Source organism: Actinacidiphila yeochonensis CN732, from assembly GCF_000745345.1.
GTDB lineage: Bacteria > Actinomycetota > Actinomycetes > Streptomycetales > Streptomycetaceae > Actinacidiphila > Actinacidiphila yeochonensis.
Window position 1 is genome coordinate 403,701 of record NZ_JQNR01000004.1, and the last position, 114,995, is coordinate 518,695.

Consider the following 114,995-nt stretch of genomic DNA (forward strand, 5'->3'; position numbering starts at 1 on the left):
CGAGGCGAGGGAGGGCAGCTCGGCGGCCCGGGCGCCCTTGCCCCGGGTCTCCCGGGGCCGCAGCACCTCCGCGACCAGCACCACCTGCTCGTCGTCCGCCTCGCCCTCGCCGGCGGAGACGGCGAAGACGGCGCCGCAGCCCGGCCGCACCCACGGGTGCGCGCTCTCGGCGGTCAGCTCGATGTCCTGCGGGTAGTGGTTGCGTCCGCCGACGATGACCAGGTCCTTCAGCCGCCCGGTGATGACGAGTTCGCCGTCGACCAGGGCGCCCAGGTCCCCGGTCCGCAGGTAGGGGCCGGCGCCGGTGTCGGAGGTGTGGGCGTGGAACGTGCGCTCGGTCTCCTCGGCGTTGCGCCAGTACCCGGCGGGGGTGTCCAGGCCGGCCGTCCAGACCTCGCCGACCTCGCCCGGCGCGCGGGTGCGCCGCGTCTCGGGGTCCGCGATGACGATCTCCCGGCTCAACCGCGCCCTGCCGACGCCGACCACCACGTGGTCGGTGCCCGGGACGACGGTGCCCTTGCGCAGCGCCTCGCGGTCGGCGGCGATGAACACCGGGCCGGCGCCCGCCTCGGTGCCGGAGGTGATCAGCGTCGCCTCCGCCAGCCCGTAGGCGTGCATCAGCGCCCCGCGGCTCAGCCCGTGCGGGGCGTAGGCGGCGGCGAACGCCTCCACGGTGGCCGGGCGGATCGGCTCCGCGCCGGAGAAGGCGACCCGCAGGCTGCTCAGGTCGAACTCGGCGCGGTCCTCCTCGGGGATGCGCCGTACGCACAGGTCGTACGCGAAGTTCGGCGCGCCCGTGACGGTGCCCCGGTAGCGGGTGATCGCCCGGAGCCAGCGGGAGGGCCGCTGCACGAAGGCCAGCGGCGGCAGCAGCACCAGGTGCGAGCCGGCGTAGCAGTTCTGCAGCACCTTGCCGATCAGGCCCATGTCGTGGAAGAGCGGCAGCCAGGAGACGAGCACGTCCTGCCGGCCGATCCGCATGATGTCGGCGAACATCTCCTCGTTGCGCAGCAGCGCCCGGTGGGTGACCATCACGCCCTTGGGCAGCGAGGTCGAGCCGGACGTGTACTGGAGGAAGGAGATGTCCTCCGGGCCGGTGGCCGGCGGGCGGAAGTCCGCGGCCTGCGACAGCGGCACCGTGTCCACCGCTATCCATTCCAACGCCCCGAGTTCCGGGGCGAATTCGGAGATCGGGTCGTGGAGGTCCGGGGTGCTGCCGGTGAGCACCACGGCGGCGCCGCTGTCGTGCGCCACGGACTGCAGGACGGCCGTCTTGCGCGGGTTGCGCAGCGGGGTGGGCGGTGCCACCGGCACCGCGATCACGCCGGCGTGCTGGCAGGCCATGAAGGCCCGGACGAAGTGGGCGTTGTCGGCGGCGAGGATCATCGCGCGGTCGCCCGGCCGGACCGAGCGCAGCAGCCGGGCCGCGACCGCCCGGGCCTCCAGGTCGAGCCTGCCCCAGGTGAGAGCCTCGGCCTCGTCCTGCCCGTCGGCGAGGAACGTGTAGGCGGTCCGGTCGCCGAGCTCCTGCGCGTTCTCGGACAGCAGGACGGAGACCGTCGGGTGCTTGAGTGGCGTTTCCAATTCCCGCTCCCCTGTGTGCGAAATAATCGGCACTGCGGCATGCAGAATTCGATCGCGCATATGATGTGCGGATTTTACGTGTTGTTGAGAGGCGGCGTCGGTGCCGCGGTGCGGGGATTGCTCAGAACCCGCGCGTCCGCCATGGAATTCGGTATCCGCGATTCCAGGAGGGCGCCCCCCGTAATTCCCGGCCGTAAGACCGGTTGCCCGGCTCACTCTAGCCGCCGGTGCATCCCGGGTCAACGCGCTCCAGAGGCCCCCGTGTGAATAGTGTGTTTCCCCCGGGAAGACGGTGGGTCCAGCTGCCCGGGGGTGACACAACAGGAATCCGGTGACTTAAGCGCGGGGATCATTCGAGAGCCGTTGTATTGCCGAGTACACGAGGAGGTGGCCCCAGATTTCCTGCCGCACCATCTCCGGGGAGCGCGAGCGCAGCTCCCGCTTGCCGCGGTCGGCCAGCCGCTGCGAGGCGGCCTCGAAGCTCCAGCGGTCGGCGTACACCGCGCGCAGCGCCGGCGCCGGGGCCTGCCGCGGGTCGAGCAGCGTGGTGAGCAGCTGCTTCCCGCCGCCCGGCCGGGCGTTCAGCACCCGCACCGTGGCCAGCTCGGCGCGGCCCGAGGCGGGGTCCGGCCGGGCGGGCAGCAGGGTCAGCGCGGAGCCGTCCGACAGCGGCCGGGCCGGCGGCAGCACCACCCCGTCGGGGACGCTCCACAGCAGGTCGGCACCGGTCCGGGCGGCGGTACGCCACAGCCGCGGCCGACCGTAGTCGGCGTCGGCCACCACCAGGTCGCCGGGGCCGACCCGGCCCAGCAGGGAGCCCGCCACGTCGCCCACGCCCGCGTACACCGGGTCCAGCCGGGCGCCCAGCAGCGCGCCGCTGGCGTTGTCGGCCAGCACGCTGATCCGCAGCCGCGGCCCGCTCGGCCGCCCGCCAGGTGAGGCCGCCCCGTACACGGCGGCGTTCTCCGGGCTCTCCGGGAGCGCCGAGACCCTGCCCCCGAGCACCCGCACCCGCAGGTCCTCCAGGCGCTCCGGCGGCGCCCCCGGTGTCACACTCCGCACCGTCGCGACCTGCGCGAAGAGCGTCTCCAGCGGTGTGGCGCCGAGCCGCATCCGGGCCCGGGAGACGGCGGCGGTGGACGGTACGGAGCGCAGCGTGCTCAGCCCGGCCGGCGCCGTCAGCCGAATGCCCTCCGCCAGCAGCTCCGCCACCTCCTCGTACCGCGCGGCCGGGAACATGCACATGGCCAGCACGAAGTAGACCACCAGGTGCGGCGGCAGCAGCCGGTTCCGCTGGCCGCACCGGCCGGCCGCGGTGATCGCGTTCTCCACCGCCTCTAACGGATAGGTCCAGGTCAGCATCCCCACGGCCAGCCGGTCGGCAAGCCGCTGTTCGGTGGTACTCATTCTGCGTTCCCCCGTAGAAAAATTCATTTTGGAACGGCGCAGGGCGGCGGTCACCCGCCCTATAGGTTGTTCGCCGGCCGGAGCATATTCGCCAGGGCCGGCTGCTTAAGTCACCCGGCGCCCGGTGTCATTCGAAGATCGTGCTTGCTGAGAAGGCTTGCGCTGGTGTCTGCTTGCTCCCGCGGTCCGGGGGGACTGCGGTACCCGCGCACTCCCTGAGAGAGCATAAACGCGAGGGCGTGCGCCGGTAGCAGAAGACAGATGAAGGAGTCATTCACGTGACGACGTTCAGCAGACGCGGCTTTCTCCGTGCGGCCACGGCCGGCGGGATATCCGCTGCCGGGGTGCTGGGCCTTCCGAAGGCGTTCGCCGACTCCCGGCGCTCGCTTGCCGCCGGGACCAGCGCCCTGGTCATCGGCTCCGGGTTCGGCGGCTCCGTGGCCGCCCTGCGGCTGGGGGCCGCGGGCGTGCAGACCCTCGTCCTGGAACGCGGCCAGCACTACGCCTACAGCCCGACGCAGGCGGTGTTCGGCAACGAACTGGCGCCCACCAGCCAGACGTTCTGGTTCCAGAACACCGCCGAGTGGCCCGGCGTGCAGCCGGTACCGATCAGCCCGGTGCCCGGCCTGATCGAGGTCATCACCGCGGGCGCCATCCAGATAGCGGCCGGCGCCTGCCTGGGCGGCGGTTCCGTCGTCTACGCCGGCGTCACCGTGCAGCCGCCGCGCAAGTACTTCAACGCCCTCTACCCCAAGGGCCTTTCCTACGACGAGCTGGACAAGGTCTACTACCCGCGGGTGCGCGGCAACATCGGCGCCTCCGCCATGCCCTCGGACATCTACGGCTCCGACCCGTTCACCCACTCGCGTGCCTTCGACGCCCAGGTGTCGGCGGCGGGCTACGCCAGCAGCCCCGTCGACACCGTCTTCAACTGGACCAAGGTCCGCGGCGAGCTGGCCGGCCGGCTGCGGCCCTCGGCCATCGCCGGCGAGTCGTCCTTCGGCAACAGCGACGGCGCGAAGAACGACCTCACCCAGACCTACCTGCCCAGGGCGCTGGCCACGGGCAACGTGCGCATCGCCACCCTCACCGAGGTCACCGCGATCCACCAGGGCGCGGGAGGCCGCGGCTGGAGCGTCGACGTCCGCCGGTACAACCCGGACGGCACCCTCGCCGGCACCGCCACCTACACCGCCGACCTGCTCTTCGTCGCCGCCGGCTCGGTCAACACCACCCGGCTGATGGTCGCCGCCCGGGACAGCGGCGCGCTGCCCGGCCTGGACACCTCGGTCGGCACCAACTGGGGCAGCAACGGCGACACGTTCGCCTTCCGCACCTTCGACGGACCGGTCGGCGCCACGCAGGGGGCGCCCTGCGCCTCGACGGTCTTCGTCGACAGCGACAAGGGCCTCGGCATCCCCACCCGGGTCGAGAACTGGTACTTCATGCCGTTCAACAGCACCCCGTACATGGCCCAGTTCAGCGTCTCCGCCGACCTGGACAACCGCGGCACGTGGACGTACGACAAGAAGACCGGCAAGGTCGACATGCTCGACTGGGACGAGAGCAAGAACACCCCGTCGCTGGACGCCGCGTCCAACTTCAACCAGGTGATCATCGACAAGGGCCTGGGCGGCGCCGTCGACACCATCGCGCCCTCCGCCGAGGGCACGGCCCACCCGCTCGGCGGCGTGCCGATCGGCCAGGCGACGGACCTCTACGGCCGGGTCAAGGGCTACCGTGGGCTGTACGTCCTCGACGGCGCGCTGCTGCCGGGCAACGTCGGCGGCGCCAACCCCTCCCTGACCATCGCCGCGCTGGCCGAACGCGCCATGGACGACATCGTCGCCGGCGGCTGCTGACCGCACCGACCCGAGACGGGGCCGGAGCGCGTACCGCTCCCGGCCCCGCACCCCGCCCGGGGCCCCACCGGCAGTACGGTCCGCGGCACCGTCGCGGGCGCTGCCCGGGGCCCCGCCACCGGTCCCGCACCCCCGAAGGAGTGACTCTTGGACGCGACCACGACGTCCACCACCGCCCCGCCGGTCCGTGAAGCCGCCACCATCGTGCTGGTCGGCGCCACCTCCGGCATCGGCCGGGCGGCCGCCACCCGGTTCGCCGAGCGCGGCGACCGGGTGATCGCCGTCGGCCGGGACGCCTCGCGCGGCCGCGACCTGCTGCGCGAACTGGCCGAACACACCCCGCGCGACGGATCGCACACCTTCGTCGGCGGAGACGTCTCCACCGCGGCGGGCGTGGCGCAGATCGCCGAAGCGGTCCGCGAACGCACCTCCGCCGTCGACGTGCTGGTGAACGCGGCCGGCCTGGTCTCGCGCCGCCGCGAGGTGACGACCGAGGGCATCGAGCTGAACTTCGCCGTCCACCACCTGGCCCCGTACTCCATGACCGGTGCGCTGCTGCCGCTGCTGGAGGCCGGCGGCGGACGCGTGGTCAACGTCAACTCCGAGGGCCACCGGGCCGCGATCAGCGGCGGAGCGGTCTTCCTGGACTACTCCGACCTGCAACTGGAGCGATCCTACGAGACCTGGACGGCCTACAGCCGCTCCAAACTGGCCAACATGCTCTTCACCTCGGAGCTGCACCGCCGGCTCCCGCACCTGGGCGTGGTGGCGCTGCACCCCGGCGTGGTGCGCACCCGCATCGGCCGCGACCTGCCGCGCGCCCAGGTGGCGATGCTGTCGGTCTTCGCGCTCTCCCCCGGCAAGGGGGCCGGGCCCGTCGTCCACCTCGCGACCTCCCCCGATGTCGTCAATGGCGCGTACTACAACCGCTTCGACCGGACGCCGGCCTCGCCCGCCGCCCGCGACGCGGACGCAGCCGCCCGCCTGTGGCGGGTCACCGAGGAGCTGCGCGGCCCGTTCGGCGGCTGAACCGCGCGCCCGAGCGGGGGCCGGTGGGCCGGCCCCCGCTCGGGCGCGCGCCGCACCCGCCCGGACAGGGCCTACGAGCGCCCGGCCCGTTCCAGGGCCGGGCGCTCGCGCGGGTCCGCCGCCGCCGCGGCGGCCGGCCGCCGCAGTCGCGGCAGCACCAGCCGCCGCACCACGACGAACGTCACCCGGTGCGGCACGTGCCGGCCGGCCAGCGCCTGCGCCTTGGCGACAACGCCCGGCACCGCGATCCGGCGACCCCGGCGGGCCGCGCGCAGCCCGGCCCGGGCCACCGTCCGCGGCGTCTTCCAGGCCATCCACTGCTTGGCCTCCAGCTCCGCCGCGCCGCCCACCGCCATGAACTCGGTGCGCACCGGGCCCGGGGCCAGCAGCGTGCAGCTGACCCCGGTCCCGCGCAGCTCGGCGTGGAGCGACTCGGCGAAGGTGTTGACGAACGCCTTGGACGCGGCGTACGTGGCCGCGCCCGGCACGGGCTGCATGCCCGCGGTCGACCCGGTGATCAGGATCGACCCGCAGCGGCGCGCCAGCATGCCGGGCAGCACCGCGAGCGTCAGCTCGTGCATCGCCACCACGTCGACCTCCACCTCGGCGGCCTCCGCGCGGGGGTCGCCGTCGGCGAGGTAGCCGCAGGTGGTGAAGCCCGCGTTGTTGGCGAGCACCCCGATCTCCAGCGCGGCCAACTCCTCCACCAACTCGGCGCGGTCGGCGCGGTCGGCCAGGTCGCAGGCCCTGACCTCCACCCGCGCCCGGTACGCGCCGCGCAGCTGACCCGCCAACTCGTCCAGCCGGTCCTTGCGGCGGGCCACCAGCAGCAGCCGGTGGCCTCGGGCCGCGAGCCGGCCCGCCATCTCCCGGCCGATCCCCGACGACGCGCCGGTGACCACCGCCCAGCCGCGGTGGCGGGCCGCACCGGCCCGCCACGCCCGGCTCATTTGCGCACCGGCGCCGAGGCCGCCGACTGCCCGGTCAGCTGCTCGGTCAGCCGCTGCCCGGCCGCGTTGCCCGCCCGGGTGCACGACTCGATGGACACGCCCCACAGGTAGTCGCCGGACAGCTCCAGGCCGGGCAGCTGCTGGACCGCGTGCCGCACGTCGAAGAGGAACTCCCCGTGGTAGGGCAGGTAGGCGCTGTAGGCGGCCGGCCAGATCCGGCCCACCCGGTTCAGCGGCCTGGCCCGGGTGGCGCCCAGGTAGCGGGTCAGCCGCCGCTCGGTCTGCTCCACCCAGGTGTTCAGCTGCTCGGTGGACAGCTCGGTGTCGCGCGCGCCGCGCCCGCTGAACGTGTAGCGCACGATGTGCCGGTCGTTCATGCCGTAGGAGCCGGCGTTGCTGCACGGGCCGCCGTCGTGCATGGCCAGCGCCCGTACCGTGCTGGTGAACACCGGACGGTCGTACTCCACCAGCATCACCGACGACGGGTTGTACCGCACCTCGCTCAACCGCTTGCCCAGGCCCGGCAGTTCGGAGCGGACGATCTCGGCGGCGGCGTAGGCGGGGGCGGCCACCACGACGCCGTCGTAGGGCAGTTCCTCGGCGGGCGCGCCGTCGGTGGACGCGCGCACCCCGGCGATCCGGCCGTCGCGGACCACCAGGCCCTCGACGGTGGTGTTCAGCCGCACGTTCACCCGCCGGGCGAACGCCTCCAGCGCCGGCTGCACGCCGTCGACCAACTGGTCGTAGTAGTCCAGCAGCAGCGCCAGGTTGGTGCCGAACGTGCCGAGGTAGACGTCGTCCGGCTCGGCGCCGTTCATCCGGACCGTCATCGGCCGCAGCAGCGTGTTGGTGATCTGCTCGCTGAAGTGCGCCGACAGCGGCTCGTGGTCGTACTTGCGGGCGAGCTCGGTGAAGTACTTCGAGCCGAGGAACTTGTTGGACTCGTCGCTCTGGATGCGCGCCGCCATCGCCGCGAGGCGCGCGAAGTCGCGCGGCTTGCCCATCTTGCGGATGTTGGCCAGCGACCGGGTGCGCCGGGTGCTGTCCAGGGTGAGCACCTCGTCGTCCTTCATCATGGACGTGTTGATCCCGAACGGCTCCCACCGGTAGCTGCCCAGGGTGTCCAGGAAGGTGCGGAAGGCGGTGTACTTGCGGCCGATGTTCTTGCCGCCCATCATCACCGGCCGGTCGCCCAGCTTCGCGACCCCGAACCGGCCGCCGAGCCGGTCCTCGCGCTCGATCATGTCGACGTCGAAGCCCGCGCGTTCCAGGTGGAGCGCCGCGGACAGTCCGGATATGCCGCTGCCGACGACGGCGACTCGGGCGCCGTCACCTACGGTGTTTCCCAGCATCGGTGCATCACTCTCTTGGGTAGGCCCTGGTCGAGGGCGAGGGCGAGCGAGTGGGTGTGTACGGACGTGCGGGTGTTCGGGGTGTTCGAGGTGTTCGGGGTGTTGCCGGGTGTGCGGGACGCACGAGGTGCGCGGGCGTGCGGAGTCGTGGGGGACGGCGGATCGGGCCGCCGCCGGGGCCGGGTGGACGCCCTTGCGGCGGGACGGCCGAGAGCGCTCGCGGTCGCGTCGGCGGGCGGGTGGAATGGACAGGGCGGCGTGGAGCGCCGGTTCGGCGCCTCGGGCGGGGAGTCCGCGTGGCGGCTCCCGGGAAGGCGAGCCGCCGTCCGGCCGTGCCGTTGAGATGGCTGTGGCGACCTGTCGAACATCGTTGACACAGCGTTGTGTTGACGGTTCGTCAGATTCAGGGGCGGGCGTCGTCAGCGGCTCACCGCGTGTCGCCGCCGGTCTCCGCCAGCCACGCGGGCAGGCAGTCCTCGGCGAACGAGGCGGCGTCGCCGCCGGTCTTCTCCCGGTGCGCCCGCACGCCTTCGGCGTACCGGCGCAGGTGCTCCTGGGTGGACCTGCGGCTGGCCAGCGCCAGGAACCGGGCCCGCTCCATCGCCAGGCCCCGGCCCAGGGAGCTCGAACCCCCCTTGTGCACGGCCTGCTTGACGGCCCGCACGGAGCCCGGCGCCCGCTGTGAGAGCCGCAGCGCGACGGCCGCCGCCTCCCGCCGCACGTCCTCGTGCGGCACCACCCGGTGCACGAGCCCGGCCTCGGCGGCCTCCTGTGCTCCCAGCAGCCTTCCCTCCAGGAGGAGTTCGAGGGTCCGCCCGGTGCCCAGGGTGCGGGCCAGCAGCTGGCTGCCGCCGCCGCCCGGGATCAGCCCGAGTGTCGACTCCACCAGACCGACCTTGTAGCCGCCGTCACCCATGACCCGGATGTCGCAGGCCAGGGCCAGCTCGAAGCCGCCGCCCAGGGCCAGGCCGTCGATCGCCGCGACGTACACCTTGTCGCTGGCCTGGATACGGCGGATCAGCCCGTGGAAGGCCAGCAGCGCCCGGATGCCCGCGACCGGGCTGCGGTCCAGCGCCCGCCCCGCGCCCGGCACCCGGCCGAGCGCGCCCACCAGGCGCAGCGGCCCGGGCGCGGCGGCCGCGGGCACCCGCATGCCGCCGGCCTCGGCGCCGGCCAGCAGCTCCTCGGCGTCGTAGTGGCCCAGGAACACCCCGGGCACCTCACCGGTCAGCACCACCGCGCGCACGCCGCGGCGGTGCTCGGCGCGGGCCAGCGTCCGCGCCAGCTCGGACGTCACCGCGCCGGTGAGGAAGTTGTACGGTCCGTTGAGCACGCGCACGGTCAGCACCGCGCCGTCGCGCTCTGCCTGTATGTGGTCCACTCGCTTCACGCAGCCTCTCCGCTCGGGCAGGACGATCCGTGCCGGGGCCCTGTCTGACGCATCCCGCCTGCCCGGCCCGTTCTGCGGGCGGACCGGCGATCTTCGCCGAACAGGACCAAGGAGCCCCCGTCATCGGCCGCATCGCCGGTTCAGACGTGCTGTTCGACCCCTGTTCCCAGGGCGGCGAGGACCTCGGCCGCCGCCCGCTCGCCGGAGGAGACGGCACCTTCCATCCCCCCGTAGTCCTTCAGGACGGTCTCCGAACCCGCCCAGTGCACCGGCCCGGCCGGTTCGCTCAGCAGACGCACGGAGCCGTTCATGGCACCGAGCGCCGGCAGCCCGAAGTAGCCGCCGCGCGACCAGGGGTCGCTGCTCCAGTCCTTCTCGAAGTACGCCTCCGGCTCAGCCGCCTCGGCGCCGAACAGCCGCGCGAGGGTCTCCAGCACCAGGCGCCGCCGCTCCGCCTCCGGCCGGCCGGCGAACTCCCGGGCGGCGGCGCCGGGGACGAACCCGACGAGCACCCCCGGCACCTCCTCGCCGACCGGCGAGTTGTCGAAGACGCCGGTCAGCGGGCCGCGCGTGGTCAGCGCCCGGCCGCTCAGGCCCCGCTCGCGCCAGAACGGGGCGGCGTAGACGGCCGACACCTTCGTGACGGAGCCCATCGGCACGGCACGCAGCGCGGCCCGCCGGGCGTGCGGCAGGTCGGGCGTGAAGACGATGTCCGCCGCCAGCTGCGGCGGCACCGCCACCACCACCCGCCGGGCCCGTACGGTGCCCCGCGCGTGCACCACCTCCACGCCGCCGCCGGCCGGCGCGGTGTCGACGTGCGTCACCGGTGCCTGGAGCAGCACCCGGTCGCCGAGCCCCGCGGCCAGCCACTGGGCGACCCGGGCCGCGCCGCCGGTGATCCGGTGGTGGAGCTTGGTGGTGGTCAGGTTGTCGAACTTCCCGGTGGAGCCGATGTAGGCCAGCGCCTGGAGGAGGTTCAGCCGGTGCGGGTCGGCGCCCCACACCGTGGTGAACGCGGTGTCCAGCAGTGCCCGGCCCTCGCGGCTGCGCACGGTGCGGTCCAGCCAGTCGCCGACGGTCCTGCCGTCCAGTTCCTCGGCCCGCGCCGCCCGCCACGGCTCGCGCACCGGCACCTGTCCCACCAGCCGGTCGAGCCGGAAGCGGGCGAGCGCCACGTCGAGCAGCGCGGCGGGCCGCAGCGGCGGAACCTGCCCGCGCTGGCGGCGGAGGTCGCCGGAGAGCTCCATCAGGTCCGTGCCCTGGGTCCAGGTGCGGAACAGCGGAGCCCCGGCCTCGGCCGCGAAGGCGCCCATCCGGTCGTTGCCGACCGCGAGCCACTGGCCGCCCAGCTCCACCACGGCGCCGTCGCCGATCGGCTCGCTGAACGTCCGTCCGCCCACCCGGTCGCGGGCCTCCAGCACGAGCGGTTCGAGGCCCGCCTCGCGCAGCCCGTGCGCGGTGGACAGCCCGGCCAGCCCGGCGCCCACGACCACCACGTCGGCCTCGCGGCCCCGCGGGGAGTGCCTGCGGCCCTTCACGGGCCCCTTCGCGGTCGTCACGGCGTCACACCTGCCGGGTGCTCGCGGCGGCGAAGTCGTAGCCGACCTCGGTGGCCGTCTCCGAGACCGACCAGAGCCGCTGCGCGACCTGCGCGTCCTGCGCCCGCTTGTGGGGCTTGGCCACGCCCGGCGTGCCGCGGTAGCCGCCGAGGCTGCGCGGGCCGACGAACACGCCGCCGGGCAGGTCCGGCAGGGTCGCCGCGCAGAGCGTCGGGGACGCGCCGGCCAGCGGGCTCACCGCGAACAGGCCGTTGGCGGCGGCCATCATGCCGCGCATCGCGCCCTTCTGACCGGCCAGTTGGAGGTTCGTGGACGCGTAGCCGGGGTGCGCCGCGTACGAGTGCAGCCGGGTGCCGGCCGCGCCCGCCCGCCGGTCGAGCTCCGCCGCGAACAGCAGGTTGGCCAGCTTGGAGCGGCCGTAGGCGCCGTAACGGCTGTACTTCTGCTCGCTGTGAAGGTCCTCGAAGTCCATCTTGCCCATGGTGTGCAGCGAGCTGCTGATGGTGACCACCCGCGCGGCGGGCGCCGTGACGAGGGCGGGCAGCAGCAGGCCGGTGAGCGCGAAGTGGCCGAGGTGGTTGGTGCCGAACTGCAGCTCGAAGCCGTCGGCGGTGGTACGGCGCGGCGGCGCCATCACGCCCGCGTTGTTGATCAGCAGGTCGAGCCGGTCGTGCTCGCCGAGGAACCGCTGGGCGAAGGCGCGGACGGAGGTCAGGTCGGCCAGGTCGAGCCGGCCGACGTCCACCTTCGCGGCGGGCGCGGCGGCGCTGATCTCCGCGGCGGCGGCGACGCCCTTGCCGGTGTCCCGCACGCCGATGACCACGTCGGCACCGGCCTTGGCCAGCTCCCGCGCCGTCACCAGGCCCAGCCCGCTGTTGGCGCCGGTGACGACCGCGAGCTTGCCGGTGAGGTTCGGGATCTGGGCGACGCTCCACTTCTTCGGGATCTCGTAGGCGGTGGTGAACAGGCTGGTGTCAGCGGACATGCGGTTCCTCCAGGCGGACGTGCGCGGTGCTGCGTGGTGGGTACGGGGGTGACGCGGCGGCCGCCGCGGGTGCGGGGCCGGCCGCCGGACGGTAGCCGCGGGGCGGCGGCCGGCGGGCGGCCGGAGGGCTCCGGCGGCCCGCCAACGGCGCCGCGCGGGCGGCGACTTCGGCGGTCCGGCGGTGGGCTGTCCGGGCTTTCCGGTACGCGGCGGTGCGGTCTTGGGCTGTCCGGGCTCTTCGGTACACGGCGCTCTGGTGTTCGGCCGTCCGGTGTCCAGGGGGTGGCGTGCCGGTCGCCGGGGCGCGGGCGGGTCCGCGACGGCCCGGATGGCCGGGGACGTGCGTGCCGGCCGGCGGGCCGAGGCGGTGCGGGAGGGGAGCGTCGTCATCTTGGCCCCTCCCGCCTCGGGCCGGCGGCGGGAAGCCGTGCGGCGGATCCGACGCGGTGGCCGGGCCGGAGCGGGTGGCCGGCGCGATGGTGGTGGTGCGGCCGGCCGGCCGCGGCTCCGCGGGAGCGGGACCGTGCCCGGACCGCGCGGCAGTGGGCGGGCAGCGGGCGCGGCAGGCGGGTGGCGGGCGAGGGGCGCGGCACGCGCCGCGCCGACAGCGGGCGGGGCGCCGCGGTCGGCCCGACGCGGTGCGGCGGCCGGACGGGCCCGGGGCGGTACGGCGGCCGGACGGGCCCGGGGCGCGGACCGGCGGCGGATCGGGCGGAGGGCCGTGCGCGGGAGCCGGCGGCGGCCCGGGTGCGGGACAGCCAGGCGGAGGCATTGGAGGAGACGGCGGGGGAGACGGCGGGGGAGGCACTGGAGGAAAAGCGGCGCCGGTGGGCGGCCGGGTGCGGACGCGGCGGACGCCGGCCGGATAACCCCGGCGCTTCTCCGAAGCGGTGTGCCAGGGCCCCTCGGCTGCCCGCCGGCAGGTCCTGATCCGCTGGCCGCTTCACAACTTCCCCTGTCTCAACCGTCTCGGTCGTGCTCTCGAACCTCGGCAGTGGTACGGGTCTGGCAGGTCAACCCTCACTCATCCAGTTGCCCCATGTCAAGCACTTGATGGTTCGTAACACGGTGATGGATACTCAGTGACTGACCTGTTGCCTGCCGCTGGTGATCGTTACGATGACGCTATGAACCAACACGCGCTCAACCAGGTCCTATGGACCGCGAGGCGTGCCGCAGGGGCCATGCAGAGGGCCAAGGAGCAGGAGCTGCGCCCCCTGGACCTCGCGGCGGCGCACTACCTCCTGCTCGCCGCGATTGCCTTCAATCCCGGCGCCACCGGAGCCGAGGTCGCCCGCGAGCTGGGGGTCACGCCGCAGAACATCGCGGGCCTGACGAGCCGTCTGGAGCGGCGCGGGCTCGTCCGCCGCCAACCGCACCCGCGGCACAAGCACATCCTGGAGATGCGGATCACCCCCGAGGGGGAGGAGCTGCTCGCCCAGGCCGACACCGCCATGATGGCCCTGGAGGGGCGCATCACCGCCTTCCTGGGCGCGGAGGACGCGGCGACCCTGGCGTCCCTGCTGGACCGGCTGGCCGACGGCCTGGAGGCCCCCCGCGAGGTCTGACCCGGGACGGCGCGCCGGGGTGTCCGGGGTGCCGTGACGCCTTCACTCCGGTGCCCCCGGCGCCCCGGCGGCCCCGCCGTCCCGCTCGCGCGCGGGACGGGGGTCAGGCGGCCGGCCCGGCGGCCAGCGGTTCCAGGTAGCCGCGCAGGGCGGCCTTGAACTCCTTGACCAGTTTCCCCCGTTCGCGCGCGCCGACCTGGATCAGCAGCGGCAGCATGGCCCGCAGGATGTGCATCGCCACCGTGGCCGCCCGCCGCCGCCGCTCGGCCGGAAGGCCCGGTGCGACGGCGGTCACCACCGCCTCCATCCAGCCCTGCACCGTACTGTGCAACTCCTCGGAGGAAGCGGCCAGGTGACGGGGCGTCGCGTTGCCGGCGAAGACCGCCTTGAAAGCCGGGTTGGCCACCGTGAACGCCACCACCGGGTCCACCACCCGGTCCACCAGCGCGCCCACCGGCTCCGCGGCCAGTGCCGGATCGCCGACGAAGGCGAACGCCACGCCCAGCTCGGCCAGATACCGCTCGGCCAGCGCCTGGGCCATGGCCTCCTTGTTGGGGAAGAACTGGTAGAGGGTGCCCGGGGAGGCGCCCGCCCGCGCCGCGATGCTGTTGGTGGTGGCGGACTCGTACCCCGACTCGGCGAACTCCTGCGCGGCCGCGTCCAGGAGCTGCGCTATGCGCTGCTCCCCCCGGGCCAGCCGGCGGCGCGGCGGCCGCACGGCCGGCGGTGTCCGCGGTGTCTGCGGCGTCTGCGACATCCGTCCTCCCTCGGGCCCGCGCCGCGGCGGACGGCGCACGGCAGGTCCACGATATCCCGCGCGGGTCGGAACGTCCCAGGCCGGAGCCGTTGACACTTACGAGCAATCACTCGTACTGTGGCGCCTAGTACGAGTAAAAGCTCGTAATGGGTGTCCCGCTCCGGCAGCTGCCCCTCCGGGCTCCCGCCGCCCGGCGCCGTACCGGGCGCGGAACCGGTCCCGCGGCGGTCGTACACGACGCCGTACCTCTTCGCGCCCGGCGTGCCCGTCACGCTCGTCACGTCCCGTCGTGCGCGGACCCGCACCGCCCGGTTCGGCGTGCGCCCGCGCCCCGCCCTTCGCCCCGCACTCTCCGCCCGCTCTCCGCGCGGGTTTCCGTACCGGTCCCGCGCCCGTTGTGAGGAGCCCTCAGTGACCACCGTGAAGACGACGGCGAGAGGGCGGGAAGCCAACCCCTGGCTGGTCCTGCTCGTCCTCTGCCTGGGCTTTTTCATGATCATGCTCGACACGACGATCGTGAACATCGCCCTGCCCGCCATGCTTGACGGGCTCGGCAGTTCGCTCGACCAGATCGTCTGGGTCGTGAACGCCTATCTGCTCTCCTACGCCACGCTGCTGATCACCGGCGGCCGGCTCGGCGACATCTTCGGGCCGCGCAACCTGTTCGTCGTCGGCCTGGTGGTCTTCACCGGGGCGTCCGTCGCCTGCGGCCTGTCGGACACCGCCACGCAGATGATCACCGCCCGGGTGATCCAGGGGATCGGCGGCGCCCTGCTCACCCCGCAGACCCTCGCCATCGTCAACTCCGTCTTCCCGCAGGAGAAGCGGGGCGCCGCGATGGGCGTGTGGAGCGCGGTGATCGGCTCGTCCACCATCGCCGGCCCGACCCTCGGCGGCGTCCTGGTGGACCAGGCGAGCTGGCGCTGGATCTTCTACGTCAACGTGCCGGTGGGCCTGCTCGCCCTGGTCGGCACCTTCCTCTACGTCCCCGACATCCGCCCCGGCCGCAGCCACCGCCTCGACGTCACCGGCGTACTGCTGGCCAGCGCCGGACTGTTCCTGATCGTCTTCGGCCTCGTCGAGGGCCAGCGCTACGACTGGGGCGCGTGCTGGGGGCCGGTCACCATCTGGGAGATCATCGGCGCCGGCGCCGCGGTCCTGATCGCGTTCGTCCTGTACGAGAGGCGGCCGGCCGAACCGCTGCTGCCGCTCGCGCTCTTCCGCAACCGCGTCTACTCGGTCATGAACGGGGTGCAGGCGCTGGTCGCGTTCGGCATCCTCGGGATCTACCTGCCGGTGATCCTCTTCCTCCAGTCCGTCGTCGGCATGAGCGCCATCCACGCCGGCCTCACCCTGGCGCCCTGGTCGCTGGCCACGATCTTCGCCGCGCCCATGGCGGGGAGGCTTGCCGACCGGTACGGGGGCAAGTGGGTGCTGGCGTCCGGGCTGCTGCTCTTCGGCGGCGGCATCGCGCTGATGATCCCGGCCATCCGGCTCGGCGCGGGCGTCCCGGAGTTCCTGCTGCCCGGGATCGTGGCCGGCGCCGGGCTCGGCCTCAGCATGGCGCCCATGACGGCCGAGGCGATGCGCGAGATCCAGCCGCAGCAGGTCGGCGCCGCGTCCGGCATGTTCAACGCCGTACGCCAGGTCGGCAGCGTCATCGGCTCGTCCGTGGTCGGCGCCGTCCTCCAGCACCAACTCGCCTCCCACCTGGCGTCCCAGGCCCGCGCCCGGACAGCGACCCTGCGCGGCGTGCCCGACGGTGTGAAGGCCCAGTTCCTGCACGGCTACGCCGCCGCGGGCTCGGGCGGCCTCGACGTCGCGCCCGGCCAGGACGGCGGCGTACCGCTGCCCAAGGGGCAGTCCGCCGGCGTCACCGCCGAGCTCCACCGGGCCGCGCACGACATCTTCGTGCACGGCTACGTGGACGCGGTCAAGCCGACCATCGCGGTCCCGGCGGCGGTGGTCCTGGTGGGCGCGCTCTGCGCGCTGCTGGCTCCCGGCCGGCGCGCGAAGGACCCAGCCGGGGACGGGACTGCGGCACCGGCCGCCCCGCCGGAACCGGCCGCGGTGGGGGACTGACCGCGGTGGGGGACTGACCGTTCGGCCGGGTCGGTCCGACGGACGGGCGTCGTCGTTCGGGCCGGCTTGGACGGACGGGCGTCGGTCGTTCGGTCGGTTCGCGCGTCCGTCGGCCGTACGGACCGGCCGGCTGGACAGGCCGTACGGCAGCGGATGGCCCGCGGCGCCCGGCCCGAAAGCCGCCGCCCCGCCGGTACGCGCGGAGGCGGCGTACCGGCGGGGCGGCGGGTGAGGGGTCGCACTGCCGGGTGTCCCGTCCCCACGATGACCCGGCGGCCCGGCCCCTCGGCCCTGTCTGACACATCCCGCCCGGCGGGCGGCGCCTGGACGGCCCCTCGCCGCGTCGCCGGTCGTCGGTGCAGCTCGCTGCGCCCGCCTTCCCCCGGCTCGCGGTCGGCCCACCAGACACCGCCGGCCCCGCCCTGCGGGCGGACGGCGGTCTCTGCCAGACAGGACCTCGCCCCGGGCGCTCACCGCTCGTCGAGCGCCGGGGAGTCCTGCGGCCGGGTTGCGGTGCTCGGCCTCTCCGGGCGGCCGCCGTGGGACGGCGCGCCCGGAGGCGGCTCACATGTGGACGGCCTGGGCCTCGCCCGGGGAGCCCTCGATCCGGCCGCTGCGGTACAGCAGCGCCGCCACGATCGCACCGACGGCGAAGAGCGCCGCCGACCACCAGTAGGCCGTCGCGTAGCTGTGCAGCTTGGCCAGGGCCTCGCCCGCCACCCCGCCGCCCGGGTGGGCCTTGAGGTAGCTGTGCTCCTTGGTGGCCGCGAGCGTGTTCAGCAGCGCGGTGCCGATCGAACCGCCCACCTGCTGCATCGTGTTGACGAGGGCGGAGGCGACGCCCGCGTCCTGCTCGCTGACGCCGGAGGTGGCCACCGACATCGCGCACGGCATGACCAGGCCCAGGCCCACGCCGGTCACCAGCAGCGGCGGCAGCACGTTGGCGGCGTAGGCGCTGTGCAGGTTGAGCGCGGTCAGCCAGACCATGCCGCCGACCGCCAGGGCCATGCCCACCGGGACGATCGGCCGCGGGCCCATCTTCGGCAGCAGGCTGTTGGTGGCGATCTGGGCGGCCACCATCAGGGCACCGATCATCGGCAGGAAGGCCAGGCCCGTCTTGACCGGGTTGTACTGCAGCAGCAGCTGCAGGTAGTAGGTCAGGAAGAGGAACACGCCGAACATGCCGGCGCCGGAGATCCCCAGGACCGCGAAGGACGCGCCGCGGTTGCGGTCCGTCAGTACGCGCATCGGCAGCAGCGGGTGCCGGGTCCGGGTCTGGAACCAGCTGAAGACCGCCAGCAGGACCACGCCGCCGGCCAGGAAGCCCCAGGTCATCGGGGAGCCCCAGTGGTGCGTCTCGGCGTTGGAGAAGCCGTAGACCACGCAGAACAGGCCGACGGTGACCAGCAGCGTGCCGGGCAGGTCCAGCCGGGGCCGGTCCGCGGGGGCGCCCTTGCGCAGGAGCATCAGGCCGCCGATGAAGGCGATGACGGCGAAGACCAGGTTGACGTAGAGGGTCCACCGCCAGCTCAGGTGCTCGGTCAGGGCACCGCCCAGCAGCAGGCCGACGCCGCCGCCCGCGCCCGCGATGGCACCGTAGATGCCGAACGCCTTGGCCCGTTCCTTGGCGTCGGTGAACGTCGTGTTGAGCAGCGACAGGGCGGCCGGCGCCAGCATCGCGCCGAACAGTCCCTGCAGGGCGCGGCCGGAGACCAGCACCTCGAAGTTCTGCGCGGCGCCGGCGAGCGCGGAGGCACCCGCGAAGCCGACCACGCCGATGAGGAAGACGATGCGCCGGCCGATCAGGTCCGCGAGCCGGCCGCCGACCAGCAGCAGGCTGCCGAAGGCCAGCGAGTAGGCGGTGACGATCCACTGGCGGTTGCCGTCGCTGAAGCCGAGCGCCTTCTGGGCCGAGGGCAGCGCGATGTTCACGACGGTCGCGTCGAGCACCACCATCAGCTGGGCGGTGGCGATGACCGCGAGCACCCACCAGCGGTGGTTGGCGCGCTCGTGGCGGGGCTGCTTGCCGAGCTCGACCGGCACCCCCGGCGGGGAGGCGTCGACGGGCGCGTCGGCTGCGGAGTGTGTGGACATGTTCCTGGTCTCCTGGAGGGACGGGGAGGTGCGGTCCGCACGGGCCGCCGGAGGGAACGAAACGGTTTCGTACTGCCGTTCCAGGATGACCGTACGTCCGGCACTATCGAAACGCAAACGTTTCGCTATGGGGTGGTGTGTGCGCCTGCTCACAGCCCTTCGACGCCTCCCCGCCCCCTGACGCCTCCCCTGGTCCCCTCTGCTGCCCTCTGCCGTCATCGGTGCTGGTGCTGCTGGTGCTGCTGGTGCTCGTGGATCGCTTGCCCGGCCCCGGCGCGGTGCTCAGGAGTCGGCACGGCCGGTGACGGCGACGGCCAGGCCGAGGCCGATCATGGCCAGGCCGCCCGTGCCGCCCACCGCGGCCAGCCGGCGCGGTGAACGGGCGAACCAGCTGCGGGCCGCGGCGGCGGTCACCGCCCAGAGGCTGTCGCAGACCAGGGCGATGAGGGTGAAGACCAGGCCCAGCAGCAGCATCTGCTCGTGCACCCGCCCGGCTTCAGGGTCCACGAACTGCGGCAGCACGGCTGCGAAGAACACGCAGGTCTTGGGGTTGGTGACGCCGACCACGAAGCCCTGCCGCAGAGTGCGGACGTCCCCGCGCAACGCCCCGCGCCGCCGCCCGGCACCCGCTGCGGCGAGGGCGGCGCCGGCGGGCACCGTGACGGCGGTGGGCGCGGCGCCCGCGGGCCCGTCGTCGGACCGCTCACCCGTCTGGGTGGCGGCCAGCTTCCACCGCCCGCGCCACGCGCGCACCCCGAGGAGGACGAGGTAGGCCGCGCCCGCCAGCTTCACGGCGGTGAAGACGGCGGCGGAGCGGTTCACCACCTCGCCCAGCCCCACCGACACACCCGCGGCCAGGACGTACGCCCCGACCGCGTTCCCCAGGACGCTGCCCAGCGCGGTCCGCCGTCCGTGGGCCAGGGCCCGCCCGAGCACGAACAGCACGCTCGGGCCGGGGATGAGTACGAGCACCAGCGACATGGCCGCGAACCCGAGCACCCGATCCCACCCCATCGCCGCCCCCTCCGCCCGACCGCCGACTTCCAGGTCGCGCCACCCTACGCGCCCACCCGGACGGCGGCTACGGCTTTTCGCCATCCGGTCCGCACGCTGCAAGGGCCAGTCGGTCCGCACGCTGCACGGGTCCGCCGGTCCGCCGGTCCGCCGTTCTGCCCGTTCTGCCCGTCCGCCCGGGGGCTGCCCGGCCTCGACGGCCGGAATCCCGTCCGGCCTCCCGGCGGGCACCTCCGTCGTCCGGCGTCACCCCGTTCACCTGGGCGTTTCCCCGTGGATAGGCTGATGCCAGGTCGCGGGGTACCAACGGTGGTGGTCGTGGTGTGAGGTGTGGAGCGAGGGAATGGCAGGAGACAGCGGCGATCGTCGCGCGGGCGGGAGCAGGCCGGAGCGCGGCCGGCCGGACGGTGCGGTGAACCAGGCGGGAGCAGCCGCGGGCGGGTCGGGGTTCGGCCGCCTCCTGCGGGAGCTGCGGCACAGCCGCGGCCTCACGATGGAGGAGCTGGCGGAGGCGTCGGGCGTCTCCGGGCGGGCGATCGGCGACATGGAGCGCGGACGGAGCCTGCGCCCCCAACGCGGCACGGTCACCGCGCTGGCGCAGGCACTGCGCCTGGACCCGGCGGCGCACGACGAGCTGGTGGCCGCCGCCCGGGCGGCCCGTCCGGCCGTCCGGCACCCGCTGCCCGTCCCGGTCTCCCCGTGCGCGGTGCCCAGAGGAGTCCGGGACTTCGTCGGCCGGTACGCGGAACTGGCCGCCCTGCGCGCGCTGGCGCAGCGGGCCGCCGACAGCGCGCGGCACCCCTCGCGGGAAGCGGGTCCGGCCGTGCCGCCGCCGGCGGCGGTGGTCTTCGGCGCGCCCGGCAGCGGCAAGACGACCCTGGCGGTCCAACTCGCCACGGAGTTCCGGTCCTGCTTCCCGGGCGGCGCGCACTTCCTGGACATGCGGGGGCTGGAGGAGCGGCCGCTTCCCGTCGAGGAGGCGGTACGGCGCCTGCTGGCCGCCTGGGGCGTGCCCGACTCCCGGCTGGCGCGGCTGGACGGCGAGGAGCGCCTGGCGCACTACCACGGGGTCGCGGCGGGACTGCGTGCCGTCGTGGTCCTCGACAACGCCGCCAGCGAGGCGCAGATCAGGCCGCTGCTGCCGCGCGAGGGGGACCTGCTGGTGGTGGTCACCAGCCGCCGCACCCTGGCCGGGCTGGAGGCCGTGCAGCGGGTGGAACTGGGCGCGCTGACCGAGCAGGAGTCCACGTCCCTGCTGCGCGCCGTCGTCAGCGACGGGCGGGTGGACGCCGAACCCGAGGCGGCGCGCGAGGTGACGGAGCTGTGCGGACGCCTGCCGCTCGCGCTCCGGGTGGCCGCCAACTGGGCCGCCACCCGCACCAACTGGAGCCTGCGGCACCTCGCCTCCCGGCTCGCCGACGAGGACCGCAGGCTGGACGCGCTGAGCGCCGGCGACCTGCGCGTCAACTCCGCCTTCTCGCTGTCCTACTCGCGCCTCGCCCCCGCCGCCGCCCGGATGTTCCGGCTGCTGTCGCTGGTGCCCGGAGGCGACTTCGGCATGCCGCTGGCGGCCGTCCTCGCCGACGTGTCCCCGCTCGACGCCGAGGACCTGCTGGAGGAACTCCTCGAAGCGGGCCTGCTGATGACCTCGCGCGAGGACCGCTACCGCTTCCACGACCTGCTGCGCCTGTACGCGCGCTCCCGCCACCAGGACGAGGACGGCGAGGAGTCGCCGGCCGCCTCGTCCCGGCTGCGGTCCTGGCTGCTCGCGACGGCCGTCACCGCCGGCCGCTGGTACGAGCCGGGGTACGGCGCGCCGGCTCCGGACCCGGGCCGGCTGGTGCCGCTGGACGAACGCGAGCAGGCGGCGGGCTGGCTCAGGGCCGAGAGCGACAACTGGCTGGCGGCGTTCCGGCAGGCCGCAGAACTCGGGGAGCACACCGCCGTCACGGACGTCGCGGAGGCCATGCACTGGTTCTCCGAGAACTGGATCTCCTGGGGCAGTTGGAGCGAGGTCTACGAACGTGCCGCCCGGGCCGCCGCCGCGCTCGGGGATCCCCTGTTGGAAGCAACCCACCGCAACTACCTCGCGTGGGCGTACTGGGCCTGCGACCGCCGCCACGACGCGGCGCTCGACGCGGCCGCCGCCGCGCTCCGCCTCGCCTCGGCCGCCGGGGACGTCAACCAGCAGGCGTGGGCCCACACCTACCTCGGCTGGCTGGAGGAGGCCGTCGACGACGTGTCGGCCGCCGCCGACAGCAACCGCCGCGCCATGGAGCTGTTCGCCCGGGCCGACGACGTCGTCGGGTACCTCCAGGCCGCCAACGGCGCCGTCCTGGCGCTGGGGAAGAGCGGGCGCGTGGCCGAAGTGGCCGCCATCCACCGGGAGGTCACGGACGCCCTGGCCGATCCGGTCAACCGCGACCGTATCCCGCCCGACGTGCGGGACCTCACCGCGCTGACCGGCGCGTACCACGCGTCCTTCGCCTGCCTCAACCAGGGGCAGTGGGCGGACGCGGTCGAACTCCTGCGTCCTGTCCAGGGGCGGTGGGAGGCCCGCGGCAACTACCGCGTGGAGGGCAAGGCCCGCCTCTACCTCGCCCACGCGCTCGCCGGCCTCGGCGAGGCCGAGGAGGCCGCGGCGGCGTACCGGGCGGTGCTCGCCGTCGACGGGCCCGTCCCGCCGGCCCTGCGGGACGAGGCGGTCGAGGGCCTTGAGGCGCTCGCCGCCAGCCGGCCGGCACCGCGCACCCGGTTCGAGTGACCGGCGGCCCCGCGGGTCGGCGGCGAGCGGACACCGGCGGGCCGGAAGGGGTTCGCGGTGCCGCGGCCGCCGGCCGCGGCACCGCGAACGCGGGTCAGACCTGGTGCAGCGCGTCGCGCAGGGTGGCGGCGGCCAGCGTGATCGCGGCCTGGGCGCCCTGGGTCGGGCGCATCGCGTTCACCATGACGAAGTCGTGGATGACACCGTCGACGCGCAGCGCCGCCACCGGGACACCGGCCTGGCGGAGCTTGGCGGCGTACGCCTCGCCCTCGTCGCGGAGCACGTCCGCCTCGGCGGTGATCACCAGCGCCGGGGGGAGGTCCGCGAGCTGCTCCGTGGTGGCGCGCAGCGGCGAGGCCGTGATCTGCGCCCGCTCCTCCTCGCTGGTCGTGTACTGGTCCCAGAACCAGTACATCGCGTCGCGGCGCAGGAAGTAGCCGGTGGCGAACTGGTGGTAGGAGGCGGTGTCGAAGGCCGCGTCCGTGACCGGGTAGAACAGCACCTGCTGGAGCAGGCGGACGTCGCCGCGCTCCTTGGCCATCAGGGTGAGCGCCGCGGACATGTTGCCGCCCACGGAGTCGCCCGCCACGGCCAGCCGGCTCCCGTCGAGCTCCTTCTCCGCGCCGTGGGCGACGACCCACTGGGCCACCGCGTAGTTCTGCTCGATGGCGACGGGGTAGCGGGCCTCGGGCGAGAGCGAGTACTCCGGGAAGACCACCGCGGCCGTCGCGCCGACGGCCAGCTCGCGCACCAGCCGGTCGTGGGTGTGCGCGTTGCCGAACACCCAGCCGGCGCCGTGGATGTAGAGGATGACGGGCAGCACACCGGTGTGGCCGGCCGGCCGGACGACGCGTGCCCGGACGCTGCCGGTCGGGCCGCCCTCGACGGTGATCCACTCCTCGTCGACCTCCGGCTTCCGGATCGCGCCGGACTGCACGTCGTCGACGGCCTTGCGGCCCTCGCTGACGCTGAGTTCGAAGAGGTAGGGCGGGTTCGCGGTGGCGTCCGCGAAGGCCCGCGCCTCGGGCTCCAGGAAGGGCTGCGCCGCCGACGGGGTCTCGCTCATGGTCTTCTCCAGGGGGTGGGTTCTCGGTTCGACTCCGCCAGACTAGGAAACCGCGGGCAGGCGAGTCGCCGTGCGGCGCACAGCCTGTTGACCGCTGGAGAACTGTGCCCGCGCCGGGTGCGTGACCGGCGCCGCGGGGCTTCGGCGTAGTACGGGCCCGTCCGTGTCGGTCATGTGAGGCCGGGGAGGACGAGGGACCGGGTTCGGTCCCGGGCCGCGCGTCGCCAGGCCGGAGGCGGTGGTGCGGACGCCGGCCGGGCGGAGAGCTCCGATCGCGAGGTTCCTGACGGTGGCCGTCGCTCGGGATACGTTTCCGGTCCGCAGCCGGCGGGTGTGTCTCCCGAGCCCGATCCACCGGATTCGGGCACTGCCCGGCGGCGGTCCCGCAGGACCGGAGGTCGAGGTCGGCTGAGGACGGCGGCGGGCGAGCCGACGTGCCGGACAGGGCAGGTGACGCGCGGGCCCGTGTGTGCTGTACGGTCTGCTGCGGCATGGCGCTGGGATGCGGCACAGAGGACCGGGGGGTGGGCATGCCGTCGTGGTGGCGTCGGCGGAGCATCCCGCAGCGCGTCGGGATCGCGGTGGCTGGTGTGCTGGTGTGCGTGATCGCCGGAGCGGTCTCCGGCCCCAGGGACAGCAGCGGCGGAAGGAAGGCCGCAGCGTCCCCCTCGCCGACTGCCAGCATGCGGACAGCCACCCCCGCGGGGGAGGCCGCAGCGGATACCCCCGCGTCGCTGTCCGCACCGGACGCCACATCCCTGGCGCCGGCCGCGGCACGACACCAGGCCGCCCAGATCTGCCGCTCGGCCGACGCCTACTACCAGGCTGAGTTCGACGACGGCGTCGCCTTGATCCTCAACCCGCCTGCCCCCGGCAGCCATCCGGCGTTCTCCGCCTGGTACGAAAAGGCGGAGAACGGCGACCAGCAGCCGTGGAAGAACGCGTCCGCCAAGGTGGACGGCTATTTCGCTGCCGCCGACGAGCCGTCCTCGGTCAGGGACTGGTACGACGACAACGGCCTGCTTTCCGCCGATCTGTCAATGCTGGCCTATTTCGGGCGTGACGCGGGCAACAGCCCCCTTGACGCTGCCGCACGGCAGGAAGTCCGGGATACCGTGGCCGAGTTCCGCGAGCACTTCACGGACGCCCAGAAGGACGCTGACCGCGTCGAGGCCGGCAAGTAGCCGGACACGTGGGCGCGGCCGACGCGGCACCTCCGGCTCGCCGTTGTCACCGACCTGTTCCACGAACCCGCCGCGGTTTCGACCGCGGAGCTTCTTCGACGTGGCCGCCGAGCGGGTGACGCCCGGCGGTCTCCGACCAGTCGGCGGCCGCAAGCGCGACGAGCGAGGCGCCGCGCTGTCGACCGAGCTGTCCGACGTCTCAACCACGTGGCTCGGAGGCCTCGTCGGCCGTCCGCTCTGCCGCACGCGACCCGCCTCACGCACTGGTCGCGTGGGTCACCATGGTCGCGGAGCGTCGAGGACTCCGTGATCACGGACGTCCGTGCCCGCTCCGTGTCAGACCCTGCCCGACACGACGAGGTGCCGCCATCCGGGCCTCAGCCGACTCCGCCGAAGCCCTGACCGGCGCCGGGCGCTCCCAGGAGCGGTGGGCCGGCGGACGTACTTCTTCCTGCACTTCTTCCTGGACGGGGCTCCCGCCAGGAGGTGGGATCGGACATGAGCGGCTCGCCGAGCCGCCGACCGACCCTGGAGGTGACGGTGGGCACTGCCCGTCCCGACGAACATCCGGAACCCGACGAGCGTCCGGCGCTCCACGGGCGTACGGAACCCGACCGACTTCCCGCACCCGACGACTTCGGGGACCGCTGGCGCGAGACGGTCTCGCGCGCCTTCGTCCCCATGAACGTCCGGCTGCTCCAGCCGCGCTCCGGGGCGGGGAGGATCACCAGCACCGGGCTCGGCCCCATGCGGGTCTGCGCCGTAGAGGCCGGCCCGCAGGTGGTCTCCCGCGACGGCCGGCAGGTGGCGCGGGCCTCGGGGCCGTCCTACCTCATCCTGACCCTCCAGGAGCAGGGGACCGCGACCAAGCAGCAGGACGGCCGGGAGACGGTCGTCCGGCCCGGCGAGTTCTCCCTCACCGACGCGTCCAGAAGCTTTCGGAAGAGGCTGGACGGCGACTTCCGCTTCACGTCGTTCTGCATCCCCCGCGAGCTGCTGCCGGTCCGGGACGACCACCTGCGGACCCTCACCGCGACCGCCTTCCGCGGCACCGGCGGCAGCGCCGCCCTGGTCAGCAGCTTCTTCACCCGGCTCGCCCAGGAGGCACCGTCGCTCGACGCGGCCGCCGGGCGGCGCCTCTCCACCATCGCGCTGGACCTGCTGACCGTTCTCGTCGACGAGGTGCACGACCGCACCCGCGCGGACTCGACGCCACCGGAGCCGGTCGCCCTGGAGCTGGTGAAACGGTACGCCCTGAGCAACCTCCACCGCCCCGACCTGTCCGCGGCCCAGATCGCCGACGCGCACCACATGTCCGCCCGCTACGTGCACAAGCTCTTCGAGTACGAAGGGGTGAGCGTCGGAACGTGGATCCGCGCCGAGCGGCTGGAACGCTGCCGCCGGGACCTGCTCCGCCCGGCGGCGCGGGCCGCGGGCGTGGCGGCCGTCGGCCGCCGGTGGGGGTTCACCAACCCCAGCCACTTCAGCCGCGCCTTCCGCAGCACTTTCGGCATGTCCCCGAGAGCCTGGCTGGGCGCCGCCGACCCGCACACCCCCACGCCTCCCTCCCGCACCGCCACGACGGCGAACGCGGCGTGACGACGCATCCGCCGACAGCGTACGGAGGTCAGGCCGGCTCCCCGACCGCAGGACCCGGGCACCCTGCCCCGGGGCGTCGGCGGGCCCGTGGCATCGGCAGGCCCGCGCCGACGGTGCGCGCACCGGCGCGGCGCGGCGCGGGATCTCGGCCCGCCGGGCGGCGACGGCCCTACGGCAGGAGGCCGGCGCGGCGGGCGGCGACCAGTGCTTCGAGCCGGGTGTGGGCCCCCAACTTCCGCATCGCCGAGCGCAGGTAGCTCTTGACCGTCTCCGGCCGCAGCCGCAGCCGTTCCGCCGCCACGGCGTTCGTCGCGCCCGAGGAGATCGCGCTGAGCACGTCCAACTCGCGCGGCGTGAGCGGCGGGGGGCCGCCGGGCGGATGGTGCCGCGCCCCCCGTCCGCGGGGAAACCGGCGAACCCGGGCCCGGCGGGCGACCCCGCCCCGGCGACACGACCCGCCGAACCGCCCGCCGCCGCGAGCCGCGCGCACGCCGTCAGCAGCTCCTGCCGCAGCCGCGGGTCCGAGACCTGGCCCGCCAGCGACCTCAGCTCGGCGTGCGCCTCCCGGACCACCTCCCACGCCCGCGGGTCCGCCGTCGCCGGGGGCTGCGTGTACGACAGCATCCGCTGCGCCTCGTCCCGCACCAGCAGCGCCTGCTCCAGCTCGCGCGCCGCGTCCATCGCCACTGTCAGCGGCCGGTCGCCGAGGACGTACGGCTGGCGCAGCGCCCCGTACAGCACCCCGCGCACCCGCCGCCGCCACCACCGGCACCGCCAGGACCGAGCGCAGCCCCTCAGCGGCCACCGCCGCGTCGTACTCGTGGCTGATCACCCGGGAGGAGCGGTAGTCCGTCACCGCGTACGGGCGGCCCATCGCCAGCGTCTTGCCGCCGAGGCCGTTGCCGGTGGCGATGGTCAGGCCGCGCAGCGACTCCGTCGCCGTGCCCGCCAGCTCGTTGATCCGGAACTGCCGGGCACCGTAGCCGACCGGCGGGCTGCTGCCCGCGGGCAGCAGCCCGCCGAAGGCCACCGGCAGCAGCCCCGACCTGCGCATCCGCAGCAGCGCGGCCCGCACCTCGACCGCCTCGCCCCGTCCGTCCATCACCCGCACCACGTCCCCTCGGGGTCCCACCGGGGCCCGGCCACCGCGCGGAACCCCCGCTCCGGGTGCGCGCGGCGCGCCCCCGAGGCAACGCCGGCGTCCCGTGAGCGGAAACCGCGCCGGGGCAGTGGACCCGGTCCCGGGCCCTCACCCCCTTCCGGGGGTGGTGAGACCCACGTCACTCACGCACGATGCTACTCAGGGCTCGGCCGATGAGGAGGAGACATGGCGGTTTCCGAGGGGACGGAGGCGTTCCGGGCCGCCCGGGACTTCCTGCTGCGGCACCGCGAGGACTACCGGGCCGCCTACGACGGCTTCGACTGGCCGCGCCCCGAGTACTTCAACTGGGCGCTCGACTGGTTCGACGTGCTCGCCGCCGATCCGGCGCGCTCCGGCCGGCGCGCCCTGTGGATCGTCGAGGAGGACGGCTCCGAGACGGCCGTCACCTTCGCGGAGCTGTCCGAACGCACCGACCGGATCGCCAACTGGCTGCGCGCGCAGGGCGTACGGGCCGGCGACCGGGTGCTGGTGATGCTCGGGAACCAGGTCGAGCAGTGGGAGAGCGCGCTGGCGCTGATGAAGCTGCGGGCCGTCCTCATCCCGGCGACGCCGCTGCTCGGGACGGCCGACCTGCGCGACCGGATCGACCGGGGCCAGGCCCGGCACGCGATCGTGCGGGCCGCGGACACCGCCAAGTTCGACGAGGTGCCCGGCGACTACACGCGCATCGCCGTCGGGCCCGGCGCCGCGGGTGGCGCCGGGCCCGGCTGGCTCGCGTACGAGGACGCCCGCACCGCCGACGCCGGCTTCACCCCCGACGGCCCCACCCGCGGCAGCGACCCGCTGATGCTGTACTTCACCTCGGGCACCACCGCCCGGCCGAAGCTGGTGGAGCACACCCATCTGTCGTACCCGGCCGGCCACCTGGCCACGATGTACTGGATCGGGCTGCGTCCCGGCGACACCCACCTCAACATCAGTTCACCCGGATGGGCCAAGCACGCCTGGTCGAGTCTGTTCGCGCCGTGGAACGCCGAAGCCACCGTCTTCGTGTACAACTACACCCGCTTCGACGCCCCCCGGCTGATGGCCGCGATGGACCGCGCCGGGGTGACCAGCTTCTGCGCGCCGCCCACCGTGTGGCGGATGCTCATCCAGGCCGACCTGCGCGCGCTGCGCACCCCGCCGCGCGACGCGGTGGCCGCCGGCGAGCCGCTGAACCCCGAGGTGATCGAGCACGTCAGGCGGGAGTGGGGGCTGGTGGTCCGGGACGGCTTCGGACAGACCGAGACGGCCGTCCAGGTCGCCAACCCGCCCGGGCAGCAGGTGCGGGTCGGCTCGATGGGCCGTCCGCTCCCCGGCTACCGGGTCGCCCTGGTGGACCCGGCCACCGGGGAACCGGGCGACGAGGGCGAGATCTGCCTGGAGCTGTCGCCGCGCCCGGTCGGCCTGATGACCGGCTACGCGGGCGACGCCGAACGCACCGCCGAGGCGATGGCCGGCGGCTACTACCACACCGGCGACATCGGCCGCCGGGACGCCGACGGCTACGTCACCTATGTGGGGCGGGGCGACGACGTTTTCAAGTCCTCCGACTACAAGATCTCGCCCTTCGAGCTGGAGAGCGCGCTGCTGGAGCACGCGGCCGTGGCCGAGGCGGCCGTGGTGCCCGCGCCGGACGAGGTGCGGCTGAGCGTGCCGAAGGCGTACGTGGTGCTCGCCGAGGGGTGGAAGCCCGACGCGGACACCGCCAGGGCGCTCTTCGAGCACTCGCGGGCGGTCCTCGCCCCCTACAAGCGGGTGCGGCGGCTGGAGTTCGCGGAGCTGCCCAAGACGGTGTCCGGCAAGATCCGCCGGGTCGAGCTGCGGGAGGCGACCATGCACGACGGCAGCAGGGAGTTCCACGAGGAGGACTTCCGGTGAGCGCGCCGGACGGCTCCGGCGCCACCGGCTCCGCCGGCTCCACGGGTGGGGGCCGGCCGGAGCGGTCGTCGGTCGAGGCCGTGCCGACCGTGCCCCAGCAGCGGACCGCGCCCGCGGCCGAGCGCGCCGGCGGACTCCCGACGGCCGAACCCTCGTACGCCCACGGCGCCGACACCACCGCGCTGCTCGGCGACACCATAGGCCGCAACCTCGGCCGGGCCGTCGCCGCCTTCCCGGAGCGCGAGGCCCTGGTCGACGTGCCCAGCGGGAGGCGCTGGACCTACGCCGAACTGGGCAGGGCGGTGGACGAGGTGGCCCTGGGGCTGGCGGCGCACGGCGTGGCGAAGGGCGACCGGGTCGGCATCTGGGCGGTCAACTGCCCCGAGTGGGTGCTGGTGCAGTACGCGACGGCCCGGCTCGGCGCGATCATGGTGAACATCAACCCCGCCTACCGCACCAGCGAACTCGCCTTCGTCCTCAACCAGTCGGGGATCAGGCTGCTGGTCGCCTCGGACTCCCACAAGGGCAGCGACTACCGCGCGATGGCCGAACACGTCCGCGCCGACTGCCCGGCGCTGCTGGAGGTCGTGCACTTCGGCGACCCGGCGTGGGACGTGCTGGTGGCCGACGGCGCGGCGCTGCCGGACGGCTACCTGGACGCGCGGGAGGCCGGGCTCAGCTGCGACGAACCGGTCAACATCCAGTACACCTCCGGCACCACCGGCTTCCCCAAGGGCGCCACCCTCTCGCACCACAACATCCTCAACAACGGCTACTTCGTGGGCAGTACGGTCGGCTACACCGAACAGGACCGGGTCTGCCTGCCCGTGCCGTTCTACCACTGCTTCGGCATGGTGATGGGGAACCTCGGCGCCACCTCGCACGGCGCCTGCATCGTCATCCCCGCGCCGTCCTTCGACCCGGCGGCGACCCTGCGGGCGGTCCAGCAGGAGCGCTGCACCTCGCTGTACGGGGTGCCGACGATGTTCATCGCCGAGCTGGGGCTGGCCGACTTCGCCTCGTACGACCTGAGTTCGCTGCGCACCGGCATCATGGCGGGCTCGCCGTGCCCGGTCGAGGTGATGAAGCGGGTGATCGAGCAGATGCACATGGCCGAGGTGTCCATCTGCTACGGCATGACGGAGACCTCCCCGGTCTCCGCCCAGACCCGCGCGGACGACGACCTCGAACACCGCACCGGCACCGTCGGCCGGGCGCTGCCGCACATCGAGCTGAAGGTGGTGGACCCTGTGACGGGCACCACCGTGCCGCGCGGCACCCCCGGTGAACTGTGCACCCGTGGCTACTCGGTGATGCTCGGCTACTGGGACGAACCCGAGCGCACCGCCGAGGTGGTCGACGCCGCCCGCTGGATGCACACCGGCGACCTCGCGGTGATGCGCGACGACGGGTACCTGGCGGTGGTCGGCCGGATCAAGGACATGATCCTGCGCGGCGGCGAGAACATCTACCCGCGCGAGGTCGAGGAGTTCCTCTACGCCCACCCCAAGATCGCCGACGTGCAGGTGGTGGGGGTGCCCGACGAGCGGTACGGCGAGGAGGTACTGGCCTGCGTGGTGCCGCGCGACCCCGCCGACCCGCCGTCCCTGGCGGAGGTCAGGGAGTTCTGCGCCGGCCGGATGGCGCACTACAAGGTGCCGCGCCACCTGCGCGTGATGGACGCCTTCCCAATGACGGTCAGCGGCAAGGTCCGCAAGGTGGAACTGCGGGAGGGCTTCGGTGCCTGACCGCCGGACCCCTGTGCCGGTGCGTCAGGTGCGCGAGCCCGGGTCGTCCGGGCCGTCCGGGTCGTCCGGGCCGGGGTGGCCGTCCAGCGGGTGGTCGTGGGCGGGGCCTCGCCTGTCGACCGTGTCGAGGTGGTCGGAGTGCTCGCGGTGGTGGGACGGGGCGCCGAGGTCGGGTGGCCCGTCGCGCAGCAGCGCCGCGGCCGGGGCGTTGACCGGCTGCGGGGTTCCCGTCAGGTCGAGCTCGAAGAGCGGCACGCCCAACTCGTCGGCCCGGGCCAGCGCGTCGTAGTCGTAGCCGGCCAGTGAGAAGAACGCGCCGGCCGCGTCCTCGTGGCCGCAGTTGAGCCACAGGCACTCCACCGACCGCACCGGAGTGGGGGTGGTGGTCGGATCGACCTGGGCCACGAGGCGGTCGCCGCGCAGGTCGATGCCGGTGGCCGTGCGGTCGCCGGCCAGCCGTACCCCGGTGAAGCCGACCCAGCGCAGGTACTGGGCGGCCGCGGCCAGCGCGTCCTTGCCGGTGCGGATCGTCACCGGCCGGAACGGCGACCGGCGTCCGGTCCGGCTCTCGTCCGGGGCGGCCGCCCCCGTCGGGTCCGGAGCCGGCGCGTCCTCCGAGGCCGGCCGAACTCCCGTCCCGGTGGGGGCGGATTCCGCCACCGTGGCCTCCGGCCGGCTGCCCGGACCGACCGGCAGCCGCAGCAGCGCGCCGCAAGAGCAGCCGAACTCCGGCCGGGGCCACTGGCCTTGGCGTCCGCAGGCGGGACAGTGCAGTTCGAGCCACGAGTCCTCCCAGGAGGGGTGCTCGATCCGCTCCGGCCGGACACCGGGCAGGACGGGCACGGCCACGGGGGTGCCGCAGGCACAAGGGAAGCTCGGACACGTCCAGTTGTGGTCGCGCCCGCAGGTGGGACAGCGCACCGGAACCCGCTCAGTCATCGCTCACCACTTCCGTTCCCACCGCCGGCGCCTGTCCGGTGCCGCGCCGGCTGGCGCGACCGCACATCCATAGTCGCAGGATGGCGGTGGCGCGGTGCCGGATGCGGGAGATCGGCCCCGGCCGCGCCGAGCCGGATGGCCGGGCGGCGGCCTGGACGCGACGTCCACGGAGCTTCCCGGATAAGGTTCGGGAACACCCGCCGAAACGCGGTCGAGGCGCTCCGACCGGCCCGGGGACGAGACCGGCGCGGTAAAGCGGACCCGTCCTCCGGAGTGAATGCCGGGGGGAGTGGATTTCACATCGCCGTAAATGCAGTGAAACATGACGGTTTGCCATCCGGTGACTTGCCGGCGATCCGTCCGGCCTGTCCTGGATTGTGCCTCCAGTGCGCTTCTCCTTTTCTCTGGACACCTCATGGGAGCTGCCGTATCGTCTTTCCCGCACGCCGGTTGGCGGCCGCATCCGGCCGCCTTTTTCGCCCGGTGCACACCTACCGAGCCGACGGCGCAGCGGGGAATTACGGGGACGGTGAAGCGTGCGCCATGCACCAGTGTGGGCGGAATCCGCGCGAAGGCGATCGGCACGCCGGCGATGACGTCGCCACGCGCGGCGGACGGGACGCCCGGCGGGAGAACGACCCGTTTCACGGTGCTGGGGATGCTCGGTGTCACGGACGGCCGGGAGACCGCCGTCCTCCAGCCGTCCCGGCCCGCGGCGCTCCTCGCGGCGCTGCTGCTGCACGCCAATTCAGCGGTCTCCACGGAATTGCTCCAGCGAGTGATCTGGGGCGACGAGACACCGGTCCAGGCGAAGCCGGCATTGCATAGTTGCGTTTTACGGCTGCGCCGACTGTTCATCAAATACGGGGTGGCTGGAAACCTTATCGAGGCAGTGCCGGGAGGTTATCGGCTGACTGCCGACGCGGCGAGCCTCGACCTCGTGGAGTTCCGCGGGCTGCTGGCCGCCGGATATTCCGAGACGGATGCCGAAAGAGAACTCGCCACACTGCGCCGGGCCCTCGCGCTATGGCACCCTCCGCTGCTGTCCAACGTTCCTTCGGACCTGCTGCACCGGGACGAGGTGCCGCGCCTCCAGGAGGAATGGCTGCGGGCCATCGAAAGGATCTTCGACCTTGAACTCGCCCTGGGCCGCCACCGCCAGGCACTCGCCGAGATCTGGCCCACGGCGCGCGCACACCCCCTCCACGAGCGATTCACCGAACAGTTGATGGAGGCCCTGCACCGGGCCGGGCGGCGGGCGGAGGCGCTGGCCGAGTACCGCAGGGCCCAGCGGCACCTCGCCGACCACCTCGGCGTCGACCCCGGAGCCTCCCTCCAACGCCTCGAACTCGCCATTCTGCGGGGGGAGTCGGAGCCCTCGGAGCCCGCCGGACGGGTCCGGGCCGCCGGACCGGGGACCGGCGCCCAGGCGCCCGCCGTTCCGGACCGGGCCGACACCCCGGGGCCAGCGCGGCCGCCCCGGACCGCCGCGACCGCCGCCGCCGTGGCGCCCACCGCGGCGGCGGCCGGTCCGCTGCCTGCCGGGTCCTCGCCGGCCCTTCCGTTCGCCGCCTCCGGCGGTTCCCCGGCCCCCTCGGACCCCTCGGACCCCTCGGCCTTCCACGGTGCCGCCGCCGGAGGCGGCCGCCTGAACTCCGCCGCGGCTCCTGGCGACCCGCTCGGTGCGATCCCCGACGCCGTCACGGACGCCGGTGCCGTCGCGGACGCCGGTGCCGTCGCGGATCTCGGCGCCGGTCACGCGGCGGAGCCGCTCGTCAGCGGCGCGCACGTGCTGGACCGGCTGGTCGGCGCGGGGCTGCTCACCGAAGGCCCGCGCGGCCACTACCGGATGCACGAACTCCTGCGCGCGTTCACCCGCGCCGCCGCGGCCGAGGGCGTCGGCGCCAGGACCGCCCGCGCCGCGCGCGCGGCCGGCCGCACCACCCACCAGCCCCGGCCCGGCGCCGCGGACCTGCACCCGACGGAGGCGTGACCGACCGTGACAGACGTGACCGACACCGCGGCGGGCACCGCCGCCCCGGCACCGTACCCCGGCGCCGTACCGTCCTCCGGCGCGGCGAGCACGGGGGGCGGGGCCGCCACGGCGACCGTGCCCCGGCCCGCGACGCCGTACGACGAGATCGCCGGGACCCGGCCGCGCATCCGCCGCGACGTGCTCTTCACCCGCACGCCCGACGGAGTGCACTTCCACAACGCGCGCGGCGGGTTCAGCGTGGTCATGCCGTCGGCCTACCGGTTCGCCTCCCTGATCGTGCCGCACCTGACCGGGGAGGTGACGGTGGCGGCTCTCTGCCAGGGCCTCGGAGAGAAGCAGCGCGACATGGTCGCCCGGCTCGTGCGCGCGCTCTACGCGCGTGGCTTCGCCCGGGACGCCGTGCCACCCGCCGAGGACGCCCCCGTCCCCGAGCCCGCGGTGGCCCGCCGCTTCGCACCCCAGATCGCCTACGCCGACCACTACGCCGACGACGCGGCCGCCCGTTTCCTGCGCTTCCGCGCCACCCGCGTCGCGGTGCTCGGCGACGACCGGACCGCCCGCTGGGCGGCGCTGTCGCTGCTCCGCAACGGCTGCGCCTCCGTCGCCGTGGCCGCCGCGATGGACGCCCCCGGCAACGGATTCGCCGAACTCGGCGTCGAGGCAGAGCAGTTGCGGGCGGATGGCTGCCCGGTCACAGTCGAGACGCTGCCTGCCCGGCAAACCCCCTACACCTGGGCGGAGCTGGCCGACCGCGACCTGGTCGTCGTCACCGGTGCGGACGGCCCGTCGCAGACCGCCGCCCTCGCCGCGGCCGTGCCCCCCGGCAGGAAGGTGCTGCCCGTGTGGATGTTCGGCCGCTCCGCCGTGGCCGGACCGCTGCTGGCCCACGGCACCGCCGGCTGCTGGACCTGCGCGGCCCTGCGGCTGGGCGCCAACGGGGACCCCGCCCACGCCGCCGACCTGTGGAGTACGCTCGCCCCGGCCGGGCCCCGCGCCACCCCGGCCGCCCTCTCCGGACCGGTCGCCGCGATGCTCGGCAACCTCCTGGCGTACGAGGTCTTCCGGATCGCCACCGGCGCGCTCCCCGCCGAGACCGCCGGGCAGCTCATCGTCCAGGACACCGACTCCCTCGACACCGTGGCCGAGCCGCTCCTCCCGCATCCCCGCTGCCCCTCCTGCTCCGGGCTCGCCGCTCCGACGCCGCCCGAGGACACGGCTGTTGAGGCCGAGGGCGGGCCGGACGACATCGGCTCCACCGGTACCACCGGTACCACCGGCTCCACCGGTGCCACGGATCTCCAGGACACCTCGGGTGCTTCGGGTGCCTTGGGTGCCTTGGACGCCGCCGACGCCGAACCGCCCGCCACCGTCCTGGCCTCGCTGCCCGAGGACCGGCCCGGACCGGCCGGCGGTCCCGCCGCCGCGGCCGGCGACGCGGACGCCGCCGAGCAGGCCCTGGCCGAACTCACCACCCGTGCCGTCCTGGTGCGGCCCATGGCCGGCGTCTTCAGCGGCTACGCCGACGAACGCTGGGCGCAGACCCCGCTGAAGGCCGGGTCCGTCACTCTCGGCCTGGGCCACGGGGTGCGTCGCACGGTCAGCGCCTTCGACGTCCACCACGTGGCCGGGGCCCGGCTGCGCGCGCTGCGCCGGGCCGCCGAGGTCTACACCGACCACGTGGTACCCGTGGCCGGGGCGCTGACCGGCCCGGATCTGGCCGCCGCCCGCGCGGACCGGCCGGCCGTCGACCCCGCCGACCTGGGCACCGCCAGCGGCCTCGGCGCCGACGCCGACACCGTCGCCGTCTGGGCCCCGGCGGTCTCGCTGCTGGGCGGCGGCACCGTCCTCGTCCCCGCCGCCGCGCTGCGGCCGTTCGGGCCGGACAACGCCGAGCGAGTGGTGGAGCCGACCGCCGCCGGCATCGGAGCCGGCCGCAGTCCCCGGGAGGCCGCCGCGCGCGGTCTGCTCACCGCGCTCGGGTACGAGGCGCTGCGCGCCGCGCTGCACGGAGCCGCAGCCGTGCGGCCGATCGCCTCGGAGGCCGTGGGTTCCGCCGGCGACCCCGAACTCACCTTCCTGGTACGGTCCGCGACCACGCTCGGCGCCGAGGTCGAGCTGCTCGACCTCGGCACGCCGGAGGAGCGGGCGGTGCCGGCCGTGCTGGCCCGGGCCGGTGGGCGGTGGGCGCTCGGCACGGCCCTGTCCTGGCGGGACGCGGCGCTCGAAGCCCTGCGCGACCTGCTCGGGGCCGTGCAACTCGCCGCCGAGCCGGACGCCCCCGCCCCGCTCGACATCGGTGACCCGCTGCTGCGCGACCTCGACCCGGCGGCGCTGGCCACCTCCGGGACGGCGGCCGCCCCCGACCTGGCCGAGGCGACGGCCTGGCCCACCGTCGCCGAACGGCTGCGCGCCGCCGGGCGGGACGTGCTTGCCGCGCCGGCCCTCGCGCCCGACCTCGCCGCAGGACGGCTCTACACCACCCGGATCGTGCTCACCTCCGGGCCCGCCGATGGCCGCTGACGTCCGCGCCCGGCCGGTGCCGCCCTCCACCCCGGCCCCGGGGAACCCGGTGAGCCCGGGGGCATCGGAGACCTCTGCACCGTCCGCCCCCGCCCGCGGGACCGGGCGGGAGGACGCGCACCCGCTGGGGGAGCCGGGGCCGGCGGCCGAGCTGGCCGGGGCGCTGGCCGCCGCGCTGGCGGGGCTCGGCCTGGCTCCGGTCCGGGTGGCCGCGCTCGGCGTGCGCGACGAACTCGCGTCCGGGGAAGCCGAGGTGGCGGCACGTCCCGCACCGGCCGTCGTGCACGTCCACGGCCACCACGCGCTGGTCGGACCGTTCACCCCCGAGGGCGGTCCCGGATGCGCCTGCTGCCTTGCCCGCAGGTGGCAGGCCGTACGGGGGCGCAGCCTGCGCGACGCCCTCGAACTCGGCGGCGGCACCCGCCCGGCCGGGCCCAGCCCCTGGGGCCAGCCCTTCGCCGCGACCGCCGTGGCCGCACTGCTCGCGACGCGCCGGGTCGCCCCGACCCCTCCGGCCGGCCCGGACCAACCGGACCACCCGGACCACCCGGTCCGCCCTGCGCCGCGACCGACCGCGTCCGGCGACCGGAGGTCCACCGCGCCCGCGCCGTCCTTCCCGTACGCCTTCCTCGTCGACCTGGAGTCGCTGCGCACCACCCGCTTCGCGCTGGTCCCCGACGCCGAGTGCCCGGTCTGCGGGCAGCCGGCGCCCGACACCGCCGAGGGCGCCGCCGTACGGCTCGACAGCACACCGAAGCGGTCGCGCACCGAATTCCGGGCCCGTCCGGCCGACGCGTACGACGTGCCCATGGAGGCGTACGTCAACCCGGCCGCGGGGATGCTCGGGCCGTCGGCGGTGCCGGACCTGGTCTCGGCGTCGACGTCGTCCACCGTCGGGTCGTTCCTGCTGCGCTCGGGGGACTACCTCCGGGAGTGCTTCTGGGGCGGGCACACCCCGAGCTACCGCTCCAGCGTGCGGGTGGGGCTGCTGGAAGGGCTGGAGCGGGCGGCCGGGATGCGGCCACGCGGGCGCCGTACCCGGGTCACCGCCTCGTACGAGGACCTGGTCGCGCGCGGCGAGGCGGCGCTCGACCCGCGCGACTGCGGCCTGTACGACGACGCGTTCCACCGCGCGGTGCCCGAGGTGCGGCCGTTCGACCCGGCGCGGCCGATCCCGTGGGTGTGGGGATGGTCGCTGCGCGACCGGCGCCCGCTGCTGGTGCCCGAGGTCACCGCGTACTACCACGCTCCCGGCGGGGTGGCCGGCCGCTTCGTCCAGGAGAGTTCCAACGGCCGTGCCTCCGGCGGCAGTCTGACGGAGGCGGTGTACTTCGGGCTGATGGAGGTGGTGGAGCGCGACGCGTTCCTGCTCGCCTGGTACGGCCGCGCGCCGCTGGTGGAGGTGGACGGCTCGGCCAGCGCCGACCCGCGGACCCGGGCGATGATCGACCGGCTGGCGATGTACGGCTACCGGGCCCGCTTCTTCGACACCCGCCTCACCCTGCCGGTGCCGGTGGTCACCGCCGTCGCCGAACGGGTCGACGGCGGTATGGGACGGCTCTGCTTCGGCGCCGGCGCCGGTCTCGACCCGGAGGCAGCGCTCGCCGCCGGGTTGTGCGAGATCGCCACCGACGCCGTCAACCTGCGGAGCCGGACGCTGCGGGAGGAGGCTCGACTGCGGTCCATGGAGGCCGACTTCCGCCGGGTCGAGGTGCTGCACGACCATCCGCTGCTCTACGGGCTGCCGGAGATGGCACGGCACGCCGACTTCCTGCTCGCGCCGGGCGGTCCACGGCGGCCCGCGGTCACTCCGGCGGCGCTGGCCCGGGACACGATCGCCCCCTGCGGCGATCTGCGCGAGGACGTCGAGCAGGTGGTGGCCGCCGTGGCCCGGGAGGGCTTCGACGTCATCGCCGTCGACCAGACCATGCCCGAGCAGCGGCGGCTCGGGTTCCACACCGCCGCGGTGATCGTGCCGGGCCTGGTGCCGATCGACTTCGGATGGAGCCGCCAACGCGCGCCCCGCATGCCCCGGATGAGGACGGCGCTCCGCGACGCCGGTCTGGTCGCCGTCCCGTTGGCACCCGTCGACCTCAACCCGGCCCCGCATCCGTTCCCTTGACGCCCGAACCCGACCCGTCCGTGTCCACCCGGCCCGTCCGCCCCGCCCGTCCAGGCCGCCCGTCCACCCGGCCCGTCCGGCTGACCCCGTCCGTCCGACCCCGTCCCGTCCGAAGCCCGCCGAACCGAACCGGCCCGCTCGCCCGAAGGGCCCGCACCCGAGAGGAAGGACCACCCGTGGGATTCGCCCATGAGTACACGACCGCCATCGTCCGGCGGGGCCGGTACCCCATGGAGCCCGCCGACTGGGTGCCGGACTGGGCCGACCGGCCGCGCAAGGGGAAGCACTTCCCGGCCGCCGACTCCTACCCGCTGCCCGCCGGACCGGTGCCACCGGCCGGGGCCACGGTGGAGCGCGGGCTGTACGGGCCGCGCGGCACCGGCGCCTTCACGCTGCCGCTGCTGGCCGGGATGCTCCAGGACTCCTACGGCCTGGTCGGCCGCCGGCTCGGCGTGCAGGCCAACTCCGACCTGGGCACGCTGCCGATGTACACGCAGGCCAACTGGTCGCGCGGCTCGGCCTCCGGAGGCGGCCTCTACCCGGTCGGCGTGCACTGGGTGAGCGGACCGGGCGGCCCCCTCACCCCCGGCGTCCACTACTATGACACCCGCCACCACGCCCTGCGCCGGCTGCTGACCGGCGACGTCACCCCGCAGGTGCGCGCCGCCGTGGGTGAACCGGCGGACGGCTACCGCCAGTTCCTCGTGCTCACCGTGCGGTTCTGGCAGAACGCCTTCAAGTACAACAGCTTCTGCTACCACGTCGTCACCATGGACACCGGCGCGCTGCTCGCCACCTGGCGGCTCTGGGCACGCGCCCACGGCCTGGACATCGCCCCCGCCCTGTGGTTCGACGAGCCGCGACTGGGCACGCTGCTCGGCCTCGACCCCGAGGAGGAAGGCGTCTTCGCGGTCGTCCCGCTGCGATGGTCAGGTGACACATCGTCACATTGCCCTGACATGGAAGGCGTTCGACCGGTTGGTGAGCCCGCGGTGCGTCACCGGGACGACGAGCGCTCGCGCCGGCTGACCGTCTTCGAGACGGTCACCCGAATGCACGCGGCCACCCTCGACGGAGCCGCGGCCCGGCCCGGCCCGGCGGCACTCACCCCCGCGCTCGCGGAGGCCGTGCCCGAGGACGGCGAACGGTACGCCCTTCCGGCGCCGCGCCCTCTCGTCGGCGGGGTCCGGCAGGCACTCCGCGGCCGCCGCAGCAGCTTCGGCCGCTTCCAGGCCGCCCAGCCGCTGTCGCAGGCCGACCTGTCCACGCTGCTCGCCGCCGCCTCCAGGGCCGGACGTCTCGGCAGCGACGCCGAACCATCCGACAACGACGAGCCGTTGACGCGGCTGTACGTCTTCGTCAACCACGTCGCGGGCCTTCCGCCCGGGGCCTACCTCCACGACCGCGCCGACGGCGCGCTGCGGTTGCTGAAGGCCGGCCCACCCGGCGACTTCCTCCAGCGCAACTACTTCCTGGCCAACTACAACCTGGAGCAGGCCGGTGCGGTGGTGGTGCCCGCCGCCCGCACCCGCGCCGTCCTGGACGCCGTCGGCGACCGCGGCTACCGGCTGGTGAACGCGCTGGTGGGCGGCGTCTCCCAGGCCTTCTACACCGCTGCCTCCGCCGCCGGGATCGCCTGCGGAGTGGCCCTCGGCTTCGACGCGATCTCCTTCACCGAGGAGCTCGGGCTGGACCGGACCGGTGAAGTGCCGCTGCTCATCATGCCGGCCGGCCACGAACGCCCCGGCCAGGCCGACTTCCGCCACGAGATCGCCTGAGCGGGGACACCGTGACCGAGACGACCACCGACCACACCGCCGCCGCGACGCCCGACCCGGCGCGGCTCTCCCCCGGCCCCGGCACGTCCGAGCGGGCATCAGGGCCTGAGAGCCACCCGCCGGGGAACGCGCTGCATCGGCGCTTCGTGCTGCGCGTGGCGTCGCTCCCCGTCGAGGCCGTGCACGGGCTGCGCGACCCCGAGGCGTCCGGCTGGGCCGAGTCGACGCTGGACGCGGCGGAGCGCGTGGCCGCGGTCGCCGAGCGACTCGCCGAGCCGCTGACCGCGCTCGTCACCGCCACCGGCGAGGACCGGGCGCGCCGGGCCGTGCTGGCGGTGCGCCGCGAGGTCTTCAACGGCCGGATGCCGGGCGACGCCGAGGCCGTGCGCGCCCTCGCCCGCACCACCGGCGGAGCCGCCGGGGAGCTGCTGGAACGCTGGCTGGACGCTCGGCTGGAGCTGGCCGCGGCCGAGGCGGCCGGGGAGGGGTCGTCGCCCGGGGCTGGCCGCCGCGCGGGGCCGGCTGAGGGAACTGGCGCGCGAGGACCGGCTGCGGCTGGGCCTGTTGCTCGCCTCGCCCACGCTCGACGGTCAACTGGACGCCTACATCTCGGACGCGGCGCCCGTACCGGACAAGAGGGGGCGCAAGAAGGAGCGCTCGCTGCTGTCGTACCTGTACCGGACGGCGTGCAAGACCAGCCCGTTCAGCACGTTCACCGCTGTGGCGACGGGGGAGTTCCGCCCCGCCCCCGCCCCCGCCCCGCCCCGCCCCGGCCCCGCCCCGGCCCCGACCCGGACCCGGCACCGGCCCTCGACCCGGCACCGGCCTCCGGCCAGGACCCTGACCCGGACCGGGACGTGCCCGTCGGCGGGAGCGGTTCCGCGCTGGGGGAGGAGCGGAGCAGCCACCCCCGGCTGAACGTCGTGGTGCTGGCCCGTCTCGCCGAGCTGATCGCGGCCGACCCCGCGCGCCGGGCCGATCTGCCCGTCACCCTCTCGGCCGGGTGGGACCTGGACGACGACCGGCTGCGGTTCGTCCGCCGCTCGGTGACCGCGGGCGACGACACCGCCGCCGTCAGCTTCGACGCCGCCCACGACCGGCTGTTCTTCCTGCGCCGCAAGGGCGTCCTGGATCGGATGATCGGCCTCTTCGCGGACGGCGCCGCGCCGCGCGGCCGCGAGCTGGAGGCGTGGCTGGCGGCCGAGACGGGCGCGCCGCCCGAGGAGGCCGCCCGCTACCTGGCGACCCTGCTCGACCTGGGCGTCCTCCAGACCGCCGGCCTGCACACCGATGTGCACGCGCCCGACCCGCTGCGCTCCTTCCAGGCCGCCCTGCGCTCCCTGGACCGCCCGTGGGCCGGACAGGCCGCCGCCGCGCTGGACGCGGTGGGCGGCTGCGTCGGCCGGTACGCCGCCGCCGGGCTGCACGAACGCCGCGGCCTGCTGCGGGAGTTGCGCGCCGCGCTGGACGCGGTGCGGGCGGGCCTCGGTGCCGGGCGGGTGACGCTGCCGCAGACCCTGCTCTACGAGGACGTCAGCGCAGGCCCGGTCACCGCCGACCCGCGGCGGTGGACCGGCCTGGCGGCGGAGCCGCTGGACTCCCTCACGCGGATACTGCCCGCGTTCGACGTGTCGCTGCCGCAGCGGCTCACCCTCAAGGGCTTCTTCCTCGCCCGCTACGGGCGCGGCGGGCGGTGCGAGGACGTGCTGCGGCTGGTGCACGACTTCCACGAGGACATCTTCAGCCAGTACCTCCAGTTCACCTCGGCCAAGTCCCCCTACGCGGAGGACGGTTCGTACGTCCCGGAGGAGAACTGGCTCGGCATGCCGGAGGTGGCCGCGCTGGACCGGGGCCGGGCCGAACTCGGCCGCAGGATGCGCCGGTTGTGGGCTGAGCACCCGGCCGGCGCTGCGGAGCTGCGGCTCGACGAGGACACGGTCGACGCCGTGGCAGCCGAACTCGCACCGCTGCGACCGTCGTTCGCCCCGCACAGCCACTTCCTGCAACTGGCCGAACGCCCCGGCGACCCGCTGGTGGTGCTCAACAACTCCTACGGCGGGCTGGCCTTCCCCTTCACCCGCTTCACCCACTGCTTCGACCCGGCCCCGGACCCGTCGGCGCCGGCCGCTCCCGACGGGTCCGCCGCCCCCGGTCTGACGGCGGAGCTGCGCGGGCGGCTGCGCGGCTGGCAGCCGCCGGGGGCGGTCTTCGCCGAGGTCACCGCCGGGGCGGCCACCACCAACCTCAACCTGCACGGGCGGCTGACCGACCACGAGATCGTCTGCCCCGGTGAGACCAGCACCGCCCCGCCCGAGGCCCGTATCGACCTCGGCGACCTCTACGCCGAGCACGACGAGGCCCAGGACCGGCTGCTCCTGCGCTCCCGGCGGCTGCGCCGCGAGGTGGTGCCCCTCTACCTCGGCTACCTGGTGCCGATGGTGCTGCCGGAGGTGCCGCGCACCCTGCTGCTCTTCTCGCCGACCTCCCGGGCCCGGCCCGACCTGTGGCGGGGGGTGCCCGAGAGCCCGGCCGTGGACGGTGTCACCACACGCCCCCGGGTCCGCTACCGCAGCCTGGTGCTGCACCGCCAGGGCTGGAGCGCGCGGCCGGGTGCCCTGCCGGTGCGGGCGAAGGGGCAGGGCGACGCCGCGTACTTCCTGGACTGGCGGCGGTGGCGGCGGCGGCACGGGCTGCCCGGCCAGGTGTTCGCCACCGTGCGGGCGGAGGGCGCGGCGCAGGGGCCGTTCGGCGGCGGGGCCAAGCCCGCGTACGTCGACTTCGACAGCCCCCTGTCGCTGCTCGCCCTGGAGGCGCTCACCGGCGGCGGGAGCGCCCGCACGGACTTCGAGGAGATGCTCCCGGCCGCCGGGGAACTGCACCTGGGCTCCGCCCGGGGCCGGCACGTCGCCGAACTGGCCGTGGAGATCGTCCCCCGTGCGGCCGCACCCCGCACCCCGCGACCCGGAAGGCAGGACCCGCGCCCATGACCGCCGACGACACCACCCCCGGGCCCACCGTGGGCCGCGCCCCCGCCGCAGGCCCCGAGGGTCGCGCCGAGTGGCAGGCGTACCACGTCTTCTACGCCGCGAGCACCCGGCCGTTCCTGCTCCAGTGCGTCCGTCCGCTGGTGGCCGAACTCGACCGCGACGGGCTGCTGTCGGGCTGGTTCTTCATCAACTACTGGCTGGAGGGCCCGCACATCCGGCTGCGGCTGCGGCCGACCCGCCCGGAGGCCGCCGACGAGGTCGCCGCGCGTGCCCAGGACGCCGTCCGGGACTTCCTCGCCCGGCGGCCGGCGCTGTACGAGGTGAAGGACGGCTTCCTCGCCGAGCTGTACAACACCCTCTTCGAGCTGGAGTACCCCGGCGGCGAGCGCGACCGCTGGACGGACGCCGCCGGGCGGATGCGGCTGCGCCCCAACAACTCCTTCAGCCCGGAGCCCTACGAGCCGGAGTACGGCAAGTACGGCGGCCCGGCCGGGGTCGAGCTGGCGGAGTGGCACTTCCAGCGCTCCAGCGAGCTCGTGGTGGACGCGGCGGCGAGCGTGAACCTGCACGTGCGCACCGTTCTGCTGGGGACGGCGGCACAGCTGATGATGACCATGTCCGGCTGCCTGCTGCCCGACCGGGAGGTGCTGCTGGAGTTCCTCGACCGCTACCACGCCTTCTGGAACTCCGCCTTCTCCGGGACCAACTACACGGCCAGCGAGGGCTACGACCGCGCCTACGGCACGATGGACGCCGCACTGGCCCGCCGCTTCCAGGAGATCCGCCGCACCCTGGCCGAACCCGCGCCGGAACGGCTTCCCGGGTTCCTGCGCGGCTGGGCCGAGCACTGCCTGGAACTCGGCGACAGGGCCGCCGCGTTGGCCCGCGACGGCGACCTCGTCTTCCGCTCCTGGGACGGCACCCGCGATCTGCGCGTCACCGAGCCCGGGCAGGCGCTGCCGATGCTGGCCTCGCCCTACATGCACATGACGAACAACCGGCTGTCGGTCAGCGTGCGCGACGAGGCGTACCTGTCGTACGTGCTCGGCCGGGCCCTACGGCAGGCCGAGTCCGGCCTCACCGTCGAGCCCGGCTCCACCGCCGAGCCCGAGCCCGAGCCCTCGGCGGCGCCGTGACGACCGCCGGCCGGGCCGAGCTGCTCGCGCTGCGCCCCGCGGTGCGGTCCGAGGTGCGGGTCGGGCCGCCGCTCAGCCGCGGCCCACGCACCGTGCACCTCGTCAAGGACCCTGTGAGCGGTCGCCGTTGGGAGGTTGGGCCGAAGGAGGAGTTCGTCATCGCGCGGCTGGACGGCAGTCGTCCGCTCGCCGACATCGGCGCGGAGTACGCCGCCGCCTTCGGTGCCCGCCTCGGTGAGGAGCAGTGGACGCGGCTGCTGCGGCTGCTGGGTGGGCGCGGCCTGCTCGCCGGCGGGCCGCCGCATCGCCCAGCGGCGGCGGAGGCGCCGTCCGGGGCTCACCCGAGGGGGAGTTGGGCCGGTGGCCGGACCCGGTTGGTGGCCGACGCGGAAGCGGCGGTCGAACGGCTCTACCGGGCAACCGGGTTCGCCCGCAACAGGATCGCCCTCGCCGTGCTGGGGGCCCTGTGCACGGCCCTGCTGGTGGCGGAGGGCCTGCGGTACGGCGCGCTGGCCGACGCCACCGGGCGCCTCTTCCACCAGCCGGTCGCCCTGGTCGGGGCGGGCTGCGTGCTGTGGCTGAGCCTGGCGGTCCACGAGCTCGCCCACGGCCTCGTGGCGCGCGCGTACGGCCTGCGCGTCGCCGAGATCGGACTGCGCAGGGTGGCCGGCTTCATGACGTACCTGTACTGCGAGGTGGAGGACGTGTGGTTCCTCGGCCGCCGGGGCCCGCAGGTGGCCGTCGCGTGCGCCGGGGCCGCGGCCAACCTCGTGTTCCTGCTGCCCTGGTGGGCGGTGTGGGCGCTGCTGCCCGACCACGCGCAGGCGGTGCCCTTCGTCGGCGGACTGCTGCTGCTCGGCACGGCGACGGGCCTGCTCAACCTCGTGCCGCTGCCGCCCCTCGACGGGTACAAGGCTCTCGGCTACGCGTTCGGCACGCTGCGACTGGCCGCGGAGAGCCGGACCTACGCCCGGCTGGCGCTCGCCGCCGCGGCGCGGCGGCCCGGCGCCCGGGAGCGGGTCGCCGCCTACCCCGGACGGCTGCGGCGCGTCCACGCCGGGTACGCCGCGCTGTGCGCGGTGCTGGCCGCGGGGGTGCTGGCTGCCGGGTGCCTGCTGTGCGGGGCGGTGCTGCCGCACCGCTGGCCCGGCTGGACGGCCTGCCTGCCGCTGGCCGTGGCCGCGATGGCCGTGCCGCTGCGTGCGCTGGGCGTGCGGGCCGCCGCCCGCCGGGCCGCTCCGGCGACACGGTCCGCGCGGCCGTCCCCGGGGGGAGCCGTCGGCGCCGCACCCGCGGTGTCCGGGGCCGTGTCCGCCGCCCCGGCCGGGCCCAGGTCGGAACAGACCTCGTCCGGGCAGCCACCGTCCGTGCCGGCACCGTCCGGGTCCGCGCCTCGGCAGGCCGTCCCCGGGCCACCGGCCGCCGGCCGCTCCGTACCAGCCGCCGTACCGTCGGTGCCGCGCGACCAGCCGGCGTCCGACACCGTCCAGCCGCCCCGGGAGAAGAACGTGATGGAGCAGACCGACCGCAGGGACGGACCCCGGGGGCCCGCCGCGCCGGCCGTGGCGGTAGAGGGCGTGAGCAAGAGCTACGGCGCCCAACGAGCCCTGGACGACGTTTCGTTCACTGTCCGTCCGGGCGAGTTCTTCGGCATCCTCGGGCCCAACGGCGCGGGCAAGACCACGCTGGTGGAGATCGTCGAGGGGCTGCGGGAGCCGGACGCCGGCACCGTCGAGGTGCTCGGACAGCGGCCGTGGCCGCGCAACACCGCGCTGCTGCGCCGGATCGGCGTCCAGACGCAGTCCTCGGCCTTCTTCACCCGTCTCACCGCCGCCGAACACCTCGCCACCGTCGCCGCGTTGCAGGGCCTGGACCGCGACGCCGCCCACCGTGCCCTGGAGTCGGTCGGGTTGGCGGGCAAGGCCCGTACCCGGGTGGACGACCTCTCCGGCGGGCAGCGGCAGCGGCTCGCGCTGGCCACCGCCCTGGTGCACGACCCGGAGCTGATCTTCCTGGACGAACCGACCGCCGCCCTCGACCCGGAGGCCCGGCGCTCGCTGTGGGAGCTGCTGCGCGCCCTGCGGGCACAGGGCCGCACCATCGTCTACACCACCCACCACCTCGACGAGGCCGAGGCGTTGTGCGACCGGGTGGCCATCGTGGCCGGCGGCCGGATCGTCGCGCTGGACACGCCGGGCGCGCTGGTGCGCTCCCTCGCCGCGCCCGCCCGGCTCCTGGTGCCCGCCGACCGGATCACCGCCGATCAGGCGCGCGGTATCGAGGGCGTGGACCGGGTGCTGGTCGAGGGCGGCGAGGTCGTCATCGAGACCCGCGCCGCGAGCCGGGTGCTGGTCGCGGTCGGCGCCCTCGTCGACCTGGACACCGTGCGGACCAGGACCGCGACCCTGGAGGACGCCTACCTGCGGCTCACCGCGGCCGGAACGGAGCAGCACCGATGACCACCGCCTCCACCCCGAAGCGGCCGACCCCGCCCGTCGCCAGCCCCGCGAACGGGACCACCGGCGGCGGGAGTCCACCGGCCGGCCGGTCGGACCGCGGCGCGCGCCGGCCGTCCGCCTACGCGGCGCTGACCCGCGCCGCCTACCTCGCCGCCGTCCGCGACCGCACCACCGTCTTCTTCACCTTCGCCTTCCCGCTGGTCTTCCTCCTGGTCTTCGGCCTGCTCTTCCGGGGCCAGCGGGTCGACGGCGACCTGCCGTACATCAACTACACGGCGCCCGGCGTACTGGCGTGGGGGGTGGGCAACGCGGCGCTGTTCGGGCCCGCGTTCGCGCTGATGCACTGGCGGCGCGACGACATCCTGCGGCTGGTGTGGCGCACGCCCACGCCGCTGCCGACCGTCCTGGCGTCGCGGTTCGCCGTCGCCGTCGGGGTGGGCCTGTGCCAGGCGGTGCTGTTCACGGCGGTGGCGGTGCTCCCCGGGTTCGGGCTGCGGCTGCCCGCCGACGCGGCGCTCGCGCTGCCGCTGCTGGTGCTCGGCGTCGCCGCGTTCCTCGCGCTCGGCCTGGTCGTCGGCAGCCTCGCCGACACGCCCGAGGCGGTCGCGGCCATCGCCAACTTCGTGATGGTGCCGATGGCGTTCCTGTCCGGCGCGTTCTACCCGGCGGCCCTGCTGCCGGGCTGGATCAGGACGCTGTCCTGGGCGCTGCCGCTGCGCTACCTCGACGACGGCCTGACCAGCGTGCTGGCCGGCCGCGCCGCCGCCGGGCCGCTGGCGCTGGACTGCGCCGGGCTGGTCGGCTTCACCCTCCTGTTCGGGCTGGTCGCGGCCCGCGTCTTCCGCTGGAGCAACCGGACATGACCCCGACCGCCGCCCCCGCGCCGCCCCGGTCCGCCGGGTACGGCGCCATCGCCCCCGGCCTGGACGCCGCCGCCCGCGCCCTGGCCGACCGCCTCGCCGTCCGGGCCGCGGCGGCCGGCCGCCCCGCGCCGGCCGTGGCCGCCCTGGGCGCCCGCGACCTGCTCGGCCCGGACGCCGAACCCGAGGCGGCGGCCGCCCGCCGCGCGGCCGCCCGCGTCCACCTCGCCGCCGACGCCGTCCTCGTCGGCCCCTGGGGCGGGGACGGCGCCGCCTGCGGCTGCTGCCTGGCCGTGCGCTGGCAGCGGCTGCGCACGCGGACCGAACGTGAGGCACTGGAGACGGGCACCGACACCGTACCGGCGGGGAGCTGGCCGACCCCGGCCGACTGGACCGCCGACGCGGTGTGGGCACTGCTCGACTGGACCACCGGCGGCCCGCAGCCGCCCCGGCCCGACGGCGCCGCCCGTGTCACCCGGCTCGACCTGGAGACGGGCCGCACCGCCACGGTGCCGCTGCTGCCCGAGCCGCTCTGCCCGCGCCACGAGCCACCACGCGTCGGAGCCGAACCGTACGACGCCTGCGCCGTGTTGGGCGCGGTGCCCCGGCCCACCCCGGCTCCCGGGCGGTACCGGCTGCGCGGCCCGGCCTCGTACCGGCTGCCGGCCGACGCGCTGGCCAACCCGGTGTGCGGGGTGCTGGGCGCCGGCACCTGGCTCGACGTGACGTCCCCGACCACCGCGCCGGTAGCCGGCAGCGTCTTCATGCGCGGCTACGCCGGCCTCACCGACGTCACCTGGAGCGGACAGGCCAACTCCTTCGCCGCCAGCCGCGACCTCGCGTTCCTCGAAGGGCTCGAACGGTACGCGGGCACCCACCGCCGCTCCCGTACCGGCCTGACGACCGCCTCGTACGAGGAGCTGGTCGCGCGCGGCGAACCCGCCCTGGACCCGCGTACGTGCGGCCTGTACGGCGAGCAGACCTACCGCGAGGACCCGATGGTCTCGCCCTTCGACCCGGCCCGGCCGCTGCCCTGGGTGCGCGGTCACTCCCTGCGCGAGGGCCGGCCGGTGCTGGTCCCGGCCCGGCTCGTCCACTACGGCGCCGGCACCCCGGCCGACGACTTCGTCTTCGAGTGCTCCAACGGCTGCGCGATCGGCAGCTGCCCGGAGGAGGCGGTGCTCTTCGGGCTGCTGGAACTCGTCGAACGCGACGCCTTCCTGCTCGGCTGGTACGGCGACGCGCCGCTGCCCGCCATCGACCTCGCCTCCTGCGGCAGCCCGGAGCTGCGCGCGATGACCGACCGCGCCGCGCTGTGCGGGTACGACGTGCACGTCTTCGACAACCGCGTCGACCTGCCGGTCCCCGTGGCCACCGGCCTGGCGGTCCGCCGCGACGGCGGTCCGGGCACCTTCGCGTTCGCCGCCGGCGCCGCGCTGGACCCGATGGCGGCCGTGGAGTCCGCCGTCGCCGAGATCCTCACCTACCTGCCGCACCTGCCCCGCCAGGTCGCCGAACGACCAGAGGAACTCGAAGCCATGGCGGAGGACTTCAGTCTGGTACGCCGACTGCCGGACCACGCCGCCCTGTTCGGGCTGCCGCGGATGCGCGAGCACCTCGGCGGCTACCTGGCGCCCCCGGCGGTACGGACGTTCGCGGAGACCTACGCGGGCTGGGCGGACCGCCGCCCGCCCGGCACCGACCTGCGCGAGGCCCTGGCCTGGCTCACCGGTGAGCTGGCCGCCGCCGGGCACGACGTCATAGCGGTCGACCAGACCACCCCGGAGCAGCGGAGGCTGGGGCTGAGCACGGTGTGCACCATCGTGCCCGGCCTGCTGCCGATCGACTTCGGCTGGGCCCGGCAGCGCGCCCTGACCATGCCCCGGCTGCGCACGGCCCAGCGCCGCGCCGGGATGCGCCCCGACGACCTGCCCGACGCCGCCGTGCGCGCCGTCCCGCACCCCTTCCCGTGAGAGGCCGGTGCCCCGGCCCCCGGCGTGGCGGAGTCGTGGGTACGCGCGAGAGCCCGCGCCCGGGGGCCGCCCGGGCGCGGGCTCGGCGCCTGACCGGATCAGGCGGTGCAGCTGGTGGTGCTCGTGGTACTGGAGCAGGTGCTGGTGCTGGAGCAGCTGGTGGACGAGCCCAGCATGACCTCGCTGGCGTCCGAGTAGTCGGTGATCTCGAAGGTCTCGGACTCCAGCTCCAGGATCTCCTGGGCGAGGGAGGCGAGCGGCGCGTCCAGCTTGGAGATGTCGGCCATGATGGCGACCCCCTTCTCTTCGGTGGGCACGGCCGGTGGGAGGCCGTGCCCACCGTTCTACGCGCGTCCGCTGGCGAATCCGCTGTCGTCTCGCTGGCACCTCGCTGGCATGTCCCTGGCACCCCGCTGGCGCGGCCCGACCGCCGTCCCGACGGGCCCGGCCCGACAGGCCCGTGCCGCACCGCCCGAGCATCCCACCCCGGCGCCCCGGCCGCGCCCGCCCCACCTCGTCGGCGCCCCGCGCCGGGGAAGGACCAGGCACCCGATGAGTGACGCCGATGCCCCCGCACGGTCCGGGCCCGGGAACCGTGCCGCGGAAGCGGGGACCGCCGACGCCGTCCAGGGCGTGCTGCCCGACGTCGCGGCCCTCTACGCGGACCTGCACCGCCACCCCGAACTCTCCGGTGCCGAGGAGCGCACCGCCGGACGGTTCGCCGACTGGCTGGAGCGCGACGGCTACGAGGTGACGCGGCGGGTCGGCGGCCACGGCGTGGTCGGCGTGCTGCGCAACGGCCCCGGACCGGTGGTGCTGGCGCGGGCCGAACTCGACGCGCTGCCGCTGGCCGAGGAGACGGGCCTGCCGTACACCAGCACCGTCACCGGCCCGCGCCCCGCCGCCCACGCCTGCGGCCACGACGCGCACCTCGCCTGCGCGGCCGGCGCGGCCCGGCTGCTGGCGCGGGCCGCGGGCCGCTGGCGCGGCACTCTGGTGGTGGTCGGCCAGCCGGCGGAGGAGACCCTCAGCGGCGCCGCCGCGATGCTCGCCGACGGGCTCTACGAGCGCTTCCCCGCGCCGTCCGTGGTGCTCGCCCAGCACACCGCGCCGCTGCCCGCGGGCATGGTCGCCCACGCCGACGGCCCGGCACTGGCGGCCGGCGCCACCCTGGAGGTCGTGCTGCACGGGCGCGGCGGCCACGCCTCCGCCCCGCAGTTCGCCGTGGACCCGGTGGTGGCCGCCGCGGCGCTGGTACTGCGGCTCCAGACGGTGGTCTCCCGCGAGGCGGCCCCGGGCGAGCCGCTGGTGCTCACCGTCGGCTCACTGCACGCCGGGGGCGGCGCCGCCAACGTCATCCCGGACCAGGCGGTCCTGGAGGTCACCGCGCGCGCCCTGTCCCCGGGGGCGCTCGACCGGGCGCTGACCGCCGTGCGGCGGATCGCCCGCGCCGAGGCCGACGCGGCGGGCGCGCCCCGCCCGCCCGAGGTCCGCGAGCTGGCCCGCTCCGGGGTGACGGTGAGCGACCCGACCGCGGCCGGCCCGGTGCGCCGCGCCCACGTGGCGGCCTTCGGCGCCGCCCGGGTGGCCCCCTGGCAGGCGTCGATGTCCACCGAGGACTTCCCGCTGCTCGGGCCGGCCGGGCACCGGCTGCACGGCGTGGCCGGTATCCGGCCCGTCCACTGGATGCTCGGCTGCGTGGGCCCGCGCGACTGGGCGGCGGCCGGGAGCACCGCGGCCGAACGGATGGCCGCCGTGCCCGGCAACCACTCCCCGCGGTTCCGGCCGCACGCGCGGCTGACCCTCACCACGGGCGTACGGGCGCTCTCCGTCGCGGTGTCGGCGCATCTCCACCGCGTGGAAGGGCGTTGACGACGGCAGCGGGGGCTTCGAGGCCGGCCCGCGCGGACCGACGAGGAGAAAGTCGGTGGCCTGCGGTGACCCGGCCGGGGCACGATGCCCGGACCGCTTCCGCAACCGCGCCTCGGGGAGGACGTCCCGCATGGGCACCCCGCACACCCTGCTGTCCGGCATCGTCGGCTCGACCGCCTACGGCCTCGCCCGCGAGGGCTCCGACATCGACCGGCTCGGCGTGTTCGCCGTCCCCACGGAGGAACTGCACGGCCTGCGCCGCCCGGCCGAGACCCACGTCACCCGTGCTCCGGACAGCACCTTGCACGAGGCGGCCAAGTGGTGCCGGCTCGCCCTCGCCGGCAACCCGACCGTCCTCGAACTCGTGTGGCTGCCGGACCGCCTGTACGAGACACGCACCCCGCTGGGCGACGAACTGATCGGCATCCGGACCGCGTTCGTGAGCGGCGAGCGGGTCCGCAGGGCGTATCTCGGCTATGCCACCCAGCAGTTCAAGCGGCTGTACGACCGGGGCGACGGGACGTTCTCGGTGGACGCCCGCCACCGCACCGCGAAGCACGCCCGGCACCTGCGCCGGCTGTGCCACCAGGGCTACACGCTCTACACCACGGGCCGGCTGGAGATCGAGGTCGACGACCCGCAGGCGTACTTCGACTTCGGCGAGCGGGTCGCCCGGGACGCCATGGCGGCGCTGCCGATGCTCGACGACTACCAGGACCGCTTCGACCGCACCGCGAGCGCGCTCCCGGACGAGCCCGACGAGGCGCCCGTCGAGGCGTGGCTGCGCCGGGTCCGGAGGCACTTCTACGGCGCGGGGGCGTGAGGGGCGGAGCCGCGGGGCCGGGTCGGCCGGGCGATCGGTCAGGTTCGCGTGTCGGCGCGGCCGGAGGGCGCGGCATGGCGCGGCAGGGCCGGGGCCGGGCGCGCGCGGGGGACCCCGTCCGCGGTGCGGGGCGTGGTGCGGCTGCTGGAGGAGCGCGGGGCGTCCGCGACGCGGCACGGCGTGGAGACCGTCGCGTCCGCGCTCGGCGTGAGCCGCTTCACCGTCCACACCTGCCTCAACAGGGGAGAACGCCGTCCGCGACGGCGGTGAGCGCCTGGGTACGCCCGGGACAGCCCCGCGCCGTTCCGGCCGGCGCCGCCACGGGTGACACCCCGCCGGTTTCCCCAACGAACTGTTGACGCCCGCTCCGCGCGGATCGTAGCGTGCGGGAGGTGACGTCCAGCACTCCGCCGGGCCTGCTCCGGCTCAACGCCGCCGTACGGCCGGAGGCCGAACGTCTGCTGCGCGAGGTCTGCGGCAGCGGCTCCTGGACCGCGGCCGTCGGCGGCGGGCGCCCCTACGCCGGCCTCGACGACCTCCTCGCCGCCAGTGACGCCGCGACGGCCGCGCTGACCCCGGCCGAACTGGACGAGGCGATGGGCGCCCACCCGCCGATCGGCCGCCCCGCGCCGGGCGACCCGGTGTCGGCCCGCGAGCAGGGCGGTGTCCGCGACGCGGAACGGGCGGAGCTGCTGCGGCTGAACCTCGCCTACCAGGAGGCCCACGGCCACACCTTCCTGATCTGCGCCACCGGCCGGACCGGCGCCGAGATACTGGCCGCGCTCCGCGAGCGGCTCGGCGCCGACCCGGCGGCCGAACGGGGGACGGTCCGCCGCGAACTGGGGATGATCAACCGCGTCCGGCTCACCCGGCTCGCCCAGGAGGACCCCGCATGAGCCCCGCCCGCCCCGCCGCCACGGTGTCCACGCACGTGCTGGACACCAGCGCCGGCCGCCCCGCCGCCGGCATCGCCGTCGAGGTGTCCGTACGGCCCGGCGCGGACGCGCCGTGGACCGCGCACGCCGCCTCCGCCACCGACGCCGACGGCCGCTGCCGGGACCTGCCCGCGCTGCCCGAGGACACCGCCCACGTCCGACTGCGGTTCGGCGTCGAGCCGTACCTCGTCCGGACCCGCCGCACCGACCCGGCGGACGGCGGCGGCGCGGCCGCGTTCTTCCCCGAGGTGGCCGTCGTCGCGGCCGTCACCACCGGTGAGCACCACCATCTGCCGCTGCTGCTCAGCCCGTTCGGCTACTCCGTCTACCGAGGGAGCTGACCCATGACCGCGACTCCGCCGGTGTCCAGCGCACGGCTCGGCCAGAACCAGTACGGCAAGGCGGAGACCCGGGTGGTCCGGGTGGTCCGCGAGGGCGCCGTGCACCACCTCACCGACCTCAACGTGTCCGTGGCGCTGTCGGGCGCCATGGACGAGGCGCACCTGTCCGGCTCCAACGCCGGCCTGCTCACCACCGACGCCGTCAAGAACACCGTCTACGCCTTCGCGCGCAGCCACGGCGTGGCCTCCCCGGAGGCGTTCGGCATCCACCTGGCCCGGCACTTCACCACCGGCCGGCCGTCGATCCACCGGGCCCGCGTCCGGATCGAGAGCTACGGCTGGCGGCGGATCACCGAACCCGCCACCGGCCACTCCTTCGTCCGCGACGGGCAGGAGGTCCGTACCGCCGAGGTCGGGTACGACGGCGCCGCGTGGCAGGTGCTGGGCGGGCTGACCGGGCTGACCGTGCTCAACTCGACGGACTCCGAGTTCCGGGGCTTCGCCAAGGACGAGTACACCACCCTCGCCGAGACCGCCGACCGCGTGCTGGCCACCGACGTCAACGCCCGCTGGCGGTACGGCTGGAACGGCTCCGGCGACGCCCCGACTGGCAGGCCCTCTACCCGGCGGTGCGCTCCCGGCTGCTCGCCGCGTTCGCCGGCACCTACTCGTACAGCCTCCAGCAGACCCTGTACGCGATGGGGTCGCGGGTGGTGGACGAGGTCCCGGAGGTGGCGGAGGTGCGGCTGTCGCTGCCGAACAAGCACCACTTCCTGGTGGACCTCGCACCCTTCGGCCTGGAGAACGACAACGAGGTCTACTTCGCCGCCGACCGCCCCTACGGCCTGATCGAGGGCACGGTGCTGCGCGAGGGCGCCACCGCCGCGATACCCGCGGACTGAACCCGCGGAACCGGCCCGCCGAGCGGACCGAAGCCATGGACCGACCCCACGGACCGAAGGAGCCGCGCCCGATGAGCAACGGCAGCACCGGCCCGAACCAGGCCGCACCCGGCCCGCACCACGACCCCGACGCGAACCCCGACCCGGCCGCGGGCGGGTCCGGCGCGACGGTCGAGCGGACCGTCATCGAGAACTGCGCCATCGCGACCGTCGACGCCGCCGGCACCGAGTACGCCACCGGCCACGTGGTTGTGGCCGGGCAGGTGATCGAGGCGGTCGGTGCCGGGCCCGCCCCGGCCGGACTGCGGAACGTCGTCCGCCGTGTCGACGCCGCCGGCCACCTCGCCACGCCCGGCCTGGTCAACACCCACCACCACTTCTACCAGTGGATCACCCGCGGCCTGGCGCAGAACAGCGGCCTCTTCGACTGGCTGGTCGAGCTGTACCCGGTGTGGGCGCGGATCGACGAGCCGATGGTGCACGCCGCCGCGTCCGGCTCGCTGGCGATGATGGCCCGCGGCGGGGTGACCACGGCGATGGACCACCACTACGTCTTCCCGCGCGGAGCCGGCGACCTGCTCGGCGCCGAGATCCGGGCCGCCGCCGAGCTCGGCGTCCGCTTCACCGCCGCCCGCGGCTCGATGGACCGCGGCCGCTCCGAGGGCGGGCTGCCGCCGGACTTCGCGGTGGAGAGCACCGAAGAGGCCCTGCGCGCGACGGAGTCGGCGATCGACACCCACCACGACGCGTCGTTCGGGTCGATGCTGCACATCGCCGCGGCGCCCTGCTCACCGTTCTCGGTCTCCACCGAACTCCTGCGGGAGGCAGCGGTGCTGGCCCGGCGCAAGGGTGTGCGGCTGCACACCCACGGCAGCGAGACGGTGGAGGAGGAGAAGTTCTGCCGGGAGCTGTTCGGGATGGGCCCCACCGCCTACTTCGAGACCACCGGCTGGCTCGGCGAGGACGTGTGGATGGCGCACTGCGTGCACATGGACGACGCCGACATCGCCGCCTTCGCCCGCACCGGCACCGGCGTGGCCCACTGCCCCTCGTCCAACGCCCGGCTGGCCGCGGGGATCGCGCGGGTGCCGGACATGCTGGCCGCCGGGGTGCCCGTGGGGCTCGGCGTCGACGGCACCGCGTCCAACGAGGCCGGCGAGCTCCACACCGAGCTGCGCAACGCCCTGCTCGTCAACCGGTTGCGCGGCGGCCCGGCGGCCCTCGACGCCCGGCAGGCGCTGCGGCTGGCCACCCTCGGCGGCGCCCGGGTGCTCGGCCGGGCCGCCGAGACCGGCTCGCTGGAGCCCGGCAAGCTCGCCGACCTCGTGCTGTGGAAGCTGGACGGGCTCGGCCACGCCTCGATCGCCGACCCGGTGGCCGCGCTGGTCCTCGGCCCGGCCGCTCCGGTGACGCTCTCCCTCGTCGGCGGCCGTCCGGTCGTCGAGAGCGGCCGGCTCACCGGCGTCGACGAGGACGCCGTCGCCCGCGCCACCCGCGAGCAGGCCCGCCGGCTGGCCCGCATCGCCGGAATCGACTGACGGAGCGTCATTTGTCGGGCACGTGCGGGTGGTTCGCGCTCGAAGTGGTCGCCGCTGTCGGCCGGCTACAACGGGCGGTGCATGATGTGCAGGCCCACGTAGCCGTGCCGGGGGTGGCGGAACCCCTCGGGGACGGTGCCGAGGACGCGGAAGCCCAGCGACTCGTAGAGCCGCACGGCGGGTGTGTTCGTCTCCACCACCGCGTTGAACTGCATGGCGCGGAAGCCCTGTTCGGCGGCCCAGCGCAAAGCCTCCACGCACAAGGCGCGTCCCGCGCCGCGGCCGGCGTGTGCGGGGTCGACCATGAAGCTGGCGCTGGAGACGTGCGCGGCGTTGCCCATCTGGTTGGGGTTCATCTTCGCCGTGCCCACGACCGCGCCCGTCTCGTCGACGGCCACCACCGTGCGGCCGGGCGGCGCGAGCATCCAGAAGCTCTCGCCCTGCCGCTCGGTGATGTCCACGGGGTAGCCGAACGTCTCGCCCCCGGCGCAGATCGCGCGCAGGAAGGGCCAGATCAGCGGCCAGTCGCCGGCCACCGCGTCACGTACCAGCATGGCGGCCGCTCAACCCTCCAACTGGTCGTAGGCGGGAAGGGTGAGGAAGTCGACGTACCGCGGGTCCAGCGCCGTGCGCACCAGCAGGTCGTGGGCCCGCGCCCAGGTGCCGGCGGCGAACGCGTCCTCGCCCACCTCGGTCCGGATCGCGACGAGTTCGTCCGCCGCGACCTGCCGCACCAGCTCCGGCGTCACCTTCTCGCCGTCCTCGAAGACGACGCCGGCGTTGGTCCACTGCCACAGCTGCGACCGGGAGATCTCCGCCGTGGCCGCGTCCTCCATCAGGTTGAAGATGGCGACCGCGCCGCTCCCGCCCAGCCACGCGGCGATGTAGCGGATGCCCACCTGCACGGCGTTGCGCAGGCCCGCCGGGGTCGGGCGGGCGTCGAGCGAGGCGATGTCGATCAGCTCCGCCCCGGTGACGTGGACGTCCTCGCGCAGCCGCTCCTTCTGGTGCGGGCGTTCCCCCAGCACCGCGTCGAAGCTGGCCCGCGCCACCGGCACCAGGTCCGGGTGGGCGACCCAGGAGCCGTCGAAGCCGTCCGCCGCCTCGCGGTCCTTGTCGGCCCGGACCTTCGCCAGCGCCACCTCGTTGACCCGCGGGTCGCGCCGGGACGGGATGAACGCCGCCATGCCGCCGATCGCGTGGGCACCGCGCCGGTGGCAGGTGCGCACGAGCAGTTCGGTGTAGGCGCGCATGAACGGGGCGGTCATCGTGACCGCGTTGCGGTCCGGCAGCACGAACCGCTCGCCCGCGTCGCGGAAGTTCTTCACGATCGAGAACAGGTAGTCCCAGCGGCCCGCGTTCAGCCCGGCGGCGTGGTCGCGCAACTCGTAGAGGATCTCGTCCATCTCGAAGGCGGCGGTGATCGTCTCGATGAGCACGGTGGCGCGCACGGTGCCGTAGGGGATGCCCGCGTAGTCCTGGGCGAAGGTGAACACGTCGTTCCACAGCCGCGCTTCGAGGTGCGACTCGGTCTTCGGCAGGTAGAAGTAGGGGCCCAGGCCGCGCTCCAGCAGGCGGCCCGCGTTGTGGAGGAAGTAGAGCCCGAAGTCCACCAGCGCGCCCGGTACCGGCTCGCCGTCGACGGTCAGGTGCCGCTCGTCCAGGTGCCAGCCGCGCGGACGTACGACCACGGTGGCCAGCTCGGCGTCCGGGCGCAGCGCGTAGCTCCTGCCCTCCGGGGTGGTGAAGTCGATCCGCCGCTCGTAGGCGTCGATCAGGTTCACCTGCCCGGTGACGACGTTGTGCCAGGTGGGGGAGGAGGCGTCCTCGAAGTCCGCGAGCCAGATCCGGGCGCCGGAGTTGAGCGCGTTGACCGTCATCCTGCGGTCGGTGGGACCGGTGATCTCCACCCGGCGGTCCTGGAGCGCGGCCGGGGCGGCGGCCACCCGCCAGTCGCCCTCGCGGACGTGCGCCGTCTCCGGCAGGAAGTCCAGTGTGGCGGTGCGGGCGATCTCCTCGCGGCGCCGGCCCCTGGCCGCCAGCAGCTCGTTCCGGCGCGGGGTGAACCGCCGGTGCAACTCGCCCAGGAAGGCCAGCGCCCGCGGGGTCAGCACCTCCTCGGAGCGGGGCACGGCGGCGGCCGCGTCGGTCACGACGGCCGGGGACGCCTCGTCTGCTGCCATGCGGTCACTCCTCGCGAGGGCCCGGTGCGGGCGCGGTGGTGCGGAAACCGGGCGCGACGGCGGGAACCGGGCCGCGACGCACACCGGGGGCGGCGGACGGCGGCTCGGCCACCGGACAGGGACACGCCGTACGGGTAGGGCGGGCGGACGGGACGGGCCGCCGGAATCGACGGGTGGACGGTGCCGACGGGCCGGCGGTGTCAACGGGCCGGCGGGACAGCCGTGGTGCCGCCCACCGGTGGCGGCGCCGTTCGGCGTCCGGCACCCCCGTTGCTTCTGCACTGCGGACTATATTTTTCGCACTGCGGAATTTCAACGATCCGCGGTCGTCGGCCCGCTACCGGGGCCGCCCCTCGCTTCGGGGCCGAGGAGGAGGGACAGGTCGTCCGGGGTGTCGACATCCGCCGGGTCGGCGACGTCGGCGCACTCCACCACGGCCGTCCGCGCGGCGTGCTCCAGCAGGTAGCCGCGCGCGCCGCGGTCGCCCGTCGCGCCGGCCGCGACGGCACCCCAGCGCGCGGCGCCGAAGAGCACCGGGTGGCCCCGCCGTCCCCCGTACGAGGCGGCGACCAGCCCCGACGCCAGGTCCCCGCCGGCCCGTGCCGCGGCCACCACCCGGGCCACCGCCTCCGCCGTCACCCCGGGCTGGTCCACCAGTGCCACCACGACGGCCTCGGCCACCGGACCTTCCGCCGGCTCCAGCGCGGCCAGTCCGGCCCGCAGCGAGGTCGACATCCCCTCGGCCCAGCGGGGGTTGTCCACCAGGACGCAGCCGGGAAGGACGGCCCGCGCCCGCACCAGGCCGGCCGCCGCGCCCAGCACCACGTACACCCGCGCGCATCCACCGGCCCGCAGTACCCGCGCCGCGTGCTCCACCAGCGGCCTGCCCCGGAAGTCCAGCAACGCCTTCGGTCGGCCGCCGAGCCGCCGCCCGCCGCCGGCCGCCAGCAGCAGCCCCGCCACCTCGCCCCGCGTACCCGTGCCGTCCGTACCGCCCGTGCCGCCCGCGGCGTCCGTGTCGTCCATGGCCCCTTCGTACCGCGCGCGCCACGGCGGGGGAACAGCCGGAGGGCGGCGCGGCGCGGTCCGGTATCGTCGCACCGTGGCCAGCGGAGGGATGGACTGCCAGGTGAGGAGCGGGGACTGATGGCCGCAGCGCACGCCGGGCCGGTCTTCTTCCGGGGGCCGCTCTTCGGACCGGTCGCCGAGTGCGACCCGGCCGTCGTCGCCGGACACCGTGTCACCGCGCGCCTGGGGTCGGGCCCTCGCCACGTCACCTTCCTGGCCTACACGCCCGGTGGGCAGCCCGTGGCGCTCACCGTCCACACCCCCGGGCCGGACGCCGGACCTGACTTCGCCGCCCGCTTCCACCACGCCGCCCAGGCCGCCGGGCAGGTGTGCGAACCCCACGCGGTGCCGGTCCTCGGCAGCGGCAGGGAGGGTGACCGCTACTGGACGGCCACCCCGTACGTGCCCGCGCTTCCGCTTCGGGCGGCGGTGGCGGGCGGCGGGCCGCTGCCCACCGGGGTGGTGCTGCGGCTGGTCGCCGGGCTCGCCCAGGCGCTCCAGGCCGTGCACCACGCCGGCGGCGTGCACGGCGGGCTGCGACCGGCACACGTGCTGCTCGCGCAGGACGGACCGCGGCTCAAGGCGCACGGCCTGGCGTGGCTGACCGAGGCGGCGCCGGGGACGGGGGTGGTGGCCGAAGGGGCCTCCGTCGCCGAACACGGCGACGGCGACTTCACGTTGGAGGCACCGGTCGGGAAGGGAGGCCGCCAGGGCGGCGCACGGCCCGGCGCGACAGCGTCCGGCCAGGCCGTTCCCAACTCCGGCGTGGGTGGGCCGGGTTCGCGCCTGTCAGTCAACGGCGCCGGTGCGCAGCCGAGTTCTGGCCCCAGCCCGAGTTCTGGCCTGGATTCGGGTTCCGGCTCGGGTTCCGGCTCGGGTTCCGGCGCGGGGGAGGGTCCGGGCTGGGTGGAGGGATCTGGCGAATGCCGCTGTGAGGCCGTCGCGTTCCGGTCCCCGGAACAGGCGGCGGGGCGTCCGGCCACCCCGGCCACGGACGTCTTCGCGCTGGGCCAGATAGCCGCTTACGCCTCGATCGGCCGAGCGCCCTTCGGTGACGGCTCACGGGTCCAGCAGGCCGAGCCCGACCTGAACGAACTCCCGGGCGAGCTGCGGGAGATCGTCACCCGATGCCTGATCAAGGACCCGGGGCTGCGGCCGTCGACCGCCCAGATCCTCACGATGTGCGGCCAGGCGGCGCCCAAGTCCGCGCCGTCCTCCTGGCTGCCGCCGGCGCTGATGACCGCGGTCCTCGCCACCATCCCGCCGCCCGCCTCGCTCCCGGGCACGCCCGCACCCGCCGGGGCCGCACCGGCGCCGCCCGCGGCCCCGCTGCTCCCGGTCGCGCCGGGCGGTCCGGGCCCGCATCAGGCGCCCGGCAACCCGGCACTCGGAAACCCGGCGCCCGGCGTGCCCGGACAGCCTCCCGGTGGCTTCCTGCGGCACCCCCAGCAGTGGCCGCGCGCGCCCTACGTGCACGTCCCGCTGCCGCTGCCCAGGCGGCGGCGGAGCGCGGCCGGCGTGGTGGCGGTGGTCGCGCTGGCCGCGGTGACCGTCACGGCCGCGGTGGTGTTCGGCCGCGGCGGCGACGACACGTCGCCGGTGGCCGGGGTGCCCACACCCCCCGGCAGTACGCCCACCGGCGGCACGCCCGGCGGGAGCGGCGCCGCGCCCTCGCGGAACGACAGCGCGGCCTACGCCGGGATGCGGCTGCCCGCAGGGGACGCGCTGGCTCTCGGCACCTCACCGCCGACCCTGCGGTCCGGTACCTACAACGGCGACTTCGGGCTCACCCCGGACGGCAGCGCGTTCGCCGTGGACGACCGGCACGCCCTGGTGCTGGTCGGCACCCGCCCGGTCGGCACCCCCGACAGCCGGGCCGCGTGCCAGGCCGCGCAGGCGCAGCGGGTGCTGCGGATACCCGGCACGGTCCTCGCCGAGGGGTCGCGGGTCTGCGTGCTGAGCTCGGACGGTACCCTCACCGCCATGGTGACGATCCGTCAGCTATCATCTGTGCAGGGTGGCACGCCGACGGCCGTGCTGGATCTGACGGTGTGGCAGACGGAGTCGACACCCGCGCCCTCCCCTGGTGGCAGCGGTCCGCCCGCGGAAGGGCAGGGAGCCGAAGACCCGGTGGGCAGTGGTCGGGAGTCGGGGAGTCCCGGTGGCGGGTCCGTGACGGGGAGGAGTGTGGATTTCCCCGCCAATTCAGCGGACCGGCTGGCGCGGACGCCGCGCCTTGGCGTTGACTGACCTTCCCCGGGGCGGACTTGACCGAGTCGCCGTAGGGCAAGGCAGAGCAGGGATGGGAAGTACGTGGGGGAGTCGTACGTGCTCGATGGTGAGCGCAGCGGAACGTCCGGTGCGGGCGGACCGGCGCAGGAGCTGCGCGAGGCGGTGCAGCGGCTCGGCCGCGCCCTGCTCGTGCACCCGCCGGGCCAGCCGGACCGCGCGGTGGCCGAGGACGCGCTGGCGGCCCTGGCCCGCGAGGCCGAGGCGGAGGCCGCCGGGAGGCCGCTGAGCCCGGCGGACAGGGCGGCCGGGGTGGATGGGACGGACGGGGTGCATGGCGTGGACGCCGAACGGATGCACCATCTCCTCCTGCTGGTGGCCGCGGCCGTCGGGTCGATCAGCGCGCTCGCCGAGCCGCTGGAACGGCTGCGGCGGGCCGTGGAGCGGCTGGCCCCGCCGAGGGTGCTGGACCCGCTGCCCGGACCGGCCTCCCGCTGAGCCTCGCCGGCCGGCCCCCTCCACCGCCGGAGCCCCGACCCGCACCGGGCCGGGGCGCCGCCCATGGGCGGCCGGACAGCCGGACGGTCCGGACCCGTGTGCCCGGACCGCCTGGCCTGCTTCGGCCGGATGCCCCCTGACCCGCCCGCCCGGTCGGGATCGGCCCGCCTTCGGTACGCCGGTCATGACCGCCCGCCGGCTCAGGCGCCCTGTGCCGCTGCGCGCCGCCGGGTAGGGAGCAGGGTGAGCACGGTGACGACGAACGCCGTGAGGGTGAACGCGGCCGTGGTCAGGAACGCGGCGCGGGCACCGGGTACGAATTCGCCGGGTTCCGCGCCCGCGGCGTAGACCGAGACGACCACGGCGAGCCCGATGGCGCCGCCGAGCTGCTGGGTGGTCTGGAGCAGGCCCGAGGCGGAGCCGGCGTGCTCGGGCCTGACACCGCCGACGACCAGGGAGGCCGCGGGCATGAAGGTCAGTCCGGCCGAGACTCCGTTGAGCAGCAGCGGGCCGAAGACGGCCGGGAAGTAGCCGCTGGAGGTGCCGAGGTCGCTGAGCCAGGCGAAGCTGCCGGTCAGACCGATCGTGCCGAGTACGAGGAGGGGCGCCTGTCCGAAGCGTCCCACCAGCCGGGGGGTGACGCGGGAGAGGGCGAAGATGCCGACGGTCATCGGCAGGAACGCCAGGCCGGCCTTGAGCGGAGTGAGGTCGAGTACCTGCTGGACGTACTGGACGACCAGGAAGAACGTCGAGATCTGGGACCCGAAGACCAGGGTGACGATCACCAGGCCGCCGATCCTGCGCCCGCTGCGGAGCAGGTCCGGGCGGAGGAGGGGGTGCGCGACGCGGCCCTCGGTCACGGCCAGCACGGCCAGGAGCACGGCGCCCGCCGCCAGTCCGCCGATGGTCCGCGGAGACGTCCAGCCGTGGTCGGGGGCTCCGATCAGCGACCAGACCACCGCCACCGCCGCTCCGGTCGCGGCGACGGCGCCGACCACGTCGAAGCGGCCCCGGTTCCGGGGGGTCTCGGTGACGAACCGCCGGGCCGAGGCGAGGACGGCGACGCCGATCGGGACGTTGACGAACATGGTCCAGCGCCACGAGCCGTACTCGGTGACCAGGCCGCCGAGCACCAGCCCCAGCGTGCCGCCGCCGACGCCGACGGCTGAGAAGAGAGCCAGCGCGCGGTTCCTGCCCGCTTCGTCACGGGCGCTGGTGGTGACCAGGGCCAGGACACCCGGCGCCGCCAGGGCCGCGCCGACGCCCTGGGCCGCCCGGGCCGCGATCAGCGACGCCGGGGACTGCGCGAGGCCGCCGAGGAGGGAGGAGGCGGTGAAGACGGCGAGGCCGATCTCGAAGACCCGCAGCCGTCCGAAGGTGTCCCCGAGCCGTCCGCCCAGGAGCAGCAGTCCGCCGAAGGCCAGGGTGTAGGCGTTGAGGACCCACGACAGGGACGACGGGCCGAACCCGAGGTCCGTGCTGATCCTGGGCAGGGCGACGTTCACGATGGTGGTGTCGAGGGTCAGCATCAGCTGTGCGACGAGCACGACGGCGATGCCGATGGGCGTCCGGCCGCTGCCGGCGGGCCGAGGGGCCCGGCTCCCGCGACGCGCGGCCGGCGGCCGGGCGTGGGTGGGGGACGGGGAGGAAGAGGGCATTGCTGTGGTCCTGTTCCGGTGTGAGGGCCGATGAGGTTGAAGGGTGAAGGGGGACGCGGGGGCCGAACCGGGCCGGCGGAGGCGCCGCCGCGTGAGGGTGGCGCGTGAGGGCGGTGCGTTCCGCCGGCGCGGACGGCCTTGGACCCGGGCACGGCGCCCGGGTCCAAGGGGGTGCCTGCCGGAAGTCCGGCTCAGGCGCGGGATGTTGCGCCGTCGTACGGCGGCTGGTTCTCGCGGGTGCCGCCGACGGGGACCTCGGCCCGCGAGACGGGTGGGGCCGTGGCCGCGGCCAAGGGGTGGGGCCGGGGGCGTACCTGGCGGTACCACCGGATACGCCCCCGGCCGGCCCGCATCCCAGTCCGGGCACGGCCGCCCGGCGGTGGGCTCAGACCTGGGCCATGCCTCCGTCGACGAAGAGCTCCACGCCGGTGACGAAGCTGGAGGCGTCGCTGGCGAGGAAGGCCGCGGCCTTGCCCATCTCGCGGGGGGCCGCGATCCGGCCGGTCGGGTTGCCCTCCCCCATGGCCCTGACCGCGGCGTCGACCGCGTCGGCGCCCTGCGCCATGGCCAGCGCGCGCCGCAGGGACTCGGTGTCGACCGCGCCCGGGCTCAGGACGTTGATCCTGATGCCGGAGCCCTTGACGTCCTGGATCCAGACCCGGACGCAGTTGCGCACCGCGGCCTTCGCGCCGGCGTACATGCTCATCCCGCGCGGGGGCTGGATCGAGGCCGTCGATCCGATGACGGTGATGGTTCCGCCGCTGGGCAGCAGCGGGACGGCCGGCTGCACGGTGAACAGGACGCCCTTGACGTTGACGTCGAAGGTCCGGTCGAACTCCTCCTCGGTGATGGCTTCGAGGGGGGCGTGGGCCCCGATACCGGCGTTGGCCACCACCGTGTCGAGCCGTCCGTGCCGGGCGATGACCTCGGCGTACATCGCCTTCATGTCCGCGAGCTTCGAGACGTCGGCGACCACACCGGACGCCTTCGGCCCGATCGCGGCGACCGCCGCGTCGATCTGGTCCTGCCGCAGATCGGTGATGACGACGGTCGCGCCCTGGTCCACGAACTCCTGGGCGATGCCCAGGCCGACCCCGGACGCTCCGCCGGTGACGACGGCGACCTTGCCTTCGAGTGCGAGAGTCATGTCTCTTCTTCTCCTACGGGAAGTCCTGTCCGGGCCCTGTCTCTTCGCGACAGACCGCAGATCAGGTACGAAAGATACGAAAGGTGAGTGATGGGGCACCTGGAGTCACGAAGGCGCTGAGGCCGGACGCGTCGGTCGGGTCCCGCTCGTCGGCGGCCACAGGTCGGAGGTGAGAGGGTGCTTCTCTTCAGGAGGCGGCGGTAGGCGCCGCTGCCCTACAGTGGGAACTGGAGGCGCCTCCGCTTCACTGGAACTGTAAGTGGAGGTGGCTCCACTTAGCAAGTCGGGACGACGGGAGATCCATCCATGAGTACGGGCACAGGGCGTCCGCTGAGAGCCGACGCCCAGCGGAACCGGGACAAGATCCTGTCCACCGCGTCACGCGTCTTCGCGGAACAGGGACTCGACGCCCACCTTGAGCACATCGCCAAGGAGGCGGGCGTGGGCACGGCCACCCTCTACCGGAACTTCCCCACCCGGGAACTCCTCATCGAGGCCGCCTACCGCAACGAACTCGCCCGGCTGTGCGACGCGGCCCCGAGGCTGCTGGCGGACCTGCCGCCGCGCGAGGCCCTACGCGACTGGATGGGGCGCTTCATCGACTACGCCACCGCCAAGCTGGGCATGGCCGAGGCCCTTCGGGCGGTCGTCGAGTCCGGCGTCAACCCCTACGCGCACAGCCGCGAGCTGATGCTGGAAGCGCTCACCGCGCTCATGGCCGCCGGTGCCAGCGCCGGGACGATCCGCTCGGACATCAGCGCGACCGACATGTTCGCCGCGCTGACCGGAATCGCCCTCGCCTCCGGGAAGCCCGACCAGCGCGACCAGGCCGAACGCCTTCTCGACCTCACGCTGGACGGCCTGAGCGGCAACGCGAAGTGAGACCGGCCGCCGCGGCGGTGTCGCCCTGAACGACGTTGCCGTGCCGCGTTCGGCCGTTCGGCGCGCACGCCGCCGCGCGCGGGACGGCGCACCGCCTGCCGCGCCGAATCCGGCCTGACGGCTGCCCTGGTGACGAGCGCGACCGCCCCCCGGCCGGTGCTACCGCTACCGCCGCTGCCGGTACCGCCGCTACCGCGCCGCGCCGTCGTGCGAGTCGCCCCCGGCGCCGGCCCCGACCGGGCCCCGTCGGCCCGCGACCCGGAACCCGCCGCCGACGGCGCCGCCGCTTCCCGCGCCTCCTTCAGCGCCTCGTCCAGGTGCCGGGCCAGGGCACCCGGGTCCTGGGCGTGCGCGAGGTGGCCCTGGCCGGGCATCAGGACGACGCGGGCGCGGGGCAGTGCCGCGGTGAACTCGGCGAACACCTCGCCGTAGGGTGCGAGGCCCTCGTTGACGGCGCCGAGCAGGAGGGTGACGGGCAGGTCGAGGGAGTCGAACGTCCGCAGGTCGACGAGGTGTTCGTCGAGCGCGGCCAGCTCCCGGGCCAGCGGCGCGGCAAGCGGCTTGAGGACCTCCCAGACGGGGCTCCGGCGCAGCTCCTCCACGTACTCCGCGGAGAACCCCGACACGTCCCGGTTCACGATCTCCACGGCGCGGTCGAGGTCGCCGGTCGCGTCCGCCTCGGCCAGGGCGGCGAGCGCGGCACGGCCGAAGGGGCGCACCACCGGCTCGTAGAGGGTGAGCGAGCGGACGGCCGCCGGACGCCGCGCCGCCACCTCCAGCGCGAGGAGGCCGCCGAAGCTCCAGCCGAACAGGTCCACGCCCTGGTCGGCGCCCTCGGCGGCGGCGACCTCGTCCAGAACGAGCTCCACGTCCTCGATCTCGGTGCGCAGCGAGTAGCCGGGGCCGAGCGGGCCGCTGGGCTCGCGCCCGCGCCGGTTCAGCACGTAGACCGCTCCGGCCGCGCCGAGCGCGTCCACGACCGGCTGCCATCCGGCGGCGTCGGCCATGACCCCCGGCACGATCAGCAGCGGCCTGCCCGAACCGTCCCGTCGTGTGAGGGTGAGCCTCACACCTCCGCGTTCCACCTGCCCGAGCACGACTGCGGCACCTCCATGTCGACGGCGTCCAGCACGCCGATTGTCCTCTGCCCGCCGTCCGGCGGGTGTGACGTCTCCACCAACGCTACCGGGCAACGCAGTTGAGGTGATCGGACAGCAAGGCGGCTCCCCGTGAGCCGAGCAGACGATCCATCGGCTCGACAGGCCACCCGGCCCGCCACGCCCTTGACGGTCCCGGGAACGCTGACCACCATGTCCGTCAACAGAGCGTTGACGGACGGGAGACGCGTCCCCCGACAGCCGGCCGCCGACAGCCGGACCGCGGGCGGCCGGACCGCCGGCGGCGCGCCGGGCGCGGGGCTCGCGAACGGGGGCAGGAGGCCGCGGTGGCGGAGGACCTGGTGCTGCGCTCGACACGGGTGGTGACCCCGGAGGGCGAGCGCCCGGCCGTCGTGGTCGTGGCGGACGGGACGATCGCGGCCGTACTGCCGTACGGGGCGCCGCCACCGGGCGCGCGGGTGACGGACCTCGGGACGGACGCGCTGCTGCCGGGCCTGGTCGACACCCACGTGCACGTCAACGACCCGGGCCGGGCCGAGTGGGAGGGCTTCGCCTCCGCCACCGCGGCCGCCGTGGCCGGCGGTGTGACCACCCTCGTCGACATGCCGCTCAACAGCCTCCCGCCCACCACCACCGCGGCCCACCTGGAGGTCAAGCGGGCCGCCGCCCGCGGCCGGGTGCACACCGACACCGGCTTCTGGGGCGGCGCGGTGCCCGGCAACACCGCCGAGCTCGAAGCCCTCTACGACGCGGGGGTGTTCGGGTTCAAGTGCTTCCTGCTGGACTCCGGTGTGCCCGAGTTCCCGCCCCTCGAACACGGCCAGTTGGCGCGGGTGATGGCCGAACTCGCCCGCCTCGGCGGCCTGCTGATCGTGCACGCCGAGGACCCGGCCCTGATCGGCGCGGCGCCCGTCCCGCGCGGCCCGGCCTACGCGGACTTCCTCGCATCGCGGCCGCCCGCCGCCGAGGAGCGCGCCGTGGCCGGACTGCTGGAACTGGCGGCCGAGTTCGGAACCCGCGTGCACGTGCTGCACCTGTCCTCCGCCTCGGTGCTGCCGCTGCTCGCCGACGCCCGGCGCGCCGGTCTGCCCGTGACGGCGGAGACCTGCCCGCACTTCCTCACTCTGGCCGCCGAGCAGATCCCGGACGGCGCCACGGAGTTCAAGTGCTGCCCGCCGATACGCGAGGCCGCCAACCAGGACGCGCTGTGGCAGGCGCTGGCCGACGGGCTGGTCGACTGCGTGGTCTCCGACCACTCCCCGGCCACCGTGGAGTTGAAGCGCCCGCCCGGCGGGGACTTCGGAGCCGCCTGGGGCGGTATCTCCTCGCTCCAGCTCGGTCTGCCCGCGGTGTGGACGGAGGCGCGCCGCCGCGGCCACGGCCTGGCCGACGTGGCCCGGTGGATGGCCGAGGGTCCGGCGCGGCTGGCGGGGATGGACGGCAAGGGCGCCATCGCGCCCGGCCGGGACGCCGATCTCGCCGTGCTCGACCCGGACGCGGACTTCACCGTGGACCCGGCCCGACTGCACCACCGCAACCCGGTCACCGCCTACGCTGGCCGCACCCTGCGCGGGGTGGTCCGGGCGACGTACCTGCGCGGCCGGCTGGTCGCGCGGGACGGGGCGCCGGTGGCGCGGGCCCCGGGGGAGGGCCCCGCCGGCAGGCTCATCCGACGGCCGGCCGGCGGGAGCGCGTGAAGCGCCGGCACGCTCGATCGGACGGCGCGGCGCGTGAACGCCGGCACCCTCGATCGGCCTCGGGCGCCGGCGTGTGAAGCGGCGTCACCCTCGAACCGAGGGTGACGCCGCTGCCCCGGCCACGGGGGCCGGGGGCGGATGCGCGGGTCAGGCCGCCCGGCGCACCCGGCGGCGGTGCGCGGCGATCAGGTCCGCGTAGCGCCGCCCGCTGGTCTTGACGGTCCGCTTCTGGGTGTCGTAGTCGACGTGGACCAGGCCGAAGCGCTTGTCGTAGCCGTACGCCCACTCGAAGTTGTCCATCAGCGACCAGCAGTAGTAGCCGCCCACCGGCACGCCGCGCTCGGCCGCGCGGGCGCAGGCGGCGAGGTGGTCCTCCAGGTACTGGGTGCGCTCCGGGTCGTGGACCTGGCCGTCGGGGCCGACCACGTCGCGGTACGACGAGCCGTTCTCGGTGATCAGGATGCGCGGCGCGGCGTACTCCTCGTGCAGCCGGACCAGCAGCTGCTCCAGTCCGTCGGCGTTGACCTCCCAGTCCATCGCCGTGCGCGGCAGGTCCGGCAGGTACGCCATCTTGGCGTAGGGCGCGGGGCCGGTCGGGTCGTCGACGATGGTCTGCGGGAAGTAGTAGTTGAGCCCGACCCAGTCCAGCGGGGCGGAGATCGACTCCAGGTCGCCGTCCTTGAGCGGCAGGTCGACGCCGTAGACCTCCACCATGTCCTGCGGGTAGCCGCGCCCGAAGACCGGGTCCAGCCACCAGCGGTTGGTGTGGCCGTCGGCGCGGCGGGCGGCGGCGACGTCCTCCTCGCGGTCGGTGGCCGGCACGCAGGGGCTGAGGTTGTTGACGATGCCGATGCGCAGGTCGGAGTGGGCCGCGCGCAGCGCCTGGACGGCCAGCCCGTGGCCGACGTGCAGGTGGACGGAGGTGCGCACGGCCGCGGTCAGGTCCGTCCAGCCCGGCGCCATCCGGCCCTCCAGGTGGCCGATCCACGCCGAGCACAGCGGCTCGTTGAACGTCGCCCAGTCCTTGACCCGGTCGCCCAGCGCGCCCGCGACCACGGCCGCGTACTCGCCGTACCGCTCCGCCGTCTCCCGCTCGGGCCAGCCGCCCTTGTCCTGGAGGGCCTGCGGCAGGTCCCAGTGGTAGATGGTGGCGTTGGGGGTGATCCCCGCCTCCAGCAGCGAGTCCACCAGCCGGTCGTAGAAGGCCAGGCCGGCCGGGTTCACCGGGCCGGAGCCCTGCGGGAGGACGCGCGGCCAGGCGATGGAGAACCGGTAGCCGTCCAGGCCCAGGGACTTCATGAGTTCGAGGTCCTCGGGCCACCGGTGGTAGTGGTCGCAGGCGGTGTCGCCGGTGTCGCCGTTGTCGACCATCCCGGGGGTGTGGGAGAAGGTGTCCCAGATGGACGGGGTCCGGCCGTCCTCGTCCACCGCGCCCTCGATCTGGTACGCGGAGGTGGCCGCACCCCAGACGAAGTCGGCCGGCAGAGCGCTCAGGTCGTTCACAACTAACCTTTCGGTGAGGTCACTTGACGGCACCGGCGGTGAGGCCGGCGACGAGGTAACGCTGGAGGAGCAGGAACCCGGCGACGACCGGCACGCTCACCACGAGGGACGCGGCCATGACCTGGTTCCAGTAGACGTCGTTCTGGGTGGCGTACTCGCGCAGGCCCACGGCCAGTGTGCGGGTGGACTGGTTGGTCATGACGGAGGCGAAGAGCACTTCACCCCAGGCGGTCATGAAGGCGTAGACGCACACCGCGACGATGCCGGGGACGGCGGCCGGCACGACGACACGGAAGAGCGCCCCCATCGGCCCGCACCCGTCGACCTTCGCCGCCTCGTCCAGGTCCCGCGGGATCGAGTCGAAGTAGCCGACCAGCATCCAGATCGAGAACGGCAGCGAGAAGGTCAGGTAGGTGATGATCAGGCCGAGCCGGCTGCCGTTGAGCGTGATGCCCGTGGAGTTGCCGATGTTGACGAAGATCAGGTACAGCGGCAGCAGGAAGAGGATGCCCGGGAACATCTGCGTCGACAGCACCGTCACCGTGAACAGCCGCCGTCCCGGGAAGCGGTACCGGCTGACGCCGTAGGAGGCGAAGATCGCCACCGCCACCGAGAAGAGGGTCGCGCTGACCGAGACGATCAGCGAGTTCACGAAGTAGTGCGCGAGCGGGATCGTCTTCCAGATGTCGACGTACGGGCGCAGCGTCAGGTGGTGGGGTATCCACTGGAAGGAGCCCTGCACGTCCTGGAGGTTCTTCATCGACGAGCTGAGCATCACGTAGACCGGCACCAGCACGAAGGCCAGCAGCAGGGTCAGCACCACCCGCCGGGTCCAGACGAAGGACCGCGGCTGCGCCATCGGAGACCGCTGCGAGGGGATCCTAGGCATCGGCGTCGCCTCGCTTCCGGGACGTGAGGAGCAGGTAGACCGCCGTCACCAGGAGCAGGAAGAGCAGCAGCAGGACGGACATCGCCGAGCCGCTGCCGAAGTTCCAGGTGATGAACGACGACTGGTAGATGTGGATCGAGATCAGGTCGGCCTGGTGCGGGGCGGCCTGGCCGAACATCACGTACGGCGTGTTGAAGTCGTTGAAGGTCCACAGGAACAGCACCAGGACCAGCACCTGGTTGACCGGGCGCAGCGACGGGAGCGTGATCTTGCGGATCTGCTGCCAGACGCCGGCGCCGTCCATGGCGGCGGCCTCGTACAGCTCGCGCGGGATGTTCTGCAGGCCGGCCATCAGCGCCAGGAAGGCGAACGGCCAGGACTTCCACACCGAGACGATGACCAGCGCCCAGAAGCTGTTGCCGCCGATCAGCCAGAACGGCTTGTCGGAGGTGAGGTGGAGCTGGTCGTGCAGGACGTGGTTCACCAGGCCGGTTTCCTGCTGGAACATGAACGTCCAGGTGATCACGGCCGCGTAGACGGGCAGTGCGTACGGCACCAGGAAGATGGCGCGCAGCACGGCCCGGCCGCGGAACGTGTCCTGCATGAGGATCGCGGCGGCGGTGCCGATCAGCCAGGAGAACGCCACGGACAGGACCGTGAACGCGATCGTCACCCAGAACGAGTGCAGCAGCGCCTGGCCGATGGGCTGATGGATCTTGACCGCGACTTTGTAGTTGTCGAATCCGGTCCAGGGGGCGCTCTTCCAGTTGCGGATGAAGAAGAGCGTCAGGCCCTTGAAGCTGATCACGATGCCGACGATCATCGGCACGATGTGGATCAGGAGTTCAAGCGCGAGGGCGGGCAGCAGCAGCAGGTAGGGCAGGCTGAGCTGGCGCAGGCGGGCGGGGATACGCGGCCGGAGCCGGCCCCGGCCAGCGGGCTTGCCGCTGTCGGAACCGGCCTCGGGGGCGCTCCTGGGAGGGGCGGTGGCAGCCATGGGGAGAACCGGGCCTCAGGACGCCGGCATCTGCGACTGGGCCTTCTCCAGCTCCGACTTGACCAGCGAGTCCGTTATGGACTTCCCGTTGGCGGCGTCGGCGAAGAGGTCCTTGATCGCGGTACCGACCGTCGTCTCGAACTGGGCCTCGTTGGTCACCTGCGGCAGCGGGGCCGCGGACTTCTGCAGCACGCCGCCGATGGTCTTCAGGTCGGGCGTCTGGAAGGCCGGGTCGCTCTGCGCCTCGGTCACCGGCGGGATGGAGCCGTACGCCTTGTTGAGGATCTTCTGCTCGGGCGTGCTGGTCATGAACTTCACGAACTGCAGCGCGGCGTCCTTGTGCTTGGTGTTCTGGAACACCGAGAGGTTGATGCCGGCCACCATGGAGGTGACGCCCGTGGCGCCGGTGGCGCCGGCGGTCAGCGTCGGGACGGGGACGACGCCGTAGTCGCCGGACTTCATGCCGTGCGTGAGGATCGTGCTCGACGCGGTCTGCCACATCATCATCGCGGCCTTGCCGGTGGCGAAGTCCGTGATGGTCTGGTTCTGCGCGTACTCGGCGTTGCCCTTGTCGGCCACGCCGTCGGCGATGAAGTCGACGTACTGCTTCACCGCCGCCACGTCGCCGGCCGAGGTGAAGGTCGGCTTGCCGGAGGCGTCGAACCAGTCCGCGCCGTGCTGCTTGGCCAGCACGAACGCGCTGTGCACGTTCTCCTGGAGGTTGGAGCCCTCGACGGCGATGCCGTAGTGGCCGCCGGTGGTGAGCTTCTTGGCGTCGGCGTTCAACTCGTCCCAGGTGGTGGGGGGCTGGAGGCCGGCGTCGGCGAACATCTTCTTGTTGTAGTAGAGGCCGTAGCCCATCGAGTACAGCGGCACCGCGGCCGGGTCCTTGCCCGCCGCGCCGGCCGCCGCGATGGACGCCGCGGAGAAGCGGTCCTTGCCGCCGATGGCCGAGAAGTTGGAGCTGTCCCACGGCAGCAGGGCGCCGGTCGCCTGGAGGGAGGCGGACCAGGTGTTGCCGATGTTGAGGACGTCCGGCCCCTGGCCGGAAGTGGTCGCCGCCAGGATGCGGTTGAGCAGGTCCGCCCAGCCGATGACCTCCAGCTTGACGGTGATGCCGGTCTGCTGCTGGAACTTCTTCAGCTCCGGCGTCAGCACCTGCTTGTCGACGTCCAGGCTGGCGCCCTGGTTGCTCGCCCAGTAGGTGAGCGTGACGCCCTTGGTGCTGCCGCCGTTCTTGCTGCTGCCGTCGCTGTCGTCGGACCCGCCGCCGCAGGCGGTGGCGGCCAGGCCGAGCGCGGCCACGAGGGCGGTGGCCGCGAGGAGTCTGTTGGTGCGCATAACGGTTCCCTCTCAGGGTGGGATCGTTCGGGAAGTGAACAGCGCATGTGCCTTAATTCAGGCCGTGATTTAACTTGTGAGAAAAGATGGCGTCAAGCCCCCGCGCAGCGATAGATTCCGGCGGAGCCAGCCAGGAGGGAGCAAGGGATGGCGGAACGGGGCAGACGGACCGTGCGTGACCTGCGGCGCGGCAACCGTGCGTCGCTTCTGCGGCATCTGTACTTCGAAGGTCCCCTCAGCAGGCAAGAGTTGGGTCGTGACACCGGACTCAGCGCCGGCTCGATCAGCAACGTGGTGGGTGAACTGCTCGCCGACGGCATGGTGGAGGAGGCCGGCGCGGTCGAGTCCGACGGCGGACGGCCGCGTACCCTGCTGCAGGTCGCCCCCGGCTACGGGTACGTTGTCGGCGTGGACGTCGGCGAAACCCGGGCGCGGGTCGAGCTGTTCGACCTGGCGCTGACCGAACGAGCCGCCGACGACCTGCCGTTGTCGGACGGCGGCCACGACGTCGACCACGTCGTGGGGCTGGTGCTCGACGGCATCCGCACGGTGGTGCGCGAGGCCGGCGTGGACGACCGCGAGGTGCTGGGCGTCGGCATCGGCGTGCCCGGTATCGTCGAGCAGGGCGACGCCGTGCCCGGAGAGGGCGTCGGCATCGTGGTGCACGGCCAGACCATCGGCTGGGACGCCGTGCCGCTCGGCCGGCTGCTGCGCGAGGGCACCGGCCTGCCGCTCTTCATCGACAACGGTGCCAAGACGCTCGGCCAGGCCGAGATGTGGTTCGGCGGCGGCCGCGGGGCCGACAGCGTGGTCATCGCGCTGATCGGCTCCGGCGTCGGCGCCTGCGTGGTCGCCGACGGCAAGCCCTACCACGGCGCCACCAGCAGCGCGGGTGAGTGGGGTCACACCACCCTGCGGGTCGGCGGACGCACCTGCCGGTGCGGCTCGCGCGGCTGCCTGGAGGCGTACGTGGGGGCCGAGGCGCTGCTCGGGCGGTGGCAGCCGGCGCCCGAGGGGGCCAGCGAGGAGGCCGGCCTGGCCGCGATGCTGGCCGCCGCCGACCATGACGAGCAGGCCGCCGCGCTGCTCACCGAGGCCGCCGAGTACCTGGGCGCGGGCATCGCCGACCTGGTCAACCTCTTCAACCCCGAGCGGATCGTGATCGGCGGCTGGGCCGGCCTGCTCCTCGGCCCCCGGCTGCTGCCCGCCGTCCGCGAGGCCGCCGCCGCGTACGCCCTGCGCCACCCCAGCGCCCAGACCTCGATCGAGCTGGGGCGGCTGGGTGCCGACGCCGTCACCGTCGGTGCCGCCACCCTGCCGCTGGCCCGCTTCCTGGACACCGGCGGCGAGCACGCGGCGGTGCCGCAGGTCCAGGCCCGGCCGGGCGTCCAGGAGGGCCCCGCCGCCCCCCGGTGGAACCGAACGGCCCGGGCGGTACGTTGACCGTGCGGTGCCCACGGCACCACCCGGCCGCCGCGCGCGCCGCAAACGCCCGCGAAACGCCCGGACCCGCCTGAACGTGGCCGAACGTGCCCGGATGCCCCGAAGGCGCCCGGACCGTCGGGAAGCGGCCCAGCCGGGCAAGGGCGCCGGCAGACCGGTACCAGCCAACCCCGTACGACCCCGCCCGTCCCAGGAGCCCTCGGTGACCCTCCAGCAACAGATCGTCGGCAACGCCATGCAGATGGCCGTGTGCACGCTCCAGCCCGGCCAGACCGTTTACTGCGAGGCGGGGAAGTTCCTGTTCAAGACGGCCAACGTCGCCATGGAGACCCGGCTGGGCGGCAGCGGCGCCGGCCAGCAGGGTGGAGCGGGTGGCCAGGGCGGCGGCATGGGCGGCTTCCTGCGGCAGGCGATGGGCACCGCGATGCAGGTCGGGCAGCGCGTCCTGGCCGGCGAGTCGCTGGCCTTCCAGTACTTCACCGCCTCCGGCGGCGAGGGCACGGTCGGCTTCGCCGGGGTGCTCCCGGGGGAGATGCGCGCCCTGGAGCTCGACGGATCGCGGGCCTGGTTCGCCGAGAAGGACGCCTTCGTGGCCGCCGAGGACTCCGTCCGCTTCGGCATCGCCTTCGCCGGCGCCCGGCAGGGCATGAGCGGCGGCGAGGGCTTCATCCTGGAGAAGTTCACCGGCACCGGCACCGTGATCATCGCCGGCGCGGGCAACTTCATCGACCTCAACCCGGCCGACTTCGGCGGCCGCATCGAGGTGGACACCGGCTGCATCGTCGCCTTCGAGGAGGGCATCCAGTACGGCGTGCAGCGCATCGGCGGCCTCAACCGCCAGGGGATCATGAACGCGGTCTTCGGCGGCGAGGGCCTGTCCCTGGCCACCCTGGAGGGCAACGGGCGGGTCATCCTCCAGTCGCTGACCATCGAGGGCCTGGCCAACGCCCTGAAGAAGGCGCAGGGAGGGGACAAGCAGGGCCCCACCGGCGGCCTCTTCTCGACCAACATCGGCTGACGGCGCCGGTCTCCGCGGCACGCCGGGCACCGTGATGCGCCGGGCCCGGACCGGGGCGGATGCTCCTGCCATGTCACGGTGCGATGACAGCTGTCCCGGCCGCCGGGCGGGGCGCCGCCGCCCGGCAGTAGCGTCTGAGCACGCTCCCGTAGCGTCTGAGCACGCTCACACTGTGCCGGGCAGCCCGTGTCCGCCCGGCGACCGCAAGGAAGGTGGACCCGCGACCGTGTACCGCTGGGAGATCACCCGCTCCGTCCTGGCCCAGCGGGTTCTCGCCACGATCCGCAGCCAGAGCTACGACCAGGCCGCCGCCACCGCCGAGCTCCTGCTCGCGGCCGGGCTGACCACCTTGGAGATCTCCCTCAGCACGCCGTTCGCCCTGGAAGTGGTCACCACCCTGGTCGGCGAGGTCGGCGACGACGCCGTCGTCGGCGCCGGCACCGTCCTCGACGGGCCCTCCGCCCGGATGGCCGTCGACGCCGGCGCGCGGTTCCTGCTCTCGCCCACCCTGGACGAGGAGGTGCTGCGCGTCGGCCACCGCCACGGCGTGCCGGTCTTCCCCGGCGTCGCCACGCCCACCGAGGCGGTCCGCGCGATGGAGCTGGGCGCCGACGCCCTCACCCTCTACCCGGCCTCCGCCTTCACCCCCGGCTGGCTCGCCGACGTCCGCACGGTGCTCCCGCAGGCACCGCTGCTGCCCGTGGGCGGCATCACCGTCGCCGAGGCGCCCGACTGGATCGCCGCGGGCGCGGTGGCCGTCGGCATGGGGCCCGTCCTCACGGCCGGCGACCGGGAGACGGTCATGAAGCGCGTCACCGAACTCCTCGACCGCCTCGCCACCACCCCCTGACGGGTCCTTCCCGTGTACGGCGGCCGCGGCCATGGACCCCGGCCGACGACGACCTGCCCCAACGCCTCCGGCCGCCGCTTCGCGGTGACGGACTGTCATCTGATGAGCCGTCAGGCCGAAGTCGGGCGTCGGCCTGAACTGTTCGGCCGAACGGGTGAAAAGGTGCGGAGTGGTGGAATCCGGGAACGCCCTGGGGAGGGGCGGCGTTGGAGACGGCAGGAGGCGGGGCCGGGAGCAGGGCCCCGCGATGCGGTTGGGGGAAGAGCGATGGCGATCAAGGAGATCATCGATCTCACCGAGCCCGGCGTGGAGTTCGTCCGCGACCCGTACCCGGTCTACGCGCGGCTGCGGGAGTCGGGCCCGGTGCACTACGTCCGGCTGCCGGACGTCGACGGCGTCTGGCTCGTCGTGGGATACGAGGAAGCCCGCGCGGCCCTCGCCGACCCGCGCCTGGGCAAGCAGTGGCTGCCGGAGGGCGAGGCCGGGGTCAGAAGCGTCGGCCACAACATGCTGGAGTCCGACCCGCCACGCCACACCCGCCTGCGCAAGCTGGTGGCAAGGGAGTTCACCTCGCGCCGCATCGCCGCGCTGCGCCCTCGCGTCCAGGAGGTCACCGACCGCCTGCTGGACGAGATGCTGCCGCGCGGGCGCGCGGACCTCGTGGAGTCGCTGGCCTTCCCGCTGCCGATGACGGTGATCTGCGAACTCCTCGGCGTCCCCGACCTGGACCGGGAGCGGTTCCGCGGCTGGTCCCAGGCCATCGTCGGCAACGCGGACGCGGGGCAGGTCGAGTTCGCCGAGCGGCAGATGGGCGCCTACCTGGCCGAGCTGATCGAGGACAAGCGGTGCGGCGGCCCCGGCGACGACCTGCTGAGCGGCCTGATCCGGGCGCGCGACGAGAACGGCGACGCGCTCTCCTCCGCCGAACTGGTCGGCATGGCCTTCCTGCTGCTGGTGGCCGGCCACGAGACCACCGTCAACCTGATCGCCAACGGCACCCTCGCGCTGCTGCGCCACCCGGAGCAGCTCGCCGCCCTGCGCGCCGACCTGTCGCTGCTGGACGGGGCGATCGAGGAGATGCTGCGGTGGGACGGCCCGGTGGAGATCGCCACCTGGCGGCTGGCCCGGGAGCCGCTGGAGCTCGGCGGTCGCAGGATCGCGGCGGGGGAGACCGTGCTGGTGGGCCTCGCCTCGGCCGACCGTGACGGCAGCCGGGGTCTGCCCGAACCGGACACGTTCGACATCCGCCGCCAGCAGCGCTCCCACCTCGCCTTCGGCCACGGCATCCACTACTGCCTGGGCGCTCCGCTGGCCCGCCTGGAGGCGCACGTCGCCTTCGCCTCGCTGCTCGCCCGCGCGCCCGGCCTCGTCCTTCAGCCCGGCCGGCTGGAGTGGCGCGGCGGGTTCCTGATGCGGGGGGTGCGTGAGCTGCCCGTGAGCTGGTGAGGCGGAGAGGGCCGGATGCGGGCACCCGTAGAATCCGAGGGCGGGGACGGGAGCCCCGCGGCGGGTCCCCGCCCGGCACGACCAGGAGAAACCCGTGACCGTCATCGCCGTCCCCGGCTCGAAGTCCGTCACCGCCCGCGCCCTGTTCCTCGCGGCGGCCGCGGAAGGGGTGACGACCCTGCGCCGTCCGCTGGTCTCGGACGACACCGAGGGCTTCGCCGAGGCACTGACCGTCCTCGGATACGCGGTGGAGCGGGCGCCGGAGGAGTGGCGGATCACCGGCCGCCCGCAGGGGCCGGCCAGCGCCTCCGCCGAGGTCTACGCGCGGGACGCCGCCACCGCCGCCCGGTTCCTGCCCGCCCTGGCCGCCGCCGGCCACGGCGACTTCCGGTTCGACGCCTCGGCCCAGATGCGCCGCCGCCCCGTCGCCCCGCTCACCGAGGCGCTGCGCACCCTGGGCGTGGACCTCGCCTACGAGGGTGAGTCCGGTCACCTGCCCCTGCGTATCGCCGCCAGCGGCATCGACGGCGGCGAGATCGAGCTCGACGCCAGCCTGTCCTCGCAGTTCCTGACCGCGCTGCTGCTGGCCGCGCCGCTCACCGCCGAGGGGCTGCGCATCCGGGTCACGGGCATCGTCTCCGTGCCCTACGTCGAGATCACGCTGGCGATGATGCGCGCCTTCGGCGTCGAGGTCGTCCGGGAGGGCGACACCTTCGTCGTGCCGTCCGCCACCTACCAGGCACGGGACTACCCCATCGAGCCGGACGCCTCCACCGCCAGCTATGTCTTCGCCGCCGCCGCGCTGAGCGGGCGCACCGCCACGGTGCCGGGCCTCGGCAGCGGCGCCCTCCAGGGCGACCTCGCGTTCGTCGACGTGCTGCGGCGGATGGGCGCCGAGGTGGAGACCACCGCCGACGCCACCACCGTCACCGGCACCGGCCGGCTGTCCGGGGTGACGGTGAACATGCGCGACATCTCCGACACGATGCCCACCCTCGCCGCGATCGCCCCCTTCGCGGACGGGCCGGTGCGCATCGAGGACGTCTACAACACCCGGGTCAAGGAGTGCGACCGGCTCGACGCCTGCGCGCAGAACCTGCGCGCGCAGGGCATCCGGGTGGAGACCGGCCGGGACTGGATCGAGATCCACCCCGGCACCCCCAAGCCGGTGGAGATCGCCTGCCATGCCGACCACCGCATCGCGATGAGCTTCTCGGTCGCGGCCCTGCGCACTCCGGGTACCACCCTGGACGACCCGGGCTGTGTGAAGAAGACGTTCCCCGGCTTCCACGGCTTCTTCGCCGACCTGCGCCGCACCTGGGACGTGTGACGGTACGTCGGACCGTCCGGGCGGCCCCGAGGCGAGCGGCGCGGGGCCGCCGGAACCGGCGGGCAGGAGGTGCGGCCCCCGGGGAGGTGGCGCCGAGGGGCGGAATCGCGTGGCGCCGCGACGGAAACCGGCCGCCGGGGCGCGCCGGAGGGGCGGAGTCGTGCGGTGCGCCGCATGTCACGGCGCCCACGGCAGGACCTCGCCGTCGCGGACCAGTTCGCCGTAGTGCGCCGGGTCGACCGGGCCGAGTGCCAGGGCCAGCAGCGCAACGGCCGCCTGCGCCGCAGTCGGGGCGCCGCTGACGTCCCACCACAGCGCGGAGGTCGGGGTGTTCATCATCCCCGGGCACACCGAGGCCAGCAGGATGCCGCGCCTCGCGTCCTCCTCGCGCCGCTGCCCGGCCAGCGCCCGCACCGCCGCCACCTGACCGATCTTGGACGGGATGTTCACGAAACCGGGCCAGGCGCCCGCCCGCGCGCTGCCGTCCCTGACCTCGTCGCGCCACGCCGCCACAGCGGCGTCCACCGCGTCCAGCGACGTCAGGCCGTCGAACCGGTCGTGCAGCACCGGCGCCAGGTAGTGCAGTCGGCCCAGGGAGCTGGCGACGACCAGGAACCGGCCGCCGTCGCGGAGCAGTGGGGTGAAGGCGCGCAGCAGGCGGGTGGTGCCGAAGTTGTTGACCTCGGTGTAGGGCGCCACGACCTCGCGCGGGTCGTCGTCCGGGCCCACCCGCATCACGGCGTTGCCGACCACCACGTCCACGCCGCCGTGCCGCTCGCGCAGGACGGCGGCCAGCCGGGCCGGCGCGGCCGGGTCCGTGACGTCCAGGACCTCGGCGCGCACCCGCGCGCCCCCGGCGGGGAGCGCGGCCACCGCGTCGGCGGTCCGGCCGGGGTCGCGGCCGGTGAGGTAGACGGTGTCCTGCGGGCCGAGGCGCTCGGCGAGCCCCTCGGCCAGCGCCAGTCCGAGACCCTGGGTGGCGCCCGTGACCAGCGCGACCCTAGGTGCCGGCGCACCGGCGGCGGCCGGCGCGGTGGAGGCGGCGGTTCCGGCGGCCTGGGTGGCGGGCGTGTGCGAGCCGGGCCGACCGGACGGGGTGGACGCTGTGGACATCGGGGCCTGCCTTCTGTCGTGGAGTTCTCGACGGATGAGCGGTGGCCGGAGGGCGCACCTCACGGGTGGCGGTCCCGGCCGGTACGCGGAACGGAAGGGACGCCGGAGCCCCCGTGGGGGGAGGCAGCCGCCCGCCGGGGCGGTCCGGGCACGTCCAGGCTAGGCAGGACGCGGGCCATGCCGCCAGCGAGAGATGATCAGACCTGGTATGCGTATACCTCATGACCCTCGCTGACGCCTCGCTCACCGCGCTCCGGGTGTTCCGGGAGGTCGCGGAGCGCGGCACCCTCACCGCGGCCGCCGCCGTCCTCGGCTACACCCAGTCCGCCGTCTCACGCCAGATCGCCGCCCTGGAGCGGGCGGCCGGCGCGCCGCTGCTGGAGCGCCATCCGTCCGGAGTGCGGCTGACGCCCGCCGGCCACGTGGTGCTGCGCCGGGCCGTCGCCGTCGTCGCCGAAGTGGACGCCGGGGCCAGGGAGCTGGCGGGCATGCCGGACCGGCCGGCCACGGTACGGCTCGGCTGGTTCGCCAGCGCCGGCGCCCTGCTGGTGCCGAGAGCGCTGGCCGCGCTGAGCCGCAGCCACCCGGCGGTCACCGTCGTCACCCGCGAGGGCAGCACTCCGGCGCTGGTCCGGGCGGTACGGGCGGGCACCGTCGACCTCGCCCTGCTGGCGTCGGCGCCGCCCTTCCGGCCACCCGACAGCGAGGCACCCGCTCTGGCGCTGCGCACGCTCACCGAACGGCCGCTCCTGCTGGCCCTGCCCGCCGGCCACCCCCTCGCCCGGGGTGAGGGGGTCGACATCGTCGACCTGCGCGGTCAGCGGTGGATCGCGGCGCCGCGCGCGGGCGAGGACCAGCTGATGGGGGTGTGGCCGGGCCTGGACGAGCGGCCCGAGATCGTCCACACCGTCCGCGACTGGCTGGCCAAACTCGCCCTGGTGGCCGAGGGTTTCGGGCTGACCACGATCCCGGCGTCGCTGGCCGGGGCGGTGCCGCCCGGGGTCCGCGTCCTTCCCGTGCGGGGCGGCCCGCAGGAGCAGCGCCGCCTGCTGCTGGCCCGCCTCCCCGGCCCCTTGGCGGAGCCGGCGGCGCTGCTCTCCGACGCCCTGCGGGCGGCGGCGGTGGAGACGTCCGCGCCGTTCGGTTGAAGCCTCCCGGACTCCGACATCGACGTCCGACGCACGGCGCCCGACGCCGGCGCCCGACGCCCGACGCCCGACGCCCGTCGCGTGGCGCCCGTCGCGTGGCGCCGAGTGCGGGGAAGGGGCGCCGTGACGGCCGCGGACGACGGGAAGGCGCGTGCGAGCGCAAGTTCCCTACTGGTGAGCGGCGTTGAACTCGGCGAGCTGCTCGGTGAAGAGGCGGGCGCCGCCCTGCGCGGGGTGGCGCACCGCCACCGCGTCGATTCCGGCCCGGGCCAGCGCGCCCTGCGCCTTGCGGCCGACCGCGACGAACGACGTGATGCCGAACGCCTCCGCCAGCGCCAGGGCGACGGGCGTGCCGGTGGCGACCTCGGCCGCCCTGGGCGCCCGGTTGGTGGCCGAACGGCCCATCTCGTGAGGGTGGTTGGGGTAGATCGCCCACATCAGGGGCAGCGGCCCCCGCCACGCGGCCAGCGCCCGCCACACGATGCCGGAGGAGGCCTCCCACTCGGCGGCGGGGTGGTCCGGCACGTCGAAGCCGTCGCCCTCCGGCGAGCCCGTGACCAGCCCGGGCCGGGTGGCCAGTTGGCGCATGCTGGTGAACGGCACCCCCGAGACGACGTGCCCCCGGTAGCCGGGCGCCTCGCCCACCAGCGCCACCCGCGGCCCGATACCGGCCATCAGCGCGTGGTAGCGCCGCAGGTTCCGCTCGCGCAGCCGGCCCTCCGGCTCGGGACCGTAGAGGAACGCGGCGTCGTCCGGCACCGGGATCGCGCGCAGCAGCTCCCAGAACCTCCGCGTGTCGACGCCTGCCACTTCCGCCACGCCCTTTCCGGAGCTGAACCCGCCCTCGGACGGGTCCGTCGGACTGGAATCCTACGTGCCGCGCCGGACACGGCCCAGGGCCCGGCCGTCCGGCGCGTTCCGCCGTCCCTGCTGGACGGCCCCGGTCACAGCTCGTCGATCAGCGCCCGGACCCGGCGTTCGATCTCGTCGCGGATCGGACGGACCGCCTCCACGCCCTGCCCGGCGGGGTCGTCGAGGGCCCAGTCGAGGTAGCGCTTGCCGGGGAAGACCGGGCAGGCGTCGCCGCAGCCCATCGTGATGACGACGTCGCAGGCCCGCACGGCGTCGGCGGTCAGCACCTGCGGCGCCTGCGCGGTGATGTCGATGCCGGCCTCGGCCATCGCCGCGACGACGGCCGGATTGAGGTGGTCGGCGGGCGCGGAGCCGGCCGAGCGCACCTCGATCCGCTCCCCGGCGAGGTGGCGGAGCCAGGCGGCCGCCATCTGCGAACGGCCGGCGTTGTGCACGCACACGAACAGCACCGAGGGCTTCACGGCGGCGGGGACGTCAGACATGGGCGGGTCCCTTCGGGACGGTGGCCTGCTCGCCCGCCGGAGCCGGAGCCGGAGCCGGAGCCGGGGCGGGGGAGGGGGTCGGGAGCGGGAAGTAGCGGCGTGCCCTGAGGGCGACGTGGACGAGGCCGATCAGGGCGGGTACCTCGATGAGCGGGCCGACGACCCCGGCGAGGGCCTGGCCGGACGAGGCGCCGAAGGTGGCGACCGCGACGGCGATGGCCAGCTCGAAGTTGTTGCCCGCGGCGGTGAACGCCAGCGTGGTGGCGCGCGGATGGTCCAGCCCGACCGCGCTCCCCAGCGCCATGGACCCGGTCCACATCAGCGCGAAGTACGCCAGCAGCGGCAGCGCGATCCGCGCGACGTCGACGGGGTGGCCGGTGATGGCGTCCCCCTGGAGGGCGAAGAGCACCACGACGGTGAACAGCAGCCCGTACAGGGCGAACGGGCCGACCCGGGGGAGCAGCCGCGCCTCGTACCAGGTGCGGCCCCTGGCCCTCTCGCCCAGGCGCCGGGTGAGGAACCCGGCGGCGAGCGGGATGCCGAGGAAGACCAGTACGGAGCGGGCGATCGTCCACGCCGACACCCCCAGCGCGGTCTGCTCCAGGCCGAGCCAGCCGGGCAGCACGCTCAGGTAGAACCAGCCCAGCAGGCCGAACGCGAGCACCTGGAAGACGGAGTTGAGGGCGACCAGGACGGCCGCCGCCTCGCGGTCGCCACAGGCGAGGTCGTTCCAGATGACGACCATGGCGATGCACCGCGCGAGGCCGACGACGATCAGTCCGGTGCGGTACGCGGGGAGGTCTGGCAGGAGCGCCCAGGCGAGGGCGAACATCAGGGCCGGGCCGACCACCCAGTTCAGCAGCAGCGACGGCACCAGCAGGCGCCGGTCGCGGGTCACCGTGCCGAGCCGGTCGTAGCGGACCCGGGCGAGCACCGGGTACATCATCACCAGCAGGCCGAGGGCGATGGGCAGCGAGACACCGGTGACCGTCACCGCCGCGAGCGCGCCCCCGAGGCCGGGTACCAGGCGGCCCAGCACGAGGCCGGCGGCCATCGCCGCGAGAATCCACAGTGCCAGGTAGCGGTCCAGGAAGGACAGCCGGCCGGCGACGGGACCGGCGGGCCCGGGACCGTGGGGCTCGGTGATACCGGTGGGTGCGGGACCGTTGGGCGCCGGGCCGTCGGGCACAGGCTCACCCCGGCTCATCGGTCGGCCTCGGCGGTCCCCACCTGCGGGTGCCCGGCGGCGCGGGAGAGGTCGGCCGGGCGGGTGAGGACGGCGGCGAGCCGGTCGGTCATCCCGGGCAGGAGCCGGTAGTACACCCACGTGCCGCGCCGCTCGGAGGCGATCAGCCCGGCCTGCCTGAGCAGCTTGAGGTGGTGGGAGATCGTCGGCTGGGAGAGGTCGAACGCGGGGGTGAGGTCGCAGACGCACACCTCGCCGCCGGAGCGGGAGGCGATCATCGACAGCAGGCGCAGCCGCACCGGGTCGCCCAGCGCCTTGAACACCCTCGCGAGGGTCTCGGCCTGCTCCGCGTCCAGCGGCGCGGCCAGCAGGGTCGGGCAGCACCCGGTGTCCTGGCCGATCACCTCAAGCTCTTGATTCGACATGCTTCTATATTGACGCCCGTCGATCCACGACGCAAGCTTGTATCGACAGACGTCAATAAGATGACGTCCGCGCAGAGTGTCAGGAGCCGAGCCATGTCCCGCGTCCAACTCGCTCTGAACGTCGCCGATCTCGAAGGATCTGTGGCCTTCTACTCCAGGCTGTTCGGCGTCGAGCCGGCCAAGCGCCGCCCCGGCTACGCCAACTTCGCCGTCGCCGAACCCCCGTTGAAGCTCGTCCTGATCGAGGGCGAGCCGGGCCAGGACACCCGCCTGGACCACCTCGGCGTCGAGGTCGAGACCACCGCGCAGGTCGCCGCGGCCACTGACCGCCTGCGGGAAGCGGGCCTGGCCACGTTCGAGGAGAACGACACCTCCTGCTGCTACGCCCTCCAGGACAAGGTCTGGGTCCACGGCCCCGGCCGCGAGCCCTGGGAGGTCTACACCGTCAAGGCCGACGCCGACACCCCCGCCAAGAGCCCGGTCCCGGGCGGCGGGGCCGGCGGCACGTGCTGCGCGGACGCCTGAGGGCTGCCCCCCGTGCTCCCCGGCGGAGTCAGCGGGCGGCGTTCGACAGCCGCGCGCGCACCCGGTCGGCCGCGTCCAGGTGCGCCTCGCGGACGACGTAGCGGGTGATGCCCCAGCGGCGTTCGTGTTCGGCCCAGGCGGCGCCGATCTCCTCCGGCGTGCCCACCCACGCGTAGGGCGAGGCGAGCACCTCGGCCGCGGTGCAGTGGAATCGCCCGGCGATCTCCCGCGCCGCGGCCTCGGCGTCGTCGGTGACCTCCACCAACTGGACGAGCGCCTCGCGCTCGGGTGCCTCGGCCCGGCCCGCAGCCCCCCGCTCGACGAGGTCGACCTGGCGGTCGATGTCCGCGCCGTTCCACCGCGTCTCGTGCATGTGCCCGTCGGACAGGGTGCGTCCCAGCCCGCTCAGCCCCACGACGTCCGCGTGCTCCCCGGCCCAGCGCAGCAGGGCGGTGTTGCCGCCCCCGAAGGTGAAGGGCACCCGGCGCTGGACCGGGCGGGGTCCGTCGAGCCGGGCCTCGCGGGCTCGTACCTCCGGACCGTCGACGGTGACGGTCTCGCCTGCGAGGAGCGCGCGGCACGCCTCGGCCACAGCCTGGAACCGTCGGACACGCCCCGCGACGTCGGGCCGTTCCGCGCCCAGCATCTCCCACTCGGCCGGGGTGTGGCCGGCCCCGAGGGCCAGCCGTGCCCGTCCACCCGAGACGAGGTCCAAGGTGGCGACGTCCGAGGCGAGCAGCAGCGGCTCGCGGACACCCGCCTGGGAGACGTAGGAGCCCAGGCCGATACGCTCCGTCGCCGTGGCGGCGGCGGCCAGCGCGACGAAGGGCGCGGCAGCGGTGCCCGGGTGGTCGGCCGCCAGCAGGGCGTCGTAGCCGCCCGCCTCCACGCGTCGGGCCAGGGCGATCCAGGAGGCGGCGTCACGGGGCTGGGCCTGAACGGAGACAACGGGCGGCTGCATGGCCAGGAGACTACGTCCGCCGACCGGCGCCGGACGATCTTTGCGCGCACAGCGAAACCCGCCGGGTCCTCGGCTCCCACCAGCCCGGTCCCACATGATGCACAGTCACACATGTGCCGAGCCCCCGTGTGACAACCGGCCTACGCGTCGACCGGTCCGTCCGGCGCGACCTCGTTCAGGTCGCCGATGTGCGCCCACACCAACTTTCCCGGCCCCGGGCGCGGCTCGACCCCCCAGCGGTGCTGCGTCAGCGCGTCCACGAGGGCCAGGCCGCGCCCGCCTTCGTCCTCGTCCATTGCGGCGCGGGGCCGTGGCCAGGTCTCGTCGGCGTCGTGCACCTCGATCCGCAGACCGCGCCCGTACTGCGTGTACCGGGTCTCGACCAGCCGCCCCGCCGGCGTCCGTGCGTGCCGTACCGAGTTCGTCACCAGTTCTGACAGGACGAGTTCGGCAGCATCGGCAAGCTCCTCCAGTCCCCACTTCGCGAGGGCGACCCGCAGATCCTCCCGGGCCCGCCCGACGGTGCGCCGGGTGCGCGGCCAACGGCTGACGACTTCCGGACGGCCCGTCTCGGGGGCATTGGATGCGGCAGGGGGCGGAGTTCGCATGATGATCCTCTGATACGTCGTTCGTCGCACTGTGTAGATGACTATTCACAGCGTGACGCGGCCGACGTTAGTCTTGACAGCCATCTGGGCTCTCCAAATGGCCTTGTCAACAGAGGGGTTGGCACGTGGAAAACCTGTCGGAGCATCAGTCGTCGGAAGACCCGCGAGTCGCCTACGGCCGCGAGCTCGTCCTCCGGCGGGAGGCGGCGCAGCTCACGCAGCAGGCTCTCGGAGAGCGGGTGATCCTGTCGCCGTCGATGATCGCCCACATCGAAGCGGGTCGCCGAAAACCACGCCTGGACGACGCGAAGCGGCTCGACCGCGAGCTGGGCACGGATGGCTTCTTCGTCCGCTTCCTGCCGACACTCAACGGGCGAAGGTTCGCTGACCACTTCATGCTGGCGGCTGAGGCGGAGCAGCGGGCGACGTCGATCGAGGAGTACGCAGTATCGCTTGTACCGGGCATCCTCCAGGTGGACGGGTACGCTCGCGCGCTCTTCCAGGCGCAGCACGCCAACTACGTTCCGGAGGAGGTTGACAAGCTCGTTGTCAACAGGCTTGCGAGGGCCGAGATCCTGGACGGCTCTGATGGGCCGACGGTATGGGTGATCCTCAACGAGAACGTGTTGCGCGCCGAGGTGGGCGGGCGCGAGGTGATGGCCCGGCAACTCGGGCACATCGCCGAAATGGCCCGGAACGGCCGGGTCCTGGTACAGGTCGTCCCGCACTCGGCAGGTGCCCACGCGACGATGGTGAGCATGATGTCGCTCATGCGGTTCGACGACGAACCGGACGCTGTGTACGTCGAAGGGCTCTACACCGGTACTTTTGTCGATGACCCGGCGATGGTCGAGCAGTACAGAGCGGCCTACGATCTTGCCAAGGCCGTAGGGCTCTCACCTGAGGCATCCCTGGGCCTGATCGAATCGGTGGCGAAGGAGTACGAGTCCCATGACCGCGAGGCACATTTCTGACGCGTCCGTTGTGTTCACCGCGTGGCGGAAGTCCAGCTACAGCGGTGGTGACAACGGCAGTTGTGTAGAGGTGGCGGATCTGACCGGCGAGACGGCAGTGCGGGACAGCAAGGACCCGTGCGGTCCTGCGCTGGTCTTCGGGCCGGGCGCGTGGACGGCCTTCGTGGGTGCGGTGAAGGCCGGACGCTTTCCTGCCTGAGAGCTGAGCGGACGCCAGGTACGTCCAGGAGCGCTACACCGGTACTTGACTTGGTCGACGACCCGAGGAGTACGAGTCCCATGACCGCGAGGCACATTTCTGACGCGTCCGTTGTGTTCACCGCGTGGCGGAAGTCCAGCTACAGCGGTGGTGACAATGGCGACTGTGTAGAGGTGGCGGACCTGCCCGGGGTGACGGCGGTGCGGGACAGCAAGGACCCGTGCGGTCCTGCGCTGCTCTTCGGGGCGGGCGCGTGGGCGGAGTTCGTGGGCGCGGTGAAGGCCGGACGCTTTCCTGCCTGACGCCGTCCCTCCCGGGCGTTCGGTCCCGACAGCTCTACGCGTTGCGGCTGCGGTTGCGGCTGGTGCGGCGCTTCCACGCGCGGCGCTCGGCCTCGCTCAGGCCGCCCCAGACGCCCGAGTCCTGGCCGGTCTCCAAGGCCCAGTCGCGGCACTGCCCCATCACGGGGCAGCGGTGGCACACGGTCTTGGCCTTCTCGATCTGCACGAGGGCGGGGCCGGTGGCGCCGACGGGGAAGAACAGCTCCGGGTCCTCGTCGCGGCAGGCGGCACGGTTGCGCCAGTCGGTGGTCATGGCCATGATTCCTCCGTCGTTCGTGGGTCGCCGGTTTGCGGATGGCGGTTGAGGGCAGCAGAGGTCGGCTCGCCCTTCGGGTCGAACTCCCGCGCCCCCGCGCGAACCTTGCTCTCTCTACTGCGGCTTGCCGGTGAGACGGAAGCGAATCTTTTTGACAGCTGGTGTTTTGGCGGAACCCGGAGCATGCTCCGGACCCGCGAGGCGAGGTCCGCGAGAGCGGCGTGTCCGTTCGGCGGCCGGGCCGCGGGTGATCTCAGGCCGGTCCGGTGGTCTCCGCCAGGGCTGCGGCGAAATCGGCGAGGGCGGTGAAGTCGTCGACCCGCAGGCCGATCCGCGGATTGACGTGGTGGAGAAGGGCGGCGGAGGAGTGGTGGGCTGCCACGTGGGCGTGGTCGGCGTCACCCTGCTCGTCGTCGACCCAGGCGAACGGCCGGCCGTCGGCGTGGGCGAGCAGCGGCTCGCACTTCCAGTGCACCCCGTCCGGACGCTCACGGAGCAGGGCCTCACCGAAGTCGACGAACGGCAACGTGGGCAAGCCGAGCGCGGGACCGATCCAGCGATTGGCGTCGTCCATCCACGCGGTGGCCCAGCACAACTGGTATCCGAGCGCCAGCAGCATCCTGCCGTGGGCGGGGTTGAGCCACACCCGCAGCGGCTTCGCGGCAGACCGCCGCGGACCGGAGAGTGGGCCGTTGACGCGCTCCCGGGGTACGCGGATGGTGATGTAGCCCTCGGGCCGGCGTTCGGGCTGAGCCGCATAGGGATTCAGAGGTCCGTCGACGTCCAGGAACAGCAGCGGTCGATTCATCTGGTGCCCCTCGCTCCCGAGTTGGCGTGTCGCGCGGCATGCGCTCCTGGAGTCCTGCCACCGTCCGCGACGGCCGACCCGTACTCGACGGCTGTCCTACCGCCGTGGAGGATGGTCCGCATGCCTGCCCCTTACGAGCGTCCCGAGCACCGGCGCGTCCTGCCCGGTGAGTACCCCCTGTGGGACGGGGCCCTCGCCCTCCTCAACCGGGATCTGGCCGTGACCATTCCCGAGCAGGAACCCCTCCGGCTGCTGGCTCTGCGCCCCTGGGGTGCGGACGAGCCGGAGGATGTGTACGTCGCCCTGGCCAACGGCGAGTGGCACGGCAACAACCTGCAACCGGGGTCGGCGGACGACCCCGCCTACGCACTGTCCGCCGTCGCCGACGCGGCGCAGGACACCGTCATGGAGCGTCTGTGGCGGGTCTGGCCCCTGTGCGCCGAGCACGGCCTTGGTATGCATCCGCAGGATGCGGACGGGCGGATCGTCTGGTGGTGCGCGGGGGAGCGGTCGCGTCGCGGACCGGCCCACGTACGTGCCGCCGTGGGCGCGCTCGACACCCTCGTGCCCGCACGACGCCGTAACAGGAAGAAGTAGAGGGCGAGTTGGTGTCGGCGCGGCCAGCGCGGGAACCGGACGCACGGACCCGCGCTAGCCTTCGGGTCGGATGCGCGGGCGTTCTCCGTGTGGCGAGGTGAAGTGCTGCCGTCCCTCCCGTCGGACACTGGAGTGGAGTGCGAAATGGACGACTTGGGCGCGGTGCTGAAGGAGAACCCGTACCCCGGGCGCGGTGTGCTGTGGTGTGTGACGGGGGATGGGACGCGGCTGGGTGTGTACTTCCTGACCGGCCGGTCGCCGGCGTCGCGCTCCCGTTCGCTCCGGCTCGACGGACGAGGGGACCTGGTGGTCGCCGCCCGGGAGAAGGGCGTCCACGATCCGCTGCGCCACTACGTCGCCGCCCGGCAGCAGGGGGACTGGCTGGTCTACGGCAACGGGGAGCAGGTCGCCGTGGTCGCGGGCCGTCTCGCCGGAGGGGAGCCCACCCGGGACGCGCTGGACGGCCTGGACTACGAGCCGGACCCGCCCGTCTTCACCCCTCGGATCACGGTCGTCGCGGGCGGCCCGACGGGTGGCGAGGCGTGGTTCGGTGCGGCCCGCCGGAGCAGCGGGAAGCGTGCGGCCACCGACCGGATGACCCTGCGGGTGGCCGACGCCGACCCCGGTGAGGGCGTCCTCGTGACCACGTACCGCTCCGACGTCCGTACGGTGGAGACCGGCGCACCGTACACCGAGGTGCGGACGGCGGCCCGGGACCGCGAGGCTCTGCTGGACGAGGTGTGGAGCTCCCTCGACCCCGGACTGCGCGTCGCCGCAGCCGTCTTCGAACCTGGGGCTCTCGGCAAGGCCCTCATCCGGGAGTCCTGACCGGCCCCGCAGGGAACATGCGGGGCTATCCGCCAGGGCCGGGCGTCACGCCCCGTCCATCGGCGGGAGCACCAGGTCGCGCTGGTACCAGGTGCCCTGTCTGCCGCCGAGGGAGGTGGGGTCGGCCGGGCCGATCGGGACGAACCCGGCTTTGAGCAGCACCCGTTGGGAGGCGGTGTTCGCGAGGGCGGCGGCTGCCATGAGCGTGCGGAGCCCGTGCCGCGCCGCTGCCAGGCCACACAACTCCCGCACCGTGGCGGTCGCCACACCTCGGCCCGTGACCTTCTGGGCCACCCGGTAGCCGAGTTCGGCGATGCCGTCCGCGACGAAGCCGAGGTTGAACCGGCCGACGACCGAGCCGTCCTCGGCGACGAGTACGTGGAAGGCGCCGAGGCCGGCCTCCTGTTCGGCCAGCAGGGAGCGGTACTGCTCGGCGAACCGGTCGAAGTAGGCGTCACCCCGGTCGGAGATGGTGGCGGCGAAGTAGGCGCGGTTCGCCACCTCGAAGGCCAGGACCGGCGCGGCGTGTTCAGCGCGCAGGGGCTGCAACTCGGGCATCCCCCCACCGTAGCCGCCCCGGTGTCCCGTGCTGGAGCTCTTACCGATGTCCCCGGAGTCCGGTCCGCCACCGCTGTCCCGTAGGCCGCTGATCCGGGATCAGGCGTAGCGTGCGAGAAGCGCCTCGACGTACGCCTCCAGCCGGCCGGCCAGCAGCTCGGGAGTCAGATCCACGCGGCCCACCTCGCGCCAGGGGCCGGCGACCTTCTCGGCGTCCGGGGCGAAGGCCAGGGCGTCGAGCAGCCGCCAGTAGAGATGGGCGGCGCGGTCCTCTGCCAGCGTTCCTCCCGCCGCGACGTACAGGTCGGCGAAGCGCATGCCCGCCGGGACTCCGTGCAGCAGGGCCAGGGCTGTCGAGCAGTGCGCCACGTCGAGGTCGGCCGGCCCCCAGGAGGTCTCCACCCAGTCGACGACGCCGCTGATCCGCAGGGCGTCTCCCTCGCGGGTGAAGAGGACGTTGCCCGGATGGAAATCCCGGTGCAGGAAGCAGGCCCGGTACTCCGGGGGCTCGCGGCGGATCACGTCCACCGCCCGCTGCCACACCTCGGGTCGGGCGGTGCTCTCGGGCAGGTTCACCCGCTCGGGAGAGGTCCACGCCTGGTAGGCGCGGGGCCGTTCCTCCGCTGCTACCGGCACCCGGTGGATGGCCAGGAGTTGGCGTGCCAGGAGCTCGGCACGGCGGTCGGCCCCCTCGTCGTCCAGGCGCACCGATCCGGGCAGCAGGGACATCAGCAGGGAGGGGTGGTCGCACCAGCGCGCCGTCGCGTCCACGGCCACCAGCTCGGCCGCCGACACGTCCGTACCGCCGAGCAGCCGCAGAACGGCGGCCTCGCGGGTCAGCAGGCCCTCGGCGTGCCGGACGAAGAAGGGCTTCACGAACGACCGCAGGACCAGCGACCGTTGGCCGCCCGGACCGGAGACGTCCAGGCGGCGCATCTCCGAGGTCCAGCCGCCACGCAACCGTTCGACGCCTTCGACCCGCTCCGCGTCGGGGAGTCCTTTCTCCACCCACGCGCGCGTCGCGCCCCAGCCGTGGTCCTCAAGACCCGCACCGCTGCGCCCGGCCCCCACGCCCGTTCCCATGGAAGCAGATTATCCGCCGTGATCGACGGACGCGTCACCGGCTTTGCGAGGCGGCGGACCCCCATGCCTGTGGTCCGGTTGGCGCCTCGGCCGGAGGCGGCCGGGGGCGGCCGGGGGCGGCCGAAGAGCGGAGACGGTCAGTCACCCCGGAGCAGCGCCATGGCCGTCTGCTGGACGGAACGGGTGAAGCGGCGGGGGTCGTCGGGCGGAGTGGTGTGGCGGATCAGGTCACCGTCGAAGACGGCGAGTACGGCGTGCGCCACGAAGTCGGCGTCGAGGTCGGAACGTCCCTCGGCGAACAGGCCGCTGAGGTGGCGGTGCCAGAACTGGTAGCTGGGATCGTCGTACTTGCCCTCGGCGCAGGCCTGTCCGTGCGCGGACAGCAGGGCGGCGTTCCCCTCGGCGATCGCGCCGAGCCCGTCGAGGAACGCCGGCAGTCGCTCGGCGGCGGGCGCCCCCGGCCCCAGGGGAGGGGGTCCGCTCGTGACCGCGTCGCGCAACTGCCGGGACCGCTCCTCCAGCAGTGCCTCCAGCAGTCCGGCGCGGCTGCCGAAGCGGCGGAACACCGTTCCCTTGCCGACCCCGGCGAGCGCGGCGACACGATCCAGCGACACGTGGTCCCCGCCGCCCTCGGCCAGGAGCTGCTCGGCCGCGCTGAGCACCGCGCGACGGTTGCGGACAGCGTCGGCGCGTTCGGCGCGCTTTTCGGCCATCGACACCTCCCCACTGGACGGACCGGCGGTCGGCACCATACCGTGCTGCATCCGGACTGTCGGTCCGGATGTGCTGCTCCACGGAGGAGGACTGATGGACATGCGCGCGCTCGTCGTCGATCCCGGCGTACCCGGCTCCCTGCGTCTCGGGACAGCCGCGGAGCCCCGCCCGGCACCCGACCAACTCGTACTCGACGTACGGCACATCTCGCTCAACCGCGGCGAGGTGGCGTTCGCCGGGCAGCGTCCGGCCGGGACCGTCCACGGCTACGACGCCGCCGGTGTCGTCGTACGGGCCGCAACAGACGGCAGCGGCCCGCCAGTCGGCGCCAGGGTCGCCGCCTTCGGCGCCGGGGCGTGGGCGCAGCGGATGGCGGTGGACACCACCGCGGTGGCCGAAGTCCCGGCCCGGGTAGCCCTCTCCGACGCCGCCGCGCTGCCCATGGCCGGCGTCACCGCACTCCGCACGCTGCGCTCCCGCTCCGTCCTGGGCCGACGGGTGCTGATCACCGGCGCGGCCGGCGGGGTCGGCCGTTACGCGGTCCAACTGGCCGCCCTGGGCGGCGCCCATGTGATCGCCTCCGTGGGATCGGCCGCGCGTGCCGAGGGGCTGGCCGAACTCGGCGCCCACGAGGTGGTGGTCGGCCTGGACGGCATCGACCGGCCGGTGGACCTCGTCCTCGACAGCGTCGGGGGCGCTCAGCTCGTCGCGGCCTGGGAACTCCTCGCCCCGGGCGGGGACGTACGGAACATCGGCTGGGCCTCGGGCGAACCGGCGGTCTTCGCGCCCTACTCCCTCTTCTCCGTCGGACCGTCCAGGACGATGAGCACGGTCGGTGACATCGACGCGTTCGGCCCGGACCTGGCAACCCTGCTGGAGTTCGTCGCGGCCGGGAAGCTCTCCCCGGAGGTCGACTGGCGCGGCTCCTGGGAGCGCGTCGCCGATGCCGCCCAGGCGCTGCTGGACCGGCGTATCGCCGGCAAGGCCGTCCTCGACGTGGAGCCGGCGGCGTCCGACTGACGACCGACCACGGTCGAACGGCACGGAAAGGAGGCGCCCAGTGCGGGTCGCCCCCGGCCACCCTGGTTGTTTCCGTCTCCCCAGCCGCTGACGGTAAGGCGGCAGCCGCACGGAAGAATTCCGCTGGCGCTTCCGTCATGTGGCAGTAGGGCCTCATGGGTCGACGAAATTCCGCATGGCGAGCGGATGCTGAGGACGGCTTGAATTCCCCTTGGGAATTCCCTGAGATCGTTTTACCGTTCGAGTGGGTCGTGCGACGGAATCCGGAGGGAATTCCTCCGTGATCCGGTTGCGCGGACAATCATGGGGGAGCAATGACCATCCGTTCGAACGCCGCCCGGATCCTCGCCGTCGGCGCCCTTGCCTGCGCGGGCTTCGCGGCAGCCGCCGGCACGTCCTCGGCGGCCGTGGCGCCGGCGAACTTCCACAACGACGTGACGCCGGCGAACTTCTACACCGATGTCGCGCCGGCGAACTTCCACAACGACGTGACGCCGGCGAACTTCTACACCGACGTGGCGCCGGCGAACTTCTACACCGATGTCGCGCCGGCGAACTTCTACACCGACGTCGCGCCCGCGAACATTTACAACGAGTAGGCACCGCGGTGTGACGCTCCGGGCCGGGGCGCGCTGGACGCGCGACCCGGCCCGGGTTCCCTACTGTGCCCGCGCGGTCGCTCAGCCGACGCGGCGGGCCAGGACCTGGCCCGGCCAGGTCCCGGAGAGGAAGGGCTCCGTGCGGGTGAAGCCGGTGCGCTCGTAGTAGGCGACCAGTTCGCCCCCGCCGCCCGCCCAGCAGTCGACCCGCAGCAGCGTCAGGCCCGCGCGCCGGGTCTCCTCCACCGCGTGGGCCAGGAGTGCCGCGCCGATGCCCCGGCCGGCGTACCGGCGGTCGGTGATCAGCAGCCGGACGTAGCGTTCGGGTTCGGCGGCGGGCGGGATCGGCATCTGCGGGCTGGGTCCGGAGCCCAGTACCAGGGCGCCGACCGGGACGCCGTCCAACTCCGCTACGAAGGCGTCCTGTTCGGTGGCGTACTGCTCGACTCGCCGTACCCCGCCGGGTTTCCGCGAATAGGGTGTCGTGCCCCACTGCTCGGTGTTCCCGCGCGCGTTCATCCACACGATCGCGCCGTCGAGCATGTCAAGGATGGCGGGCGCGTCGGCGAGGCCGCCCGGGCGGACGCGTAGGCCAGGTGTCGTCTCGTTCACGGCGGAAGGGTAGGCCGAGTGCGGCGCGGCCGGTCGGCCGGCTGCCTGGAGCTGGGCCAGTGCGGCCAGATGCCGGGCGGGCAGCCGGTAGACGCCGGCGTCGTCGAGGCAGACAAGGTAGTCGTCGAAGCCCCGGTTCCCGATCGCCAGGTTGCCGATGACCGACGGGAACGCGGCGGCGGCGACGCGGAGCGTACGGCCGGGCTCCTCTCGGACGTCGACCAGCAGCAGCGGACGCTCGGCGGAGGAGAACGTCGCGGCGTCGGCGACGACGAGTACCGCGCAGTGCCCGCCGTCCGGGACCAGCGCCACCAACTCGGCCATGGAAAGGCCATGGTGGGAGGGGTCGGCGACAACGGACACCCAGTCGCCGCCGACCTCCTCCACCAGGGCCTGCCACGCCGCGTCGTCGGTGAAGTCGCCGCGCAGGAAGGGCGCGAAGCCGGTGTCGGGGAGCGGAACTCCGGGCACGTGTCCTCCAGGACGCGGGGAAGTCGGGTCAGGGTAAGGGCGTTACGAGGCCGCGCGGTGGTCTCCGGTGAAGAGGTGCCGTCCTCGCCTCAGACCGGCAGGCGTACGGTCAGGGCGTGGTCGCGGACCGGCATCAGGCAGCCCCGACTGGCCGAGCACGCGCCGTAGCTGAGCGAGAGGCGCGCGGTCGTGGGGGAGCCCGTCACGCGGGCCGGCAGGCGGAGGGTGACCGGGCCGTCGGGGTAGACGGGGAGCGTCACGTCGAGCGCCGGGACGCGCAGACCGTGGGCGGCGTCGTCGGAGGTGACGGGACCGGTCGCGACGAGCGGTGCGGCGACGCTCAGTCGGGTGGGGATGCCCAGGCCGTCCACGCCGCCGTCCGGCAGCGACAGGCTGTACAGGTGGAAGCCGGCCTGCCGTGGCCGCAGCGTCGCCGTGATCCGCACCTCGTGCCCGCCGGAACGGCTCACCTCCACCACGGCTTTGACGCCACCGGCTGTGAACTCGGCCAGCGTGCCCGGATGGTTGGCGCCCGAGCCGCAGCCGACGGCCGCCAGTACCGCCGTCAGAGCCGTTCCGGCGGCCTGGAGCCGGGCCGCAGCCCGTCCGGACCTGACAGGGCGGCCGCCGCTCCCCGGGGCCGACGTGGCCTTCGACGTCATGGTGCTCAGGCCCACTTCATCAGGAACGCGTCCACCTGCGACTCCGGCATGCTGCGCGCGTTCTCGAACTGTCCCTGGTCGGTGGCCACCTTGACGCTGCCGTTCGGGTCCAGGACGACGAGGGCGGGGATGCCGCTGGTGTCGAGGTCCAGATAGCGCTCGGCGATGGCGATGTTGTGGTCGAACTCGCCGACGTCGACCCGCACCACGTGGTACCCGGTCAGCAGCTTCGCTGTGGCGGGGCGAGCGAGGGTCCGGCCCAGGACCTGGCAGTCCGGGCACCAGTCAGCGCCGAAGTCGATGAGGACGGGGTGGCCGTCGGCCTTGGCGGCGCGCTGCGCGGCGGTGATGTCGGCGGCGGCGTCCCGTCTCGGGTCGTACGCGGCCACCGCCGCGGGGGAGGCACTCGCCGGGGTGGTCGGGGGTGCCGTCGTGGGCTGTCGGGAGGCCGAGGCCGAGGAGCCGTGGCCGCCGCACGCGGCCAGCGTCAGCAGCAGAACGGCCGCTTGCGTCGCCAGGGCACGGCGCGTCCGGGCGGCACGGACCGCCCCACTCCACTTCGTCAAGGCCCCCCCAGGGTTTCCGAACGTGAGGCGCGCACTCTACCCCGCCGGGCACCCGCCGGCGGACGCGGTCACCGGCCGGCCGGTCCGTGACTCCGGTCCGTGACTCCGGTCCGTGACTCCGATCCGGGCCTCCGGTCCGGGACTCCGATCCAAGCCTTCGGCCCGGTCATGGCCGGTCAAGGCCGGTCCGGTCGTGCGCCGCCCGGTCGTACGCGGTGCGGGCCGACCGCGCGGCCGGGCGGGTGGCCGTCTCGGCGACGGGGACGTTCCACCACGCCTCCGGCGGCGGTGCGGGCCGGGACGGATCGGTCTCCACGTAGACCGCCGCGGGCCGGGGAGAGTCGCGGGCAGCCGTGAGGGCCGCCCGCAACTCCCCGGCGGTGCGGGCCCGATGGACCTCAAGGCCCAGGCTGGCCGCGTTCGCCGCGAGGTCGACCGGCAGCGGCTCGCCGGTGAACGTGCCGTCCTCCGCCCTGAACCGGTAGGCGGTACCGAAGCGTTCGGCGCCCACCTGCTCCGACAGCCCGCCGATGGAGGCGTATCCGTGGTTCTGGACGATCACCACGGTGATGGCCACGCCCTCCTGGACGGCGGTGACCACCTCCGTCGGCAGCATCAGGTACGTGCCGTCGCCCACCAGCGCGAACACCTCACGGTCCGGGGCCGCCAGCTTCACCCCGATCGCGGCCGGGATCTCGTAGCCCATGCAGGAGAAGCCGTACTCCACGTGGTACTGCTCCGGGTCGCGTGCCCGCCACAGCTTGTGCAGGTCGCCCGGGAGCGACCCGGCCGCGTTGACGATCACGTCCCGGTCGGCGAGGACGGCGTCGAGCGCGCCGACCACCTCGCCCTGCGACAACCCGCCGCTCCGGGGAGGCTCTTGGGGTCCGGGCTCCTGGGGTCCGGCGACCGGCTCGGGCCGGTAGGTGCCGCGGAAGACGGACTCGGTCAGCGCGTGCCAGGCTCGCGTCGACACCGCGCACGGCGGCGCCCGGAAGCCGGCCAGCTCCTCCGCCAGCGCCTCGATACCCGCCCGCGCGTCGCCGACCAGGGCCAGGCCGTCCTGCTTGGCACCGTCGAACGCCGCGACGTTCAGGTTGACGAAGCGCGTGTCCGGGGCGAAGAGGGAGCCCGAGGCGGTGGTGAAGTCCGTCCAGCGGGTGCCGATGCCGAGCACCACGTCCGCCTGCCGGGCCACCGCGTTCGCCGGGGCGGTGCCGGTGTGCCCGACGCCGCCGAGGCACTGCGGGTGGTCCCAGCGCAGCGCGCCCTTCCCGGCCTGCGTCTCCGCCACCGGGATGCCGGTCGCCGCCGCGAACCCGGCCAGCGCCGCCGCGGCCTCCGAGTGCCGCACCCCGCCGCCCGCCACGATCAGCGGCCGGCGCGCCGACCGCAGCAGCCGTGCCGCCTCCGCCAGCGCCGACGGCTCCGGGCACGGCCGCCGCACCGGCCACACCCGTTCGGCGAACAGCCCGTCGGGGAAGTCGTACGCCTCCGCCTGAACGTCCTGCGGCAACGCCAGCGTCACCGCGCCGGTCTCCGCCGGGTCGGTGAGCACCCGGACCGCCTGGAGGAGCGAGGGGCCCAGCATCTCCGGCCGCCAGATCCGGTCGAAGTACCGCGACACCGGCCGCAGCGCGTCGTTCACCGACACGTCGCCCGCCCACGCCACTTCGAGCTGCTGCAGCACGGGGTCGGCGGGCCGGGTGGCGAACACGTCGCCGGGCAGCAGCAGGACCGGAATCCGGTTGACGGTGGCCAGCGCCGCGCCCGTCACCAGGTTGGTGGCGCCGGGCCCGATCGAGGTGGTGCACGCCATCGCGGACAGCCGGTGGCGGGTCCGGGCGTAGCCGACGGCCGCGTGCACCATCGCCTGCTCGTTGCGCCCCTGGTGGAACGGCATCGCCTCCGGCCCTGCCTCCAGCAGCGCCTGGCCGACCCCGGCGACGTTGCCGTGCCCGAACACCCCCCACATGCCCGCGATCAGCCGGTGCCGCCCGCCGTCCCGCTCCGTGTACTGCGCGGAGAGGAAGCGGACCAGCGCCTGTGCGACGGTGAGCCTCATACCTCGTCGTCCTCCACCCGCCCGGCGTCCCGCGCCGGGCCGTCCGGGGCCTGGTACAGCGGCAGGCGCGGGTCGGCGCCGGCCTCCCGCCAGGTGCCGCGCACCCAGGCGTGCGCCGGGTCGTCGCTGATCCGCCAGGCCCGCTCGGGGTCCGGGCCCGCCATCACGTTCAGGTAGTACATGTCGTACCCGGGCGCGGCCATGCTCGGGCCGTGCCAGCCGTCGGGGATCAACACGGCGTCCCCGGTGCGCACTTCGGCGAGCAGGTCGGTGCCGCCGGGGGCCGACGGGTACACCCGCTGGTAGCCGAGCGCGGCCGGTCCGCCGCGCAACTCGTAGTAGTAGACCTCCTCAAGGCGCGACTCGTGCGGGCCCGCCTCGTCGTGCTTGTGCGGCGGGTACGAGGACCAGTTGCCGCCCGGGGTCAGCACCTCCACCGCGATCAGCCGGTCGCACGCGAACACGTCCGCCGCGGCGAAGTTGTTGACCTGGCGGGCGGCCCGGCCGGCACCGCGCAGCTCCACGGGGACGCCGGCGGCCGGGCCGTGGCGGGCCGGCAGCCGCCGCGAGCAGCGCGCCCCGGCCAGGGCGAACCTGCCGCCGCGGGAGCTGGTCAGCACGGCCTCGGCGTCCCGCGGCAGATAGGCGAAGTCGGTCACCGCGCTGAACACGTCCGGACGTCCGTGCAGCGTGAACACCAGTCCGTCGACGGTGACCTCGCAGCCGCCGCTGAGCGGCAGCACGATCCACTCGCTGCCCTCCGTCGCGAACTCCCGCCGCCCGCCCGGCGGCAGCGTCAGCACCCGCAGCGAGGAGTACGTCCACCCGGCGCCCGCCGGGTCCACCCACAGGTCGTAGCCTTCCCGCGCGGTGCTGCCTGCCGGCAGGTGCGGGCCGGGCGTGTCCACCGTCACGACGCCTCCTCGCCCGCGCGAGGCGGGAGTTGGGACCGCTCCCGCCGCGGTCCGGAAGGGGCCGGCGGTCCGGAAGGGGCCGGCGGTCCGGCGGGGGTCGGCGGTCCGGCGGGGGTCGGCGGTCCGGCGGGGTCGGGGCAAGGGGGCCACCCGTCGGCGGGTTGGACCGCGGTGAGGTCCAACGGGCCGCGGTGCGGCGGGTGCAGAGGGAAGCCGCTCCGCGGCAGCAGGGCCCGTTCCGGGGAGGGCGGGACCTCGCCCGTCGCCAGCAGCGCGTCGATCTCCGCGCGGGTCGGCATCGCGTCCGCGCAGGCCAGCCGGGACGCCACGATCGCGCCCGCCGCGTTCGCCGCCCGCAGCACCCGGGCCAGCGGCTCGCCCGCGAGCAGGCCCGCGCACAGCGCGCCGCCGAACGCGTCACCCGCGCCGAGCCCGTTGGCGGTCTTCACCGGCACCGGCGGCACCCGCACCAGCCCGTGCGCGTCGGCGCCCAGCACCCCGGCCGGCCCCAGCTTCACCACGGCCGTGCCGACCCCGCTCCGCAGCAGCCGCCCGACCGCGTCCTCCGGGCCGCACGCGCCCACCGCCACCTCCGCCTCGGCCCGGTTGCCCACCGCCACGGTGGTGTACGCCAGGGCGCGGGCGTACAGCGCGGGCGCCTCCGCCGGGTCGGGCCACAGCATGGGGCGCCAGTCCAGGTCGAACCACACCTCGCCGCCCTCCCGCGCCGCCAGCGCGGCGAACACCGTCGACCGGGTCGGCTCCACCGCCAGCGCGGAACCCGTGATCCACAGCGCCCGCGCGTCCCGGACGGCCTCGGTGTCCAGCCGCTCCGGGGCGAGGCACTGGTCGGGGGCGACCGGCCGCCGGTAGAAGTAGATCGGGAAGTCGTCCGGCGGGAAGAGCTCGCAGAACACCACCGGCGTCTGGGCGTCCGGCACCGTGGCCACCAGCGCGTCGTCCACCCCGAAGCCGCGCAGGGCGCCGCGCACGTAGCCGCCGAACGGGTCGTCGCCGACCCCCGTCAGCACGGCCGTCCGCAGCCCCAGCCGGGCCCCGGCCACCGCCACGTTGCCGGCCGTGCCGCCCAGCGACTTGGCGAACGAGCGGACCTCCGCCAACCCCACGCCGCTCTGCTCCGGATACAGGTCCACGCCCACCCGGCCGACGGTCACCACGTCGTACCGGGCCCGGGGCCCGGCACCCGGCGCCGGCCCCTCCCGGACGTCCGCCGCGGCGCCCGTCACACCGCGTCCAGCCAGCGCAGCGAGGCCGCGACGTCGGCCACCGGACCCCCGCCCGGCGGAGGCTCCCGGTCCAGCACGGTGTCCTGCTCCATGACGTACCAGCCCTGGTAGCCCGCCGCCTCCAGCGCCTCGACCAGCCCGTCCAGGTCCAGCCCGCCCGAGCCCAGCGGCCGGTACAGGCCCGCGGCGACCGCCGCCGAGTACGTCGCCGAACCCGCCGCGACCTTCTCGGCACGGGCGGTGTCCACGTCCTTGAGGTGCACGTGCGCGACCCGGTCGGCCGCCTTGCGGGCCAGCGCCACCGGGTCGCCTCCGCCGACCAGCACGTGCCCGGTGTCCAGGCACAGTCCGACGCCGCTGCCGTCGAGCACCCGGGCGACCTCATCGGGCCCCTCCACCAGCGTGCCCACGTGCGGGTGCAGGGCCGCGGTGACGCCCTCGGCGGCAGCCGCCCCGGCCACCTCGTCCAGGCGGCGCAGCAGGGTCCGCCACGCCTCGGGGGGCAGCTCCGGCCGTTCGTCGTACCCGTCCGCGCCCGTGGCCGCGGCCAGCACCAGGGTGCCCGCGCCGGCCGCGGCGAAGCGCCCCAGCGCAGCCCGCACCCGCGGCAGCGGGTCGTACGCCTCCTCGTGCAGCACCACGGGTACGAACCCGCCGACCGCGGTGATCCCGCGCTCGGCCAGCAGCGGGCCGGGCAGGAAGCCGTCCGGGCCGAACTCGCTCGCCGTCACGCCGAGGCCCGCCATCTCGTCGAGCACCCGCCGCGGGTCCAACTGGTGGCCCCAACCCGGTACCTCGCACACGCCCCAGGAGATCGGCGCCGCCGCGATCCGCCCCCGCTTCATACGCCCACCCGTCCCGTCGCCTGCCCGGCCCGGCCCCCTCGGCCGCTGTGCCCCGCCGCCGTCCCACCACCTGGCCCGCTGCCCGTCCCACCACCTGGCCCGCCGCCCGGACCTGCGCCGGTCCGGCCGGTCTCCCCGGACTCCCCGGTGTCCCCGCTGCCCCTGGAAACCCTGGTGCCCCCGGTTTCCGCCGCCGCCTCGGCCACCTCCGCCACCGCCACGGGCCGGCGCTCGCGCCGGGACAGCTCGCACGCCTCCGCGACCAGCAGCGCCCGCAGCGCCTCCCGGGGCGGGCACGGATTCGCCGCCTCGCCGCGCGCCACCCGCAGGAAGGTGTCCAGCTCGGCGCGGTAGGCCGCGGCGAACCGGTCGAGGAACCCCGTCCAGGGCACCGCCGGAGGCCGCTCCCGCGCCTGCTCCTCCGGCCGCTCTTCCGGTGGGGCCAGCGGCGCGCGCGGGCCCAGGCCGACGGCCAGCTGCCGGGCGCTGCCGGCCAGCTCCATCCGCACGTCGTACCCGGCGGCGTGGTAGCGCGCCGCCGTCGCCGTGGCCAGCACCCCGCCCTCCAGGGTCAGCAGCACCGCGCCGGAGTCGACGTCGCCGGCCGCCCGGAAGAACTCCGCGCCCGTGTTCGCGCCGGCCGCGTACACCTCCGCCACCTCCAAGCCGGTCACCCAGCGGAGGATGTCGAAGTCGTGGACCAGGCAGTCGCGGAAGAGGCCGCCCGACAGCGGCACGTAGGCGGCCGGCGGCGGCTCCGCGTCCGAGGTGACCGTCCGCACGGTGTGGAGGGTGCCGAGCCGGCCGCCGCGCACCGCCTCACGGGCCGCCGCGTACTCGGCGTCGAAACGGCGCTGGAAGCCGACCTGCACCACCGCGCCGGCTTCCTCCGCGGCGGCCACCGCGGCCAGCGTGCCCGGCAGGTCCAGCGCGACCGGCTTCTCGCAGAACACCGGGACGCCGACTCGCGCCGCCCGGGCGACCAGCTCGGCGTGGGTCGCCGTGGCGGTGGCGACCACCACGGCGTCCGGCCGCGCGGCGCCCGCGCCGCCCTCCTCCGGGAGCAGCGCCTCGACCGGCACCGCGCGCCCGCCGTGCCGGGCCGCCACGAGGGCGGCCCGGTCCGGGGCGGAGTCGGCGACCAGCACCTCTCCGACGTCCGGGTGGGCGGCCAGCGTCGCCGTGTGGAAGGCGCCGATCCGCCCCGCGCCGATGAGCCCGATCCGCAATGGCCTACCCCTGTCCTCGTCGTCGCCCCGCCGGAGCGACCGCCGGTCCTGGCCGCCGTTCGCCCCGAACACCCGTCCGGGCCCGGCTCCGGGCCCTGGTGCCGCAGCCGGCCGCGGCACCCGCGCCGGAGCGGCCCCGAAGCGCGCCCGCCGGTCACCCGCCCGGCCGCTTCGCCGCCGTACCCGACGCCCGTGCGCCGTGCCCGCCGCCGAGTCGCGCGGTTCCGGACCCGGTCGGCGTGCCCGGCGTGGTCCCGCGCCCGCCGGCGGCCGTGTCCGCGGCCACCCCGGCGCGCCCGACACGCCCGCGCGCGTCGCCGCGCCGGGCCGTCCGCCCGGTCGTTCCCGCCCCCTCCCGCGACCCGTCCGTGCCGCCTTCCGCCATCATGCCGCGCTCACGTGCCCCTTTCCCGGGAAACGGGCTCCGACACCAGCGCGGCCGCCCCCGCGCGATCTTCCCGGGCGGGCTTGGGCCCGCGGACCCGGAAGATCGCGGGCCCGCGCCGCCCCTGTGGTGCTCGTCACACCCGCCCGGACCCGTTCCGCCCGGCGGCCCGCGACGCGGCGAGGGGGGCGCCCGGCGCATCGGGCGCCCTGGCCGCCGGCGCCGTAGGCTTGACCAGCCGGTACGGCGGACGTGCCCGCGGGCCGCCCCCCGCGGCCCCGTCCCAGGGCCCGGACACGGCACAATGGCGGCACGCTCCGGCGGGGCCGCCCCGTGCCCCGGCGTGCGCCGGCCGCCGCCGGCACGACGGAGCAGCAGGGCAGAGCAGCAGAGCAGGGCAGCACGACAGCAGGCCGGAACGTCGCCAAGGCGGCAAGGCGGCAGGTCGGCAGGGCACCACCGCAAGGCAGCTCGGCGGAGCAGGATGAAGCAGCACAGGACGGGGCAGCAGCAGAGCACCAGTACGAGTCGGAACGCCCCGACGCCGTGCCGCCGCCCGCGCGGACCGGGCGGCAGCCCGGCAGAGCACCAGCCCACCGTCACCCCCACCCGAGCCCATCCGGAGACCCCCGCTTGAGCGCCAATCGTGAACGCGTCTACCGCGGCGGCCCCGCCCGCGCCACGGTGTGGCAGAGCGTCGGCCTGCGCGACCGGCGCGAGCGCCGCTCGCACCTGACCGCGCCCCGCGTGCCCACCGTCGGAATCGACATCGGCGGCACCAAGGTGATGGCCGGAGTCGTCGACGCGGACGGCACCATCCTGGAGACACTGCGCACCGAGACCCCGGACAAGTCCAAGAGTCCGAAGGTCGTCGAGGACACCATCGCCGACCTCGTCCTGGACCTGTCCGAACGGCACGACGTGCACGCCGTGGGCATCGGCGCGGCCGGCTGGGTCGACGCCGACCGGTCCCGGGTGCTCTTCGCCCCCCACCTGGCCTGGCGTGACGAGCCGCTGCGCGAACGGCTGTCCGAACGGCTGCTGGTGCCCGTCATGGTCGACAACGACGCCAACACCGCCGCCTGGGCCGAGTGGCGGTTCGGCGCCGGCCGGGGCGAACCCGACCTGGTCATGATCACCCTCGGCACCGGCATCGGCGGCGCCATCCTGGAGGACGGCCACGTCAAGCGCGGCCGGTTCGGGGTGGCCGGTGAGTTCGGCCACATGCAGGTGGTGCCGGCCGGGCACCGCTGCGCCTGCGGCAACCGCGGCTGCTGGGAGCAGTACAGCTCGGGCAACGCGCTGGTCCGCGAGGCGCGGGAACTCGCCGCGCAGGACTCTCCGGTGGCCTACAACCTCATCGACCGGGTCGGCGGCCGGGTCCGCGACATCACCGGTCCGCTCATCACCGAACTCGCCCGCGAGGGTGACGCGATGTGCGTCGAGCTCTTCCAGGAGATCGGCCAGTGGCTGGGGGTGGGCATCGCCAACCTGGCCGCCGCGCTCGACCCGTCCTGCTTCGTCATCGGCGGGGGCGTCAGCGCCGCCGACGACCTGCTGATCGCACCGGCCCGGGACGCCTTCCGGCGCACCCTCACCGGCCGCGGCTACCGCCCGGAGGCGCGTATCGCCAAGGCCGAGCTCGGCCCCGAGGCGGGTATGGTGGGCGCCGCGGACCTCGCCCGACTGGTGGCCCGCCGGTTCCGGCGCGCAAACCGCCGCCGGGTCGAGCGCTACGAGCGCTTCGGGCGGAGTTACGGACGCAGCAACGAACGGCAGGCGAGCCAGTCGTGACGACCGCGGAGCAGCGTGGCCGGGAGGCCGCGGAACCGACCGCCACCAGCGGCCCCAGGCCGCCGCGCACCCCGCCGCGCTGGGTGCGCTGGACGGTGGTGCCGCTGCTGGTCCTGGTGCCGTTGGGGTACGTGGTCATCTCCGCCGAGCAGAGCCGCGCCAGCGGCCCGAGCGCCCGCCAGCAGCAGGCCGGCGAGCGGCTCACCCAGGTCCACCCGACCCAGCTGGAGCAGCGCATCTACCAGGTGCCGATCCCGCCGGGCGCCCGCTCCGTGCGCAACATGGAGCAGAACTCCTGGAACTCCAGCGAGCTCTACGCCGAGTTCGTCACCAACGCGGGCGGCCTGGACACCTTCCTCGCGCGGGTCGGCACCAGCCGCGCGGCCCTCACGGTCGGCAAGGTGACGATAACGGCCGCGCAGAGCAAGGCCGTCGGCTGGAACTTCGGCATCCCCCACACCTGGGCCGGGGTGAAGCTGACCCGGCCCGGCGACAAGCCCGACCACACCATCACCGTCGACCTGACCCACCCCGACCGGCCGCGCGTCTACGTGGTCTCCACCGTCAACTTCCGGCACGGTTTCCACGGCCTCCGGGGGGACGACTGAACGGTCCCCCGCACGCGAAGGGGCAGGCCCCTGCCGCGTCCCGTACGGCACTCGATAGCGTGAGGCGATGAGCGACGTGACCGACCAGACCGCCGACCGGCTCGGCGGCCACCCCAGCGTGCCCGCCCACCGCCGCACCGCCGGCCAGGACGGCGACGCCTACGAAGCCCCAGCCGTCCCCACCGCGCCGCCCGCCGTCCCCGGAGGCGGCGCCGGCCACCCGCAGGGCTTCGAGGGCTACCCGGGCGGCAAGGGCTACTACAAGGGCGAAGAGGAGGACGACGAGGGCTACGACGGGTACGACGCGTACACCGCCGCCTTCGGCGCCGCGGGACCGCCGGCCTCCGGCGGCGCGCACGAGGACCGCGAGCCGTCGGCCGCGCCGGAGCCGCGCGACCTCCCGGACCAGGCCGACCGCCGCGGCACCGCCGGTGCCGACGGCCCCTCCGCGCTGCCCGCAGCGTCCCCGGTGGAGGACTCCGAGGAGCGCGACGACCACGAACCGCCCCTCCAGTACCGTTTCGACGGGCCCGAGGACGGCCCGGTGCTGGTCCTCGGCCCCGCGCTCGGCGCGACCTGGCACATGTGGGACCGCCAGATGCCGGTGCTCTCGGCGACCTGGCGGGTGATGCGCTACGAGCTGCCCGGGCACGGCGGCGCCCCCGCCGAACCCGCCTCCACCGTCGACAACCTCGCCCGTCGGCTGCTGGCCGTCCTCGACGACGAGGGCATCGACACCTTCGGCTACGCCGGCTGCGAGCTCGGCGCCGCCGTCGGCGCCCGGCTGGCGCTGCTGCGGCCCGACCGGCTGGCCGCCCTCGCGCTGGTCTCGGCGGCGGCCCGCTTCGGCACCGCGGACACCTGGCGCCAGCGCGGCGTCGTGGTCCGGGCCAACGGCCTGGAGCGCACCGCGGCCCTCACCCCGGAGCGCTGGTTCACCGGCCCCTTCGTGGCCACCCAGCCGGCCATCACCGAGTGGGCGGTGCAGATGGTCAGGACCACCGACACCGCCTGCTACATCGCCGCCTGCGAGGCGATGGCCTCCTTCGACATCCGCGAGCAGCTCGCCTCGATCACCGTCCCCACCCTGGTGGTGGCCGGCGTCGACGACACCGAGACGCCGCCGGCGGTCGCCCGTGTGCTGGTGGCCGGAATCCGCGACGCCCGGCTGGCCGTGGTGCCCGGCACCGGCCACCTCGCGCCCGTCGAGGAGCCCGCCGCCGTCGGCGACCTGCTGGCCCGGCACTTCGAGAGCGCCTGGGCCGAACGGACTCCGCAGGGTGCCCCGTTCGCCCCGGCACCGCCACCCGTGACGCCCCGCCCCGCCTCCGCCGCACCGTCCGGCGGCCCCGACGTGTACGCCGAGGGGATGCGGCTGCGCCGGGAGATGCTGGGCGAGGCCGAGACCGAGTCGGCGCTGGCCCGGATCGGCGACTTCGGTGCCGGATTCGACGCCTACGCCACCCGCTGGGCCTGGGGCGAGACCTGGACCCGGCCCGGCCTGGACCGGCGCGCCCGAACCTTCGTGGCGCTGTCGGCGCTGACCGTGCTCGGACAGCTCGGCGAACTCGCCGACCACACCCGGGCGGCGCTGCGCAACGGGCTGACCCCGGCGGAGATAGAGGAGACGCTGCTGCACACCGCGGTCTACTGCGGCCTTCCGGCGGCCCGCGCCGCGGTGGACGCCGCGCGCGCCGTCATCGAGCAGGAGACCGGCGGCAGTCCGCTGTAGCGACGGTGGTGGTCCGCTGTGTGGCCGCCTGGCGGCGGTCCGCTGCCGCCGCCGCGGAGCCGCGCGGGCGCCCTCCGGCAGCCCGGAACGCCGCTCCGCCTGCCCGCGCTCCGCAGGGGTCGGCGGCCGGCCGGCGCGGCCGGCCGCCGACCTCATCCCAGGACGCGGTTGACGAGGGTGTCGCGCTCCGTCTGGGGGATGGCCGTCCAGCGCATACCGCGCAGGGCGCCCTCCAGGGCCAGCAGGGTGTGGGTGCGGGCGTCGTCGGGCAGCTCCGGGCTGATCTTCTCGAACGCCCGGCCCGAGCCAAGGCGGCGCAGTTCGCCCGCGTCGCCGACGCCCGCGCGGCGCAGCCGGTCGGCCAGCACCGCCCCGATGTTCGGCAGTTGTTGAAGGGAGTCCACGTCGTGCCTCCGTACAAGCCGGTGGTGAAGGTGGTCTGAGGGTGCGTCACGGGGACGCTGCGCTGGGAACCCCGTGGGTGTCCGCAAGGTCCTGGCCGGGGTGTTTCTCCCGACAGGCCCCAGCCATCATGCACACAGCCCCCGCCCGGCCCGGCCGTTCGGGGGCTGACACGCCCGTGGCCGTCCCCCGCTGTGGTGACGCGCCCACCGCCTCCCGGGCGCACGGCACCCGGTTCACACCTCCAGATCCACCACCACGGGCGCGTGGTCCGAGGCACCCTTGCCCTTGCGCTCCTCGCGGTCCACGTAGGAGTCGGACACGGCCTTCGCGAAGGGTTCGTTGCCGTACACGAGGTCGATCCGCATCCCGCGGTTCTTGGGGAAGGCCAGCTGGCGGTAGTCCCAGTACGTGAACGGGTGGTCGTACTTCAGCGGGCGCGGCACCACGTCGCCGAGGCCCACGCCGCGCAGCCCGGCCAGGGCCTCCCGCTCCTGCGGGGTGACGTGGGTGGCGCCCTCGAAGACCGCCGGGTCCCACACGTCGGCGTCGGTGGGGGCGATGTTGTAGTCCCCGAGGACGGCGAACGGGCGCTCGCCCGCCGCGTCCCCGGCCACGGCCGCGCGCAGCGCCTCCAGCCACTCCAGCTTGTACGCGTAGTGCGGGTGGCCCACCTCCCGGCCGTTCGGCACGTACACCGACCAGACGCGGACCGGGCCGCAGGTGGCGGCGACGGCGCGGGGTTCCTCGACGCCCTCGTAGGCCGGCCCGTCGGGCAGGCCGTGGACCACGTCGGCCAGGCCGACCCTGGAGATCACCGCCACGCCGTTCCACCGGCCGGTGGCCTGCACCGCCGCCTCGTACCCCAGTTCGCGCAGCTCGTCGTGCGGGAACTGCTCCGCCGTGCACTTCGTCTCCTGGACGCACAGCACGTCCGGGGCGCCGCTCTCCAGCCAGGCCAGCAGCCGGGGCAGCCGCGCGGTGATCGAGTTGATGTTCCAGGTCGCGATACGCATGCCCTCAACCTAGCCGCCCGGTCGGACAACCCGGTGGGACGACCCGATCGGACGACCCGGGTCAGATCGGGGCGGTCGGACCACGGCCGGTCGGACGGTGGTCCGACGGTGGTCGGACCGTGGCCGAAGCGGCGGTTCCGAAGGCGGTCGTACGTGCCCCGGGCGTCGGTCAGACGGCGAGGCTCTCGCCGAGCCCCAGCCGCAGGTGCTCGGTGCCGGACCGGTCGCCGAGCAGGCCGCCGATCATGCCGTCGTAGGCCGGGCGGGCGAGGTCGGTCAGCAGCGCGTCGTGCACGTCCAGCGCGCGGTCCGGCTGGACCTCGCGGATGTAGTCGACGACCTCGGAGAGCTTGCTCCAGGGCGCCTGGACCGGCAGCAGCAGCGTGTCGATCGGCCGCCCGGGAACCGTCAGCGCGTCGCCGGGGTGGAAGACCGAGCCGTTGACGAGGAACCCGATGTTGGTGATCCGCGGGAAGTCGGGGTGGATCACCGCGTGCAGCTCGCCGTGCACCTGGACGTCGAAGCCGGCCGCGGTGAACGTGTCCCCGTGGCCCACGGTGTGCACGCGCCCGGGGAACGCGGCGGAGACCTGGTCCGCGACGCTGGCCAGCGTCCACAGCTCGGCGGCCGGGTTGGCCTCCATGCCCGCCCGCAGCCGCCCCTCGTCGAAGTGGTCGGCGTGCTCGTGGGTGATGAGGACGACGTCCGCGCCGACCGCCGCGTCCGCCTCGCCGAAGGCGCCGGGGTCGATGACGAGGACCCGGCCGTCCTGCTCAAGGCGTACGCAGGCGTGGCCCTTCTTAATCAGCTCCATGGGGTCCATCATGCCCGCGCGCCGCCCGTACCGCCCCTCCAGGGCCGTCGGCGCGCCCCGGGCGGCCGTTTGGCGGGACATGCCCCGGGCAGCCGAGTCACGAGGGGGCGGAGCCGCACGCCGTGCGCCGGCGCCCCCTCGGCCGTAGGACCCGCCAGCGAGAGGAGCACCGCCGCCATGGCACCCACCGTCACCCAGGACACCGTCCTCAACGACGCCCAGATCGCCGAACTGGCCCAGCAGCTGCGGGTCGACTCGGTGCGGGCCGCCGACGCGGCCGGTTCCGGGCACCCCACCTCGTCCATGTCCGCGGCCGACCTGATCGCCGTCCTGCTCGCCCGGCACCTGCGCTACGACTTCGACCACCCCGACGACCCCGGGAACGACCATCTGATCTTCTCCAAGGGCCACGCCTCCCCGCTGCTGTACTCCGCGTTCAAGGCGGCCGGCGCCGTCACCGACGACGAACTGCTGACCTTCCGCAAGCTCGGCAGCCGCCTGGAGGGCCACCCCACCCCGAAGATCCCGTGGGTCGACGTGGCCACCGGCTCCCTCGGCCAGGGCCTGCCCATCGGGGTCGGCGTGGCGCTGTCCGGATCCCGCCTGGACCGGCTGCCCTACCGCACCTGGGTGCTGTGCGGCGACAGCGAACTCGCCGAGGGCTCGGTGTGGGAGGCGTTCGAGCACGCCGGCATGGAGGGCCTCGACCACCTGACGGTGATCGTCGACGTCAACCGGCTCGGCCAGCGCGGCCCCACCCGGCACGGCTGGGACCTGGAGGCGTACGCGCGCCGGATCAGGTCCTTCGGCTGGAACACCGTCCAGATCGACGGGCACGACGTCGACGCCATCGACGAGGCCATGGCCGCGGCCCGCACCACCCGCGGCGCGCCGACCGCGATCATCGCCAGGACCCGCAAGGGCAAGGGCGTCGCCGCCGTGGAGAACCAGGAGGGCAAGCACGGCAAGCCGCTGCCCGACGCCGCGGCGGCCGTCGCCGAACTCGGCGGCCTGCGCGACCTGCGCGTCGAGGTACGCCGCCCCGACCCGGTCGACGCCCCGCGGCGCCCGGCCCCGACCCGCACGCGAAACTGCCCCGCTACGACAGGGGCGCCGAGGTGGCCACCCGTACGGCCTTCGGCGAGACGCTGGCCGTCCTGGGGTCGCTGCGCGGCGACGTCGTGGCCCTGGACGGCGAGGTGGGCGACTCCACCAAGGCGCAGCTCTTCGCCGCCGACCACCCCGAGCGGTACTTCGAGTGCTACATCGCCGAGCAGGAGCTGATCGGCACCGCCGTGGGCTTCGGCGTGCGCGGCTGGCACCCCTACGCGGCGACGTTCGCGGCCTTCCTCACCCGCGCCCACGACTTCCTGCGGATGGCCGCGGTCTCCCGCTCCGACATCAACGTCGTCGGTACCCACGCGGGCGTCGCGATCGGCGAGGACGGGCCCTCCCAGATGGCGCTGGAGGACCTGGCCATGACCCGCTCCCTGCACGGCAGCACCGTGCTGTACCCGTGCGACGCCAACCAGACGGTGCAGTTGCTGACCGCCATGGCGGAGCGCCCGGGCATCTGCTACCTGCGCGCCACCCGGGGGAACACGCCGGTCATCTACGGACCCGAGGACGCCTTCCCCGTCGGCGGCAGCAAGGTGCTGCGCTCCGACCCCGAGGACCAGGTCACGCTGGTCGCCGCCGGGGTGACCGTGCACGAGGCGCTGACCGCCGCCGACAAGCTCGCCGCCGAGGGTGTCAAGGCCCGCGTGGTGGACCTGTACTCGGTCAAGCCCGTGGACTCCAGGACGCTGCGCGAGGCCGCCCGGACCACCGGCCGCTTCGTCACGGTGGAGGACCACCACCCCGAGGGCGGGCTGGCCGACGCGGTGCTGGAGAGTTTCGGCGACGGGCACCCGATGCCGCGGCTGACCCGGCTGGCAGTGCGCACCATGCCCGGTTCGGCGACCCCCGCCGAGCAACTGGACGCGGCCGGTATCGGTGCCACCGCGATCGCCGCCGCGGCCCGCGACCTCGTCAGCGGCGGCTGACGACCAGGTCCCGGTCGTCCGGCCTCTGGGGGCGGCCGACGTCCGGGGCGGCTTGGCCGGCTTCCGGTGCCATACCGCGACATCGCGCGGGTTCGGGTCCTGACGTCGAAGATTCACCCCTACGTGGCCCGACGTGGCCGATGTGGCAGCGGTGATGCCGTCGGCGGCGCCATCGGCGGTACGGGAGCGGCTGCGTGGCGCGTCGGGTGACCGGGTGACCGGGTGGATGGTGCCGCCCGCGCCGCCAGCCGCCGTCAGCCGCGGCCCGTCAGCCGCGGCCAGCACGGTCCAGCGCTGCCCGGCCGCAGACGCGTAGAGGCGCGTTTTCGGTCCCCGGTGAGAGCACCGGGGACCGAAAGCGCGCCTGGCCGACCTCAGTCGACGTTGGGACCGCTGTGGCGGCGCGGGTGCGAGGGGACGCGCCCGGCGTGGACGCCGGAGTCGTGCACCTCGTGCGGGAACCTCCGGCGGCCGTCGGTCGGCATCACGTCGGGCTCCGTCAGGCGCGCGTCGTGGCTGCGCGCACCGTCACCCTGGTGGCCGGGGCCGTGGTCCGGCGGGGCCCCGGTCTCGTGTTCCTGGCGGGTCTGCCACGCACCCGACCTGGGATGTTCGCCCGGGGGTACGGGCGGCTCGCGACGGCGCATCCCGATCCAGACGCCGCCGATCAGGACGAGCACGATGCAGATACCGATCACCAGGGGCGCGATGGCACCGTCGGGGAGCGCGAGCTGGGTCATCTGCTGCGCGGATACGGACATTTCGGCACCTCCTCATCCTGCGGATTCCCCGCCTCGCCCGCTCCAATCCTGCGCTGACCAGGCAAGGCGCCGGACCCGGGCCCGCCGGACCGCTCCGCCGTGCCCCCTGGGCCCGGTCAGGCCACCCAGCGCGTCCGCGCGGCCACGGACGTACGCGCCGGCCCGGCGGCCAGCGCCGCTGCCAGCCGCCGTACGGCCTCGCGCAGCGTGCCCGGCGGCAGGGTGAAGGGGATGCGCAGCCGCTGCTCGAACAGGCCCGGGTCGGCGCCGAAGAACCCACCGCCCTCGATCCGTACGCCGTACCCCAGTGCCCGTTCGGCCAGCCCTGAGGCGACCGGCTCGCCCAGGTCGACCCAGAACGACAGCCCGCCCGGCGGCGTCCGCCACCTCCAGCCCGGCAGGTGTTCGGCCAGCGCCCCGGCCAGCGCGTCCCGCTGCTCCCGCAACGCGTCCAGGCGTGGCGGCAACAGCTCGCCGGCCCGGTCCAGCAACCGCGCCGCCACCAACTGGTCGAGCACCGGCCCGCTCAGGTCGGTGGCGATCCGCTGTGCCGCCAGCTCCGTCACCAGCCGTGCGGGGGCCCGCACCCACCCGACGCGCAGGCCGCCCCAGTACGACTTGCTCATCGACCCGATGGTGACCACCTGCCCGGCCCCGCCGGGTGCCGAGCAGGCGAACGGCGCCGGGGCCGGCACGTCGAGCGCCAGGTCGGCGAGCGTCTCGTCGGCCACCAGCCAGGTGCCGGCCCGCCGCGCCGCGCCGGCCACCCGCTCGCGGTCGGCCTGGGGCATCAGGCAGCCCGTGGGGTTGTGGAAGTCCGGCACCAGGTAGCCGAGCCGGGGCACCGTCCGGCGCAGCACCGCCTCCACCACGCCGGCGTCCCAGCCGCCGTCGGCCACCGGGACCGGCGCGGTCCGCAACCCGGCCCGCCGGAACGCCTCCAGGGCGTTCGGGTAGGTCGGGTTCTCCACGAGCACCCGGTCGCCGGGGCCGCACATCAGCCCCGTCACCAGGCTCAGCGCGTGTTGTGCGCCCGAGGTGACGAGGACCTGTTCGGGCACCGTGGCCAGGCCGCGGGCGGTGAACCGCTCGGCCACCAGGGCGCGCAGCTCCGGCAGGCCGAAGGGGTGGTAGCCGGGTGTCGCGGCGTGCCCGGCCAGCCGCGGCGCGGCCTGCTCCAGGGCCCGCTCCAGCACGCCGCCCGGGAGGCCGGGCGCCGCCCTGGCCAGGTCGATCGCCGAGTCGGACGGCTCCAGGAAGCGGTCGACGCTGCGCGGCGCCCGCCCGCGCGGCAGCGCCGTCCAGGTGCCCGCCCCCTGCCGGCTGCGGGCGTAGCCCTCCTGCCGCAGCAGGTCGTAGGCGGCCGTGACGGTGGGACGGCTGGCACCGACGGCCGCGGCCAGCTCCCGTTCGGCCGGCAGCCGCGTGTGCAGGGCGATCCGGCCGTCCAGCACCAGGCCGCTGATCTCGTGGGCCAGATGGCGGTACGCGGCGACCCCCGGGGCGGTGCCGACAGCATCCCGGCCAGGCTCCGCCCACCCACGCCGGGGGCTCCGGGCCTGGCCCCGTCGGCGTCCCCCTCCGGCGCCGGATCCCGGTGGGGCTCCCGAGCGCCGACGGCAGGGCCGGACGCCCTGGCCGCGTCCGCCATGCCATTGCCATCTGATTGGCCATCCCGCGTCATACCAATCACGGTACAGACTCCTGGCCGATCCTCCGTACCGCTCCGTACCGCTCCGTACCCGTCCCGTATCCGCCCGCCGAACGGAAAGGCCCGGCCATGCCCGATCCCGCGTCTGCCGCGACCACTTCGACCGCCGACCTGATCGCCGTCGCCGCGACGCCGGCCGCCGGGCCACCCGACCGCCGCGGCGGTCCGCCGTCCCGGCCGCGACGCGCGCTCCTCGACGCCGGTATCGGGCAGCTCCGCGGCCGCCGGACACCGGAGGCCCGGGTGGGCACGCCCGTGTCCGGTGGCCGGGCCCACCCGGACCCCGGCCTCGTGACCGGCCCCGCCGCCTCCTCCACCGCG

The 114,995-nt window shown here is 74.7% G+C and carries 92 protein-coding genes and 6 pseudogenes (1 of these 98 only partly in view); 48 read left to right on the forward strand and 50 right to left on the reverse strand.

The window, feature by feature from the left end:
- Both BS72_RS08520 and BS72_RS08525 read right to left on the reverse strand, forming a co-directional pair.
- A protein-coding gene (locus BS72_RS08520; protein WP_051950825.1) for a fatty acyl-AMP ligase crosses the window boundary here: on the reverse strand, positions 1-1,584 show its 5' portion. The gene continues 198 nt to the left of window position 1, outside the view; 1,584 of the gene's 1,782 nt are visible here — the first part of the coding sequence; it begins with the start codon at positions 1,582-1,584; its stop codon lies beyond the left edge, outside the window.
- Positions 1,585-1,920: 336 nt separating this feature from the next.
- The gene (locus BS72_RS08525; protein WP_051950826.1) at positions 1,921-2,991 is read right to left on the reverse strand and encodes a transposase domain-containing protein; all 1,071 of its coding nucleotides are present in this window, start codon (positions 2,989-2,991) and stop codon (positions 1,921-1,923) included.
- A gap of 278 nt (positions 2,992-3,269) precedes the next feature.
- Here BS72_RS08525 and BS72_RS08530 point away from each other — a divergent pair, with 278 nt between their 5' ends.
- The gene (locus BS72_RS08530) at positions 3,270-4,853 is read left to right on the forward strand and encodes a GMC family oxidoreductase N-terminal domain-containing protein (protein ID WP_037908420.1); all 1,584 of its coding nucleotides are present in this window, start codon (positions 3,270-3,272) and stop codon (positions 4,851-4,853) included.
- Between the two features lie 147 nt (positions 4,854-5,000).
- Positions 5,001-5,882 carry an SDR family NAD(P)-dependent oxidoreductase gene (locus tag BS72_RS08535; RefSeq protein WP_051950828.1) on the forward strand — a complete coding sequence of 294 codons (882 nt, stop codon included), beginning with the start codon at positions 5,001-5,003 and terminating at the stop codon, positions 5,880-5,882.
- Positions 5,883-5,953: 71 nt separating this feature from the next.
- On the opposite strand, the gene BS72_RS08540 is transcribed toward BS72_RS08535, so the two are convergent.
- The 5 genes from BS72_RS08540 to BS72_RS08560 all read right to left on the reverse strand — a co-directional run bounded on the left by BS72_RS08540 (position 5,954) and on the right by BS72_RS08560 (position 12,118).
- Positions 5,954-6,832: an SDR family NAD(P)-dependent oxidoreductase gene (locus tag BS72_RS08540; protein WP_051950829.1), complete on the reverse strand. Its 879-nt coding sequence runs from the start codon at positions 6,830-6,832 to the stop codon at positions 5,954-5,956.
- Positions 6,829-8,184, reverse strand: a complete 1,356-nt coding sequence (locus BS72_RS08545; protein WP_051950830.1) for an FAD-dependent oxidoreductase — start codon at positions 8,182-8,184, stop codon at positions 6,829-6,831. The genes BS72_RS08540 and BS72_RS08545 overlap by 4 nt, the downstream gene beginning before the upstream one ends.
- Before the next feature lie 427 nt (positions 8,185-8,611).
- Positions 8,612-9,574 carry an enoyl-CoA hydratase/isomerase family protein gene (locus BS72_RS08550; RefSeq protein ID WP_157856181.1) on the reverse strand — a complete coding sequence of 321 codons (963 nt, stop codon included), beginning with the start codon at positions 9,572-9,574 and terminating at the stop codon, positions 8,612-8,614.
- A gap of 140 nt (positions 9,575-9,714) precedes the next feature.
- Positions 9,715-11,133, reverse strand: coding sequence for a flavin monoamine oxidase family protein (locus BS72_RS08555; protein WP_051950831.1), 1,419 nt, complete (start codon positions 11,131-11,133; stop codon positions 9,715-9,717).
- Positions 11,134-11,137: 4 nt separating this feature from the next.
- Positions 11,138-12,118, reverse strand: a complete 981-nt coding sequence (locus BS72_RS08560; RefSeq protein WP_051950832.1) for an oxidoreductase — start codon at positions 12,116-12,118, stop codon at positions 11,138-11,140.
- Between the two features lie 1,127 nt (positions 12,119-13,245).
- Here BS72_RS08560 and BS72_RS08565 point away from each other — a divergent pair.
- Positions 13,246-13,686 carry a MarR family winged helix-turn-helix transcriptional regulator gene (locus BS72_RS08565; protein WP_037908424.1) on the forward strand — a complete coding sequence of 147 codons (441 nt, stop codon included), beginning with the start codon at positions 13,246-13,248 and terminating at the stop codon, positions 13,684-13,686.
- A gap of 103 nt (positions 13,687-13,789) precedes the next feature.
- Here the strand turns inward: BS72_RS08565 and BS72_RS08570 are convergent, their stop codons facing one another.
- Positions 13,790-14,443 (reverse strand): TetR/AcrR family transcriptional regulator, encoded by a 654-nt coding sequence (locus BS72_RS08570; RefSeq protein WP_037908426.1) that lies wholly within the window; start codon positions 14,441-14,443, stop codon positions 13,790-13,792.
- A gap of 411 nt (positions 14,444-14,854) precedes the next feature.
- Here BS72_RS08570 and BS72_RS08575 point away from each other — a divergent pair, with 411 nt between their 5' ends.
- Positions 14,855-16,525, forward strand: a complete 1,671-nt coding sequence (locus BS72_RS08575) for a DHA2 family efflux MFS transporter permease subunit (RefSeq protein ID WP_051950833.1) — start codon at positions 14,855-14,857, stop codon at positions 16,523-16,525.
- A gap of 564 nt (positions 16,526-17,089) precedes the next feature.
- Here the strand turns inward: BS72_RS08575 and BS72_RS08580 are convergent.
- Together BS72_RS08580 and BS72_RS08585 are read right to left on the reverse strand one after the other, a co-directional pair.
- Positions 17,090-18,619: an MFS transporter gene (locus BS72_RS08580; protein ID WP_078901160.1), complete on the reverse strand. Its 1,530-nt coding sequence runs from the start codon at positions 18,617-18,619 to the stop codon at positions 17,090-17,092.
- A gap of 282 nt (positions 18,620-18,901) precedes the next feature.
- Entirely contained in the window at positions 18,902-19,633 is a 732-nt protein-coding gene (locus BS72_RS08585; RefSeq protein ID WP_037908427.1) for a LysE family translocator, read from the reverse strand.
- A gap of 343 nt (positions 19,634-19,976) precedes the next feature.
- Between BS72_RS08585 and BS72_RS08590 the strand changes: the two genes are divergently transcribed.
- Complete coding sequence (locus tag BS72_RS08590) at positions 19,977-22,397, forward strand: XRE family transcriptional regulator (protein WP_078901161.1); 2,421 nt, start codon at positions 19,977-19,979, stop codon at positions 22,395-22,397.
- A 94-nt stretch (positions 22,398-22,491) separates the two neighbouring features.
- Here BS72_RS08590 and BS72_RS08595 read toward each other — a convergent pair whose 3' ends face one another.
- Positions 22,492-23,463, reverse strand: coding sequence for an alpha/beta hydrolase (locus BS72_RS08595; RefSeq protein ID WP_037908429.1), 972 nt, complete (start codon positions 23,461-23,463; stop codon positions 22,492-22,494).
- Positions 23,464-23,954: 491 nt separating this feature from the next.
- On the opposite strand from BS72_RS08595, the gene BS72_RS08600 reads away from it, so the two are divergent.
- Positions 23,955-24,647 carry a hypothetical protein gene (locus BS72_RS08600; RefSeq protein ID WP_157856182.1) on the forward strand — a complete coding sequence of 231 codons (693 nt, stop codon included), beginning with the start codon at positions 23,955-23,957 and terminating at the stop codon, positions 24,645-24,647.
- A 498-nt stretch (positions 24,648-25,145) separates the two neighbouring features.
- Entirely contained in the window at positions 25,146-26,246 is a 1,101-nt protein-coding gene (locus BS72_RS08605; RefSeq protein ID WP_063836003.1) for an AraC-like ligand-binding domain-containing protein, read from the forward strand.
- Positions 26,247-26,415: 169 nt separating this feature from the next.
- On the opposite strand, the gene BS72_RS08610 is transcribed toward BS72_RS08605, so the two are convergent.
- Positions 26,416-27,348, reverse strand: coding sequence for a helix-turn-helix transcriptional regulator (locus BS72_RS08610; protein WP_107498744.1), 933 nt, complete (start codon positions 27,346-27,348; stop codon positions 26,416-26,418).
- A gap of 225 nt (positions 27,349-27,573) precedes the next feature.
- Between BS72_RS08610 and BS72_RS08615 the strand changes: the two genes are divergently transcribed.
- Complete coding sequence (locus BS72_RS08615) at positions 27,574-29,271, forward strand: AMP-binding protein (protein ID WP_037908433.1); 1,698 nt, start codon at positions 27,574-27,576, stop codon at positions 29,269-29,271.
- 89 nt (positions 29,272-29,360) lie between these two features.
- The gene (locus tag BS72_RS08620) at positions 29,361-31,019 is read left to right on the forward strand and encodes an AMP-binding protein (protein WP_037909609.1); all 1,659 of its coding nucleotides are present in this window, start codon (positions 29,361-29,363) and stop codon (positions 31,017-31,019) included.
- 24 nt (positions 31,020-31,043) lie between these two features.
- Here BS72_RS08620 and BS72_RS08625 read toward each other — a convergent pair whose 3' ends face one another.
- A complete protein-coding gene (locus BS72_RS08625) occupies positions 31,044-31,958 on the reverse strand; it encodes a hypothetical protein (protein ID WP_322942163.1) in 915 nt (304 codons plus the stop codon).
- A 658-nt stretch (positions 31,959-32,616) separates the two neighbouring features.
- Here BS72_RS08625 and BS72_RS37945 point away from each other — a divergent pair.
- From BS72_RS37945 to BS72_RS08670, 10 genes are all read left to right on the forward strand, one after another.
- Positions 32,617-33,951 carry an AfsR/SARP family transcriptional regulator gene (locus tag BS72_RS37945; protein ID WP_232792285.1) on the forward strand — a complete coding sequence of 445 codons (1,335 nt, stop codon included), beginning with the start codon at positions 32,617-32,619 and terminating at the stop codon, positions 33,949-33,951.
- Positions 33,952-33,966: 15 nt separating this feature from the next.
- Positions 33,967-36,474 (forward strand): TOMM precursor leader peptide-binding protein, encoded by a 2,508-nt coding sequence (locus BS72_RS37950; RefSeq protein ID WP_051950836.1) that lies wholly within the window; start codon positions 33,967-33,969, stop codon positions 36,472-36,474.
- Positions 36,475-36,523: 49 nt separating this feature from the next.
- Complete coding sequence (locus tag BS72_RS08640; protein ID WP_232792286.1) at positions 36,524-38,596, forward strand: TOMM precursor leader peptide-binding protein; 2,073 nt, start codon at positions 36,524-36,526, stop codon at positions 38,594-38,596.
- Positions 38,597-38,772: 176 nt separating this feature from the next.
- Positions 38,773-40,374 (forward strand): nitroreductase family protein, encoded by a 1,602-nt coding sequence (locus BS72_RS08645; protein WP_037908435.1) that lies wholly within the window; start codon positions 38,773-38,775, stop codon positions 40,372-40,374.
- Positions 40,375-40,938: 564 nt separating this feature from the next.
- Entirely contained in the window at positions 40,939-41,292 is a 354-nt protein-coding gene (locus tag BS72_RS39145; RefSeq protein ID WP_265736789.1) for a lantibiotic dehydratase, read from the forward strand.
- On the forward strand, positions 41,232-43,361 hold the full coding sequence (locus BS72_RS08650; RefSeq protein WP_063836006.1) for a lantibiotic dehydratase: 2,130 nt from the start codon (positions 41,232-41,234) through the stop codon (positions 43,359-43,361). Before BS72_RS39145 ends, BS72_RS08650 begins: the two co-directional genes overlap by 61 nt.
- Complete coding sequence (locus BS72_RS08655; protein ID WP_063836007.1) at positions 43,358-44,497, forward strand: lantibiotic dehydratase C-terminal domain-containing protein; 1,140 nt, start codon at positions 43,358-43,360, stop codon at positions 44,495-44,497. Before BS72_RS08650 ends, BS72_RS08655 begins: the two co-directional genes overlap by 4 nt.
- A 1,511-nt stretch (positions 44,498-46,008) precedes the next feature.
- Positions 46,009-46,956, forward strand: a complete 948-nt coding sequence (locus tag BS72_RS08660; protein WP_037909621.1) for an ABC transporter ATP-binding protein — start codon at positions 46,009-46,011, stop codon at positions 46,954-46,956.
- Positions 46,953-47,819 (forward strand): ABC transporter permease, encoded by an 867-nt coding sequence (locus tag BS72_RS08665; RefSeq protein WP_078901162.1) that lies wholly within the window; start codon positions 46,953-46,955, stop codon positions 47,817-47,819. The genes BS72_RS08660 and BS72_RS08665 overlap by 4 nt, the downstream gene beginning before the upstream one ends.
- The gene (locus tag BS72_RS08670) at positions 47,816-49,789 is read left to right on the forward strand and encodes a TOMM precursor leader peptide-binding protein (RefSeq protein ID WP_078901163.1); all 1,974 of its coding nucleotides are present in this window, start codon (positions 47,816-47,818) and stop codon (positions 49,787-49,789) included. The genes BS72_RS08665 and BS72_RS08670 overlap by 4 nt, the downstream gene beginning before the upstream one ends.
- A 98-nt stretch (positions 49,790-49,887) precedes the next feature.
- Here BS72_RS08670 and BS72_RS08675 read toward each other — a convergent pair whose 3' ends face one another.
- Positions 49,888-50,076: a thiazolylpeptide-type bacteriocin gene (locus BS72_RS08675; protein ID WP_037909628.1), complete on the reverse strand. Its 189-nt coding sequence runs from the start codon at positions 50,074-50,076 to the stop codon at positions 49,888-49,890.
- A 265-nt stretch (positions 50,077-50,341) separates the two neighbouring features.
- Between BS72_RS08675 and BS72_RS08680 the strand changes: the two genes are divergently transcribed.
- From BS72_RS08680 to BS72_RS08710, 7 genes and pseudogenes are all read left to right on the forward strand, one after another.
- Positions 50,342-51,661, forward strand: coding sequence for an amidohydrolase (locus BS72_RS08680; protein ID WP_078901164.1), 1,320 nt, complete (start codon positions 50,342-50,344; stop codon positions 51,659-51,661).
- Positions 51,662-51,791: 130 nt separating this feature from the next.
- Positions 51,792-52,484 (forward strand): nucleotidyltransferase domain-containing protein, encoded by a 693-nt coding sequence (locus tag BS72_RS08685; RefSeq protein WP_037908438.1) that lies wholly within the window; start codon positions 51,792-51,794, stop codon positions 52,482-52,484.
- Positions 52,485-52,610: 126 nt separating this feature from the next.
- Positions 52,611-52,754 (forward strand): annotated as a pseudogene (locus BS72_RS37960) (helix-turn-helix domain-containing protein); the annotation flags it as partial.
- A 122-nt stretch (positions 52,755-52,876) separates the two neighbouring features.
- Positions 52,877-53,380 (forward strand): 2-oxo-4-hydroxy-4-carboxy-5-ureidoimidazoline decarboxylase, encoded by a 504-nt coding sequence (locus BS72_RS08695; protein WP_037909633.1) that lies wholly within the window; start codon positions 52,877-52,879, stop codon positions 53,378-53,380.
- Positions 53,377-53,760: a hydroxyisourate hydrolase gene (gene uraH, locus BS72_RS08700; RefSeq protein ID WP_037908441.1), complete on the forward strand. Its 384-nt coding sequence runs from the start codon at positions 53,377-53,379 to the stop codon at positions 53,758-53,760. Before BS72_RS08695 ends, uraH begins: the two co-directional genes overlap by 4 nt.
- Positions 53,761-53,763: 3 nt before the next feature.
- Positions 53,764-54,662 (forward strand): annotated as a pseudogene (pucL, locus tag BS72_RS08705) (factor-independent urate hydroxylase).
- Between the two features lie 71 nt (positions 54,663-54,733).
- Positions 54,734-56,200, forward strand: a complete 1,467-nt coding sequence (locus BS72_RS08710; protein WP_078901166.1) for an 8-oxoguanine deaminase — start codon at positions 54,734-54,736, stop codon at positions 56,198-56,200.
- A gap of 65 nt (positions 56,201-56,265) precedes the next feature.
- On the opposite strand, the gene BS72_RS08715 is transcribed toward BS72_RS08710, so the two are convergent.
- The 3 genes from BS72_RS08715 to BS72_RS08725 form a co-directional block, all read right to left on the reverse strand.
- Positions 56,266-56,754, reverse strand: coding sequence for a GNAT family N-acetyltransferase (locus BS72_RS08715; protein ID WP_037908443.1), 489 nt, complete (start codon positions 56,752-56,754; stop codon positions 56,266-56,268).
- A gap of 9 nt (positions 56,755-56,763) precedes the next feature.
- Positions 56,764-58,383: a malate synthase A gene (gene aceB / locus BS72_RS08720; protein ID WP_037908444.1), complete on the reverse strand. Its 1,620-nt coding sequence runs from the start codon at positions 58,381-58,383 to the stop codon at positions 56,764-56,766.
- 312 nt (positions 58,384-58,695) lie between these two features.
- Positions 58,696-59,409, reverse strand: coding sequence for a nucleotidyltransferase family protein (locus BS72_RS08725; protein ID WP_051950838.1), 714 nt, complete (start codon positions 59,407-59,409; stop codon positions 58,696-58,698).
- Between the two features lie 120 nt (positions 59,410-59,529).
- Between BS72_RS08725 and BS72_RS36385 the strand changes: the two genes are divergently transcribed.
- Together BS72_RS36385 and BS72_RS08735 are read left to right on the forward strand one after the other, a co-directional pair.
- Positions 59,530-61,701, forward strand: a complete 2,172-nt coding sequence (locus tag BS72_RS36385) for a serine/threonine protein kinase (protein WP_037908446.1) — start codon at positions 59,530-59,532, stop codon at positions 61,699-61,701.
- A gap of 63 nt (positions 61,702-61,764) precedes the next feature.
- The gene (locus BS72_RS08735) at positions 61,765-62,178 is read left to right on the forward strand and encodes a DUF5955 family protein (RefSeq protein WP_322942165.1); all 414 of its coding nucleotides are present in this window, start codon (positions 61,765-61,767) and stop codon (positions 62,176-62,178) included.
- 200 nt (positions 62,179-62,378) lie between these two features.
- On the opposite strand, the gene BS72_RS08740 is transcribed toward BS72_RS08735, so the two are convergent.
- Together BS72_RS08740 and BS72_RS08745 are read right to left on the reverse strand one after the other, a co-directional pair.
- On the reverse strand, positions 62,379-63,725 hold the full coding sequence (locus tag BS72_RS08740) for an MFS transporter (RefSeq protein WP_198545824.1): 1,347 nt from the start codon (positions 63,723-63,725) through the stop codon (positions 62,379-62,381).
- 496 nt (positions 63,726-64,221) lie between these two features.
- A complete protein-coding gene (locus tag BS72_RS08745) occupies positions 64,222-64,983 on the reverse strand; it encodes an SDR family NAD(P)-dependent oxidoreductase (protein WP_037908448.1) in 762 nt (253 codons plus the stop codon).
- Between the two features lie 306 nt (positions 64,984-65,289).
- Here BS72_RS08745 and BS72_RS33825 point away from each other — a divergent pair, with 306 nt between their 5' ends.
- Positions 65,290-65,865, forward strand: a complete 576-nt coding sequence (locus BS72_RS33825; protein ID WP_037908451.1) for a TetR/AcrR family transcriptional regulator — start codon at positions 65,290-65,292, stop codon at positions 65,863-65,865.
- A 350-nt stretch (positions 65,866-66,215) separates the two neighbouring features.
- Here the strand turns inward: BS72_RS33825 and BS72_RS39480 are convergent.
- A pseudogene (locus BS72_RS39480) lies at positions 66,216-67,340 on the reverse strand (alpha/beta fold hydrolase); the annotation flags it as partial.
- Between BS72_RS39480 and allB the strand changes: the two are divergent.
- On the forward strand, positions 67,310-68,680 hold the full coding sequence (allB, locus tag BS72_RS08760) for an allantoinase AllB (protein WP_037908454.1): 1,371 nt from the start codon (positions 67,310-67,312) through the stop codon (positions 68,678-68,680). The pseudogene BS72_RS39480 and the gene allB sit on opposite strands and share 31 nt — an antisense overlap.
- Before the next feature lie 147 nt (positions 68,681-68,827).
- On the opposite strand, the gene BS72_RS08765 is transcribed toward allB, so the two are convergent.
- Genes BS72_RS08765 through BS72_RS08780 form a run of 4 tightly spaced genes read right to left on the reverse strand, consistent with a single transcriptional unit; the run spans position 68,828 to position 73,410 of the window.
- Positions 68,828-70,183 carry a GH1 family beta-glucosidase gene (locus BS72_RS08765; RefSeq protein WP_037908456.1) on the reverse strand — a complete coding sequence of 452 codons (1,356 nt, stop codon included), beginning with the start codon at positions 70,181-70,183 and terminating at the stop codon, positions 68,828-68,830.
- A 19-nt stretch (positions 70,184-70,202) separates the two neighbouring features.
- Positions 70,203-71,072 carry a carbohydrate ABC transporter permease gene (locus tag BS72_RS08770; protein ID WP_078901168.1) on the reverse strand — a complete coding sequence of 290 codons (870 nt, stop codon included), beginning with the start codon at positions 71,070-71,072 and terminating at the stop codon, positions 70,203-70,205.
- Positions 71,065-72,069, reverse strand: coding sequence for a carbohydrate ABC transporter permease (locus tag BS72_RS08775; RefSeq protein ID WP_037908461.1), 1,005 nt, complete (start codon positions 72,067-72,069; stop codon positions 71,065-71,067). The genes BS72_RS08770 and BS72_RS08775 overlap by 8 nt, the downstream gene beginning before the upstream one ends.
- Positions 72,070-72,084: 15 nt before the next feature.
- Positions 72,085-73,410 carry an ABC transporter substrate-binding protein gene (locus tag BS72_RS08780; RefSeq protein WP_037908463.1) on the reverse strand — a complete coding sequence of 442 codons (1,326 nt, stop codon included), beginning with the start codon at positions 73,408-73,410 and terminating at the stop codon, positions 72,085-72,087.
- A gap of 147 nt (positions 73,411-73,557) precedes the next feature.
- On the opposite strand from BS72_RS08780, the gene BS72_RS08785 reads away from it, so the two are divergent.
- The 5 genes from BS72_RS08785 (at position 73,558) to aroA (ending at position 79,497) form a co-directional block, all read left to right on the forward strand.
- Entirely contained in the window at positions 73,558-74,853 is a 1,296-nt protein-coding gene (locus BS72_RS08785) for an ROK family transcriptional regulator (RefSeq protein WP_037908465.1), read from the forward strand.
- A gap of 202 nt (positions 74,854-75,055) precedes the next feature.
- Positions 75,056-75,871, forward strand: a complete 816-nt coding sequence (locus BS72_RS08790; protein WP_078901169.1) for an AIM24 family protein — start codon at positions 75,056-75,058, stop codon at positions 75,869-75,871.
- 226 nt (positions 75,872-76,097) lie between these two features.
- The gene (locus tag BS72_RS08795) at positions 76,098-76,721 is read left to right on the forward strand and encodes a bifunctional 4-hydroxy-2-oxoglutarate aldolase/2-dehydro-3-deoxy-phosphogluconate aldolase (protein ID WP_037908467.1); all 624 of its coding nucleotides are present in this window, start codon (positions 76,098-76,100) and stop codon (positions 76,719-76,721) included.
- A 267-nt stretch (positions 76,722-76,988) separates the two neighbouring features.
- Positions 76,989-78,167 carry a cytochrome P450 family protein gene (locus BS72_RS08800; RefSeq protein WP_198545826.1) on the forward strand — a complete coding sequence of 393 codons (1,179 nt, stop codon included), beginning with the start codon at positions 76,989-76,991 and terminating at the stop codon, positions 78,165-78,167.
- A gap of 94 nt (positions 78,168-78,261) precedes the next feature.
- The gene (gene aroA, locus BS72_RS08805) at positions 78,262-79,497 is read left to right on the forward strand and encodes a 3-phosphoshikimate 1-carboxyvinyltransferase (protein WP_037908469.1); all 1,236 of its coding nucleotides are present in this window, start codon (positions 78,262-78,264) and stop codon (positions 79,495-79,497) included.
- A gap of 177 nt (positions 79,498-79,674) precedes the next feature.
- Here aroA and BS72_RS08810 read toward each other — a convergent pair whose 3' ends face one another.
- On the reverse strand, positions 79,675-80,610 hold the full coding sequence (locus tag BS72_RS08810) for an SDR family NAD(P)-dependent oxidoreductase (protein ID WP_078901170.1): 936 nt from the start codon (positions 80,608-80,610) through the stop codon (positions 79,675-79,677).
- Positions 80,611-80,831: 221 nt separating this feature from the next.
- Between BS72_RS08810 and BS72_RS08815 the strand changes: the two genes are divergently transcribed.
- Positions 80,832-81,758 (forward strand): LysR family transcriptional regulator, encoded by a 927-nt coding sequence (locus BS72_RS08815; protein ID WP_037908471.1) that lies wholly within the window; start codon positions 80,832-80,834, stop codon positions 81,756-81,758.
- A gap of 168 nt (positions 81,759-81,926) precedes the next feature.
- Here BS72_RS08815 and BS72_RS08820 read toward each other — a convergent pair whose 3' ends face one another.
- The 4 genes from BS72_RS08820 to BS72_RS08835 form a co-directional block, all read right to left on the reverse strand.
- Positions 81,927-82,577: a uracil-DNA glycosylase gene (locus tag BS72_RS08820; protein WP_198545828.1), complete on the reverse strand. Its 651-nt coding sequence runs from the start codon at positions 82,575-82,577 to the stop codon at positions 81,927-81,929.
- Between the two features lie 125 nt (positions 82,578-82,702).
- Positions 82,703-83,113, reverse strand: coding sequence for an arsenate reductase ArsC (locus BS72_RS08825; RefSeq protein ID WP_037908473.1), 411 nt, complete (start codon positions 83,111-83,113; stop codon positions 82,703-82,705).
- Positions 83,106-84,302, reverse strand: a complete 1,197-nt coding sequence (arsB, locus tag BS72_RS08830) for an ACR3 family arsenite efflux transporter (protein WP_407638948.1) — start codon at positions 84,300-84,302, stop codon at positions 83,106-83,108. Before arsB ends, BS72_RS08825 begins: the two co-directional genes overlap by 8 nt.
- A gap of 14 nt (positions 84,303-84,316) precedes the next feature.
- Entirely contained in the window at positions 84,317-84,724 is a 408-nt protein-coding gene (locus BS72_RS08835) for an ArsR/SmtB family transcription factor (protein WP_037908475.1), read from the reverse strand.
- A 93-nt stretch (positions 84,725-84,817) separates the two neighbouring features.
- Here BS72_RS08835 and BS72_RS08840 point away from each other — a divergent pair, with 93 nt between their 5' ends.
- Complete coding sequence (locus tag BS72_RS08840) at positions 84,818-85,249, forward strand: ArsI/CadI family heavy metal resistance metalloenzyme (RefSeq protein ID WP_037908476.1); 432 nt, start codon at positions 84,818-84,820, stop codon at positions 85,247-85,249.
- A gap of 28 nt (positions 85,250-85,277) precedes the next feature.
- Here BS72_RS08840 and BS72_RS08845 read toward each other — a convergent pair whose 3' ends face one another.
- Positions 85,278-86,210: an LLM class flavin-dependent oxidoreductase gene (locus BS72_RS08845; RefSeq protein ID WP_037908479.1), complete on the reverse strand. Its 933-nt coding sequence runs from the start codon at positions 86,208-86,210 to the stop codon at positions 85,278-85,280.
- A 140-nt stretch (positions 86,211-86,350) separates the two neighbouring features.
- On the reverse strand, positions 86,351-86,818 hold the full coding sequence (locus BS72_RS08850; protein WP_037908481.1) for an ATP-binding protein: 468 nt from the start codon (positions 86,816-86,818) through the stop codon (positions 86,351-86,353).
- 125 nt (positions 86,819-86,943) lie between these two features.
- Between BS72_RS08850 and BS72_RS08855 the strand changes: the two genes are divergently transcribed.
- The 3 genes from BS72_RS08855 to BS72_RS08860 all read left to right on the forward strand — a co-directional run bounded on the left by BS72_RS08855 (position 86,944) and on the right by BS72_RS08860 (position 88,293).
- Positions 86,944-87,792: a helix-turn-helix domain-containing protein gene (locus BS72_RS08855; RefSeq protein WP_063836009.1), complete on the forward strand. Its 849-nt coding sequence runs from the start codon at positions 86,944-86,946 to the stop codon at positions 87,790-87,792.
- Positions 87,770-87,991 (forward strand): DUF397 domain-containing protein, encoded by a 222-nt coding sequence (locus BS72_RS33835; RefSeq protein ID WP_078901172.1) that lies wholly within the window; start codon positions 87,770-87,772, stop codon positions 87,989-87,991. The genes BS72_RS08855 and BS72_RS33835 overlap by 23 nt, the downstream gene beginning before the upstream one ends.
- Positions 87,992-88,071: 80 nt before the next feature.
- Positions 88,072-88,293, forward strand: a complete 222-nt coding sequence (locus BS72_RS08860; RefSeq protein ID WP_037908483.1) for a DUF397 domain-containing protein — start codon at positions 88,072-88,074, stop codon at positions 88,291-88,293.
- 34 nt (positions 88,294-88,327) lie between these two features.
- Here BS72_RS08860 and BS72_RS08865 read toward each other — a convergent pair whose 3' ends face one another.
- A complete protein-coding gene (locus tag BS72_RS08865) occupies positions 88,328-88,585 on the reverse strand; it encodes a WhiB family transcriptional regulator (protein WP_037909661.1) in 258 nt (85 codons plus the stop codon).
- A 256-nt stretch (positions 88,586-88,841) separates the two neighbouring features.
- Complete coding sequence (locus tag BS72_RS08870) at positions 88,842-89,396, reverse strand: hypothetical protein (protein WP_037908484.1); 555 nt, start codon at positions 89,394-89,396, stop codon at positions 88,842-88,844.
- 120 nt (positions 89,397-89,516) lie between these two features.
- On the opposite strand from BS72_RS08870, the gene BS72_RS08875 reads away from it, so the two are divergent.
- Together BS72_RS08875 and BS72_RS08880 are read left to right on the forward strand one after the other, a co-directional pair.
- On the forward strand, positions 89,517-89,993 hold the full coding sequence (locus BS72_RS08875; protein WP_198545830.1) for a hypothetical protein: 477 nt from the start codon (positions 89,517-89,519) through the stop codon (positions 89,991-89,993).
- A gap of 144 nt (positions 89,994-90,137) precedes the next feature.
- Positions 90,138-90,821 carry an IMP cyclohydrolase gene (locus BS72_RS08880; RefSeq protein ID WP_037908489.1) on the forward strand — a complete coding sequence of 228 codons (684 nt, stop codon included), beginning with the start codon at positions 90,138-90,140 and terminating at the stop codon, positions 90,819-90,821.
- Between the two features lie 45 nt (positions 90,822-90,866).
- Here the strand turns inward: BS72_RS08880 and BS72_RS08885 are convergent, their stop codons facing one another.
- From BS72_RS08885 to BS72_RS08895, 3 genes are all read right to left on the reverse strand, one after another.
- Positions 90,867-91,379: a GNAT family N-acetyltransferase gene (locus tag BS72_RS08885; protein ID WP_037908491.1), complete on the reverse strand. Its 513-nt coding sequence runs from the start codon at positions 91,377-91,379 to the stop codon at positions 90,867-90,869.
- A 99-nt stretch (positions 91,380-91,478) separates the two neighbouring features.
- Positions 91,479-92,462 (reverse strand): phosphotransferase family protein, encoded by a 984-nt coding sequence (locus BS72_RS08890; protein ID WP_037908492.1) that lies wholly within the window; start codon positions 92,460-92,462, stop codon positions 91,479-91,481.
- A gap of 137 nt (positions 92,463-92,599) precedes the next feature.
- Positions 92,600-93,175 carry a TetR/AcrR family transcriptional regulator gene (locus BS72_RS08895; protein WP_078901273.1) on the reverse strand — a complete coding sequence of 192 codons (576 nt, stop codon included), beginning with the start codon at positions 93,173-93,175 and terminating at the stop codon, positions 92,600-92,602.
- Between the two features lie 100 nt (positions 93,176-93,275).
- Between BS72_RS08895 and BS72_RS08900 the strand changes: the two genes are divergently transcribed.
- Together BS72_RS08900 and BS72_RS08905 are read left to right on the forward strand one after the other, a co-directional pair.
- Complete coding sequence (locus BS72_RS08900; RefSeq protein WP_078901274.1) at positions 93,276-94,196, forward strand: zinc-binding dehydrogenase; 921 nt, start codon at positions 93,276-93,278, stop codon at positions 94,194-94,196.
- Positions 94,197-94,510: 314 nt separating this feature from the next.
- The gene (locus tag BS72_RS08905) at positions 94,511-94,795 is read left to right on the forward strand and encodes a hypothetical protein (protein WP_037908493.1); all 285 of its coding nucleotides are present in this window, start codon (positions 94,511-94,513) and stop codon (positions 94,793-94,795) included.
- A gap of 81 nt (positions 94,796-94,876) precedes the next feature.
- Here BS72_RS08905 and BS72_RS08910 read toward each other — a convergent pair whose 3' ends face one another.
- The 9 genes and pseudogenes from BS72_RS08910 to BS72_RS08945 all read right to left on the reverse strand — a co-directional run.
- Entirely contained in the window at positions 94,877-95,338 is a 462-nt protein-coding gene (locus BS72_RS08910) for a GNAT family N-acetyltransferase (RefSeq protein ID WP_407638962.1), read from the reverse strand.
- Positions 95,339-95,503: 165 nt separating this feature from the next.
- Positions 95,504-95,878: pseudogene (locus tag BS72_RS39815) on the reverse strand (DUF6924 domain-containing protein); the annotation flags it as partial.
- A gap of 89 nt (positions 95,879-95,967) precedes the next feature.
- Positions 95,968-96,540, reverse strand: a complete 573-nt coding sequence (locus BS72_RS08915) for a hypothetical protein (RefSeq protein WP_157856183.1) — start codon at positions 96,538-96,540, stop codon at positions 95,968-95,970.
- 5 nt (positions 96,541-96,545) lie between these two features.
- Positions 96,546-97,106 (reverse strand): thioredoxin family protein, encoded by a 561-nt coding sequence (locus BS72_RS08920; RefSeq protein ID WP_078901173.1) that lies wholly within the window; start codon positions 97,104-97,106, stop codon positions 96,546-96,548.
- A 166-nt stretch (positions 97,107-97,272) separates the two neighbouring features.
- Complete coding sequence (gene iolD, locus BS72_RS08925) at positions 97,273-99,171, reverse strand: 3D-(3,5/4)-trihydroxycyclohexane-1,2-dione acylhydrolase (decyclizing) (RefSeq protein WP_037908496.1); 1,899 nt, start codon at positions 99,169-99,171, stop codon at positions 97,273-97,275.
- Positions 99,168-100,085, reverse strand: coding sequence for a 5-deoxy-glucuronate isomerase (gene iolB / locus BS72_RS08930; RefSeq protein ID WP_407638949.1), 918 nt, complete (start codon positions 100,083-100,085; stop codon positions 99,168-99,170). Before iolB ends, iolD begins: the two co-directional genes overlap by 4 nt.
- Complete coding sequence (gene iolC, locus BS72_RS08935; RefSeq protein WP_078901174.1) at positions 100,082-101,332, reverse strand: 5-dehydro-2-deoxygluconokinase; 1,251 nt, start codon at positions 101,330-101,332, stop codon at positions 100,082-100,084. The genes iolB and iolC overlap by 4 nt, the downstream gene beginning before the upstream one ends.
- The gene (locus tag BS72_RS08940; RefSeq protein WP_037908497.1) at positions 101,329-102,177 is read right to left on the reverse strand and encodes a TIM barrel protein; all 849 of its coding nucleotides are present in this window, start codon (positions 102,175-102,177) and stop codon (positions 101,329-101,331) included. The genes iolC and BS72_RS08940 overlap by 4 nt, the downstream gene beginning before the upstream one ends.
- 203 nt (positions 102,178-102,380) lie before the next feature.
- A pseudogene (locus tag BS72_RS08945) lies at positions 102,381-103,406 on the reverse strand (Gfo/Idh/MocA family protein); the annotation flags it as partial.
- Between the two features lie 1,018 nt (positions 103,407-104,424).
- On the opposite strand from BS72_RS08945, the gene BS72_RS08955 reads away from it, so the two are divergent.
- From BS72_RS08955 to pcaDC, 3 genes are all read left to right on the forward strand, one after another.
- The gene (locus BS72_RS08955) at positions 104,425-105,585 is read left to right on the forward strand and encodes an ROK family glucokinase (protein ID WP_037908499.1); all 1,161 of its coding nucleotides are present in this window, start codon (positions 104,425-104,427) and stop codon (positions 105,583-105,585) included.
- The gene (locus BS72_RS08960; RefSeq protein WP_232792287.1) at positions 105,582-106,193 is read left to right on the forward strand and encodes a hypothetical protein; all 612 of its coding nucleotides are present in this window, start codon (positions 105,582-105,584) and stop codon (positions 106,191-106,193) included. The genes BS72_RS08955 and BS72_RS08960 overlap by 4 nt, the downstream gene beginning before the upstream one ends.
- A 67-nt stretch (positions 106,194-106,260) precedes the next feature.
- On the forward strand, positions 106,261-107,925 hold the full coding sequence (gene pcaDC, locus BS72_RS08965; protein WP_078901175.1) for a bifunctional 3-oxoadipate enol-lactonase/4-carboxymuconolactone decarboxylase PcaDC: 1,665 nt from the start codon (positions 106,261-106,263) through the stop codon (positions 107,923-107,925).
- 152 nt (positions 107,926-108,077) lie between these two features.
- On the opposite strand, the gene BS72_RS08970 is transcribed toward pcaDC, so the two are convergent.
- The 3 genes from BS72_RS08970 to BS72_RS08980 form a co-directional block, all read right to left on the reverse strand.
- Positions 108,078-108,329, reverse strand: coding sequence for a TfoX/Sxy family DNA transformation protein (locus tag BS72_RS08970; protein WP_037908500.1), 252 nt, complete (start codon positions 108,327-108,329; stop codon positions 108,078-108,080).
- A gap of 234 nt (positions 108,330-108,563) precedes the next feature.
- Positions 108,564-109,343, reverse strand: a complete 780-nt coding sequence (locus tag BS72_RS08975) for an exodeoxyribonuclease III (RefSeq protein WP_037908503.1) — start codon at positions 109,341-109,343, stop codon at positions 108,564-108,566.
- A gap of 169 nt (positions 109,344-109,512) precedes the next feature.
- On the reverse strand, positions 109,513-110,157 hold the full coding sequence (locus BS72_RS08980) for an MBL fold metallo-hydrolase (protein WP_037909685.1): 645 nt from the start codon (positions 110,155-110,157) through the stop codon (positions 109,513-109,515).
- A 177-nt stretch (positions 110,158-110,334) separates the two neighbouring features.
- Here BS72_RS08980 and BS72_RS08985 point away from each other — a divergent pair.
- Positions 110,335-112,202: pseudogene (locus tag BS72_RS08985) on the forward strand (transketolase).
- Between the two features lie 374 nt (positions 112,203-112,576).
- Here the strand turns inward: BS72_RS08985 and BS72_RS08990 are convergent.
- Both BS72_RS08990 and yczR read right to left on the reverse strand, forming a co-directional pair.
- The gene (locus BS72_RS08990; RefSeq protein WP_051950840.1) at positions 112,577-112,963 is read right to left on the reverse strand and encodes a DUF6479 family protein; all 387 of its coding nucleotides are present in this window, start codon (positions 112,961-112,963) and stop codon (positions 112,577-112,579) included.
- 116 nt (positions 112,964-113,079) lie between these two features.
- Positions 113,080-114,417, reverse strand: coding sequence for a MocR-like transcription factor YczR (gene yczR, locus BS72_RS08995; RefSeq protein WP_232792288.1), 1,338 nt, complete (start codon positions 114,415-114,417; stop codon positions 113,080-113,082).
- Positions 114,418-114,995 lie beyond the last annotated feature (578 nt).

Bases quoted from the DNA above. Each gene is read 5' to 3' on its own strand.
- BS72_RS08525 (WP_051950826.1), bottom strand. From the start codon at position 2,991: ATGAGTACCACCGAACAGCGGCTTGCCGACCGGCTGGCCGTGGGGATG.
- BS72_RS08540 (WP_051950829.1), bottom strand. From the start codon at position 6,832: ATGAGCCGGGCGTGGCGGGCCGGTGCGGCCCGCCACCGCGGCTGGGCG.
- BS72_RS08545 (WP_051950830.1), bottom strand. From the start codon at position 8,184: ATGCTGGGAAACACCGTAGGTGACGGCGCCCGAGTCGCCGTCGTCGGC.
- BS72_RS08560 (WP_051950832.1), bottom strand. From the start codon at position 12,118: ATGTCCGCTGACACCAGCCTGTTCACCACCGCCTACGAGATCCCGAAG.
- BS72_RS08565 (WP_037908424.1), top strand. From the start codon at position 13,246: ATGAACCAACACGCGCTCAACCAGGTCCTATGGACCGCGAGGCGTGCC.
- BS72_RS08570 (WP_037908426.1), bottom strand. From the start codon at position 14,443: ATGTCGCAGACGCCGCAGACACCGCGGACACCGCCGGCCGTGCGGCCG.
- BS72_RS08580 (WP_078901160.1), bottom strand. From the start codon at position 18,619: ATGTCCACACACTCCGCAGCCGACGCGCCCGTCGACGCCTCCCCGCCG.
- BS72_RS08585 (WP_037908427.1), bottom strand. From the start codon at position 19,633: ATGGGGTGGGATCGGGTGCTCGGGTTCGCGGCCATGTCGCTGGTGCTC.
- BS72_RS08590 (WP_078901161.1), top strand. From the start codon at position 19,977: ATGGCAGGAGACAGCGGCGATCGTCGCGCGGGCGGGAGCAGGCCGGAG.
- BS72_RS08595 (WP_037908429.1), bottom strand. From the start codon at position 23,463: ATGAGCGAGACCCCGTCGGCGGCGCAGCCCTTCCTGGAGCCCGAGGCG.
- BS72_RS08600 (WP_157856182.1), top strand. From the start codon at position 23,955: ATGGCGCTGGGATGCGGCACAGAGGACCGGGGGGTGGGCATGCCGTCG.
- BS72_RS08605 (WP_063836003.1), top strand. From the start codon at position 25,146: ATGAGCGGCTCGCCGAGCCGCCGACCGACCCTGGAGGTGACGGTGGGC.
- BS72_RS08610 (WP_107498744.1), bottom strand. From the start codon at position 27,348: ATGGACGGACGGGGCGAGGCGGTCGAGGTGCGGGCCGCGCTGCTGCGG.
- BS72_RS08615 (WP_037908433.1), top strand. From the start codon at position 27,574: ATGGCGGTTTCCGAGGGGACGGAGGCGTTCCGGGCCGCCCGGGACTTC.
- BS72_RS08625 (WP_322942163.1), bottom strand. From the start codon at position 31,958: ATGACTGAGCGGGTTCCGGTGCGCTGTCCCACCTGCGGGCGCGACCAC.
- BS72_RS37945 (WP_232792285.1), top strand. From the start codon at position 32,617: ATGCTCGGTGTCACGGACGGCCGGGAGACCGCCGTCCTCCAGCCGTCC.
- BS72_RS08655 (WP_063836007.1), top strand. From the start codon at position 43,358: ATGACCGCCGACGACACCACCCCCGGGCCCACCGTGGGCCGCGCCCCC.
- BS72_RS08660 (WP_037909621.1), top strand. From the start codon at position 46,009: ATGGAGCAGACCGACCGCAGGGACGGACCCCGGGGGCCCGCCGCGCCG.
- BS72_RS08665 (WP_078901162.1), top strand. From the start codon at position 46,953: ATGACCACCGCCTCCACCCCGAAGCGGCCGACCCCGCCCGTCGCCAGC.
- BS72_RS08670 (WP_078901163.1), top strand. From the start codon at position 47,816: ATGACCCCGACCGCCGCCCCCGCGCCGCCCCGGTCCGCCGGGTACGGC.
- BS72_RS08675 (WP_037909628.1), bottom strand. From the start codon at position 50,076: ATGGCCGACATCTCCAAGCTGGACGCGCCGCTCGCCTCCCTCGCCCAG.
- BS72_RS08680 (WP_078901164.1), top strand. From the start codon at position 50,342: ATGAGTGACGCCGATGCCCCCGCACGGTCCGGGCCCGGGAACCGTGCC.
- BS72_RS08685 (WP_037908438.1), top strand. From the start codon at position 51,792: ATGGGCACCCCGCACACCCTGCTGTCCGGCATCGTCGGCTCGACCGCC.
- uraH (WP_037908441.1), top strand. From the start codon at position 53,377: ATGAGCCCCGCCCGCCCCGCCGCCACGGTGTCCACGCACGTGCTGGAC.
- BS72_RS08710 (WP_078901166.1), top strand. From the start codon at position 54,734: ATGAGCAACGGCAGCACCGGCCCGAACCAGGCCGCACCCGGCCCGCAC.
- BS72_RS08715 (WP_037908443.1), bottom strand. From the start codon at position 56,754: ATGCTGGTACGTGACGCGGTGGCCGGCGACTGGCCGCTGATCTGGCCC.
- aceB (WP_037908444.1), bottom strand. From the start codon at position 58,383: ATGGCAGCAGACGAGGCGTCCCCGGCCGTCGTGACCGACGCGGCCGCC.
- BS72_RS08725 (WP_051950838.1), bottom strand. From the start codon at position 59,409: ATGGACGACACGGACGCCGCGGGCGGCACGGGCGGTACGGACGGCACG.
- BS72_RS36385 (WP_037908446.1), top strand. From the start codon at position 59,530: ATGGCCGCAGCGCACGCCGGGCCGGTCTTCTTCCGGGGGCCGCTCTTC.
- BS72_RS08745 (WP_037908448.1), bottom strand. From the start codon at position 64,983: ATGACTCTCGCACTCGAAGGCAAGGTCGCCGTCGTCACCGGCGGAGCG.
- BS72_RS33825 (WP_037908451.1), top strand. From the start codon at position 65,290: ATGAGTACGGGCACAGGGCGTCCGCTGAGAGCCGACGCCCAGCGGAAC.
- BS72_RS08770 (WP_078901168.1), bottom strand. From the start codon at position 71,072: ATGCCTAGGATCCCCTCGCAGCGGTCTCCGATGGCGCAGCCGCGGTCC.
- BS72_RS08775 (WP_037908461.1), bottom strand. From the start codon at position 72,069: ATGGCTGCCACCGCCCCTCCCAGGAGCGCCCCCGAGGCCGGTTCCGAC.
- BS72_RS08780 (WP_037908463.1), bottom strand. From the start codon at position 73,410: ATGCGCACCAACAGACTCCTCGCGGCCACCGCCCTCGTGGCCGCGCTC.
- BS72_RS08785 (WP_037908465.1), top strand. From the start codon at position 73,558: ATGGCGGAACGGGGCAGACGGACCGTGCGTGACCTGCGGCGCGGCAAC.
- BS72_RS08800 (WP_198545826.1), top strand. From the start codon at position 76,989: ATGGCGATCAAGGAGATCATCGATCTCACCGAGCCCGGCGTGGAGTTC.
- BS72_RS08810 (WP_078901170.1), bottom strand. From the start codon at position 80,610: ATGTCCACAGCGTCCACCCCGTCCGGTCGGCCCGGCTCGCACACGCCC.
- BS72_RS08815 (WP_037908471.1), top strand. From the start codon at position 80,832: ATGACCCTCGCTGACGCCTCGCTCACCGCGCTCCGGGTGTTCCGGGAG.
- BS72_RS08825 (WP_037908473.1), bottom strand. From the start codon at position 83,113: ATGTCTGACGTCCCCGCCGCCGTGAAGCCCTCGGTGCTGTTCGTGTGC.
- BS72_RS08835 (WP_037908475.1), bottom strand. From the start codon at position 84,724: ATGTCGAATCAAGAGCTTGAGGTGATCGGCCAGGACACCGGGTGCTGC.
- BS72_RS08840 (WP_037908476.1), top strand. From the start codon at position 84,818: ATGTCCCGCGTCCAACTCGCTCTGAACGTCGCCGATCTCGAAGGATCT.
- BS72_RS08845 (WP_037908479.1), bottom strand. From the start codon at position 86,210: ATGCAGCCGCCCGTTGTCTCCGTTCAGGCCCAGCCCCGTGACGCCGCC.
- BS72_RS08850 (WP_037908481.1), bottom strand. From the start codon at position 86,818: ATGCGAACTCCGCCCCCTGCCGCATCCAATGCCCCCGAGACGGGCCGT.
- BS72_RS33835 (WP_078901172.1), top strand. From the start codon at position 87,770: ATGACCGCGAGGCACATTTCTGACGCGTCCGTTGTGTTCACCGCGTGG.
- BS72_RS08860 (WP_037908483.1), top strand. From the start codon at position 88,072: ATGACCGCGAGGCACATTTCTGACGCGTCCGTTGTGTTCACCGCGTGG.
- BS72_RS08865 (WP_037909661.1), bottom strand. From the start codon at position 88,585: ATGACCACCGACTGGCGCAACCGTGCCGCCTGCCGCGACGAGGACCCG.
- BS72_RS08870 (WP_037908484.1), bottom strand. From the start codon at position 89,396: ATGAATCGACCGCTGCTGTTCCTGGACGTCGACGGACCTCTGAATCCC.
- BS72_RS08875 (WP_198545830.1), top strand. From the start codon at position 89,517: ATGCCTGCCCCTTACGAGCGTCCCGAGCACCGGCGCGTCCTGCCCGGT.
- BS72_RS08880 (WP_037908489.1), top strand. From the start codon at position 90,138: ATGGACGACTTGGGCGCGGTGCTGAAGGAGAACCCGTACCCCGGGCGC.
- BS72_RS08885 (WP_037908491.1), bottom strand. From the start codon at position 91,379: ATGCCCGAGTTGCAGCCCCTGCGCGCTGAACACGCCGCGCCGGTCCTG.
- BS72_RS08890 (WP_037908492.1), bottom strand. From the start codon at position 92,462: ATGGGAACGGGCGTGGGGGCCGGGCGCAGCGGTGCGGGTCTTGAGGAC.
- BS72_RS08895 (WP_078901273.1), bottom strand. From the start codon at position 93,175: ATGGCCGAAAAGCGCGCCGAACGCGCCGACGCTGTCCGCAACCGTCGC.
- BS72_RS08900 (WP_078901274.1), top strand. From the start codon at position 93,276: ATGCGCGCGCTCGTCGTCGATCCCGGCGTACCCGGCTCCCTGCGTCTC.
- BS72_RS08905 (WP_037908493.1), top strand. From the start codon at position 94,511: ATGACCATCCGTTCGAACGCCGCCCGGATCCTCGCCGTCGGCGCCCTT.
- BS72_RS08910 (WP_407638962.1), bottom strand. From the start codon at position 95,338: ATGCTCGACGGCGCGATCGTGTGGATGAACGCGCGCGGGAACACCGAG.
- BS72_RS08915 (WP_157856183.1), bottom strand. From the start codon at position 96,540: ATGACGTCGAAGGCCACGTCGGCCCCGGGGAGCGGCGGCCGCCCTGTC.
- iolD (WP_037908496.1), bottom strand. From the start codon at position 99,171: ATGAGGCTCACCGTCGCACAGGCGCTGGTCCGCTTCCTCTCCGCGCAG.
- BS72_RS08940 (WP_037908497.1), bottom strand. From the start codon at position 102,177: ATGAAGCGGGGGCGGATCGCGGCGGCGCCGATCTCCTGGGGCGTGTGC.
- pcaDC (WP_078901175.1), top strand. From the start codon at position 106,261: ATGAGCGACGTGACCGACCAGACCGCCGACCGGCTCGGCGGCCACCCC.
- BS72_RS08975 (WP_037908503.1), bottom strand. From the start codon at position 109,343: ATGCGTATCGCGACCTGGAACATCAACTCGATCACCGCGCGGCTGCCC.
- BS72_RS08980 (WP_037909685.1), bottom strand. From the start codon at position 110,157: ATGGAGCTGATTAAGAAGGGCCACGCCTGCGTACGCCTTGAGCAGGAC.
- BS72_RS08990 (WP_051950840.1), bottom strand. From the start codon at position 112,963: ATGTCCGTATCCGCGCAGCAGATGACCCAGCTCGCGCTCCCCGACGGT.